Here is a 92,525-nt window from a genome sequence, read left to right on the forward strand (position 1 = left end):
GGCACGAGCATGAACACGCTGAGCCAGCGATGTGGTGCACTCCCGCATGCCAATTAGGCCATCAGCTTCGCCGGTGACGCTCAGTAGGAGACCAACACGCGTCTGCACCAGTCGTCCCCGCACGTCGGACGCACGCCGCCGTCCTGTCGAGCCGAGCAGCAGCAGCTGTCAGTCCGTCGACGAAGGCACGGATGCCGTAGTAGCGGTCTCGTAGTATCCGGCGATGCCGATCATGTGGTCACGCATCCACGCTGAGCTCGGAGAATCACCCACCGCCTTGACTCACGCGATGGTGGATCGTGCAGTGAGCCTGGGTATGGCCGAGACCGACGATCTTGAGTGGAAACGGGCACTGCCGCAGGGTCCGGACAAGAAGTTGGAGGAGTTCGCCAAAGACATCGCGGCGATGGCCAACACCGGCGGCGGCCTGATCGTGTACGGGGTAAGCGAGGACGCCGACGAACGGGCGGATGAGCTGCTGGGCGTCGTCAACGGCAAGTCGGAGCGTCAGACCCTGCACGGGTACGCGGCGCGCTGGGTCCGGCCGCTCATCGGTGATTTGGTGATCGATTCGCTCGACGACGGCCGAGGCGGACCAGGCCTGATCGTCGTGTTCGTGCCGGCCAGCCCGGAAGCGCCGCATGTGGTGGTCTACGAGAATCAGCGGATGGCTGTGCCCTACCGATCCGGGCCGCACACGAACTGGATGTCGGAGCACGAACTGGAGCGCGCCTACCGGGATCGGTTCGCCCGGCGTATCAACGACCGGGCCGCGCTGGTCGCGTTGATCGATGGGTTGAAACCGGAGATCGATCAGGACAAGGGGGTATGGCTGGTGCTGGTGGCCCGACCGGTCCTGTCCCCACCTCCGCGCACCTCGAAGCCTGATCGGCAGAGCGCCACCAAAACGATCCTCGACGCCAAAGCCCTGGCCGGGATGTTCCTGGGTGACACATCGTGGTTTCGGAAACTGCTAGGGCTCTCCGATGCTGTGGTGGCGAACCCACGCACTGGGTTGCGGCGGTGGCGGTTTCGTTCGCACCGCGTCGATGACAATCTCCACGGCTCGGCCATGTGGCCGGTGGTGGAGTTGCACCATGACGGCGGGGTCGCTCTCGCGGTCGAGCTGACCAGCACAGTCCGGGTGTCGAAACTCTACGACGCCAAGAAAGCCGAGACCGCTGAGGTGTACTGGGTGCCGGTCAGGTTTATGGATCTGCTGGTCGGAGCAGGTATTGCGCTGGCCTCGACACATAATCGCGCATTGGGCGTTTCTGGAACGATCATGGCGCGTGCCGAACTGCTGACCAGCGGTTCGGTGTCCGGTCGGCACCTCATCGCCATCGAACAGGTACATCCAGACAGCAGCTCGTTCGAGCGTGTTGGTGGTTCCGTGCCGGTGCGGGTGCCCGCCGCAGTGGAGGCCGAGTTCGCAGCGGATAGTGACGCGACAGCTCTACATGACGCGGCCCGACAGCTCGCGGAAGACCTCAACCACCAGTTTGGCAAGCCCACCTGCAGTCTGCATGGATAGACGTGCGTCCCGGCAATAGGGCTGAGCTCCAGGATTGCGATCTGTCGATGCCCGATCCGCCCTGATCCATCTGCGCGGATCCGTCCTCGACGGCATCGTCGCGGTGCCGGTCGGCGCTGGCGATGCCGTCCCGCTCACCAGCCGCGACCACACCCCACGAACCTGTTGACTGACCGAGGCTACTGTCCGCACCTGTCAGCGGCCGGCCCCTCCGCGGAACGGGTGCGTGCGTCAGAGCCTCGTAGTCGCTCTGACGCACGCACGATCCCTGTGTTCTCAGCCGTCTCCGGGTTTGACAGGTTGCACCGCGTTCGATGCGAGCAGCACCGACGGACGCACGTCAGACCAGGGAGTGTTGCGCGTCTCCGATCTCTTTGTGCTTGCGGCGCGGGGTGCCTTTGCCACGCGCAGCTGACGGCGGGTGATCGAGTACGCGCGCTGCCGCACTGGTCACGGCCCTGAGCGCGGTCACCGACTTCGTTCTCCTGGCCAAGAGCAGACTGACCGTGCCAGACCCCAGGCCGAGCAGCACTCCGGACGCGACCGTCGGGCCGGGACCCGTTCCCGCCAGAAAGAACCCCGCCCCCGCTCCCACCAGCACAAGTGCCAGCGTCATCGTCAGAACCAACGCCGATGCCTTGGCGAGCACACGCCGCGGTCGCTTCTCGCTGAAATCGACGATGACCGTGATCTGCGGCCCTGTGACGCCACGAACCCTCGTCACTGCCGGCACGGCGTTCCGTGTGGCCCCGACATTGTGCGTGACCGAGAGATCGTCCTGGGGCCTGATCAGCGTCAGGTTCGCGTCGTCGCCGCACAACAACTTCCACAGCTGCGGAGAGGCCGGATGTACGAGCGGAACCACGGTCACCGCGATCTCCGCGAAGGACAGCGATGACTCGCGCAGCCGCTGGAAATGCGCCTGCAGCTCCTCAGACGACGCGAGCAGCTCGCTGACGGCGTCGAATCCGAGACGCGTGGTCGCGAGCAAGTCGCTCACGACCAGGATTCGATGCGGTTCGTTGGCGTCCGCCGCGAACGCCAACGCTGAGGCGAGATTCTCCGTTCTTTCCAGAAGGTGTGATGCGTCCAGCGGCGGCGAGCAGTTCTGACCTTGAACCACCTGTGGTCGCGATTCTCCGGCCCGATCCTGCAAGGACGTGGCCAGGACGCCGGCAACGATCGCGTCTCTGCATTCGTCGAGCAAACGCCGCGAGGGCGAGTACTCCAGCGGAATCGGACTGGTCTGCCGACCGTCGACAGCGGTGATGACCACTTCGCTCAGGACGATTTCGCTCAGCGGCACCTCCTGCACGACGAGGTCCTCGGCCCAGGCGATGACCCTGTCAGCGGCCGCGTCCGCCGACATTCTGACGCAATCCACGATCACCACCACGGACTGCGAGAACTGCCGCCACACGCTGTCGACCGCAACCCGCACGGCGCGGCCCACCTCTTGCGTGGTTTCGACGTCGGGCTCACGGCGGCCGTACGGCATCGCCACGAATACATGGGTTTCCTGCGGAGCGCTGAACGTGAGCCGCTGTGCCACGGCCTGCGGTTCCGCAACATCGTCGAACTGCGGGGAGAGCGCTTCCTGCCACCTGTCCGTGCCGACCATCCGCAGAAGCGTCTGAGCGGCGTTGTTGGCGGTGATGATGCCCGCGCGCAGATCGGAGACCTTGTCTGCCATCCCGTGGGGCACGTCGTCGTCGAACTCGACCGAAAGCCAGGTGTCGATCTGGTCCGCGAGCTTGCGAGTTTCCGCCAGCAGGAAGTTTCCCGCTGCGCCGAGAAGCTGGTTGATGGTGTGCTGTTCCTCCGGAGTGATCTCCAGGGGCAGTGCGAGACGGCTTGCGGTGGCGGCGGTGTCGTCCAGCGAGCCGAACAGCCACAGCCTGAACTGGTACCAGCGGTGAGACGGCGCCTGCGACGGCGGAATGGTGGCGGCTCGGTCCTGCCTCAGCCCGAGAGTCAGGTGGACCGTGTCCAGGGCGATTATCGCGGCGACTCCGGTCCTGTGAATGACCAGCTGCGCCGCCAGGGCAGGTAGCCTGCCGAGCGGGCCGTACTGAGTCGGTTCTGTCTCGTCGAGCATGCTGCGGATTATTGCCGTCGAATCAGCGGCTGTGTCAACCCGAAACAGCAGGATTCATGAATCTGACGACTCGAAGACCCCACGCAGACAAGATTCATGAATGGCCTTGGTTTCAGGTCATTCGAGTCCTAAGGTCCCCGCCATGGCCGAGACTGAGGACCCCCGCGCCGGCGCAGGAGACGTCGCAGTGGAGCGCAAGCTGGAAGAGTTTTCAGAACTGTTTCGTTCCGGATTTGTGCTGGTGGTTCACGAGTCAGGCATGGCCTGCTCAAAGTTCGCACAGACGCTGGTCAGGCAGTGTGAAGACCGGGCGATTCGGTGCGACGTACTGGCCGTCGAAGAGGTCGGTGACCTAAACACGCTGCTCAAGTACACAGCGCTGTTCCTCGTGTCGCCCGCGCCAGCCGAGGGCACCGAAGGCGATGAAACTTTCGCGCAGCTCGAAATGATCTACGCCTTCTACCGAGAACGGAAGCCACAGGGCCTGGACTCCATGCTCACCGCGGGCCATCCGTGGTGGTTCGCCGGCCCCGTGCACGTGTACCTGCTGGGGCGCGGCTCCAGAGACGACAACCCCTTCCCAGCCCTGGCCCTCGACAAGCCGTGCGTGGTGCGCTTCTTCGCCGACGAGAAGTCGCTCGGCGACATCTTCGAGGACTACTGCCCGCCGACCGTCCAACCGGACTTCGACCCGAACCAGTACCTGCTGGAAAACGGCGTCAAGTACTGGAAGCTCGTCCGCGACTGGGGCGTCCAGACCCTCGCGGAGTCCGACGCGATCTACGGCGTGATCGAGACGCAGCGCGAGTACTACAACGACCCCCGCTTCCCGACGTTGAGCAAGCCGCGCGAGAGCCTCAAGCACCGCAGCAACCGACTCGACCAGGTGCTCGAAGACCCGCAGATGAAGCTCGCCCATGGGGACTTCAAGCGGACCGACTTGGAGTCGATCAAGAAGGCGCGCAAGGCCTACCAGGAGTCGGGCGCCAAGGTCGTGCGCGAGACGCTCAAGGTGATCAGGACGAAGTACCCCCACGTGACCCGTCCCGATGAGCGCACAAACACCAAGGACAACCAGAAGGCCTTCAAGGACCTCTACGACGCGGTCGCTGCGCTGCGCGGACTCCCGCCCGCCGTACGTGAGCAGATAGCCAGGTCATGATCCATCCAGGTCATGAATGACTGGATTAATTCATGACTCCAGTCATTCATGACCGCCACGCATTAATGATTCATGAATGCGTTTCTATTAATTCATGTAAAACTGCTCCATTCATGCATTTCAATGCTGACAGCCGCGCTCTTTGCTGGCACAACGAAGATATGTCCACAGCGAAGAAGAACAGCATCGAGAAGTACGCCGAGCGCGCGCTCCTGGCCGTCGAGGTGACCAACGAGACCCTCGCGGTCTTCGACGACCAGCCCTGGAGCATCCCCGCCCAGCTGGCCCTCTTCACGCTCAAGCTGATCATCCTGATGTACCTGAAATCCGCCGCGGACCACGAACCGCAGCCGGAGCCCGACCGCCGCACGTCCATCACAGACACGGTCGAGATCATCGAGCTCGTGGACGAGACTGACCACGAGCCGACCACGAGCATCGACAACACCGCATCCACGCCAGACACCGACGACTCCGCGGACCAGCAGCAGCCAGACCCCCAGTAGTCGTTCGTCGAAGCCCGCGCCAGCTCCTCCGCCTGGCGCGGGGCTTCGCGTCGGTCCAGTTGACGACGCCGACGGCCGGGTCCCCGGCTGACGCCGCGAGACCCGGTCCCGTGAGGGCTGCTAGCCCGACGAGAACACGCGACCCGTGGAACACGCGGCTGTGCCAGTCGGTTGGACACAACGCGGATCTTCCGGGAGCTCTACGAGAGCATCGGCGGCAACAACGGGGCGTCGGAGCCGGCCCACCCGGCGGCCGAGATGCCGCCCAGGGCACCGAATACAACGACTTCCCCACCCGGACGTGAATGTCCGGGCCGATGGTGCCGGTCGACCAAGTGACGAGCACGAAACTCTTGCGGGGCAAGGGCATCAGCTCGAAGGCTTCGACCGCGTCGAGAACCGACAGCGGTGCCGCCCCGCCCAGCGGGCGGCACTGGCGACGCCCGGCGACGTCCTTGCACCAAAGCACAGCTTGTTCCTGCATGTGTTGCAGGGAAACGAATTCCCGGCCACGCCAATAGGAGTCTCGGACATAGGGCATGGGGCGTTCCACGCGTGGCTTGTCCTTCGGCTTCGCCGCCCGCGCCGGATCGACCAGGGTGCCGTAGTGCTCGGCATACGAGCGGTTGATCTTCGGGTCGTAGGGGTCCGGCTTGTCCACCCCGGTCTTGAGGTTGTCCGGCACCAGCCGGGCCGGCACCCCGCCGAAGAACTCGAACGCCGCCACGTGACACTCGGTCCACGCACGCTGGTCCATGGTCAGCACCGGCCGCACGAAATCTTCGAGCGGCACAGGGTTGATCAACAAGTACGAACCGCAGCAGCTGGGCGGTGTTTGGCACCTCACAGGGTCGGTGCCGTCCGGCAGCGTGAGTACGCGCTGAAAGCGCACCGCATCGAGGTGACCCACCAACTCACCCGGCTCGGGACGGTCGGCGACCTTGTCCAGCAGCACGATCCCCGGATTGCAGTCCCCGAGCACCGCACGCCGCCCGGACTGCGCCGTCTCGACCATGATGAACGACGCCACGGGCGCGCTTCACGACTTGAGCGCGCGAGCAGGAGGTATGAGCGCTGAAGGTGTTTCGCGGCTGGTGGCTGTGCTGCACCATTTCCTCGGACGCGTGACTCCGCGGTGATGAGCAAGGAGATGTCGCAGTGGCAGGCAAGTACGAGCCGTTGACCAGTCACCTGGCCGCTCTGGCTGAGGCTGGCCGCGAGGATGTGGAGCTCGACTTCGTGGAGATCGCGGACATGGTGGGTGGCCTCCCGCCGACCGCGTACCGATGGCAGGCGTGGTGGGACAACGACGCGAGTGGCACACACACGCAGGCTCGTGCGTGGCGCGGTGCTGGCTGGGCTGTCGCGAAGGTTGACCTTGCAGGTCAGAGCGTTTCGTTCACGCGCGCATGAGCGACCACGCACCGAGCACTCCTGACGGCCCTGGGTGGCCCTGCTCTTCTTGCAGGGCCACACGTTCACCGTCTCTACTGGACGATTTGCCCCGTTGCTGTGAAGTAATAGCTGTGCTGCCCTGCGGCACCGTGCGCGTCATTGATCGCGTCGGCGACGGCCATCTTGTACGCGCTGACTACCGGGGGAGAATCAGCCTCCTCGCGTGAGCCGACGGGGCACGCATAGGTGTTGTCGATGACCCAGTAGTAGATGCGGTCCACAGGTACGCCGTGCCAGCGGACGTCTGCGATCTGCAACTCAACGTTCCAGTCGCGCTCGGTGGCCCAGTCGAAGGTTCGCTTGTTGCCTACCTCGTGGGGGTCGGCGTCCAGGCCGTACGCGATGCTCAGAGCAACTTCGCGTTCGCTCACGAGCAGGTCGCTGTAATTGCGCAGGTGCCACGCTTCGACTTCATCGTGGTCGGCGATCCGAGAGACGGTCAGGAGTGCGGGCGATACCGGCCCGGAGCTGGCGCCCCAGCCCAACAGGCGGTTCCACTCGCTGGACTCACTGTCCGTTACTAGCTTTTGATCTCTTGCAGCGACGTCATGTGACGGACGTTACGCCGCATGGTCCCTTCTGCCTCGCACTGACGCACCGTGTAAATCCGGTGCACCTACTCCGAGTGTTGCGGCACTATGTACTCCTTCTGTCGCAACAGCGATACGACATAAGGAGGCTGCTTCCGTGCTTGAGCTGCGAGCAATCGACGCGCTCCACATGGCGTACACCGACCTGCGCAACGCATGGCGGGACACCCTCCAGGACCGGCGCATCGGCGAGAACCCGCCGAGCAGTGAGCGCTTGATCGGGCCTGAGGGTTCTCCCATCACGGGCAAGGAGCTGCTGCTCCACGGCGCTGAACTCATGGCGGTGGACGCGAGCAAGAGCGTCCTGCACCACTTGCGCTGCCTCACGAAGATGTACCGGGCGGACGACGGCGAGCCCGGCGGGTACCTCGACAGGGACGAGTGGCCGGGCACCGGCGCCTACTCCGCCGCCCGCGCCTTGCTCGAGGGCGCCGCCATGACCACGTGGCTGATGGCCCCTGGCATCGACCTGGACGAGCGGGTGCTCCGTGCCAGCTTGACCGGTCTCTGGTCCGCCAACGAGGACCGCCGTCCTCCCTCTCCTGACCCGGACGTGTGGAAGCTGGAGGACTGGAAGAAGGCGGTGACGAGCTGCGGCCTGGAGGTGCACGAAGCCAAGTGGAAGCTCGGTGTGAAGCTCGGCGGCAAGGTGAAGTACTTCGGCCAGACCGACATGATCAGTGAAGCGTTCGGTCAGCCTGGGAGCACCCTCTACAGGGAGTGGAGCGGGGTCGCGCACCACGCCGCGTGGGCTGTCGGCGACCGGTCGGTCTACGAGATCGCCGAGGACGGCGGCGGCGTTCACAGCCACACGAAGATGGGGCAGAAGTGGCACGCCTTCATGGCGGCCAACGTCGCGGAAGTTCTCGTGTGGGCCGGTGAAGCCATGGCGGGGTACTGGGCGCGGGACTGCGATGGCCTCACGACGGTCTGCGAGCGGACGGCCGAGGTCATGCGCGACTGCGGGTCTCAGCTCCCCGACGCCTGACTACGCCGGGGGTGCGGCCGGTTTCTACCAATCAACCGAGATCAGGCTCTGAACCCCCTTCAACTCACGGAATCGAGCCGCATCAAGATGGCCGATATGCGACTCCTAATCCTTGGTGCACGCACTTCCTCGGCCGCGCGGTCGTCTCGGCCGCGCTCGAACGTCAGCACGACGTGACGATCTTCCGACGCGGCACCTCAGGTGAGGACCCGGCCAACGTGCACTCGGTGCGCGGCGACTACACCGACGTGCGCGACGTAGCCCGGCTCGAGGACCACGGCCCGTGGGACGCGGTCGTGGACACCCTCGCGTTCGTGCCGCGCGAGACGCTCGCGGTCGCGCAGGCGCTGAAGAACTCCGTCACGCGCTATGTCGTGATCTCGACCGTATCCGCGTACGAGGGCTGGCCGATCGAGCCGCTCACCGAGTCCTCGGCCGTGCTGGAGTGCCCGTCCGACGCCGGACCCGGCTACGGCTTCGACGGCAACCCCGGCCCGTCCACGTACGGGTTCGGGAAGGCCGGGTGCGAGCGCGCCGTCATGGAGACGTTCGGCGCGTCCCGGTCCGCGATTCTGCGTCCCGGCGTGATCCTCGGCCCGCATGAATACGTGGGACGTCTGCCGTGGTGGCTACGTAGGCTGGAACGCGGCGGCCAGGTGCTCGCGCCCGGAAACCCTGGCCGGCCAATTCATCCGGTGGACGTTCGTGATGTCGCGAACTTCGCGCTGACCTGCGCTGAAGGTGCCACCGGCACGTTCAACGTGACCGCGCCAGGTACCGAGACATTCCAGGACTTCTTGGATGCATGCGCGGAGACGGTCGGCGCGAATGCCGAGCTGGAGTGGGTGCCGGACGAGTTCCTGGTGTCGCAGGGCATCCGCCAGAGGACAGAGATTCCTTTGTGGCGCGCGTACGCGGGCGCATGGGCGGTGGACTCTTCGGCGGCTCGGGCCGCCGGTCTGACCACGCGGCCGATCGCCGAGACCGTGCGCGACACCTGGGAATGGCTGACCGAGGAACAGCCGGAACTCGACAACGAGCGTGTCGCCGAGTTGGGCATCGCGTCGGAACGTGAGGCCGAGGCACTTTCCGGACTCAAAGAGCTGGAGAGATGATGTTGGTTATAGCGGCAGCTTTTGTGCTTTTTCTCATTGTCTCATCAGCCCTTTTCTATTACTTCCTGAGAACACGGTTGAAGCAGAGTGTTGCGCTGGCGATAACTATGCTCGCCGTTTATGTGTCTGGCATGACTCCTATGGGGGCTCGTCCTGTAGAGCTTGCCTGGGATGAGCTGTACGCTTCCGGAAAGCAGGAGGCCCGCCCGAGCGATGCCGCTCCCTCCAGTCCTGTAACCCCGAGTGGTGCACCTAATCCTGAGCCTGAGGTGATCAGGCCTGGCTGGGGGCCTCTAAGGTCGATGTACTCGGAGAAAAACCCTGCTCCACACGTGACGATTAATTCATTATCTGACAACTCCTCCTACGGTGATGAGCGCGTTTTTCTTTACGGTCAAGAAGCTCAAGGGAGACTGTATAGGCGGAGGACCCGGCGAGTGGGGAAAGTCCGTATTGGTAGGACCAGGCGACGGCGTGGCGTTTCGGGTTCTCTTTGAAAATTCCGTTGCTGACAACCTGGACGTTGACGGCTCACATACAGCCACAGGTCTTCGGCTGCGATTGATCATTCCGCATGTAGTCGGCGATTTCGCAAAGAGTTCCGGAGGGCAGCGCAACATGCATGCCCTGATTGACTCAGATAACGCTACGCCGAAAACCGTCTGGTCGACTACCGTTGTATCGTCGGCGGAGCCGGTAAAGCTATTGCTGAATCTACGGCACGCTACCTTGCATAACAATCATTTCAAGGGGCGTGAAGGAACCCCCCTTGGAGACGCCGCGTTTCAGTCGTCTGGTGTCCTCCTTGGTTATGATTCGCTGGATGGCAGACTAAGAGCGGGCTATCAATACTTAGGGTTCGCGTATTTCTGTTTCACAGTTTCTCGGTAGCTCTGGGATGAATCAGTGGTCACTAGGATCGATTGCTGGTCGAGCCGAAGATCGAGCGTGTGCCAGGGTCGTGAAGTCCTCGACCTGGTCGCCGAGCCGTGCGGCTTCGATCGCGAGCTGCCGCCGCGATGGCTTCGGCGTGGCGTGGACGGCCGGACCAGAACGTGACGGTGACTTGTAAGGCACGTGCCTGGCCTGGAGTGACGGGTGGTCGATCACGCTGCGGTATGTGTGCGCGGCCCGTGCCTGTTCCTCGGCGACGTCGGGGTGTGCGACGTCCCAGCTCACCGAGGACAGCAGGCCGCAGACCTGCCCGGCGATGAGGTACAGCTCGGCCTGCTGGCGTGGCTTGTGGGTGCGGCCGGGTAGCGTGAGCAGCCGGCCGGTGGCCGGGCTCAGCCTGAACGCTGTGTAGGTGCCCTAGTGGGTGCACGACGTTTTGACCCGCGACACCGTGGCTGCGGCGATCGCCTTGCCATTTATAGGGATTCTGGTTTTGTCTTCCTAAAGTAGGATCTGGCCCACTTTGGTGATCAGAATGTGCCCTGAGCTCGCCAGCGTTAGTGGCGGCCCCCGACCTGAACCCAGGCGAGTATGCCGGATGCGGTCACTGCCATGGCCGCCGCCCACCGCCGCCCTGACGGCCTTCGAAACCGCCGTCACCGGCGTGACCGGCCTGGCACCACCCGGCCAAGGCGGCGACTGGGACGAGCAACGACCGTCTCAACCGGCGCAGACCGGCATCCACGCCATCGACGATCAGAGGCTGGATGCGCGGACATGCAAATAGCCCACGCCTGGCGAGAAGACCGGCGTGGGCTTGGACCTGACGCGCTACTGCTCAGGGCGGGACTGCTCGTTGGCGGGCGGGTCGTCCGGATCCGACGTCCGTTGCGAGTCGGTCGCAGTCTCCTGCGCGTCCACCGTCGGGGCTGCGGCGTCCGCGGTGGAATGCGAGCCCGCGGCCGCAGGGTCCGATGCAGGCTCTGGCTCGTGCTCGGCGGCGGACTTGAGGTAAATGAGGATCATCAGCTTGAGCGCGAAGAGGGCGAGCTGGACGGGAGCACTCCAGGGCTGGTCCCCGAAGACCGATAGGGCCTCGTTGGCCATCTCGACGGCGACGAGCGCTTTCTCGACATTGTTCTCGATGCTGTGCTTCTTAATTGCGGTCATATCTCCGTTGTGCCACGGAGATCGCGTTCTGTCAGCACTGGAATTCGTGAATCGCGCAGGTTTACATGATTCTGCAGAGCGTGTTTCATGAGTCATTAATTCGTGCGATTATGCATTATTCTGATCATGAATGACTCGGGTCATGCATGACCCGAGTGGATCATGATTCGGCGACGCGGTAACGCATGTCGGCAGGGAGTGTGTGCAGGGCGAGCGTCGCGTCGTAGAGATCCTTGAAGGCCTTCTGGTTGTCCTTGGTGTTTGTGCGCTCATCGGGACGGGTCACGTGGGGGTACTTCGCCCTGATCACCTTGAGTGTCTCGCGCACCACCTTGGCGCCCGACTCCTTGTAGGCCTTGCGAGCCTTGCGCTTCGCCTCGTTGTCGCGGAGTTGGTGTGGTTCCAGGTCATCGTCATCGAACTTCTGGTCCGGGTTCTGTAGTACCTGGTCAAGCCGGTTGCCCTCGCCGGTCTTCCGCGGCTTACTCAACTTCGGGAAGATGGGGTTGTCGTAGAACGCCCTGCGTGCCTCGATCAGCTCGTAGATCGCGTCGGACTCCGCGAGGGTCTGGACGCCCCAGTCGCGGACGAGCTTCCAGTACTTGACGCCGTTTTCCAGCAGGTACTGGTTCGCGTCGAAGCCGGGTGGGAAAGGCGGGGGGCGGTAGTCCTCGAAGATGTCGCCGAGCGACGTGGGGTCGGTGAAGTAGCGCACCACGCACGGCTTCTCCTGGGCGGGGAAGGGGTTGACGTCGTCGGGGCCGTACCCCCACAGGTACGCGTGAACGGGGCCAGCGAACCACCACGGGTGGCCTGCGGTGAGTATAGAGGTCAAGCCTTGCGGCTTCCTCTCGCGGTAGAAGGCGTAGACCGCCTCGAAATGCGCGAGGACCGCGGCATCCTCGGTGCCGCCGGTCGGGGCGGGCAGCACGAGGAACAGCCCGGTGTACTTGATCAGTGCCTCCAGGTCGTCGACCTGCTCGATGGGAAGCATCTCGCATCGGATGCCTCGATCTTCACACTGCTTGATCAGGGTTTGCGCGTATTTCGAGCAGGCCATGCCCGACTCGTGAACCACCAGCACCAAGCCGGAACGAAACAGTTCTGAAAACTCATCCAGCTTGTGCTTCACTGCGGCGTTTCCTGCGCCGACGCGGGGGTCCTCAGTCTCGGTCATAGGCCGGGACCGTAGGGGTGGTGCGCCCGAACTCCAAGCAGAATCATGAATCCCGTATGGACGAGATCCATGGATGCTAGATTCATGAATGGGTTGAAAAGCCGAGGGTTCGGCGGCAACAATCCGTAATATGCTCGACGAGAAAGAACCGACTCAGTACGGCCCGCTTGGCAGGCTACCTGCCCTCGCGGCGCAGCTGGTCATTCACAGGACCAGTGTCGCCGCGATCATTGCCCTGGACACGGTCCACCTGGCTCTCGGGCTGCGGCGAGACCGAGCTGCCACCATTCCGCCGTCGCAGACGCCGTCTGACCGCTGGTACCAGATGAGGATCTGGCTGTTCGGTTCGCTGGACGACGACGCAGGCGCCACGGCGAGCCGTCTTCCTCTGCCGCTGACGGTCCCCCTGGCGGAGGAGCGCACCATCGACCAACTCCTCGGCGCAGCAGGAAACTTCCTGCTCGCGGAGTCCCGCAAGCTCGAGGACCAGATCGACACCTGGCTCGCGGTCGAGTTCGGCGACGAGGTGCCGTCCCGGATGATCGACGAGGTCGCCGACATGCGTGCAGGGATCATCATCGCGAACAACGCCGCCCAGAAACTCTTGCGGATGGTCGGCAGGGGCACCTGGCAGGAGGCGCTCGACCCGCAGATGGAAGCCACCGCGGAACCGCAGATCGCAGAACCGCGTCTTGAGGTCGTTCATCCGGCCGCGTCGCGCGCATCGCACGTGTTCGTGGCGATGCCATTCGGCTCTCGCTCTTCGATGGATTCCATCGAAGAGCGAGAGCGAGACGCCCACCGGTGCCGGGCCGTGCAGGTCGCGGTCGACAGCGTGTGGCGGCAATTATCGCAATCCGTTGTCGTGATCGCCGATTTCGCCGGCGCGGCAGCAGACGCTGCCGCTGGCAGGGTTATCGCCTGGGCCGAGGATCTGGTTGCCGTCGACGTACCTCTCGGGGAGATCGTGCTGAGCGAGGTGGTTGTCACCGCCGTCGACGGTCGCCAGACCGATCCGATCGCCCTGGAATACGGGCCATCAAGGAGGTTGCGCGACGAGTGCAGGAGCGCCATCCTCGCCGCGGTCAGAGCCACGGCGCTTCTGGCCCGCCCTGAAAGGTTTTCGCCATCATCGGACACTGCGAGCATTCTCGAAAGGACGGAAGATCTCGCATCGGCGCTGGCGTTCGCCGTGGACACGATCGAACCGCATCGGATGCTCATAGTGAGCGACCTTCCAGCGCCCACGGACCTCGACCTCGACGCCACCACCGAGTTGTTCGCATCCTCCGCCGAGCTGCAGGCGCACTCCAAGCGGCTGCGCGACTCGTCGTTATCCTTCGCGGAAATCGCTGTGACGGTGGCACCCATCGCGCATCCCGCTTCGCTGGAGTTGTGGCGGGCATTGTGCGGCGACAACGCGAAGCTCGCGCTGCTCAGTCGTCTGCAGGACAACCCAACGACCGTGCACGGCGCCACGCCCGCGCGGACCGTGGCCCCTACGACAGGAGTGTCTTGCCGCACCAACCGTGGAGCACCGCAGCGCTCCCCAAGTCCGCAGGGAATCACGGTCCTCGTGCATCTCGATGAGAAGCCGCCACGACGTGTGCTTGCCAAGGCATCGGCCTTGGTCGTAACGATCTCGCTGGCACTTGCACTGGCGGGTACAGGAGCGGGATTCGCACTGGCGGGAACCGGACCGGTCCTTCCGGCCACGTTAGGAGTGCTGATTGGGCTGGGATCCGGTGCCGTAAGTCTGCTGTGGGCCAGGAGAACCGAGTCGGTTACCGCGCTCAGTTCCGTGACCAGCGCGGCGGTTCGCGTTCTCGGGCCAGACCCATTGGATGTGGTCGCGACCTCAGCCGAGACCGACGTTACTGCAAGCGATCACGACGTGGCTGCGCACTCGGAGCGCTCACTCGTATAGCCAATCAGCACGGTCGCGTACATGCGGCCCCGCGCGATCGCGAAGTCGTCGACACCTAGCATCGTCACCGTCCCGACCTCCGGATTCGGCAGCGCGTGCACCAGTCCCCGCAGCGTTCCTCGGCTCGCCACGAGCCCGAGTTTGGCGGCCACCTTGCTCCTGCAGCGGCGAAACGGTCTGCCACTGAGGGCGATCTTCCTCTCGTCCTCGTTGAAAGCTGGTGGGACCGCGGTGTCCATGCTCGACAGGAAGTGTTCGCGCGGACCTGTCGAGCTGGTTGGTGCCCATCGATTGAAGCCAGGCCACGAGAGGCTTGCCCTTCCCTGCCAAAAGAAGTGATGACGAAGGCAGCTTGGTTCTCGGTAGCGGCGGACCTTCCCGATGGGTCCGTTGTGGACGTTTTCCGCGCGGACGGGCTGACCGCGATCCACGAGTCGAGACGGTCGCGCACGGTATCGGCACGGACCGGATCTTGCGCCGGAAGTGACGTTAGGTCGAGCGGGAACGAGCCGAGGTTGAGTCGCAGCGGTAGCGGGCGGCCGGGCCGCGGAGCCTTCCAGCCAGCTGTCGCGAGGTCGAGCGCCATCCAGCTGACGAGCACCGTCTTACCCGCGCCTGGTTCACCCAGCACCACGAGCCGGCCGCGGTCGAGACTCCGGTAGTAGGCGGCGATCGTGTCCAATGACCCGGCTTCGGCGCCGTTGTCCGCCCGCCAGCGCAACGTCGCCGCGGCGCCCCTGACGAACCGCACGTCCGCTGGACGAGGATCGCCGTCGTCGCCCAGCAACTGTTCAGCGCACGGGCTTCCGCAGTCGCGATCCGGTCCTGGAACGCCAGGAGCCCGTGGTCGGTGACAGCGTCTGGCCGGCCCGCTCGCAGCCCGTGCGCCGTCAGAAGGGCGCCGACGACGGACACCGGTAACGCGAGCACATTGGCGACGTCGGCCCCGTCACCGCCGTTCGTGCGGCTCAGCAGCCACCACGTGCACAGGACCAGTCCGGCGGTCAGGACGGCGACTCCGGCTGTCGTCACGATCCGGCGCCTGTTCACCCGCGTCACCGCCATCCTGGTCAAACAGCGGCATTATCGCGGATCACGCTAGGCGGAATCGTCCTCCGACTGGTCGACAGTCTCCACGCCACCTCGCGAGTTCCGTGGCGCAGGGCCCGCGCGAGGAGCACGAAGAGGCCGGACGCACTGGCTGGCGTGCTGCACGACGCTAGCGGCACCGTACGACTTCACAGCTCGCCTGGAATCCGACACTCTCGCCACTCATAATCGAACCCATGTTCGACAACCTGAAGCCGGAGGCGCCGCGGGCGCACGGTCGTCAGGTCTGGTGCAAGCCGCCGAGGCCCGTATGGGTCGACCTGGGCGCCGTGTTCCGGATCAGGCAGCCCCGCGAGCATTTCGAGGACGGCCTCGACCTTCAGTCACGCGTGCCAGGTGAGCTGCTCTTCTGGGAGAAGACGACGACCGGCCACTGGGTCGGCTACGTCTCGTTCGTCATGCAGAAGGCCCACGCTGGCGTGCGCGTGTCGCAGTTGGTGATGGAATACGCGCTCGAAGTCCGCGTGGACGGGCCTGCACGACGCGCGGAATAAGGCGACCCACGTTCCGCCGGTTGGCACGCTCGTCCCGGGAACAGATCGCAAACCCGCCGAGGGCGTCACTGGCCTGAGGGGTGCGGCACTCGTACCCAGGGGTGTGGTGCCGCACCCACCGGTCATGCCATCCGGTCGCGTTCCGCCAGCACCGCGTCATAGACTGCCTTGCGGCGCTTGCCCCCGACCGACAACCCGGCCGCCCGCAGGGCGTCCAGCAGCGCGTCACGGGAGAGCCGGTCGCCGAGCTCGGTCGAGGCCCGGCGTGCCGTGGGCATCAGGTCGGAGATGTCCACCCCGTCGATCACCACCGGCACGATGTCAGCGGTCTCGGTCGCCGTCTCGCCGTGACGACCGGCCAACCGCCGCCACCGCAGCCGCAGCGACCGAACCGGGCGCTCGCCATCTGCGGCGTCAGTGGTGTTGTCGCTGGTCGGTCGCGACCTGGCAGCTCCGGTCGCCCGCTGCCGAAGCGGCTCCGTACCGAACAACAGAGCCGCCGCTCCGGTCACCTGCTCGGCTTCGCGGATGACCGCTTCCGCCGCACGACGGCGTTCCTCGTCGGTCGCCTTGATCCGGGCGGCCACGACGCGACCGAACCGGCGGCGTGCTCGCCACCCGAGCGCCCTGTTGGCCGTCTTGCGGGTGTGGTGTTCGGTCGCCTCGCGATTGGCGGCCGTGAGTGCTTCGGTCGCGTCGGTCAGCCCATGTCGCAGCGCGACCGACCACGCCCGCCAGGTCCACATCGGGTACCGCAACCACCGCGCCGCCCCGAACCTCGGACGCCGCGCTGGAAGCCGCCCGGCTGCCGCGAGTGCCTGACGATGCACACGGCGTTCCCGCGCCTCCCACACCGCCACACCTACGACCGACAGCACACCCACCGTCGGGTCACCGGAGTGCACCCAGTTCGACCCGGCTGCATAGCCGACTACCAACCACATCACCAGCCGCTCCACCCACGCGGAGTCGTCCCGCGTCACTGCGGCGTCGCAACCGTCCAGAGTGGTGACCATGACAGGCCGCGCGGCCAAGGTGACGGGCTGCCGGGCCACGTGCGCCAACCGCCCGCACACGAAACCGATGCACTCGATACCTGTCGCCGCTGCAGCCGCCAGCGGCGCCGGCCACCCAAGCCGCTGACTGAACAACTGGAACTGGCCCCACCACGCGCCCACCATCGCTAGCACGATCGGCACCACGATCACCCGATCAGCAAGCCACCCGGTGACCCGCGCCCGCCACGCCGCACGCCGCGTCCGGCGCTGCCCCGCCCGCTCCTGCCGACCAGCCTTGCGATCGTGGCGCTCCGCCCGCTTACGGGAGCGCTCCGCCTGCCGATCCTCGTTGCGCGCCAAGCGTTCCGCGCGCTTACCCTGCGCACGCTCACGCGCCAACTCGATCTCCGCGCGCCGCACATCGAGTTCCCGCACCGCCGCAGCATCCGCGCGGCGGATCTCCGCCTCGGTGCTCGCTGCGACTCGCAGAGACTTGCGATCCATGAGCGTCATCGCCACCCACCACGCTTCTGCGTCCCGCGCACTGTGACCACACTGCGGCCCACCTCGATCGACAGCAGCAGCGCGATGACCCAGGCTGCGGCTCCGAATTGTGGTGCCAGGGCTGGTGAGCGCCCAGCGGGTTGGTGCTGTGGGGTCCTGCGAACAGTGTGATCGGTGGCACCAGTCAGGCGGACTAGCGCGGGGCGGCCTGGTGCGGGACGGCCTTCCGCGAGAGCTTCGTTCATTGCCTGCAGGAACTGGAGTACGAGTTCGCCATGCGCGGCGGTCACTGGTGCGCCTCCGTCGGGTGCGTTCCGCGGGGATGGCAGCGCGGGCAGAAGGTCGAGCTGGACCTTTCCCCGTCGAGCCACACCACTCGGGCTGAAATGGGATCACTGGGGCGGGCGTCGCATTGACCGCAGGGCCGTTGCGGATCGCGCGCGGGACGGTTCCCAGGACGGTTAGGGACGGTTCGGGGGCAACCACTGCCCCTCGTGCCGGGCCTATTTGCCCCCCGCTCCTGCGGCGTTTGCCCCTCGTGCTGGTCGACGGGAGGCAGTGTTTGCCCCTCGTGAGGCACGTTGTCCACAGCTCCGTTGAAAGGTCGCAGGGCTAGGTCGTAGCCCTTGGGCCTTCGGTCTGCGCGCTTGATGTACGCGGCGACGATGTCCGGATCGGACGGCCGGATGAGCAGGAGCTCTTCGAGCGTCCGCAGCGCGTAGCGGACGGTGCGTTCGGACAGCCGGGTGTAGTGCACGAGGGTGTCGAGGGAGGGGAAGGCATTGCCCCCTTCCGGGCCGGCGTGGTTGGCCAGCCCGATGAGAACCGCGGCGAGGCTGGAGGCGTCGCGCCGGTCTCGTGGGATCGGTGCATCGTTGAGGGCCCAGTTGATCGCTTCGATGCTCACCAGGACGCCGCCTCGGCGAGTTGGTGCAGTGTGTTGGCTTCAGCGTCAGTAAAACCAAACCTGCCGGTCTGGTGCCGCAGGTTGTTCTGGCTCGCCACCCAAGTGTGGAACCCGTCCTTGGCCTGCAATTCGGTCATGCCGATCGCGTTGCCGATCACTGACCAGGAGTTCACGCCGTCGGTGCCAGTGCGAAGCAACGCGGCCACGACGCACCAGCGACCGGAGATCACCTCTCGCGCGATGTGCGTCGCGTACGCGAGTTCGCTGAGCAGATCGTTGACAGCTGGCGGCTGCTGGTAGGCCGCCACGGCGAGAAGGCTTCGCGTCCGTGCCGCGGACCACTGCTCGATCAACTCTTCGAGCGGCTGATCGGGGACGCCGAGCAGGCTTCGAATCGCTTCGGTGCCCACAGCTCCGTCGCCGCGGGCGGTATCGATGGGCTTGCGGTCGTGCTCAGTGCTGCCCGAGTGCATGTCGGAAACCTCCGAGGTCCAATTCCCGGCCCCGGCGTGGATGCGATATCTGCCGGAGCCAAGTCAGTGCTGGATTGGCTGGTCCGATCTGGACCAAGGAGGTCTGTCTGGGGCTGCCCGAATGGGTGCCCTGGGGGTGCCCGGACGTTCCAGAACAGCACGGACGTCTACGGACTATATGGAGGCGATCGCCATCTGACCTGGACGGATATGGACTCGGTGGACTAGGTCGGACGCAGAGTCACATAACTCGAATAACTACGGATCAGAAGGTTACAGGTTCGAATCCTGTCGAGCGCGCTACATAAACCCCAGACAGACCTCGGTCTAGCTGGGGTTTTGTCGTGCTCTTGACCGTTTTTCTCGCCTTGGAATTCGCCGCGTGGATCTTGTGGGTGCCCGAGCGTTTCAGCGGGTGGGTGTCCTGGCTGGTTTCAGGGGATCAGCGTCGTCGTCTTCTCCGCCACGTCCCGCGCGATCTTGGGCGGCGCGCTCGTGTGCAGGTTTCTGAGAGTCTCGATCTGTGAATGGCCCAATGTTTCCTGGATCGTCTTCATGTCGATCCTGGCCGCAAGCATCGCGGTCGCCTCCGTGCCGGAGGCCGTGGAGCTGGATCGGCGGCCGCCTGGTGGGCCCTGTACAGCCGTTCGATCCGATCGAAGAGTGTCGATGCGTCGGATGGGCTGGGCGATCTTGTTACTGTTTGCAGTTAACCAAGCGCTGCAATGGAAGGCGGAGTACCCCTGTGGCACAGAAGGTGCTTGTTCAGCTCATCGACGACCTTGATGGCACTGTCGCCGAGGACGCAGAAACGGTGCAGTTCGCCCTCGACGGAGTGCAGTACGAGATCGACCTCAAAGCAGAGAACGCAGCCAAGCTCCGGGACGGCCTCAAGGACTTTGTAGAGAAGGCCCGACGTAGCGGCGGCCGTACCAAGCGTGGCGCTGCGGCGACCACCCGCAAGATTGTGGCCGAGGCCCGCACGAAGGAGCAGACCAAAGCCATCCGCGAGTGGGCCAAGGCCAACGGGCACGAGCTCTCCGACCGCGGCCGCATCCCCACGCACATCATCGAGGAGTTCGAGAAGGCTCACCGCTGAACTCCTCTGTGACCGTCGAGAAGCCCTCATGGGAGTTCGCGTCGACCGGCGTACCCATCTCCAGATTCGATCACCTCGTCGGCCACCTGGGCGAATACCTGGCCGGCAGCTCAACTTTCGAGCGACACCCGGTCCGTCTTCTCCGACTGCACGACCAGGAGCCATCTGCTGTCGTGACTGAACTCCATGTCGCGGTAGAAGGGGATCCTGTCGCCGAAGCGTCTGCAATCTTCCACTCGGACCAAGAATCCGTGCACGGTGCCGTCGCGCACGGCAATGCTCTGGCCGTTCGGCGACAGCGCTTCCACGGCGTGCTGATCCACCACTTCGGGACAGATGCGCTCGCGCCGTTCGAGTGACCACAGCACGCCCTTCGTCGCCAGAAGCCGTCCGTCGGCGCTGAAGTCGACGTCGCCGACTCCTTCGCGAGTCGGCGACGTTCCGAGAGTCGGCGCGTTGCGAAGCGCCTCGCCGACCGGTGTCAGCGTTCGAACGTTCCAGAGTTGTGTGGACTCGTGGGTTTCCAACGCCAGTACGTCGGGTTCAGTCGGGTGGAACGCCGCACCTGAGACCGCATTAGGCGTCGAGGACCCCGATTCGGGTACCGGCAGCTCACCGATCTGCCTGTTGGCACGCAGATCCCACACCATGTTGTCCACCACCAGCAGCGTGGCGTCCCTGTTCAAGGCAAGTGCCAGAGTCGTGAGTTCGGTGCCGCGAACTCTCCTGCTCTCGGGCACTTTGGCGTTCTCGGCCGCTCGATCGACGTCGTAGACCTTCACCTCGTCCTCGTCGCGCTTCGCCACCGCGACGAACTTTCCGTCGTCACTGATCGTCAGCGCGGAGACGTCACCGCCTCCACCGAGCATCGCGATAACGCGGTCCCCGTGGTCCAGCACCGGCACCAGGCCGTCGACGTTGTCAACGACATACCTGCCGCTCGTGCTGTAGACCGCACGCCCGCCCCCGAACTCGGCACCGCCCGACGACCGGTACGGCCTCCCGATCTCCGACTCGAGCCACAGGAACAACCCAAGGACAGCCAGGGACACCGCCAGCAGGAGCAGCACCATGGCGACGGGCAGCCGCACACCGTGCCGCCTGAGTGGCTCTGGCGGCGGGCTCGTGGCGACGACGGGTGCGGAGCGGTCGATCTTCGCGGCGTTGCGCGCCAGAGCCAGGTTCTGACTGGTACCCGTTCCTCGTTGTCTCGGCTGCGGCAGGCTACGTTTTATCGCCGTTCGCACCAACTCCTGGTGGATCCGTCCCAGCGTCAGCAGCGGCGGCGCGTCCGGCAACCCGTTGCCGAGCAACTCGAGCAGCATTCCGGTGAACGCGGTGTGCGTGGCTCCCCGCGGTGCCAGCGCCACGGCGTTCGGTGGTGTCGCGGCCAGCACGTAGGTGCCCTCGACCTCGAGTTGCCCGATGACGTCACCCGCCATGTCGTCGACGACTCGTCCGCTGAAGCAACAGTCCAGGACCACCACTCTGTTCGCGGCCGGGCTGTGGTTTAACGCGTCCCGCACCAGGTCGTAGGCGAGAGCGCTGACCTGCAGCGCGTCCGGATCGGTGTCGGCGAGACTGAGGAAGAGCTCATTGCGCGCGCCCACCCGCCCGTGGCCGGCGAAGTACACGAACAACGTGTCCTCGGCAGCCATCGCGCTGTCGCGCAACGCGCGATAGACCGTCCGCACGTCCCTGGTGTTCGCGGCGACCACGCAGTGCGCGGGATCAAGCCAGCCCAACGCGGGATCGGTCAGCACCGCCTGCAAGTCGTCGAGGTTCTGCCTGACCGCAGGCAGGCGGGGAAGCTCCGGCGACCGGTAGTGCGACGTACCGATCAGGACCGCGTACGAGCGGCCGCGGTCAGGAAGCATCACCGGATTCCAGCACGTCGCGAATCAACGCTTCCGCATCCTTGACCCGCTTGGCGTTCACCGTGATCTTCTTCCCGTCCGCCCCGGTGATCGTCAGCGTCACGTCGGACCGCCGTTGCACCAACCACGTGGTCACGGTCCGCGCCAACACCGATGCCATCGGCACGGCCGCACCGACCGCCACGACCAACTCGGTCACCACACCCATCTCATCCGGCGCCGCCTCGCCGCCGGCCACCATGACACGGCCGCGAAGTTCGGGTTCGGCGTTGAGCCACTCGCGCAACAACGGCATCTCATCGCCGTCAACGGCGATCCGGACCGAAGGCGTCATGCGAGCCATCATGACTGAGACATCGCCGTCGCAGTGCCACACCAGGAACAAATGCGCCGAACGGGTTCACATACCCGTTGCGGGCGTGTCGTTAGTGCCTGGGCCGTGGCATCGTTGTCTGGGTAAGCACGTTATGTAATTGGCCCTGTTCGTCTAGGGCAGCGCTGAGCGTCCGCGCTCAGCGAGGATCGCAACAAGTGCAGCCCCGCCGCCTTGAACACGTTGCTGTCGGAAGCGCTGGGCGTCCGCGCACAGCGAGGATCGCAACACATGGTGAGCAATGTCCGAAGGGTGGTTCGATCAGGCGCTCGAGGAGATGCTGAGGCAACATCCACTACGTACCGTCAGCGAGAAAACGCCGCCCGCTCAAGTAGCGCTGCAGCAGCTTCATGATCGCGGATTGCGTCGATTCCAGACCGAACGGCAACCGTTCGGCCTCACCTGGAGTACGTCCGATCTCGTCGACCATAGTCATGAGTTTCAGGAGTTCGATCGGACACCTCTCGTCATCACGCCGCACCAGTGCTGCTACGAGGCTCATCTGGGCGGTAAGGCCAGTCACCTCTGCATGACCGTGGAGCTGGTGACTGAGGTGGACGATCTCTCGGTAGACGTCGACGACGGTATCGTCCTCGATCACCTCGGCGAGAAGTGATGCCAAGTCGAGCTGGCACTCGAGGGCGAACGGATCCAGTTCGCTGAGCGCTTCCTTCGCGTCTTCGACCAGGGCGACGAAATCGGGGATGGCGAGCCTGGCCCCGTGTTTTTCCTTCCGTAGCAAGGCAAGTTGCCGACGGACTGCCAGCGACTCCGGGTGCTTCTCCCCGAGGTGGCGGATCCTGACTGCCAGCGCCTGCTCGAATCGTTTCGCGGCCCGCACGTACGAACCCGAGTACAGCGCGAACTGCGCCACCACGCAGGTCAGCTTCGTGGCTAGAAGCTCCCAACCCGTGGGGTCCGGCAGCTCGTCGCGGACGCGGTAGATCCAGTCCACGATCAGCTCGCAATGCGGACTGAGTGCCGCCCACATCGATCTGGCGTGCGGGTCGTTGCTCGCGAGGTCGCAGGTGTAGCCGTCGAGGGCGGCGACGCAGAGCTTCAGGTACTTCTCAAGATCGCGCTTCAGGTCGGGCTGGTGCCGGCTCGCCTCGCGGATCACCGGGTGAAGCAGGTAGCACTTCGTTGTCACCGCGGATGACCGCGCGTCGTTGAACATCACCTCCTCGATGAGCCCGAAGTCGCCCAGGACAACGAAGGCACGGAGTACCTCGTACCCCGTCAAGCCCTCGAACAGTGGCGACTGCCCAAGCACCTTGGCGTTCGCAATGACGTACGGGATCGGTGCCTGCTCGAAGCAGGACATCCACCGCAGCAGCGGCCGGGCCCACGGCATGCCGAGGTCCGCCAACAGGTCCAGCGACAACTCCCATGTGCGAAACAAGAGTTCTCGCTCGTCGAGCTGGCCCTCGCTCTGAAGCTTGTGCAGCTCATCGAGCTCTGGGAAGCGGTCGTGGAAGAGCAGTCGGTACTGCTCAAAATCTCCAGGCAAGGCGAGCCCCGCCACGGGCGGCAAGGTGCGCGCGGCGTTGAGGTACTGGCCTGCCAGACGCACTGCGAGCGGCAGGTATCCCAACGAGCACACCAAGTCCGAGGCCTGCTGCTCGGTGCCACACCCCGGCGCAAGCCCACACAACAACTCAACTGCTGCGCCCTCCGACAGCGGACCGACCGCATGAACCTCCATGGAGTTGGTCCACAACCTCGACTTCCCGTGCCGGCTCGTAAAGATCACCGAACCACTCGGAAGCCGCAGCGCCTGGCACCACTTCTCAACCATGCGGCAGTCATCCGCCCCGTCGAGGACGATCACCCAGGAGCCGCGCGCAGCCAAGAGCGCCTTCTTGAGCATGTCAGGGGCTGAACCCTTTCCTGCCCAAGCCCGCGCGCTCTCGTCGATGCGCTGCGGGTCCGCGTCGTAGGCAACCTCTCGCAATCCCGCGTTGAGACTGCTCTCCGTGGATGCGTCGACCCACCACACCTTGATGTGCGGCTGCTCGGTCGCGAGTTTGTCCGCGAGCCCAAGCGCGACCGCGGTTTTGCCGCCCCCTCCGGTGCCGTGCAACACGACCTTCGAGCCGTCGTTGCGGCGCACTACCTCAACCAGGTGATCAATCAGGTGCTCGCGGCCGTACAGCCTGCCGACCAGGCGTTCGGTTGGAGGGATGGTCGAAACCAAACCCGGCTGCAGGTCGCCACCTGGGATGCCGTGGAAGTACACATCGCCGTTGATCACCCCGGCTTGGGCGGCTGCCATCGCCGTCCCTTGGATCTTGTTGTCCGTGGTGGTCCCAGGCCTGACGGACTCAGGCGGCACTGCAGTGCTCACGCATCCACTCCTGGGTGAAACGGCGGGGGCACGCACGCTAGTGCATATCTCGAGGCGATAAACACGCAGGTTGCGTACCTTCGACGTTCGTGATCGGTCGGGACTATTGGCCCTAAACCGTTCGGCGCGCCAAACCAACCGCTCGTAGACACGGACCCAACTAACGATCTTCGTGGCTACTGTGGCCAGTCTCGCTTGTCATTTATTTGTCCATTATCAGGACGGAGGCACCCTCGAAGTATCGTCGCGGCCGCGCCCGGTGCTACATGCGATCTTGATCTTCTGCTAGGAAGTATCGCTACGCAGCGAGAAGGCATGCAGTGATCAAGAGGACTCTTCGCCCGACATGCTTCGACCATGCCCAATCAAGTGGAATGGCGATGCGCTCAGCGTCACTCGGCTCGACCACACATCACCGAGATGGAGCGGTGAATCCGACTGAGCCAGGTCAGCACCAGGATCAAAGGGTTCAATAGGTTCATCTGGCTGACGCGGCTCGGCGTCAGAACCATGGGGAACGCCTAAGGCCGCGGCAGCCACACCGACCGCGATGATGGCGCCGCGAAGCAACTCCTTCAGTTGCCGGCGTGCACGAGCGAGGTACATCCGCGTCATGTTCGATGACCAGCCCATGTGCTCGGAAATTTCGTCGTTCGAACATCCGAGCAGGAGCAGCGCCACGACAGCGTGTTGACGCCGCGGCAAGGTCGATATCACGCGCTTAACGTCAAGGCCGAGCAGGCCAACGGTGGATATATCGGATACATCGGGAGCATGCAGCTCAAGTACAGCATCATCCACCGGAAGGCTTCGGCGCGCCTTCTTTCGCGCGGCCAGTGCCATGTTGCGCACCACGCCAAACATGTATCTACGGGTCCTTGAGTACCCGTTCGCCTCAGACAACCGTCCTTGCATTTTTGACCAGTTCTCTAGCAAGTAGGTCATGGCTTCAGCTACTACATCCTCGGCGTATTGCTGCTCGCCGACGATACGTGCCGCATAGCTGACCAAGTCGGGATAGTTGTCTTTGAAAAATTCCGTAAAAGCGTGGATATCGATCTGCTCCCCCTGCGCTGGTGAGGACGGGGTGTCCTCACCAGCGCGGCAAGCGACGGCAGGCTGAGGTTGTGATTCAGCAAGCCGAGCGCTTATCAAGGGAACCTCACCTGGTGCGGTTGTTGTACGACATCGATATTGCAAAGCCATCTTTAGTCTGCACCGAGAACGTGAAGGTTCCCCGCCAGTTGTAACGCAGCCACTGAGCAAAGAGGAATACGGCCCGGGCAAGCGCAATTCCGACCAGCCCGACCGACGCCCACTCGGCATAGGTGCTCGAGTTTTGGTCTTCGAGCACTTTGCTAACCACAACTGAGACCACGATCAGCGGCAGCATGCGTGCTGAGAAGTTGCTGGGCCCGCCAGGCGTGCCATCAGCCTCATCCAAAAACTTTCTTACTTCAGACATGACAGGATCCCTTGTAAAATAGACTAACGAGTACCGACGGGTCTAGCCAAACCATGCTCCGCGCCGGTCCAGGTGCGAGGAAGCATGAGTCGATCGAACTGAACTGCGGCAGTAATCATGCCATACCGGAACTGGGCAAATCCCATCAAACTCGCGGCCATTCGCCCAATGGTGAATTTATCAACCATTGGAGTTGTCGAATTAGCCAGCCAGTCACCCGTGGGGCCACCCATATCGCCGTGATCACCCGATCAGGCGACCACCAGCCGAGCGACCGCGCGCACGATTGCAACAGCCAACGAACTCGCCGCCCGACCAACGTTCTTTGGACCGGCACGGGCGGCGAGCTTCCGTCGGACCCGAGGGTCCTGCCCTGCCTGCACGGCAGTGACACTTGCACGTTAATTGAAGCAACGAGCATCGCATCAGTTTGATGCGCACTCCACCCAATCGAGCGACGTCACTTTATCGCATGCGCAGGTAAGAGCACACGCGATGCGTCACGATGCGTAGCAGGCCAGCCAGATATTCGACTTAGTCACCACTCCTTCGAGTGGAACCAGTGCACTGCAGATCACCCCAGGAGGAGTTTCGCTGCGTGATGGAATGGTTCGCTGCGGCAAACGTGTTACGCACATCGAAAGGGCGGGAGCATCAACCCTGACGCTACCTGGAGTGATAGTCAGTCACCCATTGTGAGCAGCGGATCCGGATGCCTTACGTGCCGCGACGGTCAGCCAGCACGTGGAAACGATCAAAGCGTCATGCGCTCAGGTGGGGGCTCGGCCGCGAAGCCAGTCGACCTCGTGGACGAGCAGATAGCGACACTCCAACGACGTGTTCGACCTCAGGGACAGCAGCTTGAGTGACGCACCCAGGGGCTTGCGTGTTCTCCTTGCTCGCCTTGATGTTGCCGATCAAGTCGTGCAGGGGCTTGGTACCACCTGCAACCGCTAGGCCGGTCACCAGGATGTCAATCGACTCCTGCGGTGAGCCTCGATCGTGATGCTGACTTCAGCCTGGTCGGACGTTCGGCGGCCGTGAAGCGGGATCCCGTTGACTGCCTGTCATTGGCGTCCTTCGGTGCGTGATCCGCTGCCCGAGCGTGCGGGTGGCGTCCGTGCTGTCGGTTGATCGGCCGACACGTTACGGCCGATCGGGCAGATGTCTTGACCGATTGTCGGGCAGCGTTGCGGTGGCGCGGCACGGAGAGTGAAACCCCGTCGTCGTCTGGGGGTTGTCATGGTGCGTCGCCGGTTGAGCGCGTTCGTGGTCTCGGTGTTGTCGATGCAGGTGGCCGCGGTGTTGGCTGCGGAACCCGCGCGAGCGGTCGAGCCGGTGGCGCCTCCAGGTGCGGTTAACCCCGCGCCGGTGGTGCAGACCGTGACCACACCCGGTCCCACGATCCTCGATGGCCAGTCGATCACGACGGACACGCTGTGGGGACCGCTGGGATCGCCTTACATCATCCGGAGAACGCTGACGATCGGCGAACAGGCGTCGCTGACTCTGTTGCCGGGCACCGTGATCAAGCTCGACGGCCAGGCGGACCACAACGCGGGGATCAGCGTGAAGGGGCAGTTCCTGTCGCTGGGCACGCCAGCCAACCGGGTCGTGATCACGTCGTACAAGGACGACATGGTCATGGGTGACACGAACGGCGACGGTTCGGCGTCTGTGCCCGCGCGGGGCGACTGGCTCGGCGTCACGTTGTTCGGGTCGTTGGTACAGCCCGCGGCCACGCGTCCGGTGTCGGTGCTCGACTACACCGATGTCCGCTATGGCGGCTACAGCAGCGGTGGTTCTTGCCAGGGCCACGGCGCTGTAGGCACCAACGGAAGTGCGAGCCTGGTCGTGTCCAACTCGAGCATCACCGACTCGTTGATCAATGGTGTGTACTCCGACACCAATCCCGACCTCGGGTTCGTCGGCGTTTACAACAGTCACTTCGCGCGGTCGCAGTGCGGCGTCACCACGAGCGGTGATTCGGTCGATGTCGTTGGCAACATCTTCGACAACTCGTTCGGCCTCTTCGCTTTCTTCGCGTACTCCCCGAAGAAGGTCCGGTTCTGGCACAACGTCGTTGGCGGCAAGGTCACGGTCGCCGGCTCGCCAGCCCCGACGCGAGCGCAGGCGGACGTCCGGTTTAACAACCTCGCGGGCGGGGTCGGGTCGTACGGCACGAGCTCGCAGCAGATGCGCGACTACTCGGTGAACTGGTGGTCCCACAACGTCAACACCCTGCAGCTGCCGGCGTGCGCGACACAGGCCGAAGCGAGCGCCGCGAGTCCACAATGGACGCTGAACACGTCGACCGTCTGCCCTGACACGCCGGGCTACACCTATCCCGTCACGGGCTATGTGAAGTCGGTACTCCCGGCGATGTCCGGTGCTCCCGGCGCGGTACCGAACGGTGTCAACGAAGCGTCCGCGCCACGGTACGGGCCGGTCAACACCGCGTCCGGGGCGCTCACCTATGAGGCGAGCGATCTGGTGGTGCAGGACGCGGGCAAGCAGGTGACCGCGACTCGCACGTACCGCTCCGACGCCGCGGCGGGTGACGCGGGTGTCGGCTGGAGCACGGCGTTCTCCGAGGCGTTGTCGACGGCGAACGGTACGGCGACGATGACCACGGCCGACGGTGCATCGATCGGGTTCGGTATCGACCCGGCGGCCGGATATCTGCCCGCGCCCGGTGTGTCGGCCGGTTTTGCCAGCGACGCCGGCGGAAGCCAGGTGACCACGCCGGGCCAGGACACCTATCAGTTCGACCCGAACGGGGCTCTGACCGGCATGCTGCTCGGCGATGCCGGCCACAAGCTCGACATCACCCGCGCCGGCGGTCAGCTGGAGCGCGTCACCGGTGTCTCGGGCCGCTACATCGCCTACACGCGCACGGACGGCAAACTGCGGTCGCTCAACGACTCGACGGGACGGTCGGCCGGCTTCGCCTACACCGACGGCCGCCTGACCGCGGCCAGCGGTGTCGACGGCAAGACCGAGACCTATGCCTATGACCCCAACGGGAAGCTGTCGAAGGTCACCGCGCCGTCCGGACGCGCGAAGCTCGCCGTCGGCTACCACACCGACGGCAAGGTGGCGTGGGTGGAGCAGGAGGGCTCCGGCCGGTCGAGCTTCAGCTACGACACGGCGAACCGGCGCACGACCGTCACGCTTCCCGACGGCGGGCAGGCCGACCAGGACTACGACAGCAGCGGCCGGCTGGTGACCGACCAGATCCGGGGCGGCAGCGGCAGGCACGTCGTCTACGACGGCGAGGGCCGGGCCATGGTCGTGGTCACCGGTGTGCCGACCGTGCCGATGACCGGCTATGGGCCCGCCGCCGACACCACCGTTTTCGACGGCAATGGCGATCCGGTTATGAAGGTCGACCCGCAGGGCGTGGTGGTGCGTACCACCTTCAACGCCCAGCACAAGCAGCTGGTCACCACCTACGGCGACGCCACGACGATCACGCGTACCTACGACGGGGACGGACGCCTGGCGACGGTCACCGACCAGCGCGGCAAGGTCTGGCGCTACGGGTTCAACACGCGTGGCCAGGCGACCGGCCGCACGGACCCGCTGGGCCGCACCGCCACTTACACCTACACCGCGAACGGCGACCGCGCGACGGTCGCCGACGAGACCGGCGCGACCACGACCTACGACAACGACCCGCAGGGCCGCCCGGCTGCGGTCACCGACCCGATCGGCCGCCGCCGGACGCTCACCTACACGGTGTGGGACGAGCCCGAGAGGGTGACCCAATCCGGCGGCGGCGTGTATGCGCTGACCTTCAACGACGACCGGATGCGGGTCACCACCACGGATCCGACCGGCGCCACGACCCGCTACGAGTACGACGGCGCGGGCCGGCTCAGCGCCTCGGTGGACCCGGCCGGGCAGCGCACCACGGTCGAGTACGACGGGGCCGGACGAGCCGTCAAGGTGACCGACGCCCGTGGCGGCGTGACGACCCGCACCTACTCGCCCGAGGGCTGGCCGACCAGCGCCACCGACCCCACCGGCGCGGTGACGCGGTCCACGTACGACCCGGCGGGCAGGACCGTGCGGATCACCGACGCGCTTGGTCAGGTCGTGCAGACCGTCTACGACCGCGCGGGCCGCACCACGAAGGTGCAGACCCCGGACGGCGCCACCCGCTCGTACACCTACGACCTGCTCGGCAGGCAGAGCCAGTCGACGGACCCGCTGGGCCGCAAGTGGCTGCAAGCCTACGACGCGGCGGGAAACCCCACGGTCACCACGGATCCGCTCGGCAAGACGATCATCGTGGGTTACGACGATCTCAACCGCCCGGCCGGCCGCACGAACCAGGCGGGCGCGGTCAGCACCATCACCTACCACGACGCCACCCGCACCACGACGATCACCGATGCGCTTGGCGTCGTCGAGGCGGCGACCACGGATGCCGCGGGCCAGCTCGTCACCTCGACGGATGGGCGTGGCGGTAGCACGGTCCGCGAATACGACGTGGATGGTCGTGTTGCCAAGGAGACCGGCGCGACCGGTGGCGTCACCACCTACGCCTACGACGGTGCTGGGCGCGTCAGGTCGATGACCGATCCGCTCGGGCGCACGATCACCGGCGAGTACGACTCACTGGGCCGGCTGACCAGGCGGACGTGGCCGGGCGAGACCACGGAGACGTTCGAGTACGACGCCGCGGGCAACCTGACCAAGCACACCGACCGCTCCGGAGCGACGCGGACCTACGGCTACGACGCGGTCAACCGTGCGACCAGCGCCAAGGACCCGCTGGGCTACGAGACCAAGCACGCCTACGACGCGCTGGGACGGCTGACCAGGACCACCGATCCCACCGGGGTGGTCGAGGCCACCGGGTACGACCCGGCCGGACGGCCCGCCGTGCGCAGCGACGCGACCGGCGCCAGTTGGGTCAACACCTACGACCTCGCGGGCAACGTCCTCACCCACACCGACCCTGCAGGGGTCAAGGTCGCGAACACCTACGACGCGCTCGACCGGCTCACCCGCATCGACACCGACGGGTACGACCGCAAGTTCACCTACGACCCGATGAGCAGGGTGCTGACCTACACCGACCAGTTCAACCAGGTCAGCACGTTCGAGTACGACGTGCGCGGCCGCCGGACCGCCTCGATCGACCCGCTCGCCAACCGCACCACCCGCGGCTACGACCTCACGGGCAACGAGGTGAGCGTCACCGCACCGGGCGGGCAGACCAGCCAACGCGCCTACGACCTCGCCGGACGGGTGACCTCGGCCAGCGACCCCCTCGGCAACACCAGCCGCAACACCTACAACGCGGCGGGCGAGCTGACCGCGCTGACCCTGCCACGGGGCGGCGCCTACACCTACACCTACGACGCGGCCGGCCGCGTCGAGTCCGAACAGGACCCGCGTGCCTCGGTCACCCGGTTCGCCTACGACCAGGAGGGACGGCTCACCAGCACCACCTACCCGTCGGGACGCGTCGTGGCGCACGCCTACGACCTCGCGGGACGGCGGACGACGAGTACGGCGGGCACGGACGTCCGGACGTTCGGCTACGACACAGCCGGGCGCCTGACCTCCGCGGGCGGCCTCGGCTTCGGCTACGACAACCGCGGCCAGCTCGTCCGCAGCACCGACGCCGCGGGCGACACGGCGTACACCTACGACGCCGCGCTGCGGCTCGCCTCGAAGACACCGCCCAGCGGCGCCACGACGACATATGCCTACGACACCGAGGGCCGGCTCTCACAGGTCCGCGGTGGAACCAGCCTGAACTACAGCTACAACTACACGGGCCGGTCGATCACCAGGTCCGCGGTCAGCCCGACGTACGGCAGCGACACCCGGTACCTCGACGCCGCGCAACGGCCCACCAGAGTCACCGCCGGCAACGGCGCGTACGACGTGACCGCGCAGTACTCGACCAACGGCCAGGTCACCAGCCTCACCCAGACCGGGTCGGGCACCACGGCGTTCGGCTACGACGCCGCCGGACGGCTCACCTCCGCAGGAACCGCCACCTACGGGTGGGACGCCGACGGCAACCGCACCGAAGCGTCCACAGTGCAGTCCACCTACGACGCCGCGAACCGGCTGACCGGCGCGTCGGACGGCAGCGCCCACACCTACGACGCCGACGGCAACCTCACCGACGTCACGAGGTCCGGCACGACAACCCACTACTCCTACAACGGCTTCGGTGAACTCGTCGCCGCGAACAACGGGGCCACCTCGGTCACCTACGGCCGAGATGCCTTGGGGCGCACCACTAGCAGCGGCGGCGACCAGCTGTCCTACGACGGCCCCTCCACCCGGCTGTCGCAGTTCCGCGCGGGCACCACCAGGACCGACCTGGTGCGCGACCCGTCGGGCTCACTACTCGCCGAGACCACCCAGGGCGGCGGCAGCTCACGGGTCTTCCACAACCTCCACGGCGACGTGGGCATGGTCTTCAACGGCACCGTGCAACAGACGAAGACCTACGACGCGTTCGGCAACGCCGCCTCAACGGGCACGGCCCCGGTGCCGCTCGGCTTCCAGTCGATGCTCACCGACGGAATGACAGGCCTGGTCGACATGGGCGCCCGCAGCTACGACGCGGCAACCGGCCGCTTCACCGCCGTCGACGACGTGGTCGGCGACCTCACCAGCCCGGTCACCCTCAACCGCTACACCTACGGCAACGCCGACCCGCTGAACTTCTTCGACCCCGACGGCCGGTGGAGCATCCCCGGCTGGGAACAGGTGACCAGCTTCGTCGCAAAGGTCGCCGACTGGGTCGGCGACCGCATCACCGACACGTTCCCCGCGGCCAAACCGCTCGTCGAGGCCGCCAAGACCTTGTCCCGCGAGCCAGTGCGCGACGCGCTCATCAAAGCCCTGCCGAAGTCCGTCGCCCAGGTCGCACAGCACGTAGACGCCGTGGTGACCAACATCCAGCAGACCGTCTACCGGGTGACACACGACCCCAAGGCCGCGTTCACCCTGGCGGCCTCGTTCGCCGCCGGCGCGGCCACGTTCGCCGGGTGCGCGTTGCTCACCGCAGGAGCCGGCACGCCGTTGTGCGTGGTGGCGGCGTTCACTGTCGGCGGGGCGGTCGCCGGGGCGCTGGACTGCCCCGACGGCCAGGCGGTGCTCAGCTGTGCCGGGACCGGTGCACTGGCCGGCGCGGTCGGGGGAGTGGTCGCCGCCGCGACCGGCGGCCTCGGGTTCGTCGCCGCAGGCGCGTTGTCCGGCGCCGCCGCCAGTGCGGCGGGACAGCTGCTGACGACCGGCGCCGTGAACATCGACCGGGTAATGGCCGACGGCCTGATCGGCGGAGTTCTTGGGGCGGTGGGAAAGGCAGGTGTCAAGGCTCCCCAAGCGGCCAGTCGCGTGAGCGCCGGGTGGTCTGCCCTGAAGGAACGCGCCAAGGCCGGCGGCTGGGGCGATGATCGGGGATCTATCTCGCTCGGGCGGCCAGGTTCCGCACCCAACGCGCCGGTCGTCGGATCGGGACGCGCCTACTCCGTGGCGTTTGAGGTCCAGCTCAAAAAGACGTCGTATCCCGGTATCACCCGGGAAGACCATTTCCAGGAAGCCAACACGATGTTGCTGGAGGCGATGGACTCCGATCCAGCCTTCGCCACCGCGATGGACGATCTCATCCCTGGATTGCGCGATCAACTGTCCGGCCCCAGAGCGGTCTCGCGCAAGTCGCCGCTCAATTGGACCTGGCACCACGCCCTCGAGCCGGGCTTGCTCCAACTCGTGCCGCGCGTCCAACACAAGGCAGCCGGTAACTTGCAGAAACTGTTGCACCCCGGTCGCTCTGGGGGATTCAAGAAGTGGGGCGAGTGATGGCGACACTCAGGGAGCTGCTCGACCGGCTCGACGAGTTGGACGACGACGTGACCATCTACGCCGCCAAACCGTGGACCTGCGAGTCCGCGGCGACTGCGGCCGTACAACACAGTCCCGAAATGCGAGCGGCGCTCGCCAGCGGGATGACCTACCTGCTGGAGGTCGACTTGGCGCGCGACGTGCTCGAGACCTGGCACGAGTGGCGACCGGGGCGAACGGCGACCTCGGACGACAAGTGTGCCGCGGTCATCCACTATGCCGAGTTCGACGCGTACCTCGAACCGGACCACACCGACTAGAACGGCTTCGGGACAATCTGTTCCTCGGTGGTCTGGAGCTCCGTCGTGGCGGTGATTCGAATACATGCTTGCCGGAAAGGATGCCGTGCCCGATGCGCTCGACGACACGCTAGGGCAGCTCCGGGCGAGCCGGATCGGGAACGCGGCGACGATCGCTGCAAGACCGCCACCAGCGACCCGTCGGGCACCACCTCCTTCGACTACGACGCCGCGGACAGGCTCAGCGCGGCCAACGATCCGTCCTTTGGCCGCACCACGGTCGAGTACGACGCGGCGGGACGACGCACGCGGATCACCATCCGGTGCGGCGGTGTCATCACGCGCCAGTACTCCCCCGAGGGCTGGCCCACTCAGATCACCGATCTGGCCGGCGCGGTGACGCGCGACGCCCATGGACCGCAAGTGACTGCAGGCCTACGAACCGGCCGGAAACCCCACCGTGACAAAGGATCCGCTGAGCGAGACGATCGTGGTCGGCTACGACGACCTCGGCCGGTAGGTCAGCCGTACCACGCGGATGAGGTGCGCGGCATGCGTGGCTCCAACGCGCGGGCGGTCATCGGAGCCGAACTGGACGCGGCCTACTTCCACCTGTACGGCGTGCCACACGACGACGTGGACTACATCATGGACACGTCCGCGCTTTCAAGAACAACGACCCGGAACGGTTCGTCCGCGCCAAGCGGGCGATCCTCGACATCTAGGACGCCATGGCCAAGTCCATCGAGACCGGCGAGCCATACCACACCAGGCTCGACCCGCCGCCCGGCCAAGGCCCACGTCACCCGGCCAAGGGAGTCCGCCAGTGACCTTCGCCGACCGCAACGCCCTTTACCTGCGCACCGCCATGGAAGTACTGCGAGAATCGGGCGGCCCATTAACCCGCAACGACGTAGCCGAACGGATCAGTGACCGGCTCGACCTGACCGAGGACGAGCTCATCCTGGACGAACGGGGCCGGGTCAAGTGGCGCGTCCAGATGGGGTTCCGAACCTCGGAAGCGGTGACGGTGGGCTGGCTGACCAAGGGCGGCGGCTCGTGGACCATCACCGAGGCGGGGTTGCAGGCGCTACTGGACTTTCCTGGCACCGAACTGCTGACCGAGCTTCGGCGCCTGTACCGAGCCCGCGGTCAGGCCGTGAGCAAGCGGCAGTATCGCGATCCGCGTTGGGCGACCGTCCTGAGCGCGCTGGAACTCGTCGGGCCGGGAAACTGGACCACCTACGGTGACCTGGCTGAGCTGGTCGGGATGTCGGGGCAGGCCATCGGCGGCTTCATGACAGAACATCCCACTACCAATGGGTACCGAGTCATGACGGTCAACGGCACCATCTCACCCAACTTCCAGTGGTGGGACCCGAACCGTACCGAGACACCGAGAGAGGTGCTTGAGGCCGAGGGCGTCGAGTTCGACGAACGTGGTCGTGCCAATCCCAGTCAGCGGCTCACGGTCGCCGACTTCCGGGAGCTGTTGGCCGATCTTCTTCCGCAGCCCACCAGCAAACGGGCGTGGTTGGTGCGTGGGTCCTCCGTGGAGGGCCGGGACCTGGTGCCGGTGTGGCTGCGCAAAGGGTCGGTGTCGCTGGCCGCTTCCGGGCTACGCGCCATCACGTTGCCGATCTCTCGTGCGGAGCTGAAGTCCTTCGTGGACGAGGACTACCAGCACAAGCCGTACTCCGCGCGTGAGGCCAAAGTGGCCGAGTTCGAGGCGTTCTGCAACGGGATGCGGGACGGCGACCTTGTACTCACCACCACCCAGGGCAAGACCTACGTGGGACGCATCACCGGTGACGCCGAGTATGTCAGCTCCTCCGACCAGCGCTCGAACCTTCGCCGCACCGTCGACTGGCTCAACGACACGCGTCCAGTGCCATTCGCCAAGCTGCCCGACCCGCTGCCCGCGATGTTGCACAACCAGTCCGACGTCGTGAACCTCACCGGGAACCTCGCCGCGGTGGAGGCGTTGTTGCACGACCTGGACGTCGATGTCGAAACCCCAGCGCCGGCTCCGCAGAAACCGCTCGAGTTCAAGCCAATCAGTCCCGAACTGGCCTATGAGCTGATGGTCGACCAGGCTTGGCTGCAGCGCCAGACCGACCTGCTGTGGCACCGACGCCAGCTGATCCTCTACGGACCACCCGGTACTGGAAAGACCTTCCTCGCCCGCAAGATCGCCCAGCACCTGGCCGAACCGAGCGCGGTCAAGCTCGTGCAGTTCCACCCGTCCTATACCTACGAGGACTTCTTCGAAGGCTTCCGCCCGATGCCGCGCGACGACGGGCAGCTGGCCTTCGAGCTGCGGCCCGGACCGTTCCGCGCGCTGGTCGACGACGCCCGCCAGCATCCGTCCGACCCATACATCCTGATCATCGACGAGATCAACCGAGCCAACCTCGCCAAGGTGTTCGGAGAGCTGTACTTCCTCCTCGAGTACCGCGACGACTCGATCAGCCTGCTGTACTCGACCGAGGCCGACTTCACCCTGCCGAAGAACGTGTTCGTGATCGGCACCATGAACACCACGGACCGGTCCATCGCGCTGGTCGACGCGGCGATTCGGCGCAGGTTCGCGTTCGTCGAGTTGCACCCCTCCCTGCCACCAACGCCAGGCCTGCTCCGCGAGTGGTTGCGGCGCCGCGACGAAGCTGGAGAGATCGTTTACCACGCCGATGCACCGGACCTGCTGGACGCGCTTAACCGCGCGATCGACGACCGCGACCTGGCCATCGGTCCTTCGTACCTGATGCACTCATACGTTTATCAGCGGCCGGATGCACTCGCTGAGGTGTGGGAGACATCGATCCTTCCGTTGCTGGAGGAGCATCATTACGGCAGCCCGCGCGAAGTGCTCGACCGATACCGTCTCGATGCCCTCCGCAAGACTCTCGACGCGCCGTCAACAGAGTCCTGATGCCCACCGTTGAGCTTGACGAGTTCGGCAGCTCGACCCACCCGCTCACAATCGAGCAGGGCCAGTGGCTCGCCCGTTCAGGGACAGTCTCGGCCGCACCTTCCGCGCTGATACCGGGCCACTGGGATGTTTCGGCCCGTGGCAAGGTAGGCGCTGCCCGGATCGGCGATGTCGAGCTCTGGATTCGTCCGAAGCTCGACATCGCCCGGCTGCTGTTCATGGTCGGTTACGCGATCGATCCGAAAGGATGGCGTGACGACGAGATCGCCATGGCCATCGGCGATGATCTGGTGCCCGCGGTCGCCAACGCCCTGTGGCGGCAGACCGAACGGGCGGTGCGCCAGGGATTGCTCCAGGGATATCGCGAAATCGAAGAAACCACGTACGTTCTCCGCGGTCGGCTGCGAGAGTCTGATCAACTCCGCCGACATCACGGACGCGTGATACCCATGGAACTGCGACACGACGATTTCACCATGGACATCGCGGAGAACCAGATCCTGCTGGCAGCGATCACACGGATGCTCGCGGTTCCCCGAGTAGATCAGCGATCTCGGCACCGACTGACGGCGCTGCGCCTGCGGCTTGCGGACGTGACCACTCTCGTTCGCGGTGCACGACTGCCGAGTTGGCGGCCGAACCGGCTCAACGCCCGCTACCACACAGCTCTTCGACTCGCGGAGATCGTCTGGCAGGCCACCTCACCCGAGCACGCGCCCGGCGCCGTGAACACCACCGGTCTCCTGTTCGACCTCGCCAAGATCTTCGAGGACTTCGTCACGGTCGCACTCGTCGAGTCGCTACCGACGCACTCCTCCGGCACCGCACACCGTCAGTACCCGTGCTCGCTCGACGAGGCCGCTGCCGTGCGAATGAAGCCCGACCTGGTGTGGCGCGCTGGTGGCGTCGCCGCAGCTGTCGTGGATGCCAAGTACAAGCAGGAGAAACCAGAGGGTTATCCCAATGCGGACCTGTACCAGATGCTGGCCTACTGCACCTCGCTCGGACTCCGCCGCGGCCACCTTGTCTACGCCAAAGGAAACGGTCTGCCAGCACTGCATGCGGTACGACGTGGTGGTGTGGAGATCGTCTGCCACGCATTGGACCTGACGCTGAAGCCGACGGAGCTGTTGAACCAGATCGACAGACTCGCCGCGGAACTGACCGGCACGTAGGAAGCGCTTTGTGAGGATGACGCGTGTTTCGCCGAGCGGCGCACCACGACTTCGTCTGTAACGGCATCGCCAGCTTGTTCGCCGCCTTCGGCATCGCCGAGCAAGCGACCTCGGTCCCGGCCATGGCTCGGCCGGACCGCCGTCCCCTGATCGGACCACGAGCCGAACTGCTTCCGGTGTCGTCTCGATGTTCGACGACACCGGCCGACGTTACTGGTACATGAATGTGTGCTCGAGCGGCTTCCATGACGGTGTCGGAGGAGTGCGGACCGTCGTAGGACCAGGTCTGGCCGGCGAGCTCACGACCATCAAGTTCGGTGGTGTTCATGCTGTTGCGCCTTCCTGATTGTCGGTCCGGCGGTCGGCGATGCGGTCCTGTGGGTGCTCGCCGAGCGCGTCGACGTCGGCCAGGCCGGCGTGGTGGGTCTGTGTTATCGCTTGGCCGATGGCAGCGCTGAGGTGGTCGCAGCCCGCGGATTCGAAGTCACCGCGGACTCCGCATCCTGGCCGGCTCGGTCATACCGACGGCTGCCGTGGTGCTGCGGCGCGGCGGAGCCGTTGGCGATCGCGTGCCCGGCCGGGCACCGGCAGGTCGAACCACACGGGATCGGCGAGCCTCCAGTGGTAAGTGCCGGACTCGTGTTGGCCCAGGCGTGCCTGCGGAGTTGGCTCGGTCGTGGCGCAGGCTTCGACGGAGGCGTCCGCGTCGGACCCGGCGGACTGATCACCTGCAGGTCAGGCGCCTCTTGGTGTCGATCGTGCCGACGTCGGTGTCGCCGCGACAGAGTTCCGCACCAACCTCTACACCGCGCCGACCACGCAACGTGTCGCGATCTTGATCGTCTACTGCGGAGTCGGCAGTATCTACGTCGGTTACACCGCCCTCATGCTCTGGCGGGCGGCTCACCATCTGTCCGGCTGGATTGCACTCCCTGCCGTTCTCTACTCGGGCCTACTCGTCGCAATCGCGCTCTCGTGGCGCCGCAGCACGGCGGGTCATGATGTTCGTGATCTTTCTACGGCGACGCCATAACGTCGCATGCCGCGTGCTGAGAAATTCTCAACGATGAGGAATATCTCGGGGATGGAATTGGGTCGGTGGGGCGTCATGCGTCGATCTTGGATCATGGAATGCCGGAGTCTGGCTCATCGGTCGCTGGCAGTGACAAAGGTTGATCTTGCGTCCAGCGCGGCCTTGTGTCAGGCGACGCTGCAGCCCCGAACGGCAGTCGATTGCGGTCGCGAGGCATGGCCCGACTCCGAGGTTACATCGAAGGTAATTAGGTGCTGGTGGGTCTAACTTCTTTGGCGAGTTGGTCGGGCTGGCTTCTGTTCGCCGACTCTGTGATCGACACGCCGGGCTGGGTCGTCGGCCAGGCAGTTCATCGCCTCGTTCGCCCTGTGCTCTGCGATACCGACGTCCAAGTCATGAGGATTGAGGCTGGGTGATCTGAGAAAGCATTTCCGTCCGGTCTATATCCAATGCAATGGAATACTTATGTGCCGCCGTAACGCACTGAACAACGTGGCGCCACCTGATACCCTGGCCGCTCATCTCGTCCTCGCGGCAATCCGCACCGACCCCTGTGGGCCTGGAGGAGCTGGGTTGAACGGAACCTGCAAAGCTTAATCTCGTGTCGTGACTGCGGTTCAGCTTGTTGCAGGGGCACGGTGGCGTGCTCGGCTGTTCACTCCTGACGTGATGGGCGTGGTGGCGATCTTGGACGATAGGGATTCGGCAGGGGATTGATGTACGACTTCGGTTTGCATCTCGAAAATTTCTCTCAAGGCAGATCGCGCCGTTTTTGGTGGTGCGGGTAGTGGCCTTGGAGTCGTTCATGTTGCTAGGCGCGGCTGGTGGGTCATTCCGCGGACTCATCGACCTGTACGGCCAGTTGATGCGGTGGCATACCGCTCGCCGTGAACATCGAGCCCGCCGGGTGCGGACGCGACGCACGACCCACTCGATGCCGCCGTCGTTGACTGACTACGTCGACGCCATCCCGGAAGCGATCGCCTTCGTAGTACACGCACTCTTGGGAGCTGGGGCTGCGGCTTTGTTTGGCGGGACCGGTCAGGTGAGCGGTGCCTATGCGGCGGTATTGGTGGGGGCGTCGGCACCGGCGTTGCTGATGCAAATTGGCCAGCTGAAGAGTGTCAAGGATGTCGTAGGCGGAGGAGTGGCCGTGACGGGCGACGCGGTTGCAGACGAGGTCAGGCGAAGACCACGTCAGGCCCCATCGCGAGGTTCGTCCAGCGGGGAACCCGCACTCCGCGTTACTGGGGCATCCGATGAAGGGTGAGTTGGCTTGGGGGCGCATCGCGAGCCACATCTTCGGGCTCAACCGGCACACTGTTGCTTCGATGCCGCAGCGTGCCAGCGTTAGGCACAGCCTTGCACGCAGATGTGTCGCTGCGATTCTGGGTGTCGAACTGGCGATGCACGTGAACAGGCCCTGCTCGCAGGAGGCGCATGACCGTAGCGAAAAGGGCGATGCGGCCGAAAACTACTTAACTCGAAAGTGGGAGCGTCGCTATTCGTGGGCGGCGGCCATTGTTGCAGCAGTTATGTTTCCATTAGCTGCCGCAGGCTGGTCGTTCCAACTGTATTATCAGTCTCAGCTTGTTCAGATGGATGCGTCGCTAGGTAGCTCGGGACCGCACTCCGAGGAGTATCTCGGTGATCTTAGTCCTTCGGCGGGAAGTCGGCTTGTCTCGGAGTTCGTTACGTTTTCAGATCTTCCGCTAAAGGACTTCCTGGTGGCCCGACTCGCGGACAACTGCCTTGATGTAAATTTCACCGAATATGACTTGGGTGGAAAGTTTTCCTCCTTCTCTGCCGTTGTGGGCGTCACTGATCATTCAGCCGATGCTCAGACAACGGTTGAGGTGAAATTGCTTGTCGACGCGCGCCCGGTTGAAACTGTCCTTGTAAGCAGAGAGAGTGCAGCCTTGGTCCGTGCCGATGTCGCCGCCGTCAAACGGCTGACCATCCAATGGCGCCAAGTTCAGCCTGCTGTCTGCGGTGCGAACTATCTGGCTTTCGGTAATGCGGGTTTGGGCCTCTAAAACCGGAGAGCTCTCCGACCGCAGCCGCATCTCGACACACATCATCGAAAAGCTCGAGAAGGCTCACCGCTGAACTCATCTGTGATCGGCGAGAAGTCGTCACGGGCCTTCGCATCCTGATCAGCGTCGCCGCCGTGTGCTGGCGGATATGAAACCGGATCGGCAACCGGCCGTGCCTTTACTGCCCAGGCGAAACTGGAACGCGAGCGGCGACCTGCTGTTGGACCTGGGCGTAGACATCGACGGCGAGTTCGGGAGCCACCCAGAGAGATAGAGCAACAGCGAAGTCGACACGCTCACCGTGAAGGCCGCCTGCCTGCTCTTTGCAATGCACTGTGAGGTTGAGGTCAGTTCCAATGCCAACACCGACGGCCTTGGTCACTTCCCAGACTGTGTGCTGCAGTGTGCCGCGTTTTGGGCGATCTCCGCCCACGTCGACTGCAGTGCCGAGATTGGTCAAGCCGCTCGGCTGTGAGAAGTCCAGCGCGGCACATCGGTATTGGCGGTGCCTCCAGTTGACTGGCGACAACCACGCGAGAGTTCCGATAACCCGTTTGACTCCGCGCTGATGGAGCCCGTCCGGGAGTGGAAATGACAGGGTGCGCTGCTCGTTGGCGCCGATATCATCCACGAACAGGATGCTGGCTTCGTGCGGTTCGCACCCACCTGCGAGGTCTCGCAACACCACGCCATAGCCATGGGCGTACGGCTGGAGGGCCTCATCGGCGAGAAGATCATTTGGCACCCTGGCGGAATGTGCGACGAGTGCCTTCGTCGCAACGGCCAGTTCGGACCGCGTCAGGGTCCGGTTCGTGATACCGAGTACGGCGTCGACCGCCCTTGCGGCCGCCCGAGACACGGCCGCTGCCGCGGGGCTCGTGCCCACTGTGAAGACTTCCGCACCCCCAGGTGAGGCCACCTTGATACCAGGGCCGTAGGCGGATTGCGGTGCTGGGCGTGGTTCCGTTTCGGTGGGCGTTATCGGCGACTGGAAGAGCGTTCTCCCGCCGGGCGCGAGCAGGTCCGGTTTGACGGATCGCCGGTGTCCAGCGCCGAGTGCGCTTGCCGGATTGACGATGAGCTCGCCGTCGGCCGGATCGAAGCGGTACCCGAGGTGCACTGCTCCTGCACCGTCAGAGTTCAGCGCACCGATGGTCAGGGCATTGAGGGAGTCGCCAGGTGAGAGAAGACTGCGGCGTGGCACGGCATCGGCCACGAGTGCGTTCACCGCTTTAGCCCGTGCGGCACCAGTCAGTGAGGACAACCCGTTGGTTCCCGACGGGACAGTCAGCGAGCGGTGGTTGCCGGCAGAGACAATCACCACCACGCCATAGGTGGCACTGAGCCAATCGATGGTGCGGGCCCACGACGACAGCACACCGTCGAACGGCGCGGCGGGGTCGCCTACCGACAGGTTGATGACCACGACCGAATCACCGCTCGGGCCGACAGTGCCGTCACCCTCAAAGAGTTCGCGGAAGACACGGCGCATGAGATCGGGCGCTAGTTCGGCGTCGCGTAGCTCCTCCACGCGGTCCTGCGTGTCAAGCGCCGGCGTGAGGATCGGGCGCACCAGGATCGGACGCGCGGCGGCAGATGTGGAGTCGGACAAATCGCCCCAAACGCATACAGAGGCCATCGCCGTGCCGTGACGCCGAAGTTCGGTTTCGGAAGCGGTGTCAGAGGCAAGATCGTCCGGGTCGAAGACGATTACGCGACCGGCGAGCAGCGGGTGGTTGGCAACGGGAACTCCGTCCAGAACGCAGAGTACGGGCTCTCCTGCGGGAGGTGCGGAGTCTGGAAGTGACCTCGCGGGAGTCGCATCGGAAAAGGAGACGGACTGCGTGGTTGCTCGCAGATACATCACGTGACTTGACTTCACGGCCGCGACAGCGTCGAAGTTGCCAGTCGCCAGCTGCTGAAGCAGGTCGAGCGGGACTGTGCACTTCATCCCGTGGTAGCCGACCTCTTCGATCTGTGCCGCCGATACAACCCGTCCGCCGGATTCGACGACGAGGGCAGACACTTCGCTCTCGGCCTTCAGGCGCAGAGACGCCGAACGGCGGTACCAGAGTTCGATCTCAACGGTGTGCTCGCCTGGCAACATGCCGCTCAGCGCGGCAGCCAGTTCTGCAATCCGAATACGGTCCTGAGGCCCCCATGGGCGAACGTCCTTGAGATGCTCGAAGAGATTGCGCAGCGGTGCGTAGCCTGCGCTTACCTGTCCGGTGCGCTGCCACTGCCGCCACTGGCCAAGGATGTTCGCCTTCGACTGCTCGTTGATGCACACGGCATGAAGGCAACCGGTTACCGGCAACTGTTGGGCGACCGTCTTCCGCGGAAAGTCAGGGTCGGGATCATAGTCGCGCTCGACCTCTGTGAGAATTTCGAGTCCCGCGAGTTCTGCGACTCTGGCCAGGTCGACTCGCTCATCGACAGCTTCGAACACGACCACCAGCTGCGGGTCACTCGCTCCGAGGGACTGAGTCAGAGTTGCCTGCTCAGAGAACGCTTCGTCGAGGCCCTGGAACTGACCACTGAGTCGAGTTCCTTGCCGGCTTCTTGATGGAAGATCGACCTTGGAGCTTGCCCTGGCAGTGGGTGCGAACGATGCCACCGGCCCGACCTGACCCCACAACACAGGCCTCTCGACGCCTCCGTCAGTCACCGGCTTCCGGCTTCGCTCGATGGCTCCAGGACTTCAACAGGCGTTCGGTGACAGCCTCCGGATCGGAATCGAAACCGTCGAGAATCTGACGCCGCTGCACGTCCGAGGCGAAGTCCTCCAGCTCCGCGTAACTCACATCCCGAAGGCGATCTGCGATCGTTCGTTCGGATTTCCCGAGCTTCACGCCTGTGCGGGCTGCCCAGGCCCGGAGCCACTCGATCTTCCCTTCGCGGCTAGCACTGGGCAGGGAAAGCCGGAGCTGCATCCGTCGCCAGACAGCGCGGTCCAGAAGTTCCGCATGGTTCGTTGCCGCGACCACGATGACATGGCTTGGAAGCCGGTCAACCTGGAGCAGGAGCGAACTCACGACTCGTTTGATTTCGCCGGTCTCGTGAGTGTCGCCTCGCTCCTTTGCCACTGCGTCGAACTCGTCGAAGAACAAGACACAGGGACGGATGCGGACTGCGGAGAACAACGCCTCCAGTCTGCTGGCCGTTTCGCCGAGGAAGGAACCGATGAGGCCCTCGTAGCGAACGGTCAACAGGGGGACAGCCACCTCTGTTGCGATGGCCTCCGCCAACGACGTCTTACCGCTACCAGGCGGACCTTCGAGGAGTACGCGGTGGCGCGGCTCCACCCCATGGCTTCGGAGCAAATCGCGGCGATGGTGCTCCTCAATAAGATCCGTTACGGCATGCCGGACCACCGTCGGGAGCACGAGCTCGTTCAGCCGCCGGAGCGGCTCCGTCTCGTGGAGCAGTCCTGCTGACTCTCGAGGCCGTGTGAGCGGGGACACGGAGGAACCTGGGTTACGACGACGAGTGAGGGCCTCGGCCAGCTGTGAAGCGAGCACGCTGTGCTTCTTGGCGTTCTCTTCAGCGATGAGTGCCTCCGCGGCACGGCGAAACGCCAGCTCATCGTTGCCAACACCGGACTGGACCAGCGCGACGAGCAAGTCTCCGCGCGCCATGATCCTTCCTTCCTTTCGTCCGCTGCGTCATTGTCGCAGAATCAAGGTCTTCTTGGGGGAACCGGGATGCCTAGATCGAGGTCAGATAGCGCGATCGCATCGAGCTGTCCTGCGCGGCACCAGGGCCAGTACCTTGACCAACATTGTCACTGCCGCTGCGGTGCTGATCAGCACCAGCACCACGATCACCAAGGCCGGCCGCCACCAGATTGCGCCACCTCGTGGTCATCTCACCAGATGATCATCGCGCGGCTGGGCGAACATGGGCCTAGCAAGGTCACCCGCTGATGACATCGCGCATTGATGTGTCGTGAGTTGACAGCCGATCGTGGCATGGTCCAGAAGCCTGGCATCGCGTGAATGAGCGACTACCAGCCATCCGCATTGGAGTCGGTTCCGTGGCTGGGCTGGGCTGGTCGGTGTCGGGCTGGTCGAGGTTGTCGAGTTGTCGCTGTACCCGTTCGGTGTCGGTGTCGCGGCCTTGTTGCTGGTACAGCTCCAGCGCCTCTCGCCACGCTGCGCGAACTTGGTCGTGCTGGCCGAGGGCGGCGTGGGGTGGCCGAGGCCGTCGAGGATGTTGGCAACCTCGGAGGTGTGGCCGCCGGTGCGGCGCAGTGCTAGGGCCTGCTGGTAGTGGTCGATGGCCTGGTGTCGGAGGCCGGTGCGCGGATCGGTGGATCGGGAGACGCGCGGACGCCACGGCCGAGGGTACGGCTCGCTCACGACCTGTTGGTGTCGCTGTACGGGCGCGGCTCGTTGGAGCCGTTGGAGCTCAAGGGTGACGTGCGGGTGTTCGACCAGTTCGTGGCCTGGGAGACGTAATGATCGGCGATCGCCGATCAACGTGTTTGCCTGAACCGGTGGTTGCCGTGAGACGCGCCTGCTAAGACAGATGGGTCATGGCTGACGGCACCCGCCCGCGAGATCTCGCCGGCCACCTCGAACAGCTCAAGGTGGCCAGCGGTCTGACCTATGAGGGCATCGGGCGGAAGGTTCACCTGAGCAAGTCCGCGGTGCACCGGTACTGCAGGGGGTCGAGCACGCCACGCGAGTTCGCGATCGTGGAGCGCATCGCGTCGACGTGTGGCGCCAGTCGAAGCGAAATGGCTGCGCTGCACCGCTTGTGGCTCGACGCGACAGCGCCTCCTGACGACATCGCCGAGGTGGAACCGGCTCCCCCGCTCGCTCGCGCCGACCTTCCCGCCTCACCGGGGAGGACCCGGTTCCAGCGCCGACTCGCCGCGGGGGTGGTCGGTGCGTCGGCAGCGCTGCTCCTCGTCGCGAGCGCACCCGGTAGGCCCGACGTCGCCGAGGAACCAGCGCAGCAGTGGATCTCCGGACCGGCGTGGACGTTGCCGGCCGCGCCGGTCCCGAGCACGTTGTTCGGGGTCACGATCAACAGTGGCACGGGGGCGATGCCTTCGTTCCGGGTCGGCGCCGTCCGGCTCTGGGACAGCGGGACGCGGTGGTCTGAGATGCAGCGCCGGCGGGGTGAGTTCGACTGGTCCGCGGCGGATCGGCTGGTGAACGGCGCGGAGAAGGCCGGGGTACCGCCGCTGTTCGTCTTCGGCAGCACCCCGAGGTGGGCCAACCCCGCTGCGCCCGCCGGTCCGTATTCCGACGGCACACCGTCGCCGCCGGCCGACCTCGATGACTGGGAGACGTTCGTCCGTGCCGTGGTGGACCGCTACCGAGGGCGGATCGAGGCGTACGAACTGTGGGTCCTGGCCAACGACCAGAGGTTCTACGCGGGCAGCGTCGAGACCCTGGTCGAGATGGTCCGCCGCGCGAGCGCCATCGTCCGGGCCGGCGACCCGGAAGCGACGATCGCCTGCCCTGGGATGGGGCAGCTGTGGACCACCGAGGGCGTTTCGTTCTTCCGCCGGTTCGCTGAGCTCGGCGGGTACGACCACTGCGATGTCGCGAGCGTCAAGCTGTTCCAGCGTCAGGCGTCCGACCCACCGGAAACGATGCTGGAGCTCATTGCCTCGATCGACCGGGTCATGCACGAGACCGGGGTGAACCCGAAGGTGTGGAACACCGGGACCACCTACTCCATCACGTCACAGCCGCGGCTCGACGAGACCACCGCCCGCAATTACGCCGTGCGGTTCTTCCTGGTGGGCCTTTACGCACGGAAGAGCAACCTCGAGCGCATGTACTTCTACAACTGGGGCGGCACGAAGATCCCCCTCGTGCTCCAGCCCGTCGGTGGGGCACCGACCAACGCGGCCCTCGCGGTGGAGCGGTTGCAGCACTGGCTCCGCGACGCCCACAGCCGTTCCTGCGCTCACGGAGAACCCGCGGGCCTGCCGGGCAACGTTTTCCAGTGCGACTTCACCGTCCGGGAGTCCGACCGGAGCTACGACGCGACGATCAGGTGGACCGACAAGGGGACCGCGTCCGTCGTGGCGAGCAAGGACGTGGAGTCGATCCACCGCCTCGACGGGAACGTCACGGCGGCACGTCCCGGCGACGTCATCACCCTCACGGAGGAGCCCGTGCTGATCACCGCGAAGGCTGCACAGCGTTGATCTCCGGCGCTCTCGCCGGCGTCCCAGGGAATCCCGTTTCCGCAGCTCAGAGTCCCGGACTCGTCCCGCTCGTCCCAGATCCGGCGCACCCCCTTGAGACGCTCGCACCGGTGGATCCAAGCTGCGTTCGACGGACACCACACAACCCCAGGGGGAGCAAGTGATCCGACGACCGATCAAAACAAGGATGCTCGGCATCGCCGCGCTGGCCGCGTTCATGACCGCTCAGCTGATCGCGCCCTCCAGCGCTTCCGCGGGCACCTGCAGGACTCCCGGCTGCGGTGGCAGCGTCTCCAACGGGACCGGCGGCACGATCGCCGTCACCAACTGCTGGAAGACCGGCGGATTCGCCTACGGCGAGAAACACCCGTGCATGACCAACGGGTGGAATCTGTACGCCGACAACGCCGGCGTTCGCCTGGGCCCGTACGACACTTCCGACGGCTATTACTACTACTACGACGTCGACGGGTTCCGGGTGTACAGCGGATGCACCGTCTCCGGATATTGGCAGGGAGGCAGCGTCTTCTCCTACTACCGCAGCCCCAGCCAGTCGCCGATGTGGGTGCGCATCGCCGGGCTAGGCCGGGCGAACATCACCAGGATCGCCTGCTAGCTAGTGGCGCGTCTCGGAACGTTGGCGAGGTAATCCACGCTCAGCAGAGCACCTCGGGCACCGCCCCCACGCCCCCGTACCACCAGTACGAGGACGTGGGGGCGGCACCATGATGCACCCGTCTGACTGCGAATTCCCCCGGCAGCGTCCCGAGCCACACCACTAGCTGCTCGTACGGTTGGAGTCCTCAGGTGTTGTGAACGGGTCGCCCTCAATGGTGGTGTTGAGCCCAGTACCCGAGTTCGACGGTTTCGAACGCCCGCTCATCGGCAGTAGCGGACGTCTTAGGCGCGTCTGGCCGGATCGCAGGCTTAGTTCGGAGCCGCCAGCCGGGACCGTTTGACTTGCGGCTGATGTTGTTGTTGTTCAAGGCCGAGTGGCGTTGGTCGGCCTTGGCTGGCGGCGTCGATGTGCACTGGTGGACCGAGTTGGTGAGGGCTCGCCAGCGAGCTCCAGTGAGTGCTGTGCAGGGGTGCGCTCGCGACTCGGGCCAGATCTTGGATCGCTCCGCATGAGGCCGCCTATGTAAGCGCAGCAGTTGGCTTGGCTCGGCTTATGGCCAGCAGGGCGAATCCGGAGATCACCATGAGGCCGTCGAGCACCAGGGGTCCGACGGCCGCAGCCAGTGGTTCGTAGTGCCAGGCGATGAGGACGTCTCGGAGGTGGCCGTAGGAGATGATCGCGGATCCAAGAGCGACCACGCCGATACCGCCAAATCGAGCGAGGATCCAGAACCAGCCACGTGGCCAGCGGACTCGAGAGAGCACCTCGATCGACAGCAGCAGCCCGATGGGCCAGACTGCGGCTCCGATCTGTGGTGCCAGGCCTGGCGACCAGCCGGCGGGCTGGTGTTGGGCTGGTAGCCAGGTACTGAGCACGTTGGCTGCGATGGACATGATCGAGCCGAAGACGAAGCCTGCCCACGCCACGAGAAGACCACCGGCGGTGCCGGGCGCGGACTGGCGCTGGATCGCGGTTTCGCCAGGGCTGGTGTCGTCTGGCGCCAGCTCCGCCAGGACTTTGCGGACGGCGTGGTCGGTGGCGCCGGTCAGGCGGACCAGGGTGGGACGGCCTGGCGCGGGGCGGCCCTGGGCGAGAGCTTCGTCCAGGGCCTGCCGGATCCGGAGTGCGAGATCCCCGTTGGTGGCGGTCACCGGTGTGCCTCCGTCGCGAGCACGCCGCGGGGGTGGCAGCGAGGGCAGAAGTTTGAGCGAGACCTCTCCGCGTCGAGCCAGACGACCCGGGCTGAGATGGGATCGCTGGGGCGGGCGTCGCATTGACCGCAGGGCCGTTGCGGATCGCGTGCGGGACGGTTCCCTGGACGGTTAGGGACGGTTCGGGGGCAGCCATTGCCCCTCGTGCCGGGCCTATTTGCCCCCCGCTCCTGCGGCGTTTGCCCCTCGTGCTGGTCGACGGGAGGCAGTGTTTGCCCCTCGTGAGGCACGTTGTCCACAGCTCGGTTGAAAGGTCGTAGCGCTAGGTCGTAGCCCTTGGGCCTTCGGTCTGCGCGCTTGATGTGCGCGGCGACGATGTCCGGATCGGACGGTCGGATGAGCGTGAGTTCTTCGAGGGTTCGCAGCGCGTAGCGGACGGTGCGTTCGGACAGACGGGTGTAGTGCACGAGGGTGTCGAGTGAGGGGAAGGCGTTGTCTCCGTTGGGGCCGGCGTGGTTGGCCAGCCCGATGAGAACCGCGGCGAGGCTGGAGGCGTCGCGCCGGTCTCGTGGGATCGGTGCGTCGTTGAGGGCCCAGTTGATCGCTTCGATGCTCACCAGGACGCCGCCTCGGCGAGGTGGTGCAGCGCGGTGGCTTCAGCGTCGGTGAACCCGAACCTGCCGGTCTTGTGTCGCAGGTCGTTCTGGTTAGCAACCCAGGTGTGGAAGCCGTCCTTGGCCTGCAGTTCGGTCATGCCGATCGCGTCGCTGATCACTGACCAGGAGTTCACGCCGTCGGTGCCGGTGCGCAGCAGCTGGGCCACGACGCACCAGCGACCGGAGATCACTTCACGGGCAATGCTGGTGGCGTACACGAGTTCGCTGAGCAGATCGTCAACCGCTGGCGGGCACTGATAGGTAGCCATCGCAAGAAGGCTTCGCGTCCGTGCCGCGGACCATTGCTCGATCATTTCCTCGAGCGGCTGGTCAGGCACGTCGAGCAGGCTTCGAATCGCTTCGGCTTTCACAGCGTCATGTCCGCAGCGCGTGGTGTCGGCGGGCGTGTGGCTGTGTTTTGTATTGCGCATGTGCGGGAGACCTCCGAGGTCTGATGCCCAGCCTCGGCGCGTGCGGGATGGCTGCCGAGGCTTGTTTGGGATCTGGCTGGCCGGTCCGGTGCGGACCGCGGAGGTCTGTCTGGGGCTGCCCGAATGGGTGCCCTGAGGGTGCCCGGACGTTCATGAACGGCACGGACGCCTATGGACTGTGTGGACGCTATTGCCGTCTGACCTGGATAGATACGGATTCGGCGGACTGAGCCGGACGCAGAATCACGTAACTGGAATAACTACGGATCAGAAGGTTACAGGTTCGAATCCTGTCGAGCGCGCTGCTCAGAGGCCCGGTACCGGTTGGTACCGGGCCTCTGTGTCTCATTTTGGGTCTCACTTCTCCACGTGCTCGGCAGCGAGCCTCTGGTTTTCGTGTGCGCCAAGCCCAGCAATCAGGTACAGCCGGATTGCACCCTCGTAGTGGACGAATGGCACGGTCAATAAGCAGGCGCGCCACCTGGGCGAGGTGTGTTAGGCACGCGTTGTGGATCGACAAACACTCAGCGACCTGGCGCACGCGGATCACCCGATCGCAGCGCCCGTCAGCGATGTCATCGTGCTGGACCTCCTCGATCGGGCGATCCGCAGACCCGATGCCCACGTGCTCGACCTGGGCTGCGGTGAAGGCGCCTGGCTCCTGCGCGCGGTCCAGGCGCATGAGGGCGTCACGGCGACGGGCGTGGACATCTCCAGCGCGGGTTTCGACCGGACCCTGGCGGAAGCCGCCCGGCTGGGGGTCGGCGACCGGCTCGACCTGGTCCAGCAGGACGTGGCCGAGTACCGGTCGCCCCGCAAGGCGGACGTGGTGCTCAGCATCGGCGCCGCCTACGCGTTCGGTGAGCTGTTGCCCGCCCTCGCCGCCGCCCGCAGCCACCTCGCCGAGGACGGGGTGGTCCTGCTCGGCGACTGCTTCTGGGAACGCGAACCGGACCCGGCGGTCCGGGCGGAGTTGGAGGACGGCCCGCAGAAGTACGTCGACCTGGCCACGATGGTCGCCAGGGTCGTCGCGGACGGGTGGACGCCGGTGTACGGGCACGTGAGCACGTTGGCCGAGTGGGACGACTACCAGTGGAGTTGGACCGGCTCGCTGGCCGCCTGGGCGCTCGACCACCCCGACCACCCGGACCGCGAGCAGGCCCTGACCACCTCCGCCGCCCACCGCGACAGCTGGCTCAACGGCTACCGGGGCGTGCTCGGCTTCGTCACCCTCGTGCTCCGCCCAACGCCCTAGGCGCTGACCCCAGAGCTGCCACACGGTTGATCAGGAGTTGGTGTTCAGCTTCCAGCTGTCGACCGTGAACAAGCCCCTCGTGCGCTAGTTGTGGCACTGGGTTCGAGTCGCACTGGGGGAGTTTGATGCTGAAACGAACAGTCGCGCTTGCGGCCGTGCTGGGGCTGTCTGCGGCGGGGTTGCTGGTGGCCGGTCCTGTGGCGACGGCCACGACGAAGCCGTCGGTCCGTGTCGCCTGCACTGACGGCGTGAATCCGACGCAGCTGCCCGGGCCGACCACGAAGAGGTCGGTACCGGGCCCGGTCGGTTCGGTCGTGGAACTGCGGTACAGCAGCAACCACTGCGCATGGGGGCGGGTGCGCAACGTTGCTTGCGGGTTCGACTGCGGGGACGCGGTGTGGGTCGACCGGGCGGTCAACCGGACCGAGGCGAACAACGGGCGTTGGGAAGGGCTGCTCGGCTGGTCGCTGGTCAATCCCGGCGAGAAGAGCCAGTTCAGCCTGGCCTACAACGACAACGGGCCGATCATGCGCGCCTGTGCGCAGATCTACGGCGGAGCGGGCAGGGAAATCCGCTGCACGGACTGGTACTGAGGCCTTTCCAGCAAAGGAGCTGCAAATGAAGAAGGTGCTTGTCGCGCTGTCGACGACTGCGTTGCTCGGCGCCGGCGTGGCCGCGCCCGCGCCCGCGAACGCAGACGCTTATTGCCCCAAGGGATCGATCTGCCTGTTCGACGACTTCTACTTCAAGGGGGACAAGTTCCGGGCGTGGAAATGCGGCGTCATCTACAACGTCGGGGCCGAATGGGGTTCGGACAAGGTTCGTTCGTACAAGAACCTGCAGACCGGCAACGTCACGGCGACCTTCTACGACTGGAGCGGGTCCGAGTGGGAGGTGCTCGGCTACTCCCGGGCCGTCCAGATCGTGCAGGTGGCGCCAACCCTGTACCACTCCGTCCCGCGTGGTGTTGACGGCGTCAAGCCCTGCTGACGGACACCGAGGATCGCCCGCTGAACCCAGCGGGCGATCCTTCGGTTGTATCTCCATCGGGCCCGTAACCATCTGCTGAGTAGTGACGACTACCAGGCGGGAGGTGGCCATGGCGCAGTCGCAGGTCGGAGAGATCCGCATCAGCAAGCGCGTGGTTCGCATCGGTCACCAGGCCTACCCGCTCGCGAACATCTCGCGCGTCCAGACCTTGCGGCTCGTCTGGCGCGGCCGCTGGACCACCTGGTACCCGATCGGCGAGATCATCGTGCTGTGCGCGCTGGCACTGGGTGTTGCCGCGGCGGCGCAGAACCTGCGCTTCGACCGGGACCTGATCGGCCAGGTCAGCATCGTGCTGATCGTCCTGATCGCGGTCCGCGTGGCGTTCATGCTCTGCGTCTTCGTCTACCGCCTGGTGTTCCGCCGCCGCCGGTTCGCGCTGATGCTGGAGACCGCGGGCACCCAGTACACCGCGCTCTCGGGCACCGACCTGGGGGAGCTTCGCCGCATCGAAGGCGAGATCGTCGGCGCCATCGAGGACCCGCCGGACCGCGAGTACACCGTCCAGGTCCACGGCGACCTCGTGATGGGCAACAAGGAAGGCAACCGCTTCAACAACTTCGGCCGCATCGGCGACATCGGCGGCGACCTCACCGTCGGCGACAAGGGGTGAATGCCATGTCCGGCAACGTCTTCCACAACTCCGGCTCCATCGGGAACATCGGGGGCGACCTGACTGTCGGCAACAAGACCGTGGGCAGCGCCGACCTCGACGCGGCTGTCGCCGAACTGCGGTCGTTCATCGCGGAGCTGACCCGCAACGGTGCCGTCACCGCCGACGGGACGGTGCGCGACCCGGCTGCCGTCGTCGCCGCCGTGCAGGAACAGCCGAGCCGGTTCAAGGCGCTCGCGCGGGCGATCGGCGCGGGTGCCAAGGACGCGGTGCTGTCCGTCGTGCAGGGCGGTGTGGCAGCGATGATCGTGGCGTTGATCGCCGCACTGTGATCGAGAGTCGCTCGGTTTTCTACTGCTGACGAGGGCGGCGATCAATCGATTCCACAGTGGTTGATCTGCGAAAAGAGGTTTGAACGAACGGGCAACCGGTCGTCGCAAGACGTACACCGTTCGGCGCGGGCACCAGCCATTCACCGACGTGATTGACCGCTCGGTGAGCGCCCTTGGCCACACTCGCAGTATGGCGATTCTGGTGGGTAAGGCCGTGGTGATCACCGGGGCCGGGCAGGGGTTGGGGCGGGCGTTCGCCATCCACGCGGCGCAGAACGGGGCCGCCGTGGTGATCAACGACGTGGACGAGCCGCTGGCCGGAGAGGTCGCCGAGCTCATCACCCGCAACAGCGGCAAGGCGGTCGTCAGCGCCGGCAGCGTCACGGACCCCGACCAGGCCCAGGCCGTGGTCGACACCTGCACGGCGGCGTTCGGCCGGATCGACGGGCTCGTCAACAACGCCGGCATCAGGTACCAGGCGAGAATCGGCCAGGACAGTCCAGCCAAAATGCGCGAGCTCATCGAGGTCAACGTCCTAGGCACGCTGTACTGCACCAACGCGGCCGTGCAGAGCATGCGGCGCGGATCGATCGTCAACCTCGGCTCGGTCGCGATGGTCGGGCAGCCGACGGCGCTCACCTACTCGGCGTCCAAAGGGGCCGTCGCGAGCATCACGGCCGGTGCGGCGAACGAACTCCAGGACAAGGGGATCAGGGTCAACGCCGTGTGCCCGATCGCCGAGACGCGCATGGCCCGGGCCGACACCAAGGCCGCGCCCAGTGGGCCGCCGGAGACGATCGCGCCGCTGGTCACGTACCTGCTCAGCGATCGTGCCGCGAAGATCACCGGGCAGCTCATCCGGTTCGCCAACGGGCGGTTGCACGTCATGGGGCAGACGAGTCCCAAGGAGCCTGTGATCGAGCGCGAGCGGTGGGACGTCGAGGACATCGCCGAGGCCTTCGAGGAAAAGCTCCAGCCCGAGGACCCCGCATGGGTGCGTTGGGGTGTCGAAAGGTGACGCGACGAGGCAGAGTTGCCGTGTGGACCAGCGGGAGATCATGCAGCGGGCGCTCGGCGTCCTGACGCTCACCTACGACGCCGACGAGTCGGGCGACTACCTGCGCACCGCCCTCAAGACGTTGCAGGAGGGCGTGTTCAGCTACGAGGTCAGGGTCGACGGCGATTTGAACGAGGCCGGTGCGCAGGCCCTCAAGCAGGCCATGGACCAGGTGCTCGGGCAGTTCGGGTGGTTCACCGCCGGGCTGCTCTACGCCTTCCGCGGGGTCGCGCAGGCGTACGAGAACGACTGCGAGGACGCCGACGTGAAGGAGCTCCTCCGGAAACTGGCCCTCAAGCTCGCTGACTGACCAGTTCCGCGCGGACGCCGTCGGAGAACGGCGTCCACGCCTCGACCGCCCACGGCCCGAAACGCAGATCCGTCAAAGCGACGCAGGCAGCGGAAATGTCCGGATCGACCCACAGGAACGTGCCGGACTGCCCGAAGTGGCCAAAAGTGGCAGGTGAATGCGAAAGTCCGGTCCAGTGCGGCGACTTGCCGTCCCGGATTTCGAAGCCGAGACCCCAGTCGTTCGGCTTCTGCATGCCGTAACCAGGCAGAACGCCGTTCAGGCCGGGAAAAACGACCGAAGTCGCCTCGCGCACCAACTCAAGAGAAACCAGCTTCGGCGACAACAGTTCAGCCGCAAAAACAGCCAAATCCGCAGCACACGACTCAGCGCCGGCGCCGGCCGAACCGACCAGAGCAGAAGAATTCATCCCGAGAGGCGCGAAAACCGCCTCGTGCAGATAAGTCGCGAACGGCATCTCGCAAGCCGAGCCCACAAAAGCAGCCAGCACGTCGAAGCCCGCGTTCGAGTAGATCCGCCTGGTGCCCGGCGCGGCCTGCACCTCGGGCTTGTCGAACGCGTACCCGGCGGTGTGCGCGATCAGGTGCCGAACCGTGGCACCGGGAGGCCCGGCCGGCTGGTCCCACTCGACCGCGCCCTCCTCGACGGCCACCAGCACCGCGTAGGCGGTCAGCAGCTTCGTCACGGACGCCAGCGGGAACACGCGCTGCTGATCGCCCAACGAGCCCACGACCGACCCGCCCGACACGACGGCCACCGCGACGTTCGAGGCGGGCCACGACGCCGCCGCTTCCACGCTCTGCATGGGACAGACGTTAACGTTTCAGGGTGACAGTCCGGGAACTGATCGTCCTGGGAACGGCCAGCCAGGTTCCCACGCGCCAGCGCAACCACAACGGCTATCTGCTGAGGTGGGACGGCGAGGGCTTCCTCTTCGACCCCGGCGACGGCTCCCAGCGCCAGCTGCTGCGGTCGGGCGCGGCTGCGAGCGACATCACCCGGATCTGCATCACGCACTTCCACGGCGACCACTGCCTCGGCGTGCCGGGCATCGTCCAGCGGTTGTCCCTGGACCGCGTCCCGCACACCGTCCACGCCCACTACCCGCGGTCCGGCACCCACTTCTTCGAACGCCTCCGCTACGCCAGCGCCTTCTACGACGCCGCGGACATCAAGGAAGAGCCCGTCACCGAAGACGGCCTGATCGCGGAAGGCAAGTTCGGCCGGCTTGAGGCGTACCGGCTCGACCACGGCATCGACAGCTTCGGCTACCGCCTGATCGAACCCGACGGCCACCGCATGCTCCCGGAAAAGCTCCAGCAGCACGGCATCCAAGGCCCGCAGGTCCGCGTCCTCCAGCAACAGGGCGAGCTCAACGGCGTGCAGCTCGAAGACGTCAGCGAACCCCGCAAGGGCCAGAAGTTCGCCTTCGTCATGGACACGCGCATGTGCGACAACGTCTACGAGCTCGCCGACCAGGTGGACCTGCTGGTGATCGAGTCGACCTACCTCGCCCGCGACACCAAGCTCGCCGGCGACCACGGCCACCTCACCGCCCAGCAGGCCGCCCGCGTCGCCCAGGACTGCAAGGTCCGCAAGCTGGTGCTCACGCACTTCTCCCAGCGCTACGAGGACCCGGCCGAGTTCCACGCCGAAGCGGCGAGCGAGTTCGACGGCGAGATCGTCATCGCGCGGGACCTGGACCGGGTGCCGGTGCCGAAGCGCTCCACTGGTCCTTGACGATGTCGACGAGCGCCGAGTGCGAGGGCTCCCAGCCGAGCGCCCGCAACCGCGTCACGTCCGCCTGCAGCACTGGCACCTCACCGGGATGCGCGGGCCGCCACGTCACGTCCACGGCGCGCCCCGAGACGTCCTCCACCGTCCGGAGAACGTCCCGGACGGACGCCGGCGTGGCGCCGACGTTGTAGACCGACGACGAGCCCACCGCGCAGGCCTCCAGCGCCACCACGAACGCCGAGGCAACGTCCCGCACGTGCACGAAGTCGCGCACGGCCGTCCCGTCGCCGTAGACGTCCATTCCGGAAACAGTCCCGGCGGCCGCCGCCACGGCACGGGTGATCACCCGACTGGTGTCGGTGTCACCGCCTCCAGCGACGTTGAACAAACGCAGCGTGGTCGCGCCGATCCGCCCGGACCGCGCCGCCCACGCCACAAGATCTTCAGCCGCGGCCTTGGACGCCGCGTACGGCGAAGCGGGTTCGCGGACCGACGACTCGGTCAGCGGGTCAGCGGACGGCCGGTAGACCGCCGCAGTCGAGGCGAAGAGGAATCGCTGCCCCTCCAACGCCTTCAGCAGATTCAGGGTGCCGCCCACGTGCACCGCGTAGTACGAAAGTGGATCTTCGAACGACTCCCGCACGCGGGCGGTACCGGCCAGATGGATCACCGCGTCTGCGTCGATCGGACCGAACGGCTCGGAGAGGCGCTGACGGGACAAAATCGGTTCATGCCCGTGAACCCGCAGCTCACGCACCACGGCACGGCCGACATAGCCAGTGGCACCGGTCACCAGAACTCGCACAAGTTGACCCTAAAGGTCCACCCGCACTGCGCCGATAACACACGAGTGAGTTACCCCCATCGCGCTGTGCACACAAGCATCGCCGGACTCCTGCACGACGTCGCCGTGCACGAGTTCAAGCGGCAGGAGTTCCTGCGCAACGTGGCCGAGATCGTGGGAGTCGCACCCGCGCCCGGTCCCGCAGAGCTCACCGCACCGCTGTCGGCGGTCAACCCCAAGCGCAGCTTCCTGAACCGCGTTGACCAGGTACTTCGGGACGCGGCCCGCGCCTAGCGCGCCACGAGATCAGCGCCTGTCCCAAGATTCATCCGGCCGTTGCCGGACCGTGCTTCGACACACATACCGGGTGGCTCTACGCTACGCGTCACCCGGCGATCGCCGGTCGCATCCTTCTGCTTCTTCTCAAAGCGGGTTCTCGGCGATGGATCATGTCTTCGCAGCGCTCAACGAGCGCTTGGGCGGGTTGTTCGGTGACCGGTTGGTCGTGCTGGCCGGTGGCACGCGTTTGGCGAAACGTGCGCATGAGCTTCATGCGCTCGGTGCCCGCCATACGCTCGTGCTCGATACCGACGACCATGCCCCGCTGCATGATTCGGAGATCGCCCGCTGGGTGTCGCTGGGCATCAAGGGCGGCTTCGTCGCCGTCGAACAGCGCCGCCTCGGCAAGCTGCTGAGCAAGCCGTCCGAAGAGGTCCGCGAGATCCTCGAGGACTTCGACGCGAACGCCGAAGCCCTCGTGATCAGCACGCCCTACAACGAGATCGGCACCTTCCAGGGCCGTCCCGTGCTCAACGCGCGTGAGCGCAAGTGGGTCGAGTTGGAGAACAAGACCACCATCGACGCGCTGTGGGACGAGCTCAGTGCCCGCCGCGCGCCCGCGATGGTGTTCGACCTCGACTTCGAACGCCTCTGGGGCGCCTCGGAGATCCTCGACCGCGGCGCCGGCGTCGTGTGGTCCGGCGACGGCCCCGCGATCAACGGCGGTGCCAACTTCGTGCGCCGCGTGCGGACGTACGAGGAGGCCAAGGAGGCCTTCGACGTGCTCGCCCCCAAGTGCGAGCAGGTGCGCGTGATGCCGTTCCTGGAAGGCATTCCGGTGAGCGTGCACGGCATCGTGTTCCCCGACGGCACCGCGGTGCTGCGTCCGATCGAGATGGTCGTGCCGCGCCGCCAGGGCCAGGCCAAGTTCCTCTACGCGGGCTGCGCGTCCTACTACGACCCGCCCGTGTGGATCCGCGACGAGATGCGCAACCTGGCCCGCCGCGTCGGCGAGCACCTGCGCGAGACCGTCGGCTATCGCGGCACGTTCACGCTGGACGGCATCGCGACCGAGGACGGTTTCCTGCCGACCGAGATCAACACCCGCTACGGCGGCGCGATGGTGTGCTTCGAGGACGCGGTCCCCAGCCTGCCGCTCGCGCTCGTCCAGGTCGCCCTGGTCGCCGGGTGGGACCTCGGCATCTCCTCCATGCAGTTCGAGGAGATGGTCCTGCAGGCAGCGGACAACCTGCGTTCGGGTGCGGTGGGCGCCAACGTGCGCGCCGTGCAGCCGACCCAGGTCGACGAGCGCCGCGTGATCTTCACCGGCTGGGCGTGCCGGCTGGCGCACCCGGACGAGCCCGCGCACGCGACGCTGCGGCTGAGCCCGTCGCCGATCGGCGGCCGCCTCGACCTCGACCTGCATCGCGAGAACATGCCCGTCGGCGCGCCCGTGGCGGCGCTGACGGTCGCGGCGTTCGCGCTGGCGGACCAGGAGTGGGGGACGGGCCTCGGTGCCCTCGAGCCCGCGATCGCCGTCGAGGACGAGGCTCAGGTCGAGCAGGAATACATCGAGGAAGCGGTCATCGCATAGTCACCAGGCGCCCTCGTCGCCGTACGCGGAGATGAGGGCGAACCGGTAGCCCATCAAGGCTGCGGCGACCTCGCGCGGCTGGTGCGCCGGCCGCACCAGCCCCTCGCCGAGCACCTTCGGCCGGGGCAGGTCCACGCCCAGTAACTCGGGCGACCGCTTCAGCAGCGCCACGGCGATCTCGGCCGCGTCGGCGAGCATCTCCTCGCCCGGCAGCTCGACCATGTCCTGCACCAGGCCCAGGACGAACGCGGGCAGCTTCTCCGGCACCGCGCACGCCAGCGCCACGAGGCACGCCACGCGTTCGGACGCCAGCGCCTCGAAGATCTTCGGCGCGCCCTGGGCGACGGCGTGCCGGGTCTGCGTCAACCAGTCCGGGGCGGTGCGGGGAAGCTCCCGGCCGAGCGCGTTCCACCGGCGGTGCGTGCGCCGGCCGTCCTCGGTGAAGCCCTTGCCCGCCAACGCCATGGCGGCCAGCAGGAAGATCACCCGGTCGCGCACGTCGCCGGCGACCTTGTACGAGGCGCCCAACTCCACGAGGTACGGCACGGCGCAGAACGACGCCTCCGAGACCGTGTCGTCGGTCAGCAGCCGGTCCGCCAACGAGCTGACGGCGTCCAGGCGCACGTCGGCGCTGGGGTCCATGAGGGAGCGGAGCAGGTGCGGCAACCGACCGGCGCCACCACGGCCGTCGTAGACCTCGACCCAGGAAATCCTGTCGAGTCCACGCAACGGGTCCGGCCGTTGCCAGGCACGCGGCAGCTCCATAAGGCGGAAAGGTACGGGATGTCAGGGAAGGCTCCTCGGAGCCTCGCCCGTACGATCTCGTGGTGTCCTTCTCGGTGGCCGACATCTTCTCGGGTGCGGGCGGCATGAGCTTCGGCTTCCACGCCCACCGCGACTTCCGGGTCGTCGGTGCCGCCGACGCGCAGATCGGCAAGCCGTCGAGTCGCTTGGGTTCGTTGCGCTGCAACGACACGTACCGCGCGAACATCGGCGTCGACCCGTTGGAGGTCGACCTCTCGAAGGTGTCGCCGTCGGCGTTGCGCGAGGTCTGGGGCCTGCAACGCGGTGAGCTCGACGTGCTGCTCGCGTGCCCGCCGTGCTCCGGTTTCAGCCGCATCACCGCCCAGAACCACCTGCGCGACGACCCGCGGAACTCGTTGGTCGGCCGAATCGCGGTCTACGCGGAGGAGCTGCGCCCGAAGGTCGTGCTCGTCGAGAACGCCCGCGAGCTCGTCAAGGGCAAGCAGCGCCACCACTTCGACAGCCTGGCCGAAGAACTCACCCGAATCGGTTACTCGGTCGCGGGCGGCACGCACATGCTGTCCAAGTTCGGCCTGCCGCAGCTGCGCGAGCGAACGCTGATGGTGGCCGTAGACGCGGGTCTGCCGCTGCTCACTCTGGACGACCTGTGGGACGGCCGGATCGTTCGCCCGTCCGCCATCACGGTCCGGCGCGCGATCGGCAAGCTGCCCCGGATCGAGGCCGGCCTGGCCGACCCGGACGACCCCATTCACGTGTCGCCGACGTTTTCACAGGACCGCAGTCTGGAACGAATGCGGGCAATTCCCGCTAACGGTGGTTCGTGGGCGGATCTGCTCAGGTCACCGGAGACCGCGCAGTTGTTGAATCCGGCACAACACAAGATCGTCGAACAGCAGAACTGGGGTTCGCACCCGGACGTCTACGGGCGAATGTGGTGGGACGAACCGGCGCGCACGATCAAGCGCGAATGCGGCCACGTCGGCAACGGCCGTTACGCCCATCCGGAGCAACATCGTCTCTGCACGGTCCGGGAGATGGCGCTGCTGCAGGGCTTTCCGCGCCAGTTCCGGTTCGACGTGTCGATTCTCGGCAACGCCTACCGGCACGTCGGCGATGCCGTCCCACCGCTCATCGCCTACCAGCTGGCCGGGCTCACCCGATGGATTTTCACCGGCCGGCGCCCGGAGCCCCGCGAGATGTGCCTGCGCGGCACTTCGCTGCGGCCGGGGGACATTCGACCGGTCGAAGTTACCGAATTGGTTGCCTGAGTCCTGAACCGTTGCTGCTGGTCATACGTAGCAAACGCGCCGACAGATAACTGTTCGGCAACGAATCTAACGTCACCTGACAAATCGAATGCATCTCGGGCCTATCCACTGTGGACACCCTGAGTAGCTTTTTGCTGGTCACAGCCAGTTTGTAGCATCCTTATACCTCACTCCATCGGGTGTAACTCGATCGGATACTGTCCGCTCGCTTCCTGTCGGTTCAGTGTCGATGTCGACGTGCCGACCGTCCCGACGGGCGACTGACTTCCACCGCGTTCGGGCTAACTTCAGCGAGCAAGGAGACCCATGGCTTCCCGGTTGAGGATCGGCGCAGCGCTGCTGGGCGCCGCCGCACTCATGTCGATGTCGACTCTCGGGGCGTCCGCCGACGTGATCGTCGAGCCGGACCGCAAGACCCCGAGCAAGTCGGGCCACAACGTCTTTTTCGTGAAGGACGGCAAGACCAAGTTCGACACCTCGCTGATCCCGCTCGTGGTCAACGACAACGGCGAGATCGAGAAGGTCTTCGCGTACTGCGTCGAGCTGCCGACCCTTCTCAAGGACAAGGTCCCCCTCAAGGAAGCCCCCTGGGGCAAGCACCCCGGCGAGAAAACCCAGTTCAACGACCCGGAGAACGCGGGCAAGGTCCTCTGGATCCTGACCAACTCGTACCCGGTCCTGGACGAGAAGGCCTTCCAGAAGAAGTGGGGCGACCAGTTCGACGAGCGCGAGATGATCGGCGCCACGCAGGCCGCGATCTGGCACTTCAGTGACGGCATGAAGCTGGACGAGGGCAAGCAGAACAAGGAAAACGCGGACGTCACCACGCTCTACAAGAAGTTCGTCGAGCAGGCCAAGAACGAGGGCCAGCAGGTCACGCCGACGATGGAGATCGAGCCGGAGAGCAAGTCCGGCAAGGCGGGCGAGAAGATCGGCCCGTACAAGGTCACCACGACCGCGTCCGAGGTCAAGCTGACCGCGAAGCTTCCCACGGGCGTCACGATCACCGACGCCAAGGGCAACCCGCTCGCCGTCCAGAACGACGGCGACAAGGTGCAGGCCAAGGCCGCCGTGGGCGAGAAGGTCACCGAGTTCTTCGTCAACGTGCCGGCCGGCGCCGACAAGGGCGAGGCGACGATGAACGTCTCCGCCGAGGCCGTCCTGCAGGCCGGTCGCCTCTTCGTGGCCCAGGACTCCAACCAGAAGACGCAGTCGCTGGTCATCGCGAAGAACTCCAAGGTCAAGGTCGACAAGGACGCCAAGGCCGACTGGACCGTGAACGTGCAGCCGTCCGAGCCGAGCACGCCGCCGTCGTCGTCGACGCCGCCGTCCTCCGCCACGCCGTCGACCACGCCTCCGACCACCACCACGTCGCCGGCCGCCCCGGCTCCGGGTGGCGGTGAGGACCTGGCTTCGACCGGTGCCTCGATCCTGTGGCCGCTGCTCGGCGGTCTGGTGCTCGTCGGTGCCGGTGTCGGTGCCCTCTTCATCGTGCGCCGCAAGAAGGCCGGCGCCTGATAAGCAGTAGCACCACCTAGACGAACGCCCCCAGGGTCCGCGCCGGTCCTGGGGGCGTTTGCCGTTTCTGCGAGTGATTTACCGGCGGCTGATGCCCGCCACGCTGATGTCGCCGTCAGCGATGGAGACGTCCCGCTGCGAGGACGCGCCGGAGAAGATCGCCCGTGCGGGATCGCGGAAGTTCTCCACGACCTCGACGCGCTGCACCGGCTTGGCCGTCGGGATCACGGCCTCCGGCGTCCACGTGCGGCCGAACCGCACCAGGAAGGTCTGCACGTTCGGCTTGCCGTCCTCGGTGGCGTACACGCGCCAGGTGAACGGGCCGATGGGCTCCATCTCACGCGTGCGCAGTCCACGTGCGACTTCCTTGGTCTCCCAGGTGCGACCGTTCCAGACGGACATGTAGTTGCGCAGCGGCCCCTTGTCCGGGTCGCCCATGAACCACAACAGGAACGGCTTGTCGAAGTTGGTGCCCACCAGCTGGATGTAGTCGGGGGACTTCACGCCGTTCGGCACGGTCAGCGGGGTCTCCGCGACCTTCAGGTGCGTCTCCTGGTCGGCGTCGTCGATCTGGGTGCCCAGGTCCTTGCCGGCCGCCGAGTAGAAGTGCCGGTTCCGCGGGTCGAACCACGTGTAGTAGATGTTGCGGTGGTAGCGGTCGTGCAGATGTCCTTCCGTGCCACCACCCGCGAGCGTGTACACGATCCGCACGCGGCCGTTGTCCTCCTGCCGCAGCTGACCGATGTAGATCTCGTTCATGTTGTCGGCCCGGGACGTCGACCCGATCGCGAACCGGTCGCCGGTCAGTTCCGTGGAGGTCTTCCACGTCTTGCCGTTGTCCTTGGACATCACGTAGAGCATCGGGCGCGTGTCCGTCGGGAACGAGGGATCGAGATCGCGGGACGTCTCGCGGTAGAAGACGTAGATCGTGCCGTCGCGCGTGACGAACGGCATCGGGTACGTGGCCGCGTTCTTCGAAATCAGCGTCTCTTCCCAGACCCCGTCCACCGAGTGCGGCTGCGGCGAACGGGACATGCGCAGCTCGACGTTGTGCATGCCGCGGAAGATCAGCAGATGCCCGTCTTTGGCCTGCACCATGGTCGGGTAGTTGTGCGCGTCCTTGTCTCCGTCCGCTACCCGGTTGGGCGCGGACCAGGTGGCCTTGCGGTGGTCGTACGACTGGACGTAGCTGTCCTCGTACTGACCGGCCCACGAGATGAAGGTCTTGCCGACCTTGCGGTCGTAGACCCCACCCGCGACGGGCCGCCGGTCGCTGCGGGCCGCGACGTTCGTGGCCGTGTTCGTCACCGTGAACTTCGCTTTGCCCAGGTCAGCGCCCTGACTGTCGGCTGTGGCATGGGCCGACGGGGCCGCGACGAGCGGCAACAGCAGTACTGCGGACATAACTCCACGCAGGAGCCGTGTCATGTGGCGTGTCCTCCTGGTTCTGGCCGCGACGGCGGCCGACCAGGCGGCGGCGGGGTCATCATCCGGGTCGCCCAGCCGACTTGTCCAGGCGGAGTTAGCGTGATCGCGGCTATCACCACGCGGGGCCCGCTCGGGTACCCTGCGTCAGGAGCGGAGGAGCACCGATGAACTTCGACGAGATCAAGAACAAGGCCATGGACCTCGCTGAAGAGCACCACGACCAGGTCGACAAGGGCGTGGACGCTGCGGCGGACTTCATCGCCGGCAAGTTCGGTCACGAAGAGCAGGTCGACTCGGTTGCCGAGAAGATCAAGGACATCCTTCCAGGTGGATGAGTGAACTCCTCTACGAACGCCACTGACGCAGGGCGGGTCACCTCGACCGGGGAGACCCGCTCTCCTTCTGCCCGCCGGCCAGAAATGATCACCTGGCAGGGCATCCACGAGCCGCGGCTGGAGCAGGTCCGCCTGCTCCTTTCGAGCGACCAACGCCTGCGCGCGTCCGGTCGCATGGTCGCCGCCGGCCCCGACGAGCAGTTCAACGCCTCCTTCGAGGTCTCCGTGGGCGAGAGCGGCCAGGTCAACCGGCTGCTGCTCCGCACGGCGACGGTTCTCGAGGAGCGCCAGTGCTCCTTGTCGCGGACCGAGGACGGCGCCTGGCTCGTCGACCACGGCCAGGGCGCCAAGCGCGAGACGTTCAACGACGCCCTCGACGTGGACGTCCAGTTCGCCGTCCTGTTCAACACCATCCCGATCAGGCGCCTGAACCTGCACCGCGAGCCGGGCGAGCACTCGCTGCCCGTCGTGTGGGTGTCGCTGCCCGAACTCACGGTCAAGGTCGTCACGCAGACCTACAAGACCGTGTCCGTCGGCGACGACGTCTCGGTGGTGCGGTTCAAGAGCGGCGGGTTCGAGCAGAACATCAAGGTCGACCAGAACGGCCTCGTCGTCGAGTACCCGTTGATCTCCAAGCGGATTTAGAAGGCGTCCAAGAAGTACTTCCTTCGTGGCGAGTCGCATCCAAACGATGGAAGTTGTTGCGCGGCGCCTTCTAGCGTCCTGGCATGCCGAAACGAACTTCGAGCGTGGTGGGGCGCTCGTTCGGTGATGGCGTCCGCGACGCCATCCAGCGCTCGGGGATGACCCAGCGCCGACTCGCTGAGCGACTCGACTGGGAAGAGGCCAAGGTTTCGGACCTCGTCAAGGGCAAGGGCGGGGTCACCGAGGTCGAGCTCGCCCTGTTGCTCGGGCTCTGCGGCGTCGAGCCGAACGAGGCAAAGCGCCTGCTCATGCTCTACAGAGAGACCCGCGAGAAGGGCTATCTCGTCTTCCCCGAGGACGGGATCCCGGACGAGGTGCGCTCGTTGATCGAGCAGGAGCGCCTCGCCAACAAGATCACCGTGTGGTCGATGAACGTGATCCCGGGCCCGTTGCAGATCCCGGCCTACATCCGCGCTCTCCTCGCGCGATCAGTCCGAGCCAAAACGGTGAACGCCGAGGAGATCGTCGCTGCGAAGACCGAGCGGCAAAGGATCTTCCACTACAGCAGGGAGTTCGTCTTCTACCTCCACGAGCAGGCGCTCCGGCTGCCGGTAGGAGGCCCCGAGGTGATGCGAGACCAGCTGCTCCATCTCCTGGCGATGGCCAATCGGAAGTACATCAGCGTGCGGGTCGTGCCGACCGCGTTCGGGGCACACGCAGGTCTGTCCGGCTCTTTCCGCCTGCTCAACTATGAGAAGTACGAGCCTGTCGTGTTCACCGAAACGGAGAACACCAGCCTGTTCGTGGAGGACAAGGCGTCTCTTGCCACCTACGTCGGCGTGCTCGAACTGCTCGACCACCAAGCGTTGGATGCGGAAGAATCGAAGGGGCTGATCACCAGCATCATGGCTTGAGGAGGCCCTCGGCATGTCGACGTGGCGCAAGAGCAGCTACAGCCCGGTGGACAACTGTGTCGAGGTTGGTCGTGGCGTCGGCATCCGGGACAGCAAGGCGCCGACCACGCACCTGCCCCTCTCGGACAAGTCGTGGTCGGCGTTCCTCACTCAGATCAAAAAATCTCGCTGAGCAGCTCGGGCCCGATCGGGATGGGCGCGGGGCGGTAAGCCGGCGGCTCCACCCCCATCAGCGAGCGCACCAGGAAGTCCCAGCAGCGCGTCCGCACGTACGACAGGCAGTCGAGGAACATGTGCTCGGCTCCCGGCACGATGAGCATCTCGAAGTCCTTCCCCGCCGCGATGAGCCGGGCCGCCAGCCGCAACGTGTGGTCCGGGTGCACCTGGTCGTCCATCTCGCCGTGGATGAGCAGCAGCTTGCCCTCCAACCGGTCGGCCATCTCGACGTTCGAGGAGCGGGCGTAGGCCTCGGGGTTCGCAGCGCCGTCGTAGGTCTCGATGAAGCCCATGTTGAAGAACCGGGCGTCGTGCCAGCCGGAAAGTGAAGCTCCGGCCTTGTACGTCTCGGGCTGGGTCAGCAGGGCCCGCATGGTGGCGAATCCGCCGCCCGAGTGCCCAAGCGCGCCCACTTGGGAGAGGTCCATCCACGGCCGGGAGGCAGCCAGTTGCTGAAGCGCGGCAACGTGGTCGTCGAGGCTGCCGGCATCGGCGACGCGGCCGTACGACGCGTCGTGGAAGGCCTTGCTGCGGCCCAGGGTGCCGCGGCCGTCGACCGCCATGACGACGAAACCGAGTGCTGCCAACGGTTCCGCGTCCATGCCCATGCCGCCGGGGTCGAAGCACGGCTCGACGCGGTTGGTCTGCGGGCCGGGGTAGATGGTGTCGACGATCGGGTAGCTGACGGACGGGTCGAACCCGCGCGGCTTGTAGAGCACGCCGTAGATGTCCGTCACCCCGTCGGCTGCCTTGACGCAGAAGCGTTCCGGTGCTGTCCAACCGACTGCGAGCAGCCGGCTGATGTCGGCGCGTTCCACCTCGACCAGCACGCGGCCGGACCAGTCGCGCACCGAAGTCACCGGCGCGGTGTCCACAGTGGACGCCGAGTCGACGAAGTACGAACCGTTCGGGGACACGGTGACGATGTGGTCGAGCGAGTCGTCGGTGATGCGCGTGAAACCGTTGCCGTCCAAGCCGACCGAGCAGACCGAGCGGCGGTACGGGTCTTCCGCCACTAGCCCGGAGGCCGTGAAGTAGACGACCCGCGCGGCCTCGTCGACGTGCAGGATCTGGCGCACCAGGAACTTGCCGGAGGTGACCTGGTTGAGCAACGCGCCGGTGGTCAGGTCGTAGCGGTAGAGGTGGCCCCAGCCGTCGCGCTGCGAGAACCACAGCACCTCGTTGCCCACCACGCGGACGATGGCCTGCTCGAAGATCCACTGGTTGGGCTCGACGCGGGTCTCGCCGGTCTCGCTGAGGACGACGGTCACCTCGCCGGTGATGGGGTCCATCCGGTTCAGCGAGAGGGTGTGCTGGTCGCGGCTGTGGCGCAGGAAGAACACTGCCGAGCTGTCGGGGGCCCACCACGCCCAGCCGGTCGCGATCGGCGAGACCTGGGGCGTGACCAGCGGTTCGGTCTGGGCGCGCACGACGGTGCCCGAGGCGACGTCGAGGACGACCAGTTCGGTCAGCGGGATGTGTTCGTCGCCTGCGTAGCCGTAGCGCTGGGTCCGCACGGAAGGGGCGCCGCCGGCTGCGGGTGCAGCTTCGATCAGGTGGGTCAGGCGGACGTTGCGCTCGTCGGTCTGGTGGGCCAGGACCTTGGTGGAGTCGGGGGACCAGGCCAGCAGCGGCGGCATGTGCGGCAGGCCGAACTTGTTCATCAGCGTCTTGAAGCCGTTGGAGTCCGGGCTGTAGCCGTAGCCGTAGTCGGGCTGGCCGTCGGTCGTCAGCGCCCACTCGTTCTCGCCGGATCGTGCCCACAGGTCCTGGCCGCGGCGCGACACCGCGACCTTGCCGTCCGGGGACGGGACCTCCAGCGGGTTGCCGGGGGCCGGGACGAACGGGGTGGGGTCGAAGCCGGGCTCGCGGGTGCCCGCCGCCGGGTCGACCAGCACGAACTGCTGGTCGGACCCGTCGCGCAGCGAGTACCAGAAGCGGGCGCCGCCGTCGATCCACTGCGGCCTGACCTTGTCGCCGACGACGAGTTCGCCGGGGCTGGCGGGACGACGGAGAAGCTTTTCGGCGGCCTGGTAGTTCTCGGTGGTGCTCAAGGTTTTCTCCCCAGTGGCAAAAGTGGTCAGAGGCTGCGAGCGGTGATGTCGCCGTAGGACGTGGTGGCGCGGATGGTCAGGTCCGGGGTGCCGTTGTTCTTGAGGGAGTTGTGGATCCGGCCGTAGGAGGTGCCGGCGTCCAGCGAGGCGGAGAGCCCGGCCGCGACACCGAGCGCGATGTCGCCCTTCTGGGTGCTGATCTCGGCGGAACCGGTGAGGCTGCCGACGTGCACGTCGCCGGCCTGGGTGGTGAGCCGGACCTGCGCGGCCTCGTCGATCTTGATGTCGCTCTGCGCGGCCTCGAAGGCGATGTCGCCGAGACGTCCGACGCCGCGGAACTCCGCGCAGGCCGCCTTGGCCTCGACGCGGGAACCGGCAGGCAGCTGGACGGTGATCTCGACCGAGCCGGACGAGCCGAGGATCTTGGTGCCCTTGGCGCCGTTGATCCGCAGGACGCCGTCGGCGAACTCGACGGTGATCTGCTCGGCGGCCTTCACGTCGCGGCTCTTGGAGGCGTCCGACGGGCGGACCTCGACGGCGGTGTCGGCACGGTCGGCGGCGATGAACTGGACCAGGCCGGCGGGGATGTCGAGGTTGGCGGTGATCGGGGCGGTGGTGGCGAACGTCTGCATCTCTGGCTCCTGCGACTTGGTGTTCTCGGTGTTTCTGATGAGCGAAAAGCTACGTTGCGTTCACGGAACTCAACAACAAGCTTCGTTGCGCAGAAGTCGCATATACGCAGGTGAACAGCGCAAAAGTGTTGCAATGGGGTTGAAATCTAACGCAACGATCATGGTCGGATGCGTTGCAATGAGCTAAGCTGAACGCTATGCCAGGAGGTCGACTCACCCAGCAGGAACGCCGCCAGATCGCCATCGGCCTGGCCGACGGCCTCGCCTACGCGGAAATAGCCAGAGGCCTCGACCGGCCCACCTCGACGATCACCCGCGAGGTGATGCGCAACGGCGGCCCCGCCGGCTACAAGGCCGATCTCGCCCACCTCGCCACCGAACACCGAGCCCAACGGCGCAAGCAGACGACGCCCAAGAGTCGGCAGGCGCCCGAGCGGGCCGACGGACGCGCCCTGGAGGCGGTGCGCGAGTTCGAGGAGGCCTTCTCCGGCATCTTCATCGGGCAGGGCCTGCCCAGGATGGCGGCCAGGGCGCTCGCCAGCCTCTACGCCACCGACTCCGGCAGTCTCACCGCGGCGGAACTGGTGGCGCACCTGGAAGTCAGTCCGGCGTCGGTCTCCAAAGCCATGGCATACCTGGAAAGCCAGGGACTGATCGGCCGCGTGCGCGACGAACGCCGCCGCGAGCGCTATGTCGTCGACGAGGGCGACATCTGGTACCAGTCGATGATCGCCAGCGCGGCCGGCACCACGCGGCTGGCCGAGGCCGCGCGGCACGGCTCCGGCGTCCTCGGCTCAGGCACGCAGGCCGCCACCCGGCTCGAGAACATCGCGCGGTTCCTCGACTTCGTGTCCGAGAGCATCGTCCGCGCCGCCGAACAGGCCCGCGACATCCTGCACCCGAAGGACTAGGCGCGCACAGCCACGGCCACACCTTGGCCGACGCCAACGCAAGCAGCCGCAATGCCAACGCCACCACCACGTGCGCGCAGGTGCCGTGCAACGTCGATGATCACGCGCGGCATCGAGGCGCCGAGCGGGTGCCCGTACGCGATGGCGCCGCCGTGGACGTTGACCTTCTCCCGGTCGATCTCCGGCAGGTGGTGCAGCACTGACAGCGCCATGGCGGCGAACGCTTCGTTGATCTCCCACAGGTCGATCTGCGCGGCCTCGAGATGCAGGCGCTTCAACAACTTCCGGATCGCCGACACCGGCGCGATCGTGAACCGGTGCGGCTCCTCACCGGTGGTCGCCGACCCCAGCACCTCGCCCAACGGCTCGACACCCAACTCCGCGGCCATGGCCTCCGTGCCCAGCAACGCGGCCAAAGCGCCGTCGTTCAACGGGGAAGCGTTGCCGGCGGTGACCGAGCCGTGCTCCGAGAACGCGGGCTTCAGCTTCGCGAGCTTGTCCGCGCTGGTGTCCGCGCGGACGTTCTCGTCGCGCCGCACCGCAGTCCCGTCCGGCAGCTGCACGCTGAACGCGAAGCCCTCGTGCACACCGGCGTCCCACGCAGCAGCAGCGCGCCGGTGGGAGCGCAACGCGAAGTGGTCCATCTCGGTGCGCGTGATGCCCAGCTCGTGCGCGACGTTTTCGGCGGCCAGCCCCAGCGGAACCGTGTAGTGCTTGGGCATCCGCGGGTTCACCAGCCGCCAGCCGAGCGCCGTCGACACGGTCTCCATGCGGTCGGGGAAGGCCTTGTCCGGCCGTGCCGTCACGAACGGCGCCCGCGACATCCCCTCCACGCCACCGGCCACGATCAGATCGGCGTCACCAGCGGCCAGTGCCCGCGCGGCCTGGATGATCGACTCACCGCCGGAAGCGCAGAGACGGTTCAAGGTCGCGCCCGGCACGGAGACCGGCAGGCCCGCCAGCAGCGCCGCCATCCGGGCGACGTTGCGGTTGTCCTCACCGGCGCCGTTCGCGTCACCGAGCAGCACGTCGTCGATGCGGGCCAGGTCCAGACCGGGGTAGCGGCGCAGCAGGTCGACGATCGGCAGCGCCGCGAGGTCGTCCACCCGGATGCCGGACAGACCTCCGCGGTACCTGCCGAACGGCGTACGGGCTGCGTCGAGGATCAGTGCGCGGGCCATGTGCCAATAGTGCGCCAATCAGGGCTTCAGCAGGAATGGAACGTAACCCGTTTCGGGGTGCACCTCTGAATCGGTGCTGAAGGCCCTGACCTCGACGGCGTGGGCACCGGACGCCAACGAGGCCGTGTTCAGTGAAATCCGCCACCGGCCCGCTGCACCAGGTCCGTCGGCCGTGGTGGGGACGGTCGCGATGTGGTTGCCGTCGAGCCTGATCTCGAACCCGGCGAGACCCGCGACAGCGGAGTCCAGGGCGTTGATGCGCACCTCCAGGACCACGCGACCCCGGTTGAACGCGGCGCCGTTCTCGATCGGCTGGCCGCTGGCGTCCAGTACCTCGGGAACCGGGTCGGCGAGCACGGGACGGGCGTCGACCAGGGGCGTGCCGGACTGGCGTTGCGGCGGGCTCTTCGGGCCGGTCAGCTCGATGTCGGTGTGCGTGACCTGGATGCGGTCCTGGGTCACCAGCTGGACGCTGACGTTGTCGGTGAAGGCCTCTTTGGGCAGGTCCGCGATGGCCGGGTACTCGGCGCCGGGCTTCCACGGCGTGCCCGGCACGGCGGCGCGCAACGGCACCTCCACGCCGTTGATCTTCACGGTTGCCAGGGGCGGGCTCTCCCGCGCCGGGATCAGGGCGATGCGCAGCTGGCCGGCGGTGACGTCCGGGATCGGGTAAGCGCTGCTCACAAGGCCGTCGATGCGGACCTGCGGAGTCGGCACGGCAGGCGGTGCGTCGGACTTCGCGGTCCGGTAGCCGATGAGGTCGACGCCGGCGCGGACCCGGTCGCCCGCGAGCGCCGCGACGCCGATCAACGCGGTCGCCTCGCGCCACTCCGGCACGAACGGCGACGTGGCGACGATCTCGCCGTCCCTGGTGACCTGTGTGCCTCTCGAAGTCAGCACGATCTCCCAGCGCACGGTCACGCCGGGCACCGCGGGCGGGATCGGCTTGGCCGCCGTGCCGTCCGGGACGAGCTCCACGATCGAGTTGCCGGAGACGTCGGTGGTGACGGTCGCGCGGATGGCCCCCGGCAGGACCGGGTCGCCCTGGACGCTGACCGGTCCGGGCACCAGGTCCAGCAGCAGCTTGCCGCCGGTGGACGGGGCGTCGGTCTCGATGACCAGGCGGCTTTCCTCGTCGCGGACGAACGGCGTGCGGGACCGCAACGTCACCGCGCGTGTGCCGCAGCTGCTGCTGATGACCAACCGGTCGTGGTCCTCTCCGTCGCCTGACGTGGCGCGGGCGCAGTCGGTGCGCTTGGCGAGCCGCCAGCGTTGGAGATCGGGCTCGTCGGCGCCGTCGAAGCGGTCGACGAACGTGTACGGGGCGTTGTCCGCGCGCGGAGTCGCCTTCGTGTGAGCGGGCTGGGAGCGTTGGCCGAACGAGTCGACCGCGCGGATCTCGACCTGCTGTTCGCGGTCGTTCGCCAGACCGTTGAGCTGGGTGCCCGGCCGCGTCACGAGCTTCATCCGGTCGCCCCACCGCACCTCGTAGGCGGGGGCGTCGCCGGACCAGTTGAGCTGGATCTTGTGGTGGCCGCCGCGCGCGACGACGTTGGCCGGTGTCGCCGGACGCCCCTGTGGGCTCGGCACCAGCACCTGCTCGGCCACGTACGGCTTGAGCTTCGTCGGCGGCGGGGGAGCGGTGGGCAACGTCGAGTCGCTCCCGTCGGTGTCCCGCAGGAGGATCACTCCCACCACCAACGCGAGGCCTGCGACAGCGAAGGCGACCCGCTTCATGCGAGTCACGCTAAGGCGTTCACCCCAGCTCGAACACGGTTTCCGTGGTAACGGGTTCGCCATCGTCCGCCGGAAGGACGCTCAGCTTGAGCCGAGCGTTCGACCCGAGGGCCAACTTCTTCACGTCGAGCCAGAACTCGTGCCTGCCGGGAACCGCCGCACCCTGCTCGTTGGTCGGCATCGAGACGATCCGCCTGCCGTCGAGCTCGAGCTCGATCCCGCGGTGCCCGATGGCGTTGATCTCCGCCGTGACGAGGATGCGGCCGCTGTGCGGGAGGCGCTGCGGGGGCTTGGCGCCGTCCTCGTGCATGACGTGCAGCCGCGGGCCGCCGGTCTTGATGCCGCCCGGTCGGTCCGCGAGCTTCGGCAGGGTGCCTGGCCGGCTCTCCGGCTTGCGGATGACCACGAGCTGGGCCGGGGGCGCCGCCACGATCTTCCCCGCGCGGACGGGCAGTTCGGTGACCCTGACCTGGTTGCCGGCCTCGGGCAGGACGATCTTGGCGGCCACCGCGTCCGTCGGCACCTCGGTGTCCGCGAGGATCGGGAAGACCTCGGTGGGCACGACCCGTTCCGGCACGCCGCCCACGCCGAACGCGTCGAGGAAGCCGCCGCTGTCGATCCGGATCCGCGGGTGGACCAGCGGTTCCTTGACGGCCACCGGTTCGTACGCGACGACGACGCCGTCTCTTAACGCCAGCACCGCGTCCGGCAGCACCCGCATCTCCCACCGGTGCCGCACGCCCGCGACGAGCCCGGTCAGCTGCGCGTCGCCGAGCTGGACCTGCTTGCCGGTGCGGGGGAGCTCGGGGTCGGCGACGATCCGCGTGCCCTGGGTCGTGATGTCGAGGCTCACCGCGCCGCGGGGCTCGACGTCGTTCTCCTTGAGGTACTGCCAGGGATCCGGCAGCAACGTCAGCCGGACGTGACTCGACTCGGCCGCTCCGGCGACGCTGATGACCGCCCGCCCGATCGCTCCGTCCGCGGCCGGCACGCCGAACCTCAGCGGTGTGTTCGACTGGAACGCGGCCATCGAGCAGTCGACGTCGACGCGCTTGCTCTGGCCGAACGGCCGCAGGCCCAGGCACTCCGGTTCCGCCTCGACCCGCCACTTCCGCGGCTCCAGCGCCTCAGGTCCGTCGAACCTGTCGAGCTGGCCGACGAGCTGGTCGTCCCACTTGTCGTTGTAGAGGTCCTTGGGCGTCGCGGCGATCATGAGCGGCTCCGACCGCTTGCCGGTCGCGCTGACCGCCCTGATCTCGACCTCGACCTGTTGTTCCGGGACCAGGCCGGGGATCTCGACCTCAGGGCCGGGGACGAGCTGCTCGTGGCCGTTCCACCGCACCTCGTACGCCGAAGCCGAGCCGTTCCACGCGATCTGCAGCGCGTCCGCGTCCAGCGCCTGAGTCCTCGCGTTCGTGGGCTTCGTGGGGACCTGCTGCTGCACGACCTCGACGCCGTCCTCGATCTCCCGCTTCAACGTGTCCGGTGCATCGCCCGCCCGGAGCGCCACGACGGCAGCGATGACGAGCGCAAGTCCACCGAGCCCACCGGCGAGCGTCCGTCGATCCACCCGGAGACCCTACGATGTTTCCGCCGTGGCGGTGCTGCCGTTCAGCCCAACCACGCGTCCGCCACGTGAGCCGAGATTCCGGAGCGCGGCCAGTGCACCCGGCTTGGTCAGGTCGACCGTGATCTTGGTGCGTTGTGGCTGGCTGACCAGCGTGTTCCGGCCGTCGTGCCCGGCCTCGATCGTCTTGGCGAGGCCGCCAGTCGAGGCGAGCGATCCTCTAGCCGCGCCGAGCCTGCCGAGCGCGTCGTCGACGGCCGTCAGCAGTGCGTCCCGGTTGCCCTCGCACATGGCGCGGACGAGTTCCGGCCTGCTGCCCGCGACCCGCGTGCCGTCCCCGAAGCTGCCGGCCGCGAGCGCCATCGCCAACGGCCCGCCGTCGGCTCCCACCGCCGCCAGGATCGCCGCCATGACGTGCGGCAGGTGGCTGATCCGCGCGACCGCTTCGTCGTGTTCCTCCGGCGTGGTCGGCACGACGTGCGCGCCGAGGTCGAGCGCGAGCTGCATGACGTCGTTGAGGTGGTCGTCGGCCTCTTCAGGCGTGACGACCCAGGCGGCGTTGTTGAAGAGTTGCGCGCTGCCCGCGTCCCAGCCGCTCTGGCTCGTGCCGGCCATCGGGTGCCCGCCGACGAACCGGACCTGCGGCGCGTACCGGTGGACGGCGTCGTGGACGGGCCCCTTCACGCTGGTGACGTCCGTGAGTCGGGTGCCCGCGGGGACCTTGCGGAGGAGATCCGGCAGCGCGGGCAGCGGCACGGCGAGCACGACAAGCGCCTCGGGGCTGCGGCTGAGGGCTTCGTCCACGGTCGTGATGTCGAAGCCCTCAGCGCGCGCCTTGTCCGCGTCATCCTTGCCTGCCGTCGCACCCCACACGGTGCGCCCGGCAGCCTTGGCGGCCCGCAGCACGGAGCCGCCGATCAGTCCCAGTCCGATCACGCACACGTCTCGCACGCGTCCATCATTCCGTGCGACACGTGTTCGGAACTACCGGAGGGCGTCCAGCGCGAACGCCGCGTACGTCGCCACCCCGTGCTCCATCGCGGCCTCGTCGAACAGCACGCGGTTCGAGTGGTTCGGCGCGGCCTCCTCCAGGTCGATCCCGCGCGGGCACGCCCCGAGGAACGCCAGCGCGCCCGGCACCCGTTGCAGCACGTAGGAGAAGTCCTCGGCACCCATCAACGGGTCGAGCATCGGCTCGCTCCACGTCGGACCCATCGCCTTGGCGGCCAGGTCGACGACGTGCTGCCCGATCACGTCGTCGTTCACCGTCACCGGATAGCCCGGCACGATGCTGACCTCGGCGTGGCACCCGTAGGCGGCGGCCGTGTGCTTCACGACCAGCTTGAGCTCCTTGTGCACGAGCTTGCGGGTGGCCTCCGACAACGTCCGGATCGTCCCGTCGAGCGTGGCGGTCTCCGGGATGATGTTCGTCGTCGTACCGGCGTTGATCTGCGCGACCGTCACCACGGCCGGCTCGTGCACGCTGACCCGCCGGCCGAGCATCGTCTGCAGCGCCCCGACCATCGCCGCGGCGGCCGGCACCGGGTCGAGCGCGTTGTGCGGCATCGCGCCGTGGCCCCCGCGTCCCTTCACGTGGACGTGGAACGTGTCCGCGGACGCCATGATCGGCCCGGGCCGGCACGTCACCACGCCCGACTTCATCCTGGACGTGATGTGCAGCGCGAACGCCTTCTCCACGCCGTCGTCGAGCAGGCCTTCCTCGATCATGTGCCGGGCGCCGTGGTAGCCCTCCTCGCCCGGCTGGAACATGAACAGCACCTTGCCCCGCAGCGCGTCCCGCCGATCGGAGAGCAGCCGGGCGGACGACGCCAGCATCGCCACGTGCGTGTCGTGCCCGCAGGCGTGCATGTTGCCGTCCACTTCGGACGCGTACGGCAGCCCGGTCTCCTCCTGCAGCGGCAGCCCGTCCATGTCGCCGCGCAGCAGCACCGTCGGCCCCGGCCGATCACCTTCGAGCACCGCCACGACCGAGGTCGTCGACTCGCCCTTCGTGACCTTGAGCGGCAGCCCCTCCAACGCGTGCAGGATCGCCGCCTGCGTCCTGGGGAGCTGAAGCCCCTGTTCAGGGTGGCGGTGGATCTGCCTGCGCAGCGCCACCGTGCGGGGCTGCAGCGAGCGCGCCCCCTCGAGCAGTCCGACGAAACGGGGGTCCGGCGTGTTTGTGCTCATCCTTCGATAGTCGCACCACCTCAGCTACCGGGAAGGTCGTCTGGGCCCTACGGTGTGCACATGACACAGCAGGAGCCGGTCAACGGCTTCGCGGTCGCGGTCGTCCGGGAGGACGGCCGCTGGCGGTGCAGCAGGATGGACAGCTCCGCGCTGTCGGAGCTGGACGCGGCGATCACACAGCTGCGCCAACTACGGTCGACCGGCGCTGTGTTCGGTCTGCTGGCCGTCGACGACGAGTTCTTCATCATCCTGCGCCCCGTGCCCGGCGGTGTGGCGTTGCTGCTCTCCGACGCGGCTGCCGCGCTCGACTACGACATCGCCGCCGACGTGCTCGATCTGCTGCGCGTAGAGCCGCCCGACGAGGAAGACACCGAGCTCTGGCCAGAGGGCGATCTCGGTGTGTTGTCCGACCTCGGCATGCCCTCGCACGAGCTCCAGATCATCGTCGACGAGGTCGACCTCTACCCGGACGAGCAGCTCCAGATGATCGCCCAGCGCATCGGCTTCATCGACGAGTTCACGAAGCTGCTCGACACCATCCAGGCGTGAACGACTCCGACCTCATCCGCGCCGCCCTCGCCGCGGCCTCGGACTCGGGCGCCGACGTCCCGATCGGCGCGGTCGTCTTCTCGCCTTCCGGGGACGTGCTCGCTTCGGCCTGCAACGCCCGTGAGGCGCTCGGCGACCCCACCGCACACGCCGAGATCTTGGCTCTGCGTGAGGCGGCGTCGAAGTACGGCGACGGCTGGCGGCTCGACGGCTGCACCCTCGCCGTGACGCTGGAACCGTGCACCATGTGCGCCGGAGCGCTCGTGCTCGCACGTGTTTCGCGTCTCGTTTTCGGCGCCTGGGAGCCCAAAACGGGCGCTGTGGGCTCGCTTTGGGACGTCGTCAGGGACCGCCGGCTCAACCATCGGCCCGAGGTTCGGGGCGGTGTGCTCGAGGACGAGTGCGCTGACCTGCTCGAACGCTTCTTCCGGACCCAGCGTTAACCCAGTGGATCGCGCCCTGTATTGTTCTTACCGGTGGCGTGTCCGAGCGGCCGAAGGAGCACGCCTCGAAAGCGTGTGAGGTGCAAGCCTCCGTGGGTTCAAATCCCACCGCCACCGCCAAAGCTGGAAGGCGAGTGCTCGTGAAGAGCACTCGCCTTTTGCTTTGTCGGGCGTCCTGTGGGAGCGGAGCCCCCACACCCCACCGTCAGAAGGGCCCTGGAGAGATCCGGGGCCCTTTTTGCATGCCCGGAAAACCCCGAGATCTTGCTGTGAGCTGATCTTTACTGCTTTACTAGCTTCCTAGTAAAGCAGTAAAGGAGATCTCGTGTTCGTCTTCCGGATCGACAGCGGCTCAGGCGTGCCGCCCTACCTGCAGCTCGTCCAGCAGGTGCGGCAGGCCGTGCTGCTCGGCTTCCTGAAACAAGGCGACCGGCTGCCGTTGATCCGCGAGGTGGCCGAGACCGTGGCGATCAACCCGAACACGGTGGCCAAGGCCTATCGGCAGCTGGAGCAGGAGGGGCTGGTCACCGGGCGGCCCGGACAGGGCACCTTCGTCAACGAGACGCCGGCCGCCACCATCTCGCCCGCGACCTACACCTCGCTGCAGCGCGGCCTGGAGACGTGGCTGGGCCGGGCGCGCGCCGCCGGCCTCGACGAGCAGGCGATCAACGCGCTTTTCACTTCCGCCCTCAACCGAGCGAAGAATGAGAACATCGCATGACAGCAACGGAATACGCGCTCCGGGCGGACGGCTTGGGCAAGCGCTACCGCCGGACGTGGGCGCTGCGTGACTGCAGCCTGTCCGTGCCGACCGGCAGCGTGACGGCGCTCGTGGGTCCCAACGGCGCGGGCAAGAGCACGTTCCTGCGGCTGGCCGTGGGGCTGCTCGCGCCGACCACCGGCAGCGTCGAGGTGCTCGGCGAGTCTCCTGCCACCAACACGCCGCAGGTGCTGTCCCGCATCGGGTTCCTCGCGCAGGACCACCCGCTCTACAAGCACTTCACCGTCGCGGAACTGCTTCGCCTCGGCCGCTCGTGCAACCTCCGCTTCGACCAGGGGCTGGCCGAACGGCGGCTGGCGCAGCTGGAGATCCCGCTCGACCGCAAGGCCGGTGCGCTCTCCGGCGGCCAGCAGGCCCAGGTCGCGCTGGCCTTGGCGTTGGCCAAGCGGCCCGACCTGCTGGTGCTGGACGAGCCCATGGCGAGCCTCGACCCCGTCGCCCGGCTGGAGTTCCTCCAGGCGCTGATGAGCGCGGTCGCCGCGGACGGCATGACCGTCCTGTTCTCCTCGCACGTCGTGCCCGAGCTGGAACGCGTCTGCGACCACCTGATCGTGCTCAACCACAGCAGGGTCGCGCTCGCCGGCGACATCGACTCGTTGGTGGGCGAGCACCGGTTGCTCGTCGGTCCGCGCACGAACGCTGATCTCGACAAGGCGGGCACGGTCGTGGAGGCAACGCACAGCGAGCGGCACACGACGTTGCTCGTGCGCGACGGCGGTGCCTCGGCCGCGCCCGGCTGGCAGGCGAGCCCGGTCGGCCTGGAAGACCTCGTGCTGGCCTACCTGCGCCGCCCGGCACGGCAAACGGCTCTGGTGGAGGTGCCGGCATGACCTGGCTGACCTGGCGGCAACACCGCGCCGAGATGTACACGCTCGGCCTGCTGGTCGCGGTGATCGGAGCGTTCCTGCTCGCGGTCGGACTGCCGATGCACTCGCTGTTCCCCGGCGGTGCCGGCCAGTGCGTGGGGATCACCGTCACCGACACGTGCTCGAACGCGATCAGGCAGCTGGCCGAGGACCACGGATACGCCTCCAAGATGCTGTCCCTGTTCAGCCTGGTGCCGTTCCTGATCGGCGCGTTCTTCGGCGCTCCGCTGGTGGCGCGTGAGCTGGAGCTCGGCACCTGGCAGTTCGCCTGGACCCAGTCGGTGCCGAGGATGCGCTGGCTGGCTGTCAAGCTGACGGCACTGGGCGCGCTGACCGCGGCGCTCGCCGGCGTCTTCGCGGCCGTGGTCACCTGGTATCGGCAGCCCATGGACCAGCTCAACGGCCGGTTCACCACGGACGCGTTCGACGTGGAAGGTCTCGTGCCCGCGGGCTACGCGCTGTTCGCGTTCGCCGCCGCCACGGCAGCGGGTGCGGTGCTGCGCCGCAGTCTCCCCGCGCTCGCGATCGCGCTCGGTGCGTTCCTCGCGCTCCGCGTCGTCGTGGCGGGCTGGTTGCGCCCGAACTTCCAGGAACCGCACCGGCTCATGGCGGTCGTGGCGGCCGACGACAAAACGGTCGACCCCGGCGGTTCGCGGATGGCGACCGGCAACCACCTCGACTGGGTCATCACCTCGGGCTACGCGGACTCGTCCGGCAGGGCTCTCTCGTTCCCCGAGGCCGCGCAGATGTACGTCGCGGCGCAGCGGGAGGGCGTGCAGTACAGCGCCTACCTGCACGAACGGGGCGTTCAGCAGTGGGTCGAGTACCAGCCGGCCGACCGGTTCTGGACGTTCCAGCTCGTGGAGACCGCCATCTTCACCGGACTGGCGGCGGCGCTGCTCGCACTCGTCGTGTGGCGGATCAAACGCCGCGTCTTCTGACGCGAACGGCCCCGGATCTCTCCGGGGCCGTTTCGCGTTATTGGAGTGCTTCGTCAGGCCGTGCGCAGTTCCGGGTCCTCCACCGGCATGACCCGCACCAGGCCGACGAGCGCTGCCGCACCCGCCACCGCGAGCAGCACGACACCGATCGGGCCGATGCTGGGCATCCAGTCGCCGACGAACGGGTTGAGGCTCGCCACGACGGGCTTCCCGCCGATGCCCTGCTGGTAGCGGATCATCGTCCAGCCGAGTCCGATGAGGTGCAGGGGGACCACGATCGCCGCGATCCAGCCGAGCATCGACCGGGTGGTGGCGGGGCGGAACCCGCCGCGTTCGCTGATGATGTGGCCCGCGAGCAGCGCGGCGCCGGCGGCGGCCGGGAGCACGTAGCGGCCCTGCATGATCATGCCCAGGGTGTTGGCGCTGAGCACGTCGCCGACCACCGGCAGGACGAACGACGCCGCCACCACGAGGGTGAGGCGCCAGCGGTCGGCACGCCTGCCGACCACCAGTGCGGTGATGGCGAGGAAGCCTGTCACCGCGTACCACAGCGCGTAGTAGGTGCCTGGCATCCGGACGTCGAGCCAGGCGAACTGGCCGACCATCGACTCGAAGTAGAAGCCAAGGCGGTCGACCAGCACGATCTGCAGCGACTCGCGGGTGGTGAGGGTGCCGGGGGTCGCGCGGGTGCCGCCCAGCTCGTTCGCCTTCATCACGAGGATCCAGATGCCCGACGCGAGGCCGACCACGCCGAGCGCCGCGGTGGCCAGCCACACCATGCGGTCGCGGACGAGCCGCATCAGGCGGGCGCCGCCGGCCGTGGCGAGCACCACGGCGACCGCCATCACCACGAAGACGGGCCCGGACGGGCGGAAGCTCGCGACCGCGGCCGCCGAGATGGCGAAGAGCGCGAGCAGCCTGCGGTCGACCGGCCCGTCGCTGCGCACGAGCGGGATCAGTGCCGCCCACATGGCGACCGCCGCGGCGATCTCCACGCCGTTCGGGTTGATCGAGCCGATGATCTCCACGGCCATCGGGGTGGTGGCGACCAGCACGCCCGCGAGCATGAACCAGCGGCGGGACCACGCGACGATGCTGCGCACCGCGGCGGCGAGGAAGGCAGCGGCCACGGCCACGCCGATGAGCCGGGCGATCAGCAGCCCCGTGTAGTCGGGGGACAGCAGGAGTGGCAGACCGACCAGCGCGTAGTAGGTGGGCTGGTAGCGCCCGGCAGCTGTGCCGTAGTCCGCGAGTTTCCCGTCCTGGGGCGGGGTCGGCTGACATGCCGCGGACTTGTGCGGGTGGAAGGCGAAGCAGGTGTCCCGTTCCAGCGCTGCCGGAACGCGCTGGACCGCGCCGGTGCCGTTCTGGGCCTTCGTCGGCTCCGGGGCGATCTGCCCGGCCACCACACCAGCCGCGCGAACCATGTGCGCCGTCTCGTCCGGGGCGCCGCTCCACGGCGTGGCCGCCGCCCACGCCGCACCCATCAGGAAGAAGCTGAGAAAGGAGAGGACCGTGACCAGCCGAAGCGTGCGCCTGGACAGCGGAGCAGCGGCGGGTTCAGCGATTGTTTCCGCCGATGTCAGCGTCGTTACCACGAGCTGACCCTACAGTCCTGCTGTGCATAGACTTCGCCGCATGCTGTCTGACGACGACGTCCACGCATCCAGGCCCAAGCCTGGCTTGATGCGGGTGCTTTACGAGCACAGTTCCGTCCGGTTCCTCCTGATCGGCGGGGCTAGCGCGGCGTTGGACACAGGTGTGCTCTACCTGCTGCACGGCGTGCTCGGGGTGCTGCTTCCGGTGGCGACGCTGCTGGCTGTGGTCGTGGCGTTCTTGTTCAACTTCACCCTCAACCGGATCTGGTCGTTCGGCAGCGAGTCTCCGATGGGCCGGCAGTTCGGGCGATACCTGTTGCTGGCGGTGGGCAACTGGGGTCTCAACGTCGCGCTCGTGACCGGCCTGACGGCGCTCGGCCTGCACTACGTGGCCGCCAAGATCATCACGCTGGCCATCGCCTCAACGGCCAACTACATCGGCTACCGCGTCTGGGTGTTCAAGTGATCCGCGGATCAGTCGCTCAAAAACGTGCGCTCGCGAGGAACCGGCCGAGCAGCTCGCGATCACCGAACACCTCGAGTCCCTCCACCGACCGCCGCCGGTAGACGGCGAGCACCAGCTCCACCACCGGGCCGCGCAGAGCCACCGCCGCCTTCTCGTGCCCTTCCCGCACGGCCGGCATCGGCCCGGTCAGGTCGATCACGAGTTCGCAGTCGACGTCCGTCGCGTGCAGGTGGACCGTGTTGCCAGGACCGACCAGCGCCGCGGTCTCGGCCGGCCGCTGCAGGAACGCGAACGGCAGCGCGAAGCGCGTCCACTCCGCGAGGTTGTCGGCGGCCACGTCGAGGTCGAGCTCGAACGGCACACCGAGCGCGTTCAGAGCGTCCCAGCGGTGGATCACGGTCTCCTGCATGATCCGGCGCGACCACAGGCGCGGGCCGGGGTGGCCGCCCAGCGTGGCGATCATCTCGTCCGGGTCGACGGCCTGGAGCGCGGACGCCAGCGACGTCGCGCCGTCCTCGAGCCAGGGACCGAGCTCGGCGGCCGTCTCGCCCGCGTAGGCCGCCACGTCGAGCGACATGCTGCGGGTGAAGTCGACCTCCGGCAGGCGTTCGCGGATCATCTCGTCGGCCCACCGCAACGCGAAGCCGACGTGGCGCAGCAGCTGGTTCACGGTCCAGTCCGGGCAGGATGGCACCTGAACGCCCAGGTCAGCGCCGTCCAGTGCGGAAACCAGCAGCTCGGCCTGGTTGACGATCTCGGCGCAGTGGCGCTCGTAGCTCAGCTTCCCCATGCCCTCAAAAGTAGGGACGCTGACCGGCGCCTGGGAGGGGCCCACCGGTCAGCGTTCCGATTTCGAGCATACACCATGATCGAACACTTGTTCGAGTGATGATTGATGGGCCAACCGGTTAACCGTTAGTAACAACGGCTTCCAAACATCACCTGATCGAGGAAAGATGCGTCGGTCCGCCGCATCCCCTGGAGGAAGTTTTGAGACCCACCCTGCCCGGCGTCGGGACAGCGGTGGCGGCACTCGTCTTCGCCGCCGTACCCGCCGTTGCCGCACCCAGCACCGACGCCCTGATCTCCGAGGTCTACGGAGGCGGCGGCAACTCCGGCGCCACGCTCAAGCAGGACTTCGTCGAGCTCGCCAACAAGGGCACGAGCGCGATCAGCCTGGACGGCTACAGCGTCCAGTACATCTCGGCCACGCCCGGCGCGACCACGCAGTGGGGCGTGACCCCGCTGGCCGGTTCGATCGCGCCCGGCAAGACGTTCCTCGTCGCCGAGGGCAAGGGCACCGGCGGCACCGTCGAGCTGCCCGCTCCGGACGTCACCGGCACGATCGCCATGGGCGGCACCAACGGCACGATCGCCCTGGTCACCGGCACCGCGCCGCTGACCTGCAAGACGGCCGCCGACTGCGCCGCCGACAGCCGCGTCAAGGACCTCGTCGGCTACGGCACCGCAGTCGTGCGCGAGGGCAACCCGACCGCCGCCCTGAGCAACACCGCCTCGGCGTCCCGCAAGACCGGGCTCGCCGACACCGACGACAACGCCGCCGACTTCTCGGTCGGCGACCCCACCCCGACCAACTCCAAGGGCGAGACCCCGGGCGGCGGCAACCCGGATCCCGACCCGGACCCCACGCCCGGCGACAAGCGCATCCACGACATCCAGGGCGTCACGCGCACCTCGCCGTTGCTCGGCCAGAAGGTCACCAACGTCCCCGGCGTGGTGACCGGCACGCGCGCCACGGGTGACCGCGGCTTCTGGATCCAGGACGTCACGGGCCAGGACAGCGACCCGCGCACCAGCGAGGGCGTCTTCGTCTACACGGCCGGCAGCGTCCCGACCGTCGCGGTCGGCGACAACGTGCTGGTCAGCGGCACGATCGCGGAGTACCGGCCGGGCGGTGGCTCGAAGCAGACCCTGACCGAGATCACCCAGCCCACCACGATCACGTTGTCGAAGGGCAACCCGATCCCGGCGCCGGTGGTCGTGCAGAACCTGCCGCAGGCCTACCTGCCCGCGCCGGGCGGCGACATCGAGCAGCTGCCGTTGCAGCCGCAGACCTACGCCCTCGACCTGCTCGAGTCGCTCGAAGGCACGCTCGTCCAGGTCGACGACGTCCGCGTGGTCGGCCCGAGCAACGGCTTCGGCGAGGTGTGGGTCACGGTCAACCCGAACCAGAACCCCACTCCCCGCGGCGGCAGCATCTACACCGGCTACGACCAGCCGAACAGCGGCCGGTTGAAGATCAAGGCCACGTCGGTGCCGGCGGCGAACGTCGGTGACGTCTTCGCGGGCGCGACCGTCGGTGCCATCGAGTACACGGACTTCGGCGGCTACACGCTGGCCGCGTTGACGCTCGGCCGGCACGTCTCGTCGAACCTGCAGCGCGAGATCACCGCGCAGCAGAAGAACAGCGAGCTCTCGGTCGCGACCTACAACGTCGAGAACCTCGACCCTGCCGACGCGCAGGCCAAGTTCGACCGGCTCGCGGACGGCGTGGTGACCAACCTGCGCAGCCCGGATGTCGTTGTGCTGGAAGAGATCCAGGACAACAACGGCACGGTCAACGACGGCACGGTGGCCGCGGACCAGACGTTGCAGAAGCTCAGCGACGCGGTCGTCGCCAAGGGCGGCCCGCGCTACCAGTGGCGGCAGATCGACCCGGAGAACGGCAAGGACGGCGGTCAGCCCGGCGGCAACATCCGCGTCGGTTTCTTCTTCAACCCGCAGCGGGTGTCCTTCGTGGACCGTCCGGGCGGCGACTTCAAGACCCCGGTCGAGGTCGTCAAGAAGAACGGCCGGGCTGCGTTGACCGTCTCACCCGGTCGCATCGACCCGTTGAACGAAGCGTGGACGGACAGCCGCAAGCCGCTCGCCGGTGAGTTCAAGTTCCGCGGCCGCACGGTGTTCGTGGTCGCGAACCACTTCACCTCCAAGGGCGCGGACGACGCCATTCACGGCCGCATCCAGCCGCCGAACCGGTCCTCCGAGGTGCAGCGCGTCAAGCAGGCCGCTGCGCTCAAGGCGTTCACCGAGCAGATCCGGGCGATCGACAAGGGCGCCAACGTCGTCCTCGCCGGCGACCTGAACGACTACCAGTTCTCGCCCACGCTGCAGACGTTGACCGGCGACGGCAACCTCAAGGCGCTCATCGAGACGCTGCCGGTGAACGAGCGGTACAGCTACGTCTTCGAGGGCAACTCGCAGACGCTCGACCACATCGTGCTGAGCAGGAACATCACCCGCTTCGGCTACGACGTGGTGCGCGTCAACGCCGAGTTCTCCGACCAGGCGAGCGACCACGACCCGCAGATCGTCCGCGCTCGCCCGTCCACGGGTGACGCGAACATCGACAAGATCGTGTTCGCGCTCGAGGACATCCTCGACTGCCTGAAGCCGTAACGGTTTGTCCGGTGGCCGCCGCCCTCCCGGGGGTGGCGGCCACTGTCATTCGCCCGACGCGGCAGCGCTGGCGGCGGCGGTCACCCCGGCCTGCACGGCCTCGACCGCCCTGCGCACGGCATCGCCGGCCCAGTGGCCGGCGGCGATCTCCTTCGCCCGTCTCTTGATCTCGCGCTTGTCGCCGTCGAACACCCGGTGCACCGCGTTCACCGCGTACAGCAAGGTGATCAACGATCCCGTGCGCTCGTCCGGTCCCCGATACCCGGCCACGACATCGCCGACCGCCTTGCGCACCTCGCCGTGCACGCGCTCGTCGGTGATCACGTAGCTCTTCGCCGGGAAGATCCCGAGCACCTTCCGCGGCTCCACGCGCACGACACCGCGCTCGGCCAGCCGCGCGATGACGTTGTCCTGCAACTTCTTCCGGACGCGTTCCACCGCGCGCTGCGGCCTCATCGGCTTGTCGAACCGCGACAACGACTCGTACAGCACCGGGTCGTTCACCGGCGTCGGGTCGACGACCTGGAGCTTCTTCCCGTTGGGCTCGAACGCGACGCGCCCCGAGTTCACGAGGTCCATGAGCACAGCACCGGCGAGCGCGTTCTCCGCGGGCGCGAAGCTGCTGCGCACCTTGCCGGTCTGCTGGTCGATGAACAGCAACATGAGGTCTTCGTGCAACATGAAAACACGGTAGTTGCGCGGCTTACCTCAGGAATCCGACTTTCGTCTCAGCTGGAGCTCACGGAGGTCGCGGCGACCGTCGAGGCCACCATCATCGCGATGATGGCGCCCTGCACGGCTTCCATGGACTTCTTCACCGCGGCGCCGGCCCAGTTCCCGGCGGCGATCTCCTCGGCCCGCGCGTTCATCTCGCGCCTGTCGCCGTCGAACACCTTGTGCAGGGCCTTCACCGCGTACAGCAGCGAAATCAACGCCCCGGTGCGCTCGTCCGGCGCCCGATGTCCCAACGCGACATTGCCGACCGCATCCCGGATGTCGCTGATCGCCTTGCGGTCCTGTATCACGTAGCTCGTCGTGGGGAAGATCCCGAGCATCCTGGTCTTCTCGACCGAGAGGACTCCCCGGCCCTCCAACTGCGCCATCACGTTGTCCCGCACGTGGGTGCGCAGCCGCTCGACGGCCCGTTGCGGCTTCATCGGCTTGTCGAGCCGGGTGAGTGACTCCTGCAGGAACTCGTTGGGCAACGGCGTCGGATCGACGACCGCGAGCCGCTTGCCGTCCGGCTCGAAGTCGACGCGCCCGGCGTTGACCAGCTCCAGCAGCACGGCGCCGGCGAGGGCGTTGTGGATCGACGTGGAGTCCATCAGCACACGGCCGTCTTCTTCGTCGATGAAGAGCAGCATCAGATCTTCGGGCAACATCTCAGCTCGAACCCCCAACCGAAGCGGCCGTCATCTCCGAGGCCACTATCCTCCACGACGTCATTCTGGACATCCCGTCCATTGCCAGCTCCACGGCTTGAGCGGCCCAGTCGTCGCCGGCGATCTCCCTGGCCCGCGCGTTGATCTCGTACCTGTCGATGTCGCCGTCGAACACCTCGTACACGGCGTTGACCGCGTACAGCAGCGTCATCAACGCGCCGATGTGCTCGTCCGGCGCCCGGCGTCTCAACGCCGCCTGGCAAACGGCGTTTCGGAGGTCGCTGATCACCTGCGGGTCCTGAATCACGTAGCGCTTGGTGGGAAAGATCCCGAACATCCTGGTGTTCTCGACCGTCAGCACACCCTGGTCCACGAGCTGCGCCATCACGTTCTCCCGCACGTGGGTGCGCAACCTCACCACCGCCCGCTGCGACTCCATCGCCTGGTCGAGCCGGGTCAGCGACTTCTGCAGGAACTCGTCCTGCAGCGGCGTCGGGTCCACGACGACGACCTTCCTGCCGTCGTTCTCGAACGCCACCCGCCCGGAGTCGACCAGCTCCTTCAACACGGCGCCGGCCAGGGCGGTGTGGATCGACACGGTGTCCGTCAGCACGCGGCCGGTCTCGTCGTGGAGGAACAGCAGCATCAGATCTTCGGGCAGCATGCCCCAACAACGCCAGAAGGGCGCCGAACGTTGAAGTTCGGCGTCTTCGGGGCCCGGGGTGTCCCCGCAAAGACACAAAAACGGCGGCGAGTGCTCTTCACGAGCACTCGCCGCCGAGAGTGAGCGGAGGATACGGGATTTGAACCCGTGAGGGGGTGAACCCAACACGATTTCCAGTCGTGCGCACTAGGCCGCTATGCGAATCCTCCGTGGGAGAGCTTACGGGACGGCCGTTCCGCGTCCCAAATCGGGGGGTGGAACGCGGTACGGCGAAAAAATCTTGAAGGCCTGTGTCGATCTGGCGGTGGTCCGTCCGTCGTGATGCCGTAAGACCGGACCGAGGAGGGCAAACGTGAAGTACATGCTGATGATCTACGCGGCGTCTGACCAGCAGTCGAGCTGCACCGTCGAGGACTGGATCTCCTACGAGAAGGAGATGAAGGACGCGGGCGTGCTCGTCTCCGGCCACTCACTGGCCGACCTGGTCACCGCGACCACCGTCCAGGTGGGACCGGACGGCCGCCGGACCGTCACCGACGGGCCGTTCGCCGAGACCCGCGAGGTGCTGGGCGGCTACGACGTCATCGACGTGCCGGACCTCGACGCGGCGCTGGAGTGGGCCGCGAAGTGTCCCGGGTCGCGTGACGGCGGTGCGGTCGTCGTGCGGCCGATCGCCGAGTTCGACTTCTGAGCTCTGCGATGAACGTCGAGCAGGTGTTCCGGGAGGAGCGCGGCAGGCTGCTCGCCATCCTGGTGAAGCGCTTCGGCGACCTCGACCTGGCGGAGGAGGTCACCTCCGACGCGATCGAGGCGGCGTTGCGGCACTGGCCGGTGGACGGCGTTCCGGATCGGCCCGGCGCGTGGTTGCTCACGACCGCGCGCCGCAAGGCCGTCGACCGGCTGCGCCGCGACCAGGTCTACGCGGCGCGGCTGGCGTTGCTGCAGGTCGAGGTCGACCGCGCTGATCCGCCGCAGGGCGAGTCCTTGCCGGACGAGCGGCTGGAGCTGTTCTTCACCTGCGCGCACCCGGCGTTGCCCGCGGAGGACCGCGGCGCCCTGACCCTGCGCTGCCTGGCCGGCTTCACGACGCCGGAGGTCGCGCGGGCGTACCTGGTGCCCGTCCCGACGATGCAGCAACGGATCGTGCGTGCGAAGAAGAAGATCAAGGAAGCGCGCATTCCGTTCCGCGTCCCCGATGCCGCTGAGCTGCCGGAACGCCTGCCCGGCGTGTTGCAGGCCGTCTACTCGATCTTCACCGAGGGCTACGCGGCGTCTCGCGACGACCTCGCTCACGAAGCGATCCGGCTGGCGCGGATCTTGCGCGGCCTGCTGCCGGACCGCGAGGTGATGGGCTTGCTTGCGTTGATGCTGCTCGTGCACGCCCGTCGTGCGGCACGTGATCAGCTGCTGGAGGACCAGGACCGCACGCTCTGGGACCGCGACATGATCGACGAGGGCAGCGCGCTGGTTTCGTTGGCGCTGACCGGCGGCTACGGCACGTACGGCGTGCAGGCGGCCATCAACGCGTTGCACGACGAGGCCCCTGACTTCGCGAGCACCGACTGGCCGCAGATCGTCGCCCTCTACGACGTTCTGCTGACGCTGACCCCGTCGCCGGTGGTCGCGCTGAACAGGGCAGCCGCGATCGCCATGCGCGACGGCGCGTCGGCCGGCCTGGCCCTGCTCGACGAACTGGCCGACGAGCCCAAACTCCGCGACTACCACCCGTACCGAGCGGCCCGCGCCGACCTGCTGCACCGCCTCGGCCGTACCGCCGAAGCCGCTGACGCCTACCGCGAGGCCATCGCGCTGGCCGGCACCGAGTCCGAACAAGCCTTCCTGCGCCGCAGGCTCACCGCCATCGAGGGGCAATCATGATCATGAAGTGGCTGGAGGCCGAGCGCCTGAGCGTCGCCGACCTCCTGGAGGACCTGACCGACGACGAGTGGCAGCGCGAGACCCTCTGCGCCGGCTGGACCATGCAGGAGATGGCCGCCCACCTCACCACGTCGACCCGCACGGGCTGGTGGGACGCGATCACGGGCGCCATCACGTCCGGCTTCAGTTTCGACCGCATGGGTGACCGCCAGGCGCGTGTGATCGCCACACGGTTCACCCGGTCGGAGTTGATCGCGCAGATCCGCGAAACCGCCGCATCACCGAAACGGGCTCCTGGCGCAGCCCCGATCGACCCGTTGATCGACTTCCTGGTCCACGGCCAGGACATCGCTCGGCCGTTGGGCCGCGTTCGGGAGATGCCGCTCGAACCCGCCCGAGCCGCCCTCGAACATGTGATGAAGAGCCCGTTCTGGGGTGCGCGCAAGCGTTTCCCGGACGGCAAACTGCCTGCTCTTCCGGTCTCTGACCTGCTGATGCTCGCTACCGGCCGGGAGTTGTCCACAGCTGGGGACAACACTGTGGGCAACTCGAACACACGTTCGATCTAGACCCTTCGCTACACTTGCGTCGGACCTCGTGCGGCACACATCTCGCGAACCTCCCCAGGGCCGGAAGGCAGCAAGGATAAGCGGGCTCTGGTGGGTGCACGGGGTCCCCTTTTTCTGTCGGTGGTCACCGGTACTGTCTGCGGCGTGGCGCTCGCTCTGTATCGCAAGTACCGTCCGGCCACGTTCTCCGAGGTCGTAGGCCAGGAGCACGTGACCGAACCCCTGCGCACCGCTCTCGCGGCAGGCCGGGTGAACCACGCGTACCTGTTCAGCGGCCCGCGCGGCTGCGGCAAGACCTCCTCGGCCCGAATCCTGGCGCGCTCGCTCAACTGCGTGCAGGGCCCGACGCCCGACCCGTGCGGCGAGTGCAACTCGTGCATCGGCCTAGCGCCCAACGGCACCGGCAGCGTCGACGTCGTGGAGCTGGACGCGGCCTCCCACGGTGGCGTGGAAGACACCCGCGAACTCCGCGAAAAGGCCTTCTACGCCCCGGCCGAGTCCAAGTACCGCGTCTTCATCATCGACGAGGCCCACATGGTCACCACGCAGGGCTTCAACGCCCTGCTCAAGATCGTCGAAGAGCCGCCGGACCACCTGATCTTCATCTTCGCCACCACCGAGCCGGACAAGGTCCTCCCGACCATCCGCTCCCGCACGCACCACTACCCGTTCCGCCTGATCCCGCCCGGCGTGATGCGCAGCCTGCTGGAACGCAACTGCGCAGCAGAAGGCGTCTCGGTAGAACCAGCCGTCTTCCCGCTGGTCATCCGCGCGGGCGGCGGCTCGGCCCGCGACACCCAGTCGGTCATGGACCAGCTCCTCTCCGGTGCGGGCCCGGACGGCGTCAAGTACGAGCGCGCCCTCACCCTCCTGGGCGTGACCGACTCGGCCCTGATCAACGACGTGGTCGACGGCCTGGCCGCAGGCGACGGCGCCGCGGTCTTCGGCACCATTGACCGCCTCGTAGAAGCCGGCCACGACCCCCGCCGCTTCGCCAGCGACCTCCTGGACCGCCTGCGTGACCTGGTCCTCCTCTGCGCAGTCCCGGACGCAGCCGACCGCAACCTGGTGAGCGCCCCGGAAGACGAGCTGGCCACGATGTCGGCCCAAGCAGAACGAATCGGCCCAGCAGCCCTCACCCGCTACGCCGAAATCGTCCACACGGGCCTGGTCGAAATGCGCGGCGCCACCGCCCCGCGCCTCCTGCTGGAACTGCTCGTCTCCCGCATGCTCCTCCCGTCGGTGAGCCAGTCGGAAGCAGCCCTCCTCCAACGCCTGGAACAACTGGAACGCCGCCCCCCGGCCACCATCGCCGCAACCGGCGACCCAACAGCCGCCACTCCAGCAGGCGCCCCGGTCTTCACCCGCAAGTCCCAACAGCCCACCCCAACGGCTGAAACCCCAGAACCGCCGCGCCAAGCCCCCACACCGCAGCGCCCGGCCGCCGCCCCGGCTCCAGCAGCCCAAGCGCCGGCTGCGGCCCAGGCCCAAGCCCAGCCACAGGCCCAGACTCCGGCTCCGGCTCCGGCTCCGGCTCCGGCTCCGGCTTCAGCACCGGCGCCCGCTCAACCGCAGCCGTCCCCCCAAGATCCGCCTCCGGCGGTCGCCGAGGCCGCCCCAGCGGCCGACGGCACCCTGGACGCGACGGCGGTCCGCCGAGTCTGGTCAGAACTGCTCTCCGCAGTCCGAGCCGCGAGCCGCAGCACCGAGGCAATGCTGACCAACGCCATGGTCAGCGAGGTGGACGGCAACGTGGTCACCATCGCCCACACCTCGGCCCCGCTGGCCCGCCGCCTGGCCGAACCCCGCAACACCGAGGCCATCGCCAACGCCCTGGCCGCGGTCCTGGGCGGCACCTGGCAAGTCCGCTGCGTCCACGGCACGCCAAGCGCGACCCCACAGGCCACCCAACCCCCGAAGGCCGCCCGCCCGGCCCCCACCCGCCCAAGCCAGGCGCAAACCCAACAACGCCAGCCAGAACCCCAACGCCAGTCGCCGCGCCCACCAGCAG

82 protein-coding genes, 2 tRNA genes, 1 other RNA gene and 1 pseudogene are annotated in these 92,525 nt (G+C 66.7%); 47 read left to right on the forward strand and 39 right to left on the reverse strand.

Features of this window, described 5'->3' with window-relative positions; all coding sequences use genetic code 11:
- The first annotated feature begins 223 nt into the window (after positions 1 to 223).
- The gene (locus DI276_RS06805) at positions 224 to 1,534 is read left to right on the forward strand and encodes an AlbA family DNA-binding domain-containing protein (RefSeq protein WP_112262425.1); all 1,311 of its coding nucleotides are present in this window, start codon (positions 224 to 226) and stop codon (positions 1,532 to 1,534) included.
- Positions 1,535 to 1,874: 340 nt separating this feature from the next.
- Here DI276_RS06805 and DI276_RS06810 read toward each other — a convergent pair whose 3' ends face one another.
- A complete protein-coding gene (locus DI276_RS06810; protein ID WP_112262426.1) occupies positions 1,875 to 3,632 on the reverse strand; it encodes a hypothetical protein in 1,758 nt (585 codons plus the stop codon).
- A gap of 259 nt (positions 3,633 to 3,891) precedes the next feature.
- Between DI276_RS06810 and DI276_RS06815 the strand changes: the two genes are divergently transcribed.
- Together DI276_RS06815 and DI276_RS06820 are read left to right on the forward strand one after the other, a co-directional pair.
- Positions 3,892 to 4,794: a hypothetical protein gene (locus tag DI276_RS06815; RefSeq protein WP_157984555.1), complete on the forward strand. Its 903-nt coding sequence runs from the start codon at positions 3,892 to 3,894 to the stop codon at positions 4,792 to 4,794.
- Between the two features lie 161 nt (positions 4,795 to 4,955).
- On the forward strand, positions 4,956 to 5,300 hold the full coding sequence (locus tag DI276_RS06820; RefSeq protein ID WP_112262428.1) for a hypothetical protein: 345 nt from the start codon (positions 4,956 to 4,958) through the stop codon (positions 5,298 to 5,300).
- Positions 5,301 to 5,565: 265 nt separating this feature from the next.
- On the opposite strand, the pseudogene DI276_RS06825 reads toward DI276_RS06820, so the two are convergent.
- Positions 5,566 to 6,078 (reverse strand): annotated as a pseudogene (locus tag DI276_RS06825) (IS21 family transposase); the annotation flags it as partial.
- Positions 6,079 to 6,458: 380 nt separating this feature from the next.
- On the opposite strand from DI276_RS06825, the gene DI276_RS06830 reads away from it, so the two are divergent.
- Positions 6,459 to 6,713, forward strand: coding sequence for a DUF7662 domain-containing protein (locus DI276_RS06830; protein ID WP_112262429.1), 255 nt, complete (start codon positions 6,459 to 6,461; stop codon positions 6,711 to 6,713).
- Positions 6,714 to 6,787: 74 nt separating this feature from the next.
- Here the strand turns inward: DI276_RS06830 and DI276_RS06835 are convergent, their stop codons facing one another.
- Positions 6,788 to 7,240, reverse strand: a complete 453-nt coding sequence (locus tag DI276_RS06835; protein WP_112262430.1) for a hypothetical protein — start codon at positions 7,238 to 7,240, stop codon at positions 6,788 to 6,790.
- A 202-nt stretch (positions 7,241 to 7,442) separates the two neighbouring features.
- Between DI276_RS06835 and DI276_RS06840 the strand changes: the two genes are divergently transcribed.
- Both DI276_RS06840 and DI276_RS06845 read left to right on the forward strand, forming a co-directional pair.
- Positions 7,443 to 8,333, forward strand: a complete 891-nt coding sequence (locus tag DI276_RS06840; protein WP_157984556.1) for a hypothetical protein — start codon at positions 7,443 to 7,445, stop codon at positions 8,331 to 8,333.
- Positions 8,334 to 8,344: 11 nt separating this feature from the next.
- On the forward strand, positions 8,345 to 9,448 hold the full coding sequence (locus tag DI276_RS06845; RefSeq protein ID WP_198680496.1) for an NAD-dependent epimerase/dehydratase family protein: 1,104 nt from the start codon (positions 8,345 to 8,347) through the stop codon (positions 9,446 to 9,448).
- Positions 9,449 to 10,351: 903 nt separating this feature from the next.
- Here DI276_RS06845 and DI276_RS06850 read toward each other — a convergent pair.
- The 3 genes from DI276_RS06850 to DI276_RS06865 form a co-directional block, all read right to left on the reverse strand.
- Positions 10,352 to 10,627, reverse strand: a complete 276-nt coding sequence (locus DI276_RS06850) for a hypothetical protein (protein ID WP_112262432.1) — start codon at positions 10,625 to 10,627, stop codon at positions 10,352 to 10,354.
- Positions 10,628 to 11,173: 546 nt separating this feature from the next.
- Positions 11,174 to 11,512: a hypothetical protein gene (locus DI276_RS06860; RefSeq protein ID WP_112262434.1), complete on the reverse strand. Its 339-nt coding sequence runs from the start codon at positions 11,510 to 11,512 to the stop codon at positions 11,174 to 11,176.
- A gap of 160 nt (positions 11,513 to 11,672) precedes the next feature.
- Positions 11,673 to 12,689, reverse strand: a complete 1,017-nt coding sequence (locus DI276_RS06865; RefSeq protein WP_157984557.1) for a hypothetical protein — start codon at positions 12,687 to 12,689, stop codon at positions 11,673 to 11,675.
- A 130-nt stretch (positions 12,690 to 12,819) separates the two neighbouring features.
- On the opposite strand from DI276_RS06865, the gene DI276_RS06870 reads away from it, so the two are divergent.
- The gene (locus DI276_RS06870) at positions 12,820 to 14,616 is read left to right on the forward strand and encodes a hypothetical protein (protein ID WP_112262436.1); all 1,797 of its coding nucleotides are present in this window, start codon (positions 12,820 to 12,822) and stop codon (positions 14,614 to 14,616) included.
- Here the strand turns inward: DI276_RS06870 and DI276_RS06875 are convergent.
- The gene (locus DI276_RS06875; protein WP_112262437.1) at positions 14,577 to 14,855 is read right to left on the reverse strand and encodes a hypothetical protein; all 279 of its coding nucleotides are present in this window, start codon (positions 14,853 to 14,855) and stop codon (positions 14,577 to 14,579) included. The two genes, DI276_RS06870 and DI276_RS06875, sit on opposite strands and share 40 nt — an antisense overlap.
- Before the next feature lie 1,047 nt (positions 14,856 to 15,902).
- Here DI276_RS06875 and DI276_RS06880 point away from each other — a divergent pair.
- Positions 15,903 to 16,220: a hypothetical protein gene (locus DI276_RS06880; protein WP_112262438.1), complete on the forward strand. Its 318-nt coding sequence runs from the start codon at positions 15,903 to 15,905 to the stop codon at positions 16,218 to 16,220.
- Positions 16,221 to 16,342: 122 nt separating this feature from the next.
- On the opposite strand, the gene DI276_RS06885 is transcribed toward DI276_RS06880, so the two are convergent.
- The 4 genes from DI276_RS06885 to DI276_RS52940 form a co-directional block, all read right to left on the reverse strand.
- Entirely contained in the window at positions 16,343 to 17,731 is a 1,389-nt protein-coding gene (locus DI276_RS06885) for a DUF2637 domain-containing protein (RefSeq protein ID WP_112262439.1), read from the reverse strand.
- A gap of 277 nt (positions 17,732 to 18,008) precedes the next feature.
- Positions 18,009 to 18,629 carry a helix-turn-helix domain-containing protein gene (locus tag DI276_RS06890; RefSeq protein ID WP_112262440.1) on the reverse strand — a complete coding sequence of 207 codons (621 nt, stop codon included), beginning with the start codon at positions 18,627 to 18,629 and terminating at the stop codon, positions 18,009 to 18,011.
- Positions 18,626 to 19,102 carry a hypothetical protein gene (locus DI276_RS06895; RefSeq protein WP_112262441.1) on the reverse strand — a complete coding sequence of 159 codons (477 nt, stop codon included), beginning with the start codon at positions 19,100 to 19,102 and terminating at the stop codon, positions 18,626 to 18,628. Before DI276_RS06895 ends, DI276_RS06890 begins: the two co-directional genes overlap by 4 nt.
- A gap of 434 nt (positions 19,103 to 19,536) precedes the next feature.
- Entirely contained in the window at positions 19,537 to 19,659 is a 123-nt protein-coding gene (locus DI276_RS52940; RefSeq protein WP_269814237.1) for a hypothetical protein, read from the reverse strand.
- A gap of 188 nt (positions 19,660 to 19,847) precedes the next feature.
- Between DI276_RS52940 and DI276_RS06900 the strand changes: the two genes are divergently transcribed.
- Complete coding sequence (locus DI276_RS06900; RefSeq protein ID WP_112262442.1) at positions 19,848 to 20,201, forward strand: histone-like nucleoid-structuring protein Lsr2; 354 nt, start codon at positions 19,848 to 19,850, stop codon at positions 20,199 to 20,201.
- 110 nt (positions 20,202 to 20,311) lie between these two features.
- On the opposite strand, the gene DI276_RS06905 is transcribed toward DI276_RS06900, so the two are convergent.
- The 5 genes from DI276_RS06905 to DI276_RS49765 form a co-directional block, all read right to left on the reverse strand.
- Positions 20,312 to 22,078 (reverse strand): caspase, EACC1-associated type, encoded by a 1,767-nt coding sequence (locus DI276_RS06905; RefSeq protein ID WP_157984558.1) that lies wholly within the window; start codon positions 22,076 to 22,078, stop codon positions 20,312 to 20,314.
- Complete coding sequence (locus tag DI276_RS06910) at positions 22,068 to 22,412, reverse strand: effector-associated constant component EACC1 (protein ID WP_112262444.1); 345 nt, start codon at positions 22,410 to 22,412, stop codon at positions 22,068 to 22,070. Before DI276_RS06910 ends, DI276_RS06905 begins: the two co-directional genes overlap by 11 nt.
- Positions 22,413 to 22,746: 334 nt before the next feature.
- Positions 22,747 to 24,798: a hypothetical protein gene (locus DI276_RS06915; protein WP_157984559.1), complete on the reverse strand. Its 2,052-nt coding sequence runs from the start codon at positions 24,796 to 24,798 to the stop codon at positions 22,747 to 22,749.
- Positions 24,799 to 25,122: 324 nt separating this feature from the next.
- Entirely contained in the window at positions 25,123 to 25,953 is an 831-nt protein-coding gene (locus DI276_RS06920) for an RNA polymerase sigma factor (protein ID WP_157984560.1), read from the reverse strand.
- 7 nt (positions 25,954 to 25,960) lie between these two features.
- Entirely contained in the window at positions 25,961 to 26,263 is a 303-nt protein-coding gene (locus tag DI276_RS49765; RefSeq protein ID WP_157984561.1) for a hypothetical protein, read from the reverse strand.
- A 1,257-nt stretch (positions 26,264 to 27,520) separates the two neighbouring features.
- On the opposite strand from DI276_RS49765, the gene DI276_RS06925 reads away from it, so the two are divergent.
- A complete protein-coding gene (locus DI276_RS06925; RefSeq protein WP_198680497.1) occupies positions 27,521 to 34,105 on the forward strand; it encodes an RHS repeat-associated core domain-containing protein in 6,585 nt (2,194 codons plus the stop codon).
- A complete protein-coding gene (locus DI276_RS06930) occupies positions 34,105 to 34,407 on the forward strand; it encodes a hypothetical protein (protein ID WP_112262448.1) in 303 nt (100 codons plus the stop codon). Before DI276_RS06925 ends, DI276_RS06930 begins: the two co-directional genes overlap by 1 nt.
- 200 nt (positions 34,408 to 34,607) lie before the next feature.
- Here the strand turns inward: DI276_RS06930 and DI276_RS51860 are convergent, their stop codons facing one another.
- Complete coding sequence (locus tag DI276_RS51860; RefSeq protein WP_232836501.1) at positions 34,608 to 34,757, reverse strand: hypothetical protein; 150 nt, start codon at positions 34,755 to 34,757, stop codon at positions 34,608 to 34,610.
- Between the two features lie 185 nt (positions 34,758 to 34,942).
- Here DI276_RS51860 and DI276_RS06945 point away from each other — a divergent pair, with 185 nt between their 5' ends.
- From DI276_RS06945 to DI276_RS06960, 3 genes are all read left to right on the forward strand, one after another.
- Positions 34,943 to 37,318, forward strand: a complete 2,376-nt coding sequence (locus DI276_RS06945; RefSeq protein ID WP_157984562.1) for an AAA family ATPase — start codon at positions 34,943 to 34,945, stop codon at positions 37,316 to 37,318.
- On the forward strand, positions 37,318 to 38,493 hold the full coding sequence (locus DI276_RS06950; protein WP_112262450.1) for an McrC family protein: 1,176 nt from the start codon (positions 37,318 to 37,320) through the stop codon (positions 38,491 to 38,493). The genes DI276_RS06945 and DI276_RS06950 overlap by 1 nt, the downstream gene beginning before the upstream one ends.
- Before the next feature lie 2,292 nt (positions 38,494 to 40,785).
- Positions 40,786 to 41,562, forward strand: coding sequence for an NPCBM/NEW2 domain-containing protein (locus tag DI276_RS06960; RefSeq protein WP_112262451.1), 777 nt, complete (start codon positions 40,786 to 40,788; stop codon positions 41,560 to 41,562).
- Positions 41,563 to 41,740: 178 nt separating this feature from the next.
- Here DI276_RS06960 and DI276_RS06965 read toward each other — a convergent pair whose 3' ends face one another.
- Both DI276_RS06965 and DI276_RS06975 read right to left on the reverse strand, forming a co-directional pair.
- Positions 41,741 to 44,179 (reverse strand): S8 family peptidase, encoded by a 2,439-nt coding sequence (locus DI276_RS06965; protein ID WP_157984563.1) that lies wholly within the window; start codon positions 44,177 to 44,179, stop codon positions 41,741 to 41,743.
- Positions 44,180 to 44,222: 43 nt separating this feature from the next.
- Positions 44,223 to 45,200, reverse strand: a complete 978-nt coding sequence (locus DI276_RS06975; protein WP_112262454.1) for an AAA family ATPase — start codon at positions 45,198 to 45,200, stop codon at positions 44,223 to 44,225.
- Positions 45,201 to 45,833: 633 nt separating this feature from the next.
- Here DI276_RS06975 and DI276_RS06985 point away from each other — a divergent pair.
- From DI276_RS06985 to DI276_RS06995, 3 genes are all read left to right on the forward strand, one after another.
- Positions 45,834 to 46,022, forward strand: a complete 189-nt coding sequence (locus DI276_RS06985; RefSeq protein ID WP_112262456.1) for a hypothetical protein — start codon at positions 45,834 to 45,836, stop codon at positions 46,020 to 46,022.
- Positions 46,023 to 46,099: 77 nt separating this feature from the next.
- On the forward strand, positions 46,100 to 47,734 hold the full coding sequence (locus DI276_RS06990) for a helix-turn-helix domain-containing protein (RefSeq protein ID WP_112262457.1): 1,635 nt from the start codon (positions 46,100 to 46,102) through the stop codon (positions 47,732 to 47,734).
- A gap of 160 nt (positions 47,735 to 47,894) precedes the next feature.
- Positions 47,895 to 48,350 (forward strand): hypothetical protein, encoded by a 456-nt coding sequence (locus tag DI276_RS06995; protein WP_157984564.1) that lies wholly within the window; start codon positions 47,895 to 47,897, stop codon positions 48,348 to 48,350.
- Positions 48,351 to 48,871: 521 nt separating this feature from the next.
- Here the strand turns inward: DI276_RS06995 and DI276_RS07000 are convergent.
- From DI276_RS07000 to DI276_RS07010, 3 genes are read right to left on the reverse strand one after another with little or no spacing between them, the layout of a single operon-like run.
- Entirely contained in the window at positions 48,872 to 49,504 is a 633-nt protein-coding gene (locus DI276_RS07000) for a DUF2637 domain-containing protein (protein WP_112262459.1), read from the reverse strand.
- Positions 49,501 to 50,121 carry a helix-turn-helix domain-containing protein gene (locus tag DI276_RS07005; RefSeq protein WP_112262460.1) on the reverse strand — a complete coding sequence of 207 codons (621 nt, stop codon included), beginning with the start codon at positions 50,119 to 50,121 and terminating at the stop codon, positions 49,501 to 49,503. The genes DI276_RS07000 and DI276_RS07005 overlap by 4 nt, the downstream gene beginning before the upstream one ends.
- A complete protein-coding gene (locus DI276_RS07010) occupies positions 50,118 to 50,591 on the reverse strand; it encodes a hypothetical protein (protein WP_157984565.1) in 474 nt (157 codons plus the stop codon). The genes DI276_RS07005 and DI276_RS07010 overlap by 4 nt, the downstream gene beginning before the upstream one ends.
- 508 nt (positions 50,592 to 51,099) lie before the next feature.
- On the opposite strand from DI276_RS07010, the gene DI276_RS07015 reads away from it, so the two are divergent.
- The 7 genes from DI276_RS07015 to DI276_RS07045 all read left to right on the forward strand — a co-directional run bounded on the left by DI276_RS07015 (position 51,100) and on the right by DI276_RS07045 (position 55,205).
- Complete coding sequence (locus DI276_RS07015; protein WP_112262462.1) at positions 51,100 to 51,846, forward strand: SAM-dependent methyltransferase; 747 nt, start codon at positions 51,100 to 51,102, stop codon at positions 51,844 to 51,846.
- Between the two features lie 125 nt (positions 51,847 to 51,971).
- Positions 51,972 to 52,439, forward strand: coding sequence for a hypothetical protein (locus tag DI276_RS07020; protein WP_157984566.1), 468 nt, complete (start codon positions 51,972 to 51,974; stop codon positions 52,437 to 52,439).
- A 25-nt stretch (positions 52,440 to 52,464) separates the two neighbouring features.
- Positions 52,465 to 52,836: a peptidase inhibitor family I36 protein gene (locus DI276_RS07025; RefSeq protein WP_112262464.1), complete on the forward strand. Its 372-nt coding sequence runs from the start codon at positions 52,465 to 52,467 to the stop codon at positions 52,834 to 52,836.
- 109 nt (positions 52,837 to 52,945) lie between these two features.
- Positions 52,946 to 53,506 (forward strand): DUF6232 family protein, encoded by a 561-nt coding sequence (locus tag DI276_RS07030; RefSeq protein WP_112262465.1) that lies wholly within the window; start codon positions 52,946 to 52,948, stop codon positions 53,504 to 53,506.
- 5 nt (positions 53,507 to 53,511) lie between these two features.
- A complete protein-coding gene (locus DI276_RS07035; protein WP_112262466.1) occupies positions 53,512 to 53,838 on the forward strand; it encodes a hypothetical protein in 327 nt (108 codons plus the stop codon).
- 190 nt (positions 53,839 to 54,028) lie between these two features.
- Entirely contained in the window at positions 54,029 to 54,856 is an 828-nt protein-coding gene (locus DI276_RS07040; RefSeq protein WP_112262467.1) for an SDR family NAD(P)-dependent oxidoreductase, read from the forward strand.
- Positions 54,857 to 54,878: 22 nt separating this feature from the next.
- Complete coding sequence (locus DI276_RS07045; protein ID WP_112262468.1) at positions 54,879 to 55,205, forward strand: hypothetical protein; 327 nt, start codon at positions 54,879 to 54,881, stop codon at positions 55,203 to 55,205.
- Here DI276_RS07045 and DI276_RS07050 read toward each other — a convergent pair.
- On the reverse strand, positions 55,189 to 56,010 hold the full coding sequence (locus DI276_RS07050) for a serine hydrolase domain-containing protein (RefSeq protein ID WP_112262469.1): 822 nt from the start codon (positions 56,008 to 56,010) through the stop codon (positions 55,189 to 55,191). The two genes, DI276_RS07045 and DI276_RS07050, sit on opposite strands and share 17 nt — an antisense overlap.
- Before the next feature lie 23 nt (positions 56,011 to 56,033).
- Between DI276_RS07050 and DI276_RS07055 the strand changes: the two genes are divergently transcribed.
- Entirely contained in the window at positions 56,034 to 56,945 is a 912-nt protein-coding gene (locus DI276_RS07055; RefSeq protein WP_112262470.1) for a ribonuclease Z, read from the forward strand.
- On the opposite strand, the gene DI276_RS07060 is transcribed toward DI276_RS07055, so the two are convergent.
- Entirely contained in the window at positions 56,890 to 57,747 is an 858-nt protein-coding gene (locus tag DI276_RS07060; protein WP_112262471.1) for an NAD-dependent epimerase/dehydratase family protein, read from the reverse strand. The two genes, DI276_RS07055 and DI276_RS07060, sit on opposite strands and share 56 nt — an antisense overlap.
- Positions 57,748 to 57,813: 66 nt before the next feature.
- Between DI276_RS07060 and DI276_RS07065 the strand changes: the two genes are divergently transcribed.
- Both DI276_RS07065 and DI276_RS07070 read left to right on the forward strand, forming a co-directional pair.
- Positions 57,814 to 58,020, forward strand: coding sequence for a hypothetical protein (locus DI276_RS07065; RefSeq protein WP_112262472.1), 207 nt, complete (start codon positions 57,814 to 57,816; stop codon positions 58,018 to 58,020).
- 148 nt (positions 58,021 to 58,168) lie between these two features.
- Complete coding sequence (locus tag DI276_RS07070) at positions 58,169 to 59,599, forward strand: hypothetical protein (RefSeq protein ID WP_112262473.1); 1,431 nt, start codon at positions 58,169 to 58,171, stop codon at positions 59,597 to 59,599.
- Here the strand turns inward: DI276_RS07070 and DI276_RS07075 are convergent, their stop codons facing one another.
- Positions 59,600 to 60,364, reverse strand: coding sequence for a hypothetical protein (locus DI276_RS07075; protein WP_112262474.1), 765 nt, complete (start codon positions 60,362 to 60,364; stop codon positions 59,600 to 59,602).
- 62 nt (positions 60,365 to 60,426) lie between these two features.
- On the opposite strand from DI276_RS07075, the gene DI276_RS07080 reads away from it, so the two are divergent.
- Both DI276_RS07080 and DI276_RS07085 read left to right on the forward strand, forming a co-directional pair.
- Positions 60,427 to 61,632 (forward strand): DNA cytosine methyltransferase, encoded by a 1,206-nt coding sequence (locus DI276_RS07080; protein ID WP_232836502.1) that lies wholly within the window; start codon positions 60,427 to 60,429, stop codon positions 61,630 to 61,632.
- A 306-nt stretch (positions 61,633 to 61,938) separates the two neighbouring features.
- Positions 61,939 to 63,150, forward strand: a complete 1,212-nt coding sequence (locus DI276_RS07085; protein ID WP_112262476.1) for a thioester domain-containing protein — start codon at positions 61,939 to 61,941, stop codon at positions 63,148 to 63,150.
- A 78-nt stretch (positions 63,151 to 63,228) separates the two neighbouring features.
- On the opposite strand, the gene DI276_RS07090 is transcribed toward DI276_RS07085, so the two are convergent.
- Positions 63,229 to 64,554 carry a BNR-4 repeat-containing protein gene (locus tag DI276_RS07090; protein ID WP_232836503.1) on the reverse strand — a complete coding sequence of 442 codons (1,326 nt, stop codon included), beginning with the start codon at positions 64,552 to 64,554 and terminating at the stop codon, positions 63,229 to 63,231.
- A gap of 188 nt (positions 64,555 to 64,742) precedes the next feature.
- Between DI276_RS07090 and DI276_RS07095 the strand changes: the two genes are divergently transcribed.
- The 4 genes from DI276_RS07095 to DI276_RS07110 all read left to right on the forward strand — a co-directional run bounded on the left by DI276_RS07095 (position 64,743) and on the right by DI276_RS07110 (position 66,644).
- Complete coding sequence (locus DI276_RS07095) at positions 64,743 to 64,913, forward strand: antitoxin (protein WP_112262478.1); 171 nt, start codon at positions 64,743 to 64,745, stop codon at positions 64,911 to 64,913.
- On the forward strand, positions 64,914 to 65,558 hold the full coding sequence (locus tag DI276_RS07100) for a putative glycolipid-binding domain-containing protein (protein ID WP_232836504.1): 645 nt from the start codon (positions 64,914 to 64,916) through the stop codon (positions 65,556 to 65,558).
- An 83-nt stretch (positions 65,559 to 65,641) separates the two neighbouring features.
- On the forward strand, positions 65,642 to 66,472 hold the full coding sequence (locus tag DI276_RS07105) for a helix-turn-helix domain-containing protein (protein WP_112262480.1): 831 nt from the start codon (positions 65,642 to 65,644) through the stop codon (positions 66,470 to 66,472).
- A gap of 13 nt (positions 66,473 to 66,485) precedes the next feature.
- Positions 66,486 to 66,644, forward strand: a complete 159-nt coding sequence (locus DI276_RS07110; RefSeq protein WP_112262481.1) for a DUF397 domain-containing protein — start codon at positions 66,486 to 66,488, stop codon at positions 66,642 to 66,644.
- Here the strand turns inward: DI276_RS07110 and DI276_RS07115 are convergent.
- Positions 66,628 to 68,742 carry a S9 family peptidase gene (locus tag DI276_RS07115; RefSeq protein ID WP_112262482.1) on the reverse strand — a complete coding sequence of 705 codons (2,115 nt, stop codon included), beginning with the start codon at positions 68,740 to 68,742 and terminating at the stop codon, positions 66,628 to 66,630. The two genes, DI276_RS07110 and DI276_RS07115, sit on opposite strands and share 17 nt — an antisense overlap.
- A 26-nt stretch (positions 68,743 to 68,768) precedes the next feature.
- The gene (locus tag DI276_RS07120) at positions 68,769 to 69,374 is read right to left on the reverse strand and encodes a DUF4097 family beta strand repeat-containing protein (RefSeq protein ID WP_112262483.1); all 606 of its coding nucleotides are present in this window, start codon (positions 69,372 to 69,374) and stop codon (positions 68,769 to 68,771) included.
- Between the two features lie 197 nt (positions 69,375 to 69,571).
- On the opposite strand from DI276_RS07120, the gene DI276_RS07125 reads away from it, so the two are divergent.
- Positions 69,572 to 70,285 carry a GbsR/MarR family transcriptional regulator gene (locus tag DI276_RS07125; protein ID WP_112262484.1) on the forward strand — a complete coding sequence of 238 codons (714 nt, stop codon included), beginning with the start codon at positions 69,572 to 69,574 and terminating at the stop codon, positions 70,283 to 70,285.
- Here the strand turns inward: DI276_RS07125 and DI276_RS07130 are convergent.
- From DI276_RS07130 to DI276_RS07150, 5 genes are read right to left on the reverse strand one after another with little or no spacing between them, the layout of a single operon-like run.
- Positions 70,282 to 71,466 carry a thiolase family protein gene (locus tag DI276_RS07130; RefSeq protein WP_112262485.1) on the reverse strand — a complete coding sequence of 395 codons (1,185 nt, stop codon included), beginning with the start codon at positions 71,464 to 71,466 and terminating at the stop codon, positions 70,282 to 70,284. The two genes, DI276_RS07125 and DI276_RS07130, sit on opposite strands and share 4 nt — an antisense overlap.
- Positions 71,467 to 71,484: 18 nt before the next feature.
- Complete coding sequence (locus DI276_RS07135; protein WP_112262486.1) at positions 71,485 to 73,203, reverse strand: hypothetical protein; 1,719 nt, start codon at positions 73,201 to 73,203, stop codon at positions 71,485 to 71,487.
- A gap of 19 nt (positions 73,204 to 73,222) precedes the next feature.
- Positions 73,223 to 74,773, reverse strand: coding sequence for a fibronectin type III domain-containing protein (locus DI276_RS07140; RefSeq protein ID WP_112262487.1), 1,551 nt, complete (start codon positions 74,771 to 74,773; stop codon positions 73,223 to 73,225).
- Between the two features lie 9 nt (positions 74,774 to 74,782).
- Positions 74,783 to 75,721, reverse strand: coding sequence for a prephenate dehydrogenase (locus DI276_RS07145; RefSeq protein ID WP_112262488.1), 939 nt, complete (start codon positions 75,719 to 75,721; stop codon positions 74,783 to 74,785).
- Between the two features lie 33 nt (positions 75,722 to 75,754).
- On the reverse strand, positions 75,755 to 76,960 hold the full coding sequence (locus DI276_RS07150; RefSeq protein WP_112262489.1) for a M20 metallopeptidase family protein: 1,206 nt from the start codon (positions 76,958 to 76,960) through the stop codon (positions 75,755 to 75,757).
- 60 nt (positions 76,961 to 77,020) lie between these two features.
- Here DI276_RS07150 and DI276_RS07155 point away from each other — a divergent pair, with 60 nt between their 5' ends.
- The 6 genes from DI276_RS07155 (at position 77,021) to DI276_RS07180 (ending at position 80,540) form a co-directional block, all read left to right on the forward strand.
- On the forward strand, positions 77,021 to 77,509 hold the full coding sequence (locus tag DI276_RS07155; RefSeq protein ID WP_112262490.1) for a tRNA adenosine deaminase-associated protein: 489 nt from the start codon (positions 77,021 to 77,023) through the stop codon (positions 77,507 to 77,509).
- Positions 77,506 to 77,952, forward strand: coding sequence for a nucleoside deaminase (locus DI276_RS07160; RefSeq protein ID WP_112262491.1), 447 nt, complete (start codon positions 77,506 to 77,508; stop codon positions 77,950 to 77,952). Before DI276_RS07155 ends, DI276_RS07160 begins: the two co-directional genes overlap by 4 nt.
- Positions 77,953 to 77,984: 32 nt before the next feature.
- Positions 77,985 to 78,072: transfer RNA gene (locus DI276_RS07165), tRNA-Ser, on the forward strand.
- Positions 78,073 to 78,277: 205 nt separating this feature from the next.
- The gene (locus DI276_RS07170; RefSeq protein ID WP_112262492.1) at positions 78,278 to 78,673 is read left to right on the forward strand and encodes a GntR family transcriptional regulator; all 396 of its coding nucleotides are present in this window, start codon (positions 78,278 to 78,280) and stop codon (positions 78,671 to 78,673) included.
- Positions 78,670 to 79,563, forward strand: coding sequence for an ABC transporter ATP-binding protein (locus DI276_RS07175; RefSeq protein ID WP_112262493.1), 894 nt, complete (start codon positions 78,670 to 78,672; stop codon positions 79,561 to 79,563). Before DI276_RS07170 ends, DI276_RS07175 begins: the two co-directional genes overlap by 4 nt.
- Positions 79,560 to 80,540, forward strand: a complete 981-nt coding sequence (locus DI276_RS07180; RefSeq protein WP_112262494.1) for an ABC transporter permease subunit — start codon at positions 79,560 to 79,562, stop codon at positions 80,538 to 80,540. Before DI276_RS07175 ends, DI276_RS07180 begins: the two co-directional genes overlap by 4 nt.
- 53 nt (positions 80,541 to 80,593) lie before the next feature.
- Here the strand turns inward: DI276_RS07180 and DI276_RS07185 are convergent, their stop codons facing one another.
- Complete coding sequence (locus tag DI276_RS07185; RefSeq protein ID WP_157984567.1) at positions 80,594 to 82,138, reverse strand: DUF2142 domain-containing protein; 1,545 nt, start codon at positions 82,136 to 82,138, stop codon at positions 80,594 to 80,596.
- A gap of 40 nt (positions 82,139 to 82,178) precedes the next feature.
- Between DI276_RS07185 and DI276_RS07190 the strand changes: the two genes are divergently transcribed.
- Entirely contained in the window at positions 82,179 to 82,604 is a 426-nt protein-coding gene (locus DI276_RS07190; RefSeq protein ID WP_112262496.1) for a GtrA family protein, read from the forward strand.
- Positions 82,605 to 82,620: 16 nt separating this feature from the next.
- Here DI276_RS07190 and DI276_RS07195 read toward each other — a convergent pair whose 3' ends face one another.
- Complete coding sequence (locus tag DI276_RS07195; protein ID WP_112262497.1) at positions 82,621 to 83,394, reverse strand: maleylpyruvate isomerase family mycothiol-dependent enzyme; 774 nt, start codon at positions 83,392 to 83,394, stop codon at positions 82,621 to 82,623.
- Positions 83,395 to 83,594: 200 nt separating this feature from the next.
- Here DI276_RS07195 and DI276_RS07200 point away from each other — a divergent pair, with 200 nt between their 5' ends.
- Complete coding sequence (locus DI276_RS07200; RefSeq protein WP_332874621.1) at positions 83,595 to 86,021, forward strand: endonuclease/exonuclease/phosphatase family protein; 2,427 nt, start codon at positions 83,595 to 83,597, stop codon at positions 86,019 to 86,021.
- A gap of 45 nt (positions 86,022 to 86,066) precedes the next feature.
- Here the strand turns inward: DI276_RS07200 and DI276_RS07205 are convergent, their stop codons facing one another.
- From DI276_RS07205 to DI276_RS07220, 4 genes are all read right to left on the reverse strand, one after another.
- Entirely contained in the window at positions 86,067 to 86,702 is a 636-nt protein-coding gene (locus DI276_RS07205; RefSeq protein ID WP_112262499.1) for a GOLPH3/VPS74 family protein, read from the reverse strand.
- A 47-nt stretch (positions 86,703 to 86,749) separates the two neighbouring features.
- The gene (locus DI276_RS07210; RefSeq protein ID WP_112262500.1) at positions 86,750 to 87,403 is read right to left on the reverse strand and encodes a GOLPH3/VPS74 family protein; all 654 of its coding nucleotides are present in this window, start codon (positions 87,401 to 87,403) and stop codon (positions 86,750 to 86,752) included.
- A gap of 1 nt (position 87,404) precedes the next feature.
- Positions 87,405 to 88,067, reverse strand: a complete 663-nt coding sequence (locus tag DI276_RS07215) for a GOLPH3/VPS74 family protein (protein WP_112262501.1) — start codon at positions 88,065 to 88,067, stop codon at positions 87,405 to 87,407.
- 124 nt (positions 88,068 to 88,191) lie between these two features.
- Positions 88,192 to 88,276, reverse strand: a tRNA-Ser gene (locus DI276_RS07220).
- Positions 88,277 to 88,419: 143 nt separating this feature from the next.
- Between DI276_RS07220 and DI276_RS07225 the strand changes: the two genes are divergently transcribed.
- The 5 genes from DI276_RS07225 to DI276_RS07245 form a co-directional block, all read left to right on the forward strand.
- Positions 88,420 to 88,758: a YciI family protein gene (locus tag DI276_RS07225; protein ID WP_112262502.1), complete on the forward strand. Its 339-nt coding sequence runs from the start codon at positions 88,420 to 88,422 to the stop codon at positions 88,756 to 88,758.
- An 8-nt stretch (positions 88,759 to 88,766) separates the two neighbouring features.
- On the forward strand, positions 88,767 to 89,945 hold the full coding sequence (locus DI276_RS07230; protein WP_112262503.1) for an RNA polymerase sigma factor: 1,179 nt from the start codon (positions 88,767 to 88,769) through the stop codon (positions 89,943 to 89,945).
- The gene (locus tag DI276_RS07235) at positions 89,942 to 90,514 is read left to right on the forward strand and encodes a maleylpyruvate isomerase family mycothiol-dependent enzyme (protein WP_112262504.1); all 573 of its coding nucleotides are present in this window, start codon (positions 89,942 to 89,944) and stop codon (positions 90,512 to 90,514) included. Before DI276_RS07230 ends, DI276_RS07235 begins: the two co-directional genes overlap by 4 nt.
- A 17-nt stretch (positions 90,515 to 90,531) precedes the next feature.
- Positions 90,532 to 90,628, forward strand: an RNA gene (gene ffs / locus DI276_RS07240) — signal recognition particle sRNA small type.
- Between the two features lie 30 nt (positions 90,629 to 90,658).
- The coding region (locus tag DI276_RS07245; RefSeq protein ID WP_157984589.1) for a DNA polymerase III subunit gamma and tau at positions 90,659 to 92,525 on the forward strand (1,867 nt) is incomplete at its 3' end.

Origin of the sequence: Lentzea terrae, assembly GCF_003265345.1 — a bacterium.
Classification (GTDB): domain Bacteria; phylum Actinomycetota; class Actinomycetes; order Mycobacteriales; family Pseudonocardiaceae; genus Lentzea; species Lentzea terrae.

What these genes read in the sequence shown, in the direction of transcription:
- DI276_RS06805 (WP_112262425.1), top strand. Translation starts at nt 224, where the DNA reads ATGCCGATCATGTGGTCACGCATCCACGCTGAGCTCGGAGAATCACCC.
- DI276_RS06810 (WP_112262426.1), bottom strand. Translation starts at nt 3,632, where the DNA reads ATGCTCGACGAGACAGAACCGACTCAGTACGGCCCGCTCGGCAGGCTA.
- DI276_RS06815 (WP_157984555.1), top strand. Translation starts at nt 3,892, where the DNA reads ATGGCCTGCTCAAAGTTCGCACAGACGCTGGTCAGGCAGTGTGAAGAC.
- DI276_RS06820 (WP_112262428.1), top strand. Translation starts at nt 4,956, where the DNA reads ATGTCCACAGCGAAGAAGAACAGCATCGAGAAGTACGCCGAGCGCGCG.
- DI276_RS06860 (WP_112262434.1), bottom strand. Translation starts at nt 11,512, where the DNA reads ATGACCGCAATTAAGAAGCACAGCATCGAGAACAATGTCGAGAAAGCG.
- DI276_RS06865 (WP_157984557.1), bottom strand. Translation starts at nt 12,689, where the DNA reads ATGACCGAGACTGAGGACCCCCGCGTCGGCGCAGGAAACGCCGCAGTG.
- DI276_RS06870 (WP_112262436.1), top strand. Translation starts at nt 12,820, where the DNA reads ATGCTCGACGAGAAAGAACCGACTCAGTACGGCCCGCTTGGCAGGCTA.
- DI276_RS06875 (WP_112262437.1), bottom strand. Translation starts at nt 14,855, where the DNA reads ATGGACACCGCGGTCCCACCAGCTTTCAACGAGGACGAGAGGAAGATC.
- DI276_RS06880 (WP_112262438.1), top strand. Translation starts at nt 15,903, where the DNA reads ATGTTCGACAACCTGAAGCCGGAGGCGCCGCGGGCGCACGGTCGTCAG.
- DI276_RS06885 (WP_112262439.1), bottom strand. Translation starts at nt 17,731, where the DNA reads ATGACGCTCATGGATCGCAAGTCTCTGCGAGTCGCAGCGAGCACCGAG.
- DI276_RS06895 (WP_112262441.1), bottom strand. Translation starts at nt 19,102, where the DNA reads ATGCACTCGGGCAGCACTGAGCACGACCGCAAGCCCATCGATACCGCC.
- DI276_RS52940 (WP_269814237.1), bottom strand. Translation starts at nt 19,659, where the DNA reads ATGAAGACGATCCAGGAAACATTGGGCCATTCACAGATCGAGACTCTC.
- DI276_RS06905 (WP_157984558.1), bottom strand. Translation starts at nt 22,078, where the DNA reads ATGCTTCCTGACCGCGGCCGCTCGTACGCGGTCCTGATCGGTACGTCG.
- DI276_RS06910 (WP_112262444.1), bottom strand. Translation starts at nt 22,412, where the DNA reads ATGACGCCTTCGGTCCGGATCGCCGTTGACGGCGATGAGATGCCGTTG.
- DI276_RS49765 (WP_157984561.1), bottom strand. Translation starts at nt 26,263, where the DNA reads ATGTCTGAAGTAAGAAAGTTTTTGGATGAGGCTGATGGCACGCCTGGC.
- DI276_RS06930 (WP_112262448.1), top strand. Translation starts at nt 34,105, where the DNA reads ATGGCGACACTCAGGGAGCTGCTCGACCGGCTCGACGAGTTGGACGAC.
- DI276_RS06950 (WP_112262450.1), top strand. Translation starts at nt 37,318, where the DNA reads ATGCCCACCGTTGAGCTTGACGAGTTCGGCAGCTCGACCCACCCGCTC.
- DI276_RS06960 (WP_112262451.1), top strand. Translation starts at nt 40,786, where the DNA reads ATGAAGGGTGAGTTGGCTTGGGGGCGCATCGCGAGCCACATCTTCGGG.
- DI276_RS06975 (WP_112262454.1), bottom strand. Translation starts at nt 45,200, where the DNA reads ATGGCGCGCGGAGACTTGCTCGTCGCGCTGGTCCAGTCCGGTGTTGGC.
- DI276_RS06990 (WP_112262457.1), top strand. Translation starts at nt 46,100, where the DNA reads ATGGCTGACGGCACCCGCCCGCGAGATCTCGCCGGCCACCTCGAACAG.
- DI276_RS07010 (WP_157984565.1), bottom strand. Translation starts at nt 50,591, where the DNA reads ATGCGCAATACAAAACACAGCCACACGCCCGCCGACACCACGCGCTGC.
- DI276_RS07020 (WP_157984566.1), top strand. Translation starts at nt 51,972, where the DNA reads ATGCTGAAACGAACAGTCGCGCTTGCGGCCGTGCTGGGGCTGTCTGCG.
- DI276_RS07025 (WP_112262464.1), top strand. Translation starts at nt 52,465, where the DNA reads ATGAAGAAGGTGCTTGTCGCGCTGTCGACGACTGCGTTGCTCGGCGCC.
- DI276_RS07030 (WP_112262465.1), top strand. Translation starts at nt 52,946, where the DNA reads ATGGCGCAGTCGCAGGTCGGAGAGATCCGCATCAGCAAGCGCGTGGTT.
- DI276_RS07035 (WP_112262466.1), top strand. Translation starts at nt 53,512, where the DNA reads ATGTCCGGCAACGTCTTCCACAACTCCGGCTCCATCGGGAACATCGGG.
- DI276_RS07040 (WP_112262467.1), top strand. Translation starts at nt 54,029, where the DNA reads ATGGCGATTCTGGTGGGTAAGGCCGTGGTGATCACCGGGGCCGGGCAG.
- DI276_RS07050 (WP_112262469.1), bottom strand. Translation starts at nt 56,010, where the DNA reads ATGCAGAGCGTGGAAGCGGCGGCGTCGTGGCCCGCCTCGAACGTCGCG.
- DI276_RS07070 (WP_112262473.1), top strand. Translation starts at nt 58,169, where the DNA reads ATGGATCATGTCTTCGCAGCGCTCAACGAGCGCTTGGGCGGGTTGTTC.
- DI276_RS07075 (WP_112262474.1), bottom strand. Translation starts at nt 60,364, where the DNA reads ATGGAGCTGCCGCGTGCCTGGCAACGGCCGGACCCGTTGCGTGGACTC.
- DI276_RS07085 (WP_112262476.1), top strand. Translation starts at nt 61,939, where the DNA reads ATGGCTTCCCGGTTGAGGATCGGCGCAGCGCTGCTGGGCGCCGCCGCA.
- DI276_RS07090 (WP_232836503.1), bottom strand. Translation starts at nt 64,554, where the DNA reads ATGTCCGCAGTACTGCTGTTGCCGCTCGTCGCGGCCCCGTCGGCCCAT.
- DI276_RS07095 (WP_112262478.1), top strand. Translation starts at nt 64,743, where the DNA reads ATGAACTTCGACGAGATCAAGAACAAGGCCATGGACCTCGCTGAAGAG.
- DI276_RS07105 (WP_112262480.1), top strand. Translation starts at nt 65,642, where the DNA reads ATGCCGAAACGAACTTCGAGCGTGGTGGGGCGCTCGTTCGGTGATGGC.
- DI276_RS07110 (WP_112262481.1), top strand. Translation starts at nt 66,486, where the DNA reads ATGTCGACGTGGCGCAAGAGCAGCTACAGCCCGGTGGACAACTGTGTC.
- DI276_RS07120 (WP_112262483.1), bottom strand. Translation starts at nt 69,374, where the DNA reads ATGCAGACGTTCGCCACCACCGCCCCGATCACCGCCAACCTCGACATC.
- DI276_RS07125 (WP_112262484.1), top strand. Translation starts at nt 69,572, where the DNA reads ATGCCAGGAGGTCGACTCACCCAGCAGGAACGCCGCCAGATCGCCATC.
- DI276_RS07130 (WP_112262485.1), bottom strand. Translation starts at nt 71,466, where the DNA reads ATGGCCCGCGCACTGATCCTCGACGCAGCCCGTACGCCGTTCGGCAGG.
- DI276_RS07135 (WP_112262486.1), bottom strand. Translation starts at nt 73,203, where the DNA reads ATGAAGCGGGTCGCCTTCGCTGTCGCAGGCCTCGCGTTGGTGGTGGGA.
- DI276_RS07150 (WP_112262489.1), bottom strand. Translation starts at nt 76,960, where the DNA reads ATGAGCACAAACACGCCGGACCCCCGTTTCGTCGGACTGCTCGAGGGG.
- DI276_RS07155 (WP_112262490.1), top strand. Translation starts at nt 77,021, where the DNA reads ATGACACAGCAGGAGCCGGTCAACGGCTTCGCGGTCGCGGTCGTCCGG.
- DI276_RS07175 (WP_112262493.1), top strand. Translation starts at nt 78,670, where the DNA reads ATGACAGCAACGGAATACGCGCTCCGGGCGGACGGCTTGGGCAAGCGC.
- DI276_RS07180 (WP_112262494.1), top strand. Translation starts at nt 79,560, where the DNA reads ATGACCTGGCTGACCTGGCGGCAACACCGCGCCGAGATGTACACGCTC.
- DI276_RS07190 (WP_112262496.1), top strand. Translation starts at nt 82,179, where the DNA reads ATGCTGTCTGACGACGACGTCCACGCATCCAGGCCCAAGCCTGGCTTG.
- DI276_RS07195 (WP_112262497.1), bottom strand. Translation starts at nt 83,394, where the DNA reads ATGGGGAAGCTGAGCTACGAGCGCCACTGCGCCGAGATCGTCAACCAG.
- DI276_RS07205 (WP_112262499.1), bottom strand. Translation starts at nt 86,702, where the DNA reads ATGTTGCACGAAGACCTCATGTTGCTGTTCATCGACCAGCAGACCGGC.
- DI276_RS07210 (WP_112262500.1), bottom strand. Translation starts at nt 87,403, where the DNA reads ATGTTGCCCGAAGATCTGATGCTGCTCTTCATCGACGAAGAAGACGGC.
- DI276_RS07215 (WP_112262501.1), bottom strand. Translation starts at nt 88,067, where the DNA reads ATGCTGCCCGAAGATCTGATGCTGCTGTTCCTCCACGACGAGACCGGC.
- DI276_RS07230 (WP_112262503.1), top strand. Translation starts at nt 88,767, where the DNA reads ATGAACGTCGAGCAGGTGTTCCGGGAGGAGCGCGGCAGGCTGCTCGCC.
- DI276_RS07235 (WP_112262504.1), top strand. Translation starts at nt 89,942, where the DNA reads ATGATCATGAAGTGGCTGGAGGCCGAGCGCCTGAGCGTCGCCGACCTC.